The organism is Actinokineospora sp. NPDC051303 (genome assembly GCF_055586285.1).
This window is the reverse complement of the sequence record NZ_JBVJIN010000015.1, coordinates 1-91,299: the sequence shown is the minus strand read 5'-3', so window position 1 is coordinate 91,299 and position 91,299 is coordinate 1. Positions and strand designations below refer to the sequence as shown.

Sequence of the window (91,299 nt, the reverse complement as noted above, 5' to 3'; positions counted from 1 at the left end):
CGGGCAGGCCCGGCCTCGCAGGGCAGGCCCGGCCTCGCAGGGCAGGCCCGGCCTCGCAGGGCAGGCCCGGCCTCGCAGGGCAGGCCCGGCCTCGCAGGGCAGGCCCGGCCTCGCAGGCCGCGCGGGGCGCGGCCTGCTCGGGTTGGCGATCGGGCGGGCGGGCGGCGTTGGGGTGGTGGCGCGGGTGGCGGGTGTGCCGTTTTCGCGCGTTTCGTGACCTTCGGGGACGGCTGGGTCAGGCGCGGGTTGCCACCCGGATGGTCGATTGAACCGAGATGCAGATCACACTAGGGCCGTGACATCGATCTAACTTTGCGTAGTAAGCCCAGGACATCAACTTTCGCCCGGCCGGACCCTTGGCATAACCGGGTGACGACTGTTGCCCGCCACGCCGCCCCCCCGTTACTGTCCCCGGGTCCGTTGTCACAGTCCGATCACGAATAGGACAGGGACGGCATCCAGCGTCACGCCGACCCAGCCGGGTCCCCCGCCCGGTGTCCGACACCCGATGCTCGTCCCCCGCGAGCAGGTGTTCGAGACGGGCTCCCCGAAGGCGGAAGGCTAGGTCTTGTCCCGACATCGCTCCACCGGCGGTGAACGCGAGTTCGCCGCGCTCGACGAAGCCATTGAACGCGGTGCCAACCGCGGCCGTGGCGCTCACCGGATCGCTCCCCCGTCCTCCGCTCTCCGTGGCCGCGTCGTCGTGGCCGCCGTCGCCGTCGGCGCTTTCGCCGCGGCCGCCGCCGGACAGACGCTGCAGTCGACCACGTCGCAGGACCCGGCGAGTTCGTCCGACGAGATCATGCCGCTGGCAGGCGCCCGCACCGCCGCCGCCGCGTCGATGGGCATGGGCGGCGACACCGAGTCGGCCCCCGAGCTGCTCGCCCTGGCCAAGCAGTCCAGCGGCACCGTCGAGGCCCAGAAGATGGCCACGACCGAGCGCGTCAACCAGGCCAAGGCCGCCCGCGCCGCCGAACTCAAGGCTCAGCAGGAGGAAGCGGCCCGTCCCAAGGTCGTCCGCCCGGCGCAGGGCACCTTCACCTCAGGGTTCGGCGCCCGCTGGGGCGTGACCCACTACGGCATCGACATCGCCAACCGCATCGGCACCCCGATCGTCTCGGTCGCCGACGGCGTCGTCGTGGAGGCGGGCACGGCCAGCGGCTTCGGCCTCTGGGTCCGCGTCCAGCACAAGGACGGCACCGTCTCGGTGTACGGCCACGTCAACGACTACGTCGTGCGCGAAGGCCAGAAGGTCAAGGCGGGACAGCTCATCGCCCACATGGGCAACCGCGGCCAGTCCACTGGCCCGCACCTGCACTTCGAGGTCTGGGACGCCGACGGTCGCAAGCTCAATCCCACCTCCTGGCTCTCCGCACGGGGCATCCGGCTCTGACGAGCCCGGAGTACCTCGCCGCGCGAGGTCCCAAACGGCACGAAGCCCCGAACGAACCCAAAAGTGGTACCGAAAGCTGATCCGCCCCCTGGTGCGATCCCTCGTTCATCCCGGCTCCTCTCGCCGTCGTTGTCGATGAGGACAGTGAACCGCAGGGCACCGACAATTTCTCGAACTGCCGTTCGACCTGGGGCGACCCGGTAGGTTGCCGTCATGGACGAGCGGATCGCCACGGGGCAGCCGAGCGGGCGAGGCGGCCCGTGAGCGGACTCTCGAAGCCCCGACTGGACCGCTGGCGCACGACGATGGCCGGTCATGTCGATCGCGGCTCGGTCCCCGGCCTGGTCGCCCTGCTCAGCAGGCGCGGCGAGACGCACGTCGAGGCGATGGGCGGCCAGGCGGTCGGCGGCGCGCCGATGGCCCGCGACACGATCTTCCGGATCTCGTCCATGAGCAAGCCGGTCACGGTCGTCGCGGCCATGATCCTGCTCGAAGAGTGCGTGCTCCGGCTGGACGACCCGGTCGCGGACTTTCTGCCTGAACTGGCCAGTCCACGCGTTCTCCGCGCTCTCGACAGCCCGATCGAGGACACCGTCGCCGCCGAGCGGCCGATCACTGTCCGTCATCTCATGGCGTCGACTTTCGGCCAGGGGCTCATCATGGCCCCGCCCGGCGCCTATCCGATCCAGGACGAGATAGCCCGGGTCGGCCTGGCTCCGGGGCCGCCCATGCCCGCGTCCCCACCCGATCCGGACGAGTGGATGCGGCGCCTCGGCCGACTGCCGCTGCTGACGCACCCGGGCCGAACCTGGTGGTACGACACGTCCTACGACGTGCTCGGAGTTCTCATCGCGCGCGCGTCCGGCCAGCCGCTCGACGCCGTTCTGCACGAGCGGGTCTTCGCGCCGCTGGGCATGGTGGACACCGGGTTCCACGTTCCGGAGACCAAGACGCACCGCTTCGCGACGGCCTACACAAGAACTCCGGAGAGTGACGACCTGGCGGTGTACGACCCGGCCGAGAACGGCCAGTGGAACACGCCTCCGGCGTTCCCGTCCGGTGGTGGCGGCCTCGTCTCGACCGCCGACGACTACCTCGCGTTCGGCCGGATGCTGCTCGACAACGGCCGCCACCCGGGTGGGCGACTCCTGTCGCGGCTTTCCGTGCGGACCATGACGGCCGACCAGCTCACCCCCGGTCAGAAAACGAACCGGGGCGTGGTGGATTTCGACACCTTCGGCTGGGGTTTCGGCCTGGCCGTGGTCACCCGGCGCAACGCCATCGACACCACGCCCGGCGCGTTCGGCTGGGACGGCGGCCTCGGCACCACCGCTCGGATGGACCCGGGCGAGGACCTGATCGGCATCCTGCTCACCCAGCAGGCCTGGACCTCACCCGCCGGACCCAAGGTCCGCGCCGACTTCCTGACCTCGACCTACCAAGCCATCGACGACTAGAGCTTCACCATCGGCACGCTGCCGATCAGCATGAGGCGGATCGTGCCCGACGAGCCGAAGTCGATGGTGGCGGTGGCGCGCGGGCCCTGGCCCGCGGTGGCCACGACCGTGCCCAGGCCGTACTTGTCGTGGTTGACGCGGTCGCCGACGTTCAGCGACAGGGCGGGGGTGTCCTGCCAGCCCTTGAACGACGTGGACCGCATCCCGCGCCCGGCGATGCCCGCCTGCGCCGAGTCGCCGCCCGTGCGGCCGCCCCAGGTGGTGGCCCGGGTGGGCGCGGAGCGCTCCGGGCCGACGCGGCGCCACTCGATCAGGTCGGCCGGGATCTCATCGAAGAACCGCGACGCCGGGTTGGTCATCGGCTGGCCCCAGGCCGACCGCACGATCGCCCGCGACAGGTACAGCCGCTCGCGCGCGCGGGTGATGCCGACATAAGCGAGCCTGCGTTCCTCGGCCAGCTCGACCGGGTCGCCCAGGGCGCGCATGTGCGGGAAGATCCCGTCTTCCCAGCCGGTGGAGAACACGACCGGGTACTCCAGGCCCTTGGCGGTGTGCAGGGTCATCAGGGTGACCACACCGCCGCTGTCCTCGTCGGGGTCGGGGACCGAGTCGGCGTCGGCGACCAGGGACACGCGTTCCAGGAACGCGGCAAGCGAGCCCGCCTGCGGCCCGGTCTGCTCTACCGGCTCGGTGTCGGCGGGCACGTCGTCTTCCGGGGGCGCGGGCAGCTCGGTGAACTCGCGGGCCACGGTGAGCAGCTCGGTCAGGTTCTCCAGCCGGGACGCGTCCTGCGGGTCGTCGCTGGCCTCCAGCTCGGCGCGGTAGCCGGTCTGGTCGAGGACGGCGTCGAGCACCTCGGCGACGTCCTGGCCGTCGTCAACGAACCGGCGCAGGCCGTCGATCAGCTCCACGAACCCGGCGATCGCCCGCTGGGAGCGCGGGTTGAGCATCACGACCTTGCCCTCGGTGGCCGCGCGCAGGGCGGCGGCGAAGGAGACCCGCTCGCGGTCGGCGTGCGCGGACACGCACGCCTCCGCGCGCTCGCCGATGCCGCGCTTGGGCACGTTGAGGATGCGGCGCAGGCTGACGGTGTCGTCCGGGTTGGCCAAGACGCGCAGGTACGCGAGAGCGTCGCGGATCTCCCGGCGCTCGTAGAACCGGACGCCGCCGACGACTCGGTAAGGCAGACCAAGCCGGATGAAAATCTCCTCGAACACCCGGGACTGGTTGTTCGTGCGGTAGAAGACGGCGACATCGCCGTTGTTGGCCGCCCCGGTGTCGACCAGGCGGTCGATCTCGCCCGCGACGAACGCGGCCTCGTCGTGCTCGTTGTCGCCGACGTAGGCGACGATCTTCTCGCCGTCGCCCATGGCGGTCCACAGCCGCTTGTCGCGGCGGTCGGGGTTGCGCGAGATCACCGCGTTGGCCGCGGTGAGGATGTTCTGGGTGGAGCGGTAGTTCTGTTCCAGCAGGATCGTGGTGGCCTGCGGGTAGTCGCGCTCGAACTCCACGATGTTGCGGATCGTCGCGCCGCGGAACGCGTAGATGGACTGGTCGGCGTCGCCGACCACGCACAGCTCCGCGGGCGGCAGGCCCTCGGAGCCCGTGCCGACCAGCTCGCGGACCAGCGTGTACTGGGCGTGGTTGGTGTCCTGGTACTCATCGACCAGCACGTGCCGGAAGCGCCTGCGGTAGTACTCGGCGACGTCCGGGAAGTCCTGCAGCAACCCGACCGTGCGCATGATCAGGTCATCGAAGTCCATGGCGTTGGCCTCGCCCAGCCTGCGCTGGTAGTCGAGGTAGACCTCGGCGACGCGCCGCTCCAGGTCGTTGGTGGCCTTGCCCTTGGCGGTCTCGGCGTCGATCAGCTCGTTCTTGAGGTTGGAGATGTGCACCGACAGGGTGCGCGCGGCGTAGCGCTTGGGGTCGAGGTCGAGATCGCGGGCGACCAGGGTGATCAGCCTGCGCGAGTCGTCGGCGTCGTAGATGGAGAAGCTGCTGGTCAGCCCCAGGGTCTTGGCCTCGCGGCGCAGGACGCGCACGCACATCGAGTGAAACGTCGACACCCACATGGCGTTGGCGCGGCGGCCGACGAGGTCGGCGACCCGCTCGCGCATCTCGGCGGCGGCCTTGTTGGTGAAGGTGATCGCCATGACCTGGCCGGGGTGCACGTGCCTCTCGGCGAGCAGGTAAGCGATGCGGCGGGTGAGGACGCGGGTCTTGCCCGAGCCCGCGCCCGCGACGACGAGCAGCGGTGAGCCCGCGTGCTCGACGGCGCGCCGCTGCTGGTCGTTGAGGTCGTCAAGGAGGGCCGCTGAGCCCGGCGCCGGGCTGGGAGTGCGGGGCTCGGTGGGGAGGTCGAAGAGGGCTTCCATCGTGCGGACAACGGTACCGGTGGGCACCGACGATCGCGACGACCGGCGCGTCTGGACCACGTGGGGAGGTCAGGTCGACCGCCGGGGCGAACCTGTGTAACACTGGTGTCATGCCTGGCTACTTCGACTTTTTTTACGGGACCCGGACTCCGGCTCCCGTTGTGGCGTAGGCACCGCACTCCACCACGAAGCCCCGGAGTCCTCGGACCCGGGGCCTTCGCTTGCTCTCGGGAATCCGAACTCCGCCGAAACGCCGAGGATCACGATGAGCCCCATCACCGAAGACACCAACACCGCCGCGCCGGACGCCGCAGAGCCGAGCCAGGACGGCACGAGCGTGCCCCGGCCGGGGGTCGAGCTGCCCGCGCCGGAGGAAGTCGCCGAGCTACGCAAGGAGATCGATCACCTCGACCGGGAGATCCTGCGGCTGGTGAAGCGCCGGGCGGAGGTGTCCCGCACGATCGGGGCGGCGCGGATGGCCGCGGGCGGTCCCCGCATCGTGGTCAACCGCGAGATGGACGTGGTGGCCCGCTACCGCGAACTCGGTCCGGCGGGCCGGACGCTGGCGATGGCGCTGCTCGACCTCGGCCGGGGCAAACTCGGCCGCTGAGGTCGTCACTGTCGCTGGGGCCTCGCGGAGCCGCGTTAGCCGATGTCAGGGTGGAACCAGGGGCTTCCCCCATTCCGCGGGGGCACGACTGGGGCAGACTGGGACCATGCTTGATCTCATCGCGGTTCTCGTCGCCATCGTCGCCGTGGTGGCCGCCCTCGGCTACGTCGGATACCTCGCGCTGTTGAACTCCGCCGCGCGCAAGCGCGGGGCGAGCGGGGCGCCGGTCGCGCAGTACGTGCGCGGCCGGTGGCCCGTCGCTGGAGTGACCACCGCGGGCGCGGTCCTCGGTTGGCTGCTGACCAGCGGCAGCGGCTTCACCGACGTGCTCGCGATCCTGCTCGCGGGCGGCTCGGGCGCGGTCGCGGGCAGCGCGCTGTCGACCACCATGGCGAAGTACCGCGGCGAGAAATAGGGCTCGGCCGTCAGCCCAATGGTGAGCCGACAGTGCAAACCGCTCCGGTAATTCACTCGAAAGAGTGAAGTCGCCGGCGGATTCCCGCCCTGCCGTCCGAACGCTGCGCTACGGCTTACGCTTTCCCGAGTGGACGGCGACTCTCCGAACAGCGGCTCTCCGGAAATCGGGTCAGGTCGAGGCAGGCACCAGCGCGGCGCTGTCGGCGGGGCCGAGGACACCGACATCCTGCCCGTCATGGGGCACGTCGACTACCTGGCCAGCTACCTCGACACTGACGACACAGACAGCGTCGACACCTCCTACCGAACCACCGGGCACCCAGCCCCCTCTTACCGCGACAACGAATACCGGGAAACCGCTTACCGCGATCCCGAGTGGCGCGAGACCGAGTCGCCGGAAAGCCCCGCGACCGGGCTCGCGAAATTCGATCTTGGCAGCATTCCGGCCTCGGTCACGCCGCCGCGGTCGTGGCGGCACGCGGCCTGGTTCGCGGTGGCCTCGGCGATTCTCGTGCTGGTCGGCCTGACCTACGCCGCGGTGGCCCTGATGACCGGTCCGCGCAAGCCGGACGTGGTCGACGCGCTGCCGGGTCTGCCCGGCCTGCCCAGCCACCAGCGGCCCGAGTCGCCTACCGAGCGGCCGACAGTCTGGGGCGGCCAGCCGAGCCGCGAGATAGCCGACCCGCCCACGACGGTCGCCGTCCGCAGGCCATCGGCGAGCCGCACGGTGACCGCCGAGACCACCGCCGCCAAGGGGACGCCGTCGACCACCGGCAGCGCCCCGGCCTCGGTCACGTCGAGCCCACCGCCGCCGTCCAGCACGACCTCGTCGTCCCCGCCCTCGCGCAGCACGGTGACCAGCCCGCTGCTCGTCGCGCCAGCCAACGACGCCGAGACGATGGGCGACCTGACCGAGGCGTACTACCAAGAGGTCACCGAGGACCCGGACGCCGCGTACGAGCTCACCGCGGGCCACATGCGCCGCGCGGGCCAGGCCGAGATCGCGCGCCGCTACGCCGACGTCGAGCGCGTGGAGGTGCAGCGGATCGTCATCGACCCCAACAACGGCACGACGCGGTCGACGTTGCGAGTCGTCCACAAAGACGGGACAGTGACCACCGAAGAACGCGAGCTGGTCTTCACCTATGGCTCCAATCCCCGCATCAGCGACGAGCGGGCGCCCGCGTGAGCGGACGTTTTCCCCCGTTCGCCCAGGTAGCCGCCGTGCCCCGGGCCACCGAGGGGCTCCGGCCCTCAGGTGGCGGCCCGGTTAGGCCGATCGCACTCGATCTGGCGGATTGCGGCCACAGCACCGCGTGACGATTGCTCTTTTCGGGTGAAAAATCTCGCCGCCCATCGCCTCGATCGGGTGACGAGCCGAGAAAGAGTGGTGTAACCACCGGGGCACACGGTACGAGTTGCCCCGATGGCCGACTCAAGCGGAGGAAAGCGACAGTGGATCGTCCGACGACCGGCAAGCGGCGCGTGCGCTCCGGTTCGGTTCACGTCACCGAGCTGATCAGGAAGCAGCCACCGCCGCTCGACCTGCCCGCCGACCTGCCGGGCAGCCTGTCCGCGGGCTTGGTGGACGACGTGACCGCGCCGAGCACGCTGATGCGCGGGGCCGAGCCGGACGACGCCCCGGTCCCGCACCGTCGGCCGCCCTCGCGCGGCGCGCAGCTCGCCAAGGTGACCGGCCTCGGCCTGGCCGTGATCACCCTGTGCGGCGCGGTCGCCACCGCCACGATGATCGCCCGCGACCGCGGCGCCGCCCGAGCCGCGGACCAGCGGCCGAAGGTGCAGATCACCGGCGAGCGGGCGCTGCTGCCCGACGAGCTCAACCGGGCCGTGGTCGAGTCGAGCCAGGGCAGGCCCGACACCCGCGCCGCCCAGCGGAACGGCGCGTCGGGCAAGGCCAGCCCGGCCCCGTCCGCCCAGCAGAACTCCCCGGACCAGACAGCGGCCACCGGGCAGTCCACCACCGGCCAGTCCAGCTCGGAGCAGTCCACCTCAGGGGCGGCGCACACCGGTGCGGGCGACACCAGCCCGGCCAGGACCGGGCAGTCCCAGCGGCCGGTCAGCTCCAGCCGCGAACTGGTGCTGGAGTACTACCGACTCATCAAGGTCAACCCGAGCGGCGCGTTCGACCTGCTCGCGGGCGACCTCCTGGGCACGACGCTCTCGGAGTTCGTCGGCTCGTGGACCGCCGTGGCCGACATCGAGGTGCTCGACGTGCAGGAGCGCTCCGACGGCGTCCTCGCGGTGATCCGGCTGCGACTGCTCGACGGCACGCACCTGCGTATCCAGCAACTACTGACCGTCACGAACAGCACGCCGCAGAAAATCATCGGGGCCGAATTGGTCTCCGCTCAGTCCAACTGACCGACGTCCAGCCGGACACCCTGGCCCGACGAGGGCCCCATTGTGACAGTATGTAGCCGTCGCCGTTCCCATCCCGGTGGTAATGGGACTGCGTTCGTGCGCGCTGCGTGAACGCCTAGCCTGGAGCGGTCGGCCACCCGGGAACAAGACCGCGTCGTGGAAGCAGATTGCCCGGGTACGCACCGGTGGCGCACACCCCGCGCACCGATGACAAAGCCCGCGACGCCCATCGCGGGCAAGGGAGGTTCCGGTCGGGATGAGCGACGAGGGCCGGCTGGTCGCCGGGCGCTACCGGCTGGAACGACGCATCGGCAGCGGCGCCATGGGCGTGGTGTGGCTCGCCCACGACGAGCGGCTCAACCGCCCGGTCGCGGTGAAGAAGCTGCTCCTGCCGCCCGGCCTGCCCGAGGACGAGGCGGAGGAGGCGGTGGCCCGCTGCATGCGCGAGGGCCGTATCGCCGCCAAGCTGCACCACCCGAACGCGATCGCGGTGTTCGACGCCGTGGACGAGGACGGCGTGCCGATCCTGATCATGGAGTACCTGCCGTCGGTCAGCCTGGCGATCGCGCTGTCCGAGCAGGGCGCGATGGACGTCGCCGAGGTCGCCCGGATCGGCGCGCAGGTCGCCGCGGCGCTGGCCGCGGCGCACGCGGCCGGGATCGTGCACCGCGACATCAAGCCGGGCAACATCCTGCTCGGCGACGACGGCTCGGTGAAGATCACCGACTTCGGCATCTCCCGGGCCACCGACGACGTCACGGTCACCAAGACCGGCCTCATCGCGGGCACCCCGGCCTACCTGGCGCCGGAGGTGGCGATCGGGCGGGAGCCGGGGGCCGCCTCCGACGTGTTCTCCCTCGGCTCGACGCTGTACGCGGCCGTGGAGGGGGAGCCGCCGTTCGGCCTGTCGGAGAACACGCTGGGCCTGCTGCACGCGGTCGCCTCCGGCAAGATCAACCCGCCGCAGAAGTCCGGGCCGCTGACCGACGTGCTGACCGCGCTGCTGGCCACCGACGTGGACGCGCGGCCGACCGCGGCCGAAGCCCGGGACATGCTCGGCGCCGTCGCCCGGGGTGAGGACCCCGACGTCCCGCCCGCCGCGTTGGCCGCCGCGGCCGAGGCCGCCACCCGACTGGTCGCCCATCCCGCCGCGGAGCCGACCTCGGTCACCAGCCAGCCGGTGGTGATGGCCGCGCCGAGCAAGCAGCCGCGCTCGCGGATGCCGATGGTGTTCGGCGGGCTCGGCGTGGCCGTCGTCCTGGCGATCGCCGTGCTGCTGTTGCTCAACCGAGGCAACGAGAAGAACCCCGGCAACGGGGGCACCAACCAGATCGACACCAGGCCCAGCTCGCAGGTCGTCACCACCACGACCGTGCCGCAGGCGACGACGAACCGGCCGCCCGGCGGCACCCGGGTCGTGCCGCCGCCGCCCGCCACCTCCTCGTCGCAGTCGGCCGAGCCGACCACGACCACCACGGTCGTCCCGACGACCACCACCACGACTGCGACCACGACCACCACTACCGCCACCACCACTACCGCCGTCGAGCCCACCACGACCACGACGACGACCACCGTCATCACCGATCCCAACGAGGGATAGGCCAGGAGCGCAATGACCAGCGAGCAGATCTTGGTGGCGGGCCGCTACCAGCTCGGCACGCGTATCGGCAGCGGCGCCATGGGCGTGGTGTGGAAGGCGCACGACGAGCGGCTGCACCGGACCGTCGCGGTGAAGCAACTGCTCTCCCAACCGGGACTTACCGAGGCGCAGGCAGACGAGGCACGGCGCAGGGCCATGCGCGAGGGCCGCATCGCCGCGCGACTGGCGCACCCGAACGCGATCACGGTCTACGACGTCGCCGAGCACGACAACGAGCCATGGCTGATCATGGAGTACTTACCGTCGAAGAGTTTGGCGACGGTGCTCAACGAGCGGGAATACCTCTCCCCGGTGGAAGCGGCGCGCATCGGCACCCAGGTCGCCGCGGCGCTGGTCGCCGCGCACGCGGCCGGGATCGTCCACCGGGACGTGAAGCCCGCGAACGTCCTGCTCGGTGAAGACGGCACCGTCAAGATCACCGACTTCGGCATCTCCCGGGCCACCGGCGACGTCACGGTCACCGCGACCGGGATGCTCGCGGGCACCCCCGCTTACCTGGCCCCCGAAGTGGCCAAGGGCGAGCAGCCGACCTCGGCGGCGGACGTGTTCTCCCTCGGCTCGACGCTCTACACCGCCGTCGAGGGGCACTCGCCGTTCGGGTTGAGCGAGAACACCCTGGCGCTGCTGTACGCGGTGGCTGCGGGCAAGGTCATGCCGCCCCGGCAGGCGGGACCGCTCACCGCGCTGCTCATGCAGCTGCTGCGGGCCGACCCGCGCGAACGGCCCACGATGACCGAGGCCAAGGACGCCCTCGCCGCCGTCGCCGCGGGCAAGCCGCTGCCGTCGATCGCCATCGCCCACCAGCGCACCGACCCGTACCCGAAGCCGCCGCGGCCCGTGGTGGGGCCTCCGCCGGGCACTCCGCCGCACGGCCACCCGGGTACCAGACTTGACTTGAACCCGTTCGCCGAGCCGACGCCGTCCGGGGGGCGCCCGGCTGTCCGGCCTTCTGGTCCGCCGCCGCAGCGTGCCAATGGCTCTGGGCCTCGGACGCCTGCGGCGCGTCCTCAGCGGCCGGTTCCGCAGAAGAAGCGGAACGACTCGCGGTCGATTTTGCTTACCGTGCTGGCGATAGTCGCCGCGGCGTTGATCGGCATTCTGGTGGCTAGCCTGCTGAACGCCACTGACTCGCCGCGGGCTGGTGGCACGACGTCGACTAACACTCCGCCAGCGACTTCTGCGTCTCCTACCGCTAAGAGCACGACGACTACTCGGCCGACGACTACCACTAGCTCGACTACGACCACTACGACGGTTACCACTACGACTACAACCGCGACTACGCGGGCGGCCGCGGAGTATGAGAACGCTGTGCGGCAGTACTATGGGCTGCTTCCGCGTGATACTCGGGCGGCGTGGGAGTTGCTTACCGAGCGGGCTAGAGCGAAGTCTAACGGGTATGCGGCTTATAAGGACTTTTACGATTCTTTGATCTCTGTGCAGTTGACTTCGGCGCGGGCTGAGGGTGATCGGGTTGCTGCTGAGGTGATTTTTGTTAATAAGAAGGGGAAGGTTTCTTCTGAGCCTTACTCTTATGCGTTGGTGGAACAGGATGGCAAGTTGATGATCGACAACTTTGCCAAGACTGATGGGGATGATGGGGATGGGTGAGTCTGCTCGTTGACTTGCTCGTCGGGGGTGCGCGCGTTGTCTGCTCGATGGGGTGGAGTGGTTTCTTCGGGGCCCCGGCTTGTAACGCCGTATCCACCCGCGTACCGTAGTCGGCCCCTTCATCACCTTAGTCCCATGACCCGGGAAGGAGCCGACAGCTACCAACGCGCTAGGCGGGCATGATGCGAGTAGGTTACGAGCGGCTGAGCAAGGACACGAGCGGCCTGCGGGTCAACGTCACCATCCAGCAACGGGAGATCGACGACTACGCCGAGGAGACCGGCGAGCCCATCGGCCGACACTTCGCTGACAACGACGTGTCAGCCTCTGAGTTCGGCACCAAAGAGCGCCAGCAGTACATCGAGATGTTGGCCTTGGTCCGCGCGGGCGAAGTCACCGAGATCATCGTGACGGAGGTGCCCCGCCTTCTCCGTCAGGTCGAGGACGGGCTAACGCTGATCAAGCTGCGCCACACCACCCCTCTGCGCTACGTCAAAACCACCGACGGCGCGATCTACGATCTGCACACCCCGCGCGGCCGTAAGGCCCTCATTGAAGCGGTGGTAGACGCCCAGTTTGAGTCCGAGCAGACCTCGGTCCGCCAGGGTCGGAAGAAGAACAAGCAGGCCGAGGCGGGCATGTACCACGGCGGCCAGCGCGCCTACGGCTACGAGGGCGGCGTCTACGAGGAGTTCTTCACCGAGGAGGGCGAGTCGGTGCGCGGGGCGCTGCTCAACCCGGGGCGGCCGGGCCGGGCCATCATCGAGAGCGAGGCCGAGATCCTGCGCTACTGCGTGCGGGAGATCATCGCCGGTGAGCGTGAGATCGACCTTGTGCGCTTCCTGAACCAGAAGGGCACCACGACGGCCGGGGGCTACAAGTGGCGGGCGGGCAATCTGCGGTCCATGTTGACCAAGAAGCGGCACGTCGCCTTTGACGAGTTCCCCGGGCCGGGCACCCGCGTCCACAAGGGCAAGGCGTACCGGGCGGTCTGGCCCGCCATCATCTCCAAGGAGGACCACGAGCTGATGATGGCGGCGTTGCGCATGGCCGGTCACAAGAAGACGGGCCGACGGCGTGATCTCGTCAGCCGCCAGTACCTGCTCAGCGGCATCGCGCGCTGCGGGATCTGCGGCGGCGTCATGTACGGCAACGGCCGGACCCTGAAAAGTGGCCAGTACCAGCGGCGCTACCGCTGCCGCCTGCAGAACGGTCACGGCGAAACCGTCGGCTGCGGCAAGTTGTTCCGCGGGGCCGATCCTCTGGACGAACTCGTCACGGAGGCGGTGCTGTACCGGTTCGACTCACCCGACGTCCAAGCGGCCCTCGCGCCGGAGCAGGACATGGACCGCGTCATGGAGCTGGTGGACCAACACAGCCGCCAGAAGCGCCATCTCCAGGCGCTGGCGGCCGACTACGGCGCTGGCGAGTACGACAAGGACGAGTACCAGATCATCCGGGCGGCGGCCCTGGAGGCCATGCTCATCACCGAGGCTGAGCTGGGCAAAGTGCAAACAAAAAAGGCCCTCACTGACCTGCCTCCGGGGTTGTCGTTTCGGGAAGCCTGGGTCAACGCGAGCCTGACGTGGCGGCGCCACGCGATTCTGCTGATCGTCGATCATGTAGTTGTGGAACCAGGTCACCCCGGGGGCAAGTCCTGGCGGGGGTGGCACTTCGACACCGACAAGGTCAACATCCGCTGGCGCGTCTGATCAGGCCGTGCAGCGCCTGGATGGCCTTCGGGTCACAGACCTTCTCCGGGAGCTGCTGCGCGGCCGTGGACCGGCGCACATACTCGGCGATGTCGGCTGGCGCCCCACTGTCTTCGCGGTGGGGCGTCGCCTCGGACGGGTCTAACGCGGCGCTCATGGGCGTACCTCAACCAGTTCATCGGGGGTCCTTAGCTACTTGGCGGGGCAAAGCCCGCTAAACGAGGGCCATGAACGGCCCTTGCACCAGGGCCACTGTTGCCCTGGGAGTTAGCCTGCGGAAGCCCTGGCCGACGATCTGGCCTCTCCCGCGCCCGTGATGATCCACTGACTCATCACGCACCCTGTTACGACACCACCAGTATATGAGGTGCCAGGGCCAACGAGGACCCCCAGCTCAGCGCGCGAAAACGAGTGGTAACCGGGTTCCCGAGAGGGCCAGGACGCGGCCCACGAACCGTGCCCGTGTGCCTACCGCCCCAGCTTGGCCCGGATGACGCGCAGATCATGGCCCCGGTCTCGCCGCAACCGGCCGCGCCCATCCGCAGCCAGGTCGCCCGGCTTGATCACCACCAGTCGCAGACCGTGAGCCGGGATCTCGACTTCCCGCCGCTGGTCATACCGTGCCCGCTGGAGCCCACGGTGCACCCCGCTGACGGTCAGCCGGTCCGGCTTGTCGAAGTGGGCCACAGGGTGGTCGTGCTGCCGCTCGCGGTACTCCACCACCAGCCCATGCCCTGGCCAGTAGCCGTCCACGGGCAGCCGACGGCCGCGGGCGCTTCGCCCAGGGTCGCCCCGCAGCCAGTCGAAGCGCGCCTGACGTTGTCCGGCTTCCCCCAGCACCTCGTCACACAGGTTCAGCACGTACGCCTCGTCGCTCGCTTCACGGCCCATGTCCTGCATGGTGTCACCGGGACCACCAAGGTGACACCGCTACGTTCGAGTGCGCGCCGTCAACGTCCATTTCTTCACTCTGACACTAAGCTGACTGTGCCTACGGGGAGAAGGCGCCGAATTCAATCGTTTCAGCCGTGGTAGACACATCACCGGACCTTGGCCGGACTGCCTAGACCGGCGGATATGTGTTCACATTGGCGAATCGGGGCTAATGCGAACTATACATCTGGGCTCTAACATAAAAAACCACACTCTCTAACGAGCATGTGGTGAGGAATTTATTTCCTTACTAATGTCAGACGCATTCAGTCAGGCGAGTTGCATACCGATCATTCGGAGTCGAGAAGCGGCATATGCCCCGCCCTGATAAGGGCGTCAGCCAGTTCTGCCCCATATTTCTTGACGTCGATTACGTCATCGAAGATGTGACGAACTTCAGCATGGGATAGTTCAGGCCCATTTGCGCCGGGCATCAACTTGTCCAGTAGGCCGGAGCCAACTACGGCCTCAGCGAACTCTGAATTGACACGACTAACTTCAGCATTAATCACGGCTTCTCCTTAGGTTTTTCGCGAGAGTGTACCACCCGCTCAAGACGGCTCAAAAGCTTCAGGAACATCTCTTCTTTTGCCTCTTGCGTAGCGAGTTCTATACTGCCGAATGTTTGACTAAAGATGCTAGGCCTCACTTTGGCCTCGTCCGCTTTCCATGTTACCCGCTTGCCATTGAAAGTCAATTCTTCAATCGGCGCGCCCGGCTTACTCTCCTCTCGTCGAGTAATGCGCACATCATCTTCTCTCCTAGCAACCCACGAGAACAAGTCGGCAAATCTACGATAACTGAATCCAGCAAACGGCTCAAATGACACTTTGTTGCACTCCTTCCCCTGGTGTGCAATCAGCGCCACCGAGTCGGATTGCAATTCCCAACCCTTACTCTTCGGGTATGGCTCCAGGTAGACAACGCGATCAATGCCCGCCGCGATGATATTCCGAGTACATTCGTGACAAGGTAGCGTGGTGGTGTAGAGAGTACCTTCCCCTATTCTTACCCCTATGCGAGCTGCGCCCGTTATTGCTACCATCTCAGCGTGAGCAGAGCGGGTAAACTCAATTATATCGAAGACCCGACTACCGCGCACATTGTCGTTATTGAGAATCTTCAATATCTGCTCATCGCTTAGTGGGACATGGGGCTCCAGCTTTTCTCCATCCCCAGGAGGGTAAGACAACATTTTTTCTTCATGCAACCGACGTAGCAGGTCCGACAAGATTTGAGCCCGCATAACCTCACTAGGGTCTTTACCTTCCACCCATTCCCGTGCATCAATAGGACTTTCGGCATGATAAACACCTCCACCCCATTTCGGAACCTCGTTAGTGCCGACCGCAACAATTTGCTCTTCTACCATTACGGCCGCACCAACCTGGCGAGCCAAACACGCCGTCGTCAGAGCCATGTCAAATGCTACCGCCATGCCAAGCTCATCGAGCGTTGGCGTGTGGAAAGGATAACCAAGGATGCATTCAACGAGTCGCCGAATTATCCGTCGGGTCTGCCGCGCATCATTACTGCGCACAAAGACATCAGAATGTTCCATGGTTCGAGCTACTGCGACACAAAATTTTTTGGGCCGCCCTGTGGACCCAAATAGCCCGGCATCACGATTAACCGCACGGATGGCCGCCACTTCGGACTCATTCCCATCCAAACCAGCTCGCTCAAACCGAAGTTTGAGATTGTTGATGCGGTCTATTCTCGGAGCATCACAGCCGATTACAAAAAGTCGTTTGTCGTATAGTTCGCGTAGCCTGCGAACCTCCTGTGGCATCACAAGCTTATCGATTATCAAAGCGAGTGGCTTGCCATCTGTCTGCTGGCGCAACAGCCGTATGTTGGTGCATGCTTTCATAACCAGTATCTCTGGGCGCTCGAACTTCTGCCGCAACTTATCGCCCTCCTCCATGAGCGCTTCATACCGCTCGGCTTCATTCTTCCAGTTCTGAGGAAGTGCGGCGCTCAGTTTGACCTTTTTCGTAACGTATCCAGACGCCGATAGCGCTGATTCCAACTCATCAACGAGTACTGTTACATCTGCACCCACCGTACGCACAAGCGCAAAGGCAAGTTCAGGTCTAGCGGTAGAGCCTTTGACGTCGTCGGTTAATTTTTTGACTCGCTCTGGCAACTCAAAATCCGATTGAGTATCCTCCAGTTCCGACTGGAATATGTCGTCAGCACCGACTAGGCCGGGTGCGGGCGTGACGCCCTCCTGTGAAGTCATGCTACTAAAGTAAGCGAGAGTCCAGGTGGAAATACCCTTCACCGCACGAACTTCACTCGTTAGTGTTGCCGTTCGAGGGCCTGCGAAGCTACGCCAGCCGTAAGCTTCTGATCATTTGAGTGATCAATGTGGGCCATCGTCAAGAGCCTTTTTAAAATGAGGACGCCTAGCCGACGCCAGAGTTCAACAACGAGAGGCTCTTCCAGTCGTCAAGCGCAAGCGCCGTCTGTCGGTCCCGCCCCGTACGCTTGACCTGGCTCAGTCGATCGGCTGACAGGACAGCGGTGAGGTAGCAGCGATGACGGATAGTGATGGTAACCCTCCGGTTGGTGAGGACGCACCGGTTGCGACCCCTAAGGCCAGCAAGCCCAGGAAGCGGCGCTCTCGCTCAACGCACAGTCCTGCCACCTGGCCAACGCCAACCATCGTCAACCCGTACGTGCCATCTCTGGGGGGCATCACCAACCTGCCATCTTGGGGCGGAATACCAGCTCTCCGCCCTCCGGTCGACGTCACTAGGTCGATGCGAGCGGCCGAGGAGGCCGCCCGCTCGGTCTTCGCTGGAACGGTAGCGCGACAGCAGTCTCTTACTGAATCAACGATGGCACAGATCTTTCATTCGCTTGGTACTAACACTACGCTGGCTGCGGCTTTTGATGTTGTTGACCGGGTAACGCCTGTTTCCACCCTGTCGGCACAATTGGTCGTAACTCTCGGGCTTGCCAACGCAGTTGGTGACAACTCTACGGCTACTTGGCGCACCTCACTTCTCGCTATGAACCATATCAAAGTTGCTATCGAGCCCACGGTGGGGTTGCCGATCAAGGCACTTGCTGAACAGCTCGGCCATGTCTCACGGCAGACGAGCACGCTTACGAGTTGGGCAGCGCATCAAAACAACCTGGTAAGTCTCATTAGTCCGCTGGGCTCTGGTGCCATAGATGCTTGGAAGGGGCAAGTGCTCGACCTTCCTGAGAATCCCAGTCGGTATGAATTGCGTAGCTCCATCTTGAGCGGGAAGACTGCGCTTGGTATCACTGGCGCGGATATTCTCACATCTGCCGACCTGGTCGAAGATGTGCTTAGCGAGGCTATTGAGCAGGTTGATAAGGATGTGATCGAGCCTTATGAGCAAGGGCGATTGGATACCACTCGGGAGCTATATGCGGCTTTGTCGAACGTCGACCCGAAGCTTGCAGAACTACTCAATGGCGCTTGGGATGATCTAAATAGGCGAGGGCCTGCAGCAGCTGAGAAGGCAGCCAACTGCGCTGTGGAGGTCATAGATCGGACACTACGCGCGATTGCCCCTGACAATGCCGTAAGGGCTTGGCATCGGGAGGGAAACCGTTCAGTGAAAGAGTGGGAAGGCATAGATCCCACAACCGGGAAACCGCCTCGCGCCCTGCGTATTTACTTTGCGCTTCGTAGCCGAAAGGACCTTACAGGTGTGATGACTGCCGAAGCTGCTTGCCTCGTGACCCTGCGGTCTCGTCTTGGTAGTCGCCTGGAGGCTGCTAAGCACGCCTCCGCGAGCGACATACTGGCAGTTCGCGCTCTTGTACTGGGCGCTGAGAACTTCCTGGCTGGCCTATTGCTAACGGAATATGGCTCTTAACTCCAACTCGGGGCGCATTACGTGAGTCATCTCAGAAGAAAAGGCATGGAATAAGCCCTCACGGCAGAGCCGTGAGGGCTAGAACCGCTTCGGGCCTCGCTCACCCGCAGATCTTCTCGTGCTGCAGAAGCCCTAAAGATCGCAGCCGGAAAGCCATGGTCCCCACGTCCACGCCGAAGCGCTCGGCCAGGATGTCGACATCGTGGTGTCCCGCCCGCCACAGCTGCTCGATCCACTCCTGTGGCAGGGTCAGGCAGGTGGCGAAGTACTCGGCCACGAAGTGCCGTCGCACCCCGGGCGCCATAATATTTTGGTGGGGGTACATCCCGTCACCAAACGGCTGATCAAGCAGAATCTTCAGCTGGTGAGCCGCGGTGGCCTGCCGGCCCGGGTCATCCTGACTGGAGTACAGGATGTGCCAGGTACCGTCGCGCAGGACGAGCGCGCCAACCTCATCGACGGACGGTTCGTACGTCATCACCACGCCGGCCCGTTGGGCTAGCTCCACCACCGGCACCGGCGGCACCACGATCCCGCCCAGCCGCAGCAGCTTCAAGGCTTGGACCTCGGCGATGGTCAGCGCTTCGTTGTGGGACAGTTTGCGGTTCGGCACGATGGCCGTAACCAATGCTAGATCTATGGATTGCTCACCCATGAATCCCCCTTATGTTCTCACCTCACTTATTTGCGTGTCCGGCGTTGTTTCACCAGGGCCAGCGCGTAGCGCCGGATCGACTCCGTGTCCTCGGAACTGAGGCGCACGCCCTCTTGGAGTTCAACTTCGTTGGCCCAGACCTTGTGCCACGACGGAAGCTGGCCCCCATCTTCGAGGAGGGCCAGGCGGTAGTCATCGACATCCTGGTTCAAGGTGGCGGCCAAAGCCAGCAAGACGTCCCGGCGCGGCGACTTTATCTTGCCCGTTTTCAGCTTGACGATGTAGCTCTTATGAACACCACAGCGTTCGGCCAGCATCGTCTGATCAAGCGACTCGAATTGTCTCAAGCCCTGGTCAATCAACCGGCCAACCTGAGTCCCAGGAGCTTCGTTTGTCTTCCCCATCCCCAGTTACTCCCGTAATGTCAGTTTCGATTGTAAATCACAGTTGCCAAAATCGTCAACTATGCACTGTCGCCTGAGAATGAAGAGTGCTGCCCAAGTAGCCTAATTGGCCAACGTATAGGCTCTTCTCGGCTTATGACGAAGTGAATGCCGGAGTTTTCCACAGGCCCATTGTTCCCCAAATAGGCAACTCTTGTTATAACTAGTTGCAAGGACCGAGCACACTACGGTCCGTCTAAACGGTCTGCTGTTGTTGCCAATATGGTCAACAGTGACCAGGGGGTTAGATGAGTCCTGTTTCTCTTCTTCTTACGGCTACGGGTCTGGGCGGTGCCACTGTTGGTTTCGTCTGCTATGCCCGTTACCGCGATCAGCTCGCTCGGGACCAGGGCCGGGTGGTGTACCGCCTGGAGTTGCCCGCGGACGCGGCCCTGGAGTCGGTGTTGGCGTTCGCGCGCACTCTGACGGCTCTGCGCCCGCCCGTTGGTTCGCTCTTGGGCCGGGACAGCGCGGTCTTTGAAGCCGTCCGCCGCCACGGTGTGACCGAGTTTTGGCTGCGAGTGCCGCAGCGGCAGACGGACCGGGTGCTGGCGCAGCTGCGGGGCCTCGTGCCCGGCGTGCGCGCCACGGTGGTGGACGAGCCGCCGCGGCCGGAGCTGATCTGGGTCCGGGAGTTGCAGTTGCCGAATCCGGCCGGGCTGCTCCGGAGTGAGCAGCCGGAAGCGTTCGCCCGCAGCCTGCTTCACGCTCTGGCCACCGCCCGGGACGATGAAGAGTTGGTCTACCAGTTGGTGGCTTCCTCGCTGGGTAGTCCGGCCACGGTGCCGCTGCGGCCCGCGCCCGGCCTGGTCATCGGCCCGCGCTGGGTGCAGTCGGTGACCCGGGCGCTCTCGCGCAGCCACCGGTCCTTGGACGCTCGGACCGCTGGCCAGCGGTGGGGCAAGCTCGGCGAACCGTTGTTCGGCGTCGCTCTCCGGGTCGGTGCCCGGGCCGCCAGCCGCGGCCGGGCCCGGCAACTGGTCAGCCATGTGGTGGGCTCCGTCCACCAGCTGGACCGGCCGGCCGCCGCTTTCGTCACCCGTCGCGGCCTTCAGCGCTCGGCGCGGCGTCGCTTCCGCCGGGCGGCCACGCCGCTGCTCCACGCCCCGGTGCATGTCAACGCCCGAGAGCTGGCGGTGCTGGTGGCCTGGCTGGCTGGCCCCACGGTGCCGGGGTTGCGCGTAAGCCCGGGCCGTCCTTTCCCGCCTGCCCGCGAGCTGCCCGCTGCGGGCTATGTCCTCGGGCGCGCCACCTACCCGGGCTTGGAACGGCCGGTGGCCCTCGCCCCGGCGGACGCCCTCATGCACACGCTCGTCACCGGCCCGACCGGTTCGGGCAAGTCCACGGTGCTGCTCGGTCGCCTGACGCAGGCCGCCGCCGCGGGCGAAGCGGTGGTCTTGATCGACCCCAATGGCGATTTGGCCGCTGATTTCGTGGACCGCTTGTCCCCGGAGCGAGTGGGTGACCTCATCTTCCTCAACCCGGCGGATGACCGGGCCGTGGCCCTTAATCCGCTGGCCGGTCCGCCGGAAGAGGCCGAGCTGGTGGCGGACCAAATGCTGGAGCTGATCCGCGACCGGTCCGACTCCTGGGGTGTGCAGATTGACGAAACGCTCAAGGCCACGCTGGTGCTCTTGGCCGCCAGCCCCGGCATGACCCTGACCGAGGTCCCGGCCGTGCTGCTGCACCCGGGCTTCCGCGCTCACCTGCTGACCCGCTTGGACCCGCCGCTGGCGCCCACCGTCGGGGAGTTCTTCGCCCGCTTCGAGACCCGCAGCTCCGCTCAGAAGGACCAGGACGCCGCCGCTGTGCTGAACAAGGTCACGCCGCTGCTGGATCGCCGCTCTATCCGGGCCATGCTCGGCCAGGCCGACCCGACGTGGTCCATGCGTGAGGTCATCGACGGCGGCAAGCTGCTGGTGTTGAGCCTGCCGGGCGGGGTGGTGGGACCGGTGGCCGCCGACCTGATCGGCGGCATGGTGGCCCAAATGGTCTGGAACGCCGCCCTGGGCCGCGCCGCCCTGCCCCACAGCGCCCGCCGCCCGGTCAGCCTGGTCATTGACGAGCTGCCGCGCTTCGTCCGGGGGAGCTTCGGCCTGACGGACGTGCTGGCCCGGGCCCGCGCCCAGGGCATCGGCCTGACGGCCGCCCTCCAGTACCTGGCCCAAGTCGCCCCGCCGCTGCGCAGCGCCCTGCTGAGCGAAGCCCGCTCCAAGATCGTGCTGCAACCGGCCGCCGAGGACGCGGCGCTGCTGGCCCGCCACCTGCTCGGCGTCCGCCCGGAAGACCTGCTCGGCCTGCCCCCGCGCACGGCCCTGGCCAGTCTGGTGGTGGACGGTCGGGTCATGGCTCCCGTCACGGTGGCCACGGCCCCGCCCCCAGCCCCCACCGGCAGCGGCCGGGCGGCGCGGGCCGCCTCCCGCTCCCGCCACGGCCGGGACCTGGGCACGGTCGAGCGGGCCATCCAGCAACGCCGCCGTTTGGGCGAGGCGCCGGGGCCGCGGCGAACCAGGAGGACGCCATGACGACTTCGCCCCTGTCCGTAACCCTGTCCGCACCGGGCGCGTGTCCCGGCCGGTTTGGCCCGGCCGCATGGCCCCAGATCGGCCCCAGCCCGTACGACTCTTCGTCGCCTCGTGCCACTGGTCTTTGGTTTCTGCGCTTGCGCCTGCCCGTCTTGTTGCCTGATTGGAGGTCTCTCGTGCCCTCTCCCCGCCGTCTGACCGGTTCTCGCCTCGCCCTGCTGGCCGGCACCTTGACCCCGCGCGAGCAGCGGGTCCTCATGGCGCTGGCCGCCGTGCACGCCGCCACCACTGACCAGGTGGCCCGCAGCGTCTTCACCACGGACCGCTCCGCCCAGCGGTTGGCTCGCCGTCACCTCCAACGCCTGATCGGCTTTGGGTTGGTGCGCCGCTTCCCGGATCGCTCCCGTGACCGCCGCGCCGGGGCGCCCGGCCATGTCCACGCCCTGACGGCGGCGGGCCTGCGCCTGGCGGGCGGGCGGCACGCCATCGGCCGGGGTCAGCGCCGCGCCTGGCGCCCGTCACAGCCGTTCCTGGCCCACCGGCTGGCCATCTCCGAACTGTTCGCCCGGCTGCGGGAGCAGCACGCCCGGGGCGGCCCGAAGCTGCGGGAGTTCCGGGCCGAACCGGACTGCTGGCGGCAGTACCGCGGCCCGGCCGGGGAACATCTCATCCTGCGGCCGGACGCCCTGGTCCGCCTGGCCGTCACCGCCCGCGAGGAGAACGCCTGGTTCATTGAAGTGGATCTCGACACCGAGACGCGGCCCGCCACCATCGCGGCCAAGTGCCGGGCCTACCAGCGCTACGAGCGGTCCGGCCAGGAGCAGCGCCGCCACGGCGTCTTCCCGGGCGTGGCCTTCATCGTCCCCAACCAGGCGCGGGCCGCCGCCATCCGCCGCGTCATCGCCCGCCAGCCGCCGGGCGCGCGGTCGCTGTTCACCGTCGCGCGGGAGGACGAGGCGCTGGCCGCCCTGGCCGCGGTGGAGGCCCCGACATGAACCAGCAGCCGCGCGCTCCCAGCGCCGCCCCACCACCGAGCCCTGACCACCGCATGGCCGCCGCCCTGGCCACGTTGACCGCCGTCATCGCCGAACTGGTCCGCTTGTCGGCCGAGAACCGGGCCATCCCAGCGGCCTACCTCGACCTCCTGCGGCTGCGGCGCGCTCAGCTCTCGGCCGCGCTCGACGCCCTGACCCGCTTCCACCATCCCGAGCCGTAGTCCGAACCGGCCTGACACCCCCGCACTGGAGGCCCGCCACCACTAATCCCCAAGGAACCATCCCTATGTCCTCACCCCACTTCCCCATCCCCAACGAAGTTCGCCTGCGCCAGCAGTTGACACGCGCCAAGCTGCGCGGCCGGGTCATTGGCAGCCGCACGGCCCGCGAAGTCGCCGGCTGGCACGCCGAGGCCATTGGCCCGGGGTTTCGCACCTTCCTCACGACCGGCGTGGTGACGGGCCGCCTCTACACCGAACTGGGCCGCCTGTACGACTTCCGCGAACCGGAAGCCGCCCGCTGGCTCGACAACCTGACGCGCTTCGTGCTGGCGCAGCCCGTCCTGGTGGACCGGCGCCGGTCCGGCGGTGAGGAGGTGGCCTCATGAACGGCACCACCGTCACGGGCTACCGCTACCAGGAGGACGTGTTCTGCCCGGCCTGTCTGGACGAACTGTTCCTGTCCTACGAGCTGGCGGCCCGCCCGCAGGAGACCACCGAGCAGGCGCTTAACCGGCTCGCCCGGGCCCGCGGCCTCAACCGCCACGACCTGGATGCCTACAGCTCGTACGACTTCCCCCAGCCGCTGTATGTCGCCGACACGAGCGAAGCCGACGCCTGTGTCCAATGTGGCCGCCCGCTGCTGTAGCCGGGGTCAGCGGCCCCGGCGCGAAACCGGTCCGCCACACCCGCGCTCTCTCGCCCACAAGCGAGATGGCGTGGGCGTGGCCCACCCGGGTCACGAATCGCACCTTTACAGGCAAAGGAGTCTGGTCATGACTCACCAGACCGACGAGCCCCAGCGGCTCGACACGGTGGTGGCCTCGCTCACCACCCCCCGGCTCGTCCTGGCGGACGACACCGAAGCGGTGGTCTTGCCGGCGCTGCACGGCCGCCCCTACCGGGTGTGGCGGCAGGGCCGGATTGAAACCTGGTCCGCCTACCGCCTTGTCTCGCCGGTCACTGACCTGGCCCAGCAAGCCGAGGCGCTTGGCCGGATGACGGCCAGCCTCGACGCGCTGCACTGGGACTGCCAGCAAGCGGCCGCAGCGCAAGCCAACGCCCACGCCCAGACTCTGGACGCCGTGCGCGACTACGCCGTGAACGCCCACTTGGACGGCAGCATCTGTCGGGAGGGGCTCAACCGTTTTCTCCGCACCTTCGATCTGGTCGAGTACGAGCCGCGTGTGCGGCTCAGCTACGCCCTGTCCGGCCACGTCACCCTGCTGGAAGCGAACCCGTATCTGGCCCGGGAAGCCGTGCTCAGCCTGCTCGACGCCGACCTTGATGACGTGGACGACGTGCAGCCGGACTCGGCCGAAGCCATCCGGTCCATCCAACGCACGGAACCCACCACGGTGGACGAAGGCCTCGGCACCCGCGTCTGGTTCACCCTCAACGGCAAGTACATCGTGGAAAACGACGACAAGGGCTACGCCGAGACCGACTGCCGCAATCACCTGGAACCGAACCTGGCGGCGCTCAACGGCCTGGTGCCGAACTCGGTCAGCTTCCGCTTCGAGGACATCTCCACCGAGCTGGTGGACGACTAGCCAGCCTCGCCCGGGTTCCCGCCTCTCACGCGGGAACCCGGGCCTCTCCCTCCCGTCTCCGCCCGCACCCGCGGCGGCGAGCCGAGGGTGAGGACCGCGAAAGGATCACCATGTCCGCCGATCTTGAGTCCATGTTCTCCGTCCGCGAGCTGCCCTGGCACCGTGACGGCCTCGTCCTGCAGGACTACCCCGGCACCTGGCCGGAGGCCCGCCAACTGGCGGGGCTGGACTGGGACCCCATCACCGAAGCGGTCTACGCCCTGGTCGGCATGAACGACGACGGCACGCCGCGCTACGAGGTGATCGAAGGCTGGCAACGCATCGCCCGCTCCGACACCGCCCAGACGTTGTGGATCAACCGCGACAGCTACACCGTCATCGACCACAACCAGATGGGCGAGATCGTCGAAGCCGTGTTGGCCCAAGCCAATGTCCAGTGGGAAACAGCCGGCGTGCTCGATGAGGGCCGCGCCGTCTGGTGCCTCGCCCGGCTCGATGAACCCATCGAGTTGCCGGGCGACGACACCATCACGCTGCCCTACATGGCCATGACCAACCGGCACGGCATCCCGGGCGCCTGCACGCTACGCGCCACCGCCGTGCGCATCGTCTGTGCCAACACCTTCCGCGCCGCTGAACTGGAAGGCGAACGCACCGGCACCACCTTCTCGTTCTCCCACCGCAAGAACTGGCGGGACCGCATCGAGGAAGCCCGCCAGGCCGTCACCGGTGTCCGCCGCGAGATGCGCGCCTATGTCCAACTGGCTCACGAGCTGCTGGACCTGCGCGTCACGCCCCGGCAGCGGGAACTGTTCGTCACCGAGTTTCTGCCCATGCCCCCGGAGGGCCTGGTCACCGACCGCGTGGTGCGCAACGTCGAAGACGCCCGCCGGGCCCTGCGCGGCATTCTCGCTTCCCCCACCACGGCCCAGGTCGCGGACACCGGCTACGGCCTCGTCCAAGCCGCGGGCGAATACCTCGATCACGTCCGGCGCTCCCGCAGCTGGGAAACCAAGCTCGGCCGCACGATCATGCGGCCGGAACCGTTGAAAGCCAAGGCCTTGACCCTCGTCCGCGAAGTGGCCACCGCCTGACCTGTCACCCCCGCCGCCCGGACCAGCCGGGAGGCTGGCCCGGGCTTGTCCCGAAAGGCCCACCATGTTTGACGACGACTCGGTTGTGCGTGTCGAACTGCAAGGCGGCAACGATCTGATCGCCGCCCTGCCCTACCTCATTGGCCACCACCCGTCCGATCTGGTCGCCGTGGCGGCCCTGAGCAGCGACGACAGTCCCCGGCTCATGGGAGTCATCTGCCGCGATCTGGCCACAGGCGCGGACGTCGCCGAGCTGGCGGAGTCCGCCGCCACGGCCATCGCGGCCGGTGGCGCCACGGTCGCCATCGCCGTGGTCATCGCCGACGGCCTGGTCGACCAGTTGCCACACCGCGACCTGGTAGACGCCCTCACGGCCGCCCTGCCCCCGCGCGGCATCGCGCTAGCGCACGCGGTCTGGACCGCCTCCACCCTGCCCGGCACCCCGTGGCGCTGCTACGCCGACAAGGACTGCGGCGGAGTGGTGGCCCCAGGGGACCAGAACGCGCTGGCCCTGGCCACCATCGCCGCCGGCCGCGTCATCTACGGCAGCCTGGACGAGCGCCAAGGCTTGCTGCGCCCCGACCCCGACAGCCAGTCGCCCCAGCGAGCGGCCGAAATCGCCCGCCTGGTCGATGAGGCGGACAACGCCCGCGTCCGCGGCGAAGCCGTCGACGCCTACCTGCTGGGCTTGGTCGGGGACGCCATCGCCGCCGCCGAAGCCGGCACGCTCCACCTGGACGACGTCACCATCGAAGCGCTGGCCACGGCGCTGTACAGCCCCGAAATCCGGGACGCCTTCCTGGCCGTCGGCCTGACAGACCAGGCCGTGGCCGCCGAACAACTCTGGATCGGCTTGGCCAAGGCAACGCCAGCGCCCTACCGCGCCGACCCCACACTCCTACTCGCCACCTCGGCCTATCTACGGCGAGACAACCCCCTCGCACACCAAGCCCTGACCGAGGCTCTGGAAGCCGAGCCGGACAACTTCCTGGCGCTGCTGCTGCACATGGCCATTGACTCGGGCCTGCCGCCCGAACTGGTGGCACCCGAGATCACCACCATGGCGGCTAACGCCCGTCAGCACATCGAGAAGCAGACCACCGCCCTCAGCCAGCCGTCACCCCAGCCAGGAACCCCCGATGAAACGCCCTAGCGAGTACACCCACATCGCCGCCTGGGGCCGACTGCTGGGCTCCAGTGACTGGTACATCCAAACCCAGGCCCAGCTGGCCGCCGCCGAAGACGCGCCCCTCAACGCCACCTTCCGCCGGGAGGACGGCACCTGGGCCACCACCGACGACATCGTGCGCACCAGCACCCGGCAGCAACTCGGCCTGCCGGCGCTGCCACCCCGCGACCCTGACCTGACGTTCCTTGTCCCCGAACTCCGCACCGCGGTCCTGTGGACCGAGTTCTTTCACCATGACTATGGCCTGACCACCGTCGAGCAACTCGACGCCACCACCCTGGTCATGCGGTTCTCCACCGGCTGGAGTATCCAGCTCAAGCTGGAACTGCTGGCCCCTGAACCACCGCACGAGCCCGATCAGACTTCATAGTTCGACCGGCTCGCCAGCTCGAACCACCAGGCTCTTCGGCACCTGCCGAGGAGCCTTTTTCTTACCTCATCAATCAATGGAGTACTTTATATGCCTCCCCTTGACCAAGACCACCACAACCGCGTCGCCGAACTGCAACGGCTCTTACAAGCCAGAAACAAACGCACCTACACGCGCGCCGAGGCGACGCGCATTTTGCATGGACTCGCGCAGCTTATGACCACGCTGGCCACCATCGAGTACAACCACAAAAAGAATAAATGATGGTACATTGGACCTATAAGGGACAGGAGGTGATGTGGAACGAAAGTTACCAGCTGTAATCCAAGCGCGCGTCTCAAGCCGCGAGCAGAAGATGGAAGGTTTCTCCTTATCAGCGCAGGAGAAACTGCTGCAACAGTACTGCGATCAGCAGGGCTTCAAGCTCACCCGAGCCTGGTCTATCGCGGAAACCGCTTCAAAGCCAGTCCAACGTCGGCTGTTCCGCGAAATGATGGACTACGTCCGCGCTCACGACGTCAAAATTATCGTCGTCGAGAAAGTCGACCGACTCGTCCGATCCTTCGTCGACCTCGTATCTATCGACGAATGGCTGGAGGAAGACGGCGAGCGGCGGGTTCACTTCGTCAAAGACTCGATCGTCTTGCACCGCGGGGCACGCTCACAGGAGAAATTGAATTGGGGCCTACGAGTACTCCTGGCCAAAAACTTCATCGACAACATGAAGGAAGAGGTGGCCAAAGGCATCCAGGAAAAGCTCGCCATGGGTGGCCTGCCAGGAAAGCCGCCGCCTGGTTACGCGGCCGTGGGCGATATCGGCCGGAAGGAGTTGGTCCCTGATGAGATGGCACCCTTGGTGGCTCAGATGTTCCACCTCTACCTGGCATCGAAGCATTCGCTGTCTTCCTTGACACGAGAGATGAAACAGCGCGGACTACGCACGAGGACGGGACGGCCGATCGTCGCCAGCTATATCCGGATAATGCTGGCCAATCCGATCTATATCGGCAAGATTCCCTGGGCTGGACAGGTATACGAGGGGCATCACCAGCCATTGGTTGATCCGGCTCTGTTCGACGCCGTTCAGGACAAGCTGGCCAGTCGTCGCCCGGCTGTCAAGTATCAGAAACGTGACGCCCTCTTTCGGGGGCGGCTCGTGTGCTCCGATTGCGGACGCACGGTCAGCTGGGAGCTGCACAAGAAGCGACTGTATGGAAAGTGCAAAGGCACCTGCCAACGGCGGCGGTACCTGCGTCAGGACTGGCTGGAAGAGACCATCACCCAGAAGCTCGATGGGTTCATCGCCCCTTCGCAAGAAATCGTAGAAGTGGCGATTGCACACGCCCGGGCCGACCTTACCGCGGTAAGCCAGGCAGAACAGGACAGAAGAAAAACGCTAGAGCGTCGCCTAGGAGAACTTGATCGCCGAATGTTGATCGCTTACGACGACCGTCTCGACGGCCGCATTACCGCCGAGCGCTACGACGATCTCGTGACGAAGTTCAAACAGGACCAAAAAACGATATCTGACGAGCTTAAACGGCCTCAGCAAGACCCGGCAGCCATCCTCAACCAGAACATCGACTATGTTCAACTGTGCCTCGAAGCTGGTCAAAAATACCGGCTCGGCGGGAAAGAAAACAGACGATCGTTGCTTGACACAATATTTTCGAACTTCACCCTCGAAGGTGAGTTCTTGGCTTGGAACTGGACCGAAACCGCCGCCGCTGTCGCCAAGACCGTGGACGATGACCATAAGCTGCATGATGAATTCGAACCGGACGATTTAGGCTCTACAAAACGACAAGAGGCCCTTACTCGGGCCTCGTTGACTACTTGGCAGGGCTTGTTGTCCGACCTTCGAATCGCAGAAGACCGACACACGCCGCACCCGAACCAAGAATTTCACCCCTTGCCAAGCTCCAAACAGCGCCTCAGGCGAGGTTAATCCTCGACCTGTCAGAAGCACCACAGTGATGACCAGTCGAAGCGGCACTCTACCGCTGCCCGCTACTCCCCAACTATCCGAACAGAGGCGCGAGCCGCATCACGTCGAAAGTTTGACTCCTGCGTGTAGGACCATTCGGGAAATTCGCTATTCCATAGTCGATGACGCTCAGACCATGGCTTGTCTGCGTTGTCAACTTCGGCGAACACCGCCAGCCGTAAGTGTTTCACCGATAGCGTCCTGAGTCGATCTACCCCTAGCTGTTGCTGCGCTCGCTTGTAAGCCTCGGCGACTTCTTGCGGTGTCGCCGCGGGATCAATGTCAAGTTTGATGCGACGAGCCCAGGGGAGGTCGTAGCCATCTCGATTTTTAACCATTATGGTGGACATTCGCACCGGGGCAATAAACGGGACAACGCCACAGACGACAAAGACCGTTGCCTGGACAGGCTGCCAGGCGAACGCATCGGCGAGGGAGTCAGCGAGAAGCCTCAGCCGATCCAGCACGCCGCCAGCCGCAACGCCCTGCCGCCGTACCCACTCGTCACCCGGCAGGGCGTAGTCCAGCACCCGGGCCGACACATTGATAGGTCTCAACCTGCTGATGGGCGGCTCCACTGTGTATCCGCCGCCGTCAACCGGCAGAAGCTCAGCGCCAGTCGGCAACGTCATCGTCAGATCCCTGGTAACAGGCCCCTGCGCTTCCACCTGTGCCCGCAACCATCCCTCAAACCCTGACCACGGTACGAGTCCGTCAGGCAGATGGTCGGCGCGGAACGCAACCACCGCGCGGTCCCGCTCAGCGTGATCGCTGACGAGCTGAGACAGCGCCCACGCGCGCTCCTGGCCTGCTGACGGCCCTGTGTGGCGCTCGATGAACCGGGCCTCACGCCGCGGACGCGCTGAACCAGCCCGCCGGACCTCCCGAGCGTCCTTGACCAAGCTGTCAATGGAGCCCGTCACCTCGGCGTCACCGGTATATCCCCGCTCGACGAGGTGCTCCCAGAGTTCGTCAGTGACATCGAACGCGAGTTTCGCCTGAAGCCGGTCACGAAGGCTGCCTCGTTGCATCACTTAGTGAGCTTACAAGCTGATGCAACACCATTGGTGGCATGACGAGAAGGAAGTCCCCGATCGAGGACGCCACCCGTACTGTCGCCCGGCTGCGGCGCCTCGCCGTTGAGGTCACCGTTCTCCTTGCCTCGTTGGCTGGGCTGGCAACCACGGCGATGGCCGTCATCGAACGATTTGTTTAGGTAGGTACCGGCAGGCCTTGGTGCTTCGCCTCGTCGACGACCACGGCCGCGTAGCAGAACGCAGACAGCCCAACCGAAGGTGGCGAGATCGGGCGGCCGGTTGGACGCGCGGTGGCGCTTGGCGAGTTCCCCGACGCCCGGGACCGCTGGTTGAGCTGATGGGTGTCGTAACAACGCCCCGGCCGTACCCGATGCTTGCCACGACGGAGGGAGCGCTGTGCTTGATGAGGCTGGCGCGTTCGCGGCCCAGCACCGACTCCTCGACCGCCTGGTACTCGGCGACTGGCGCGACGAGTCCATCATCAGCCTGCGGCGGTACTTCGCGGCCACGGGCCCGGCCGAGGAACTGTTCGCCGGTCGGTACTTCGAGCGGTTCGCCGGGGGCGGGGACGAGGCCGCGGTCTGTGACACCGTCACCGCGGCGGACGTCCTGGCCCTGGGTTTCCTCAACATCCGCCCCACGCCCGCGTTCGTCCTGGCCATCATCGAGGAGCGCGCCGCCCAGCTGTCGGAGCTGCTGGCGCGGCTCCCGACCGACCTCGACATGCACCAGGCCCCGTACGAGATCTACGCCCGCGACGGCGCTACTTACCACGCCTGGGACCTCATCCGCACAGCGGGCGGCCGCGATATGTGGGTGACGGCCAACAAGCTGCTCGCCCGTAAGCGCCCGCGGCTACTACCGGTCTACGACTCCAAGGTCAGGGATCTCCTCGGCGCACCGGCCAGCTTCTGGGCCTGCCTCTGGACCTGGTTCGCCGGAGACGCCGCCCGTGCCGCCCACCTGCAGACCCTCCGCGCGGCGACAGGCGGCCTCGACGACATCAGCCTGCTCCGCTGCCTGGACGTCGCCCTGTGGATGAGAGCCACCGGCAAAGGCGGACCCAAAGCAACAGCGTCGCTTCATGCGACAACGACTGGGGCGCTGTGAAAGAAATCGGCCTGTGGGAAGCCTGGGGCCAGTGGGCCGCCGGTGATCCCGCGCTCAGGGACGCCTACCTCTGGGGCCTGAAGGTCCTGTGGTGGGCCAGGCTCGGCAAGTTCATGGCCTTCATCTCCGGCCTCGTGCTTATCGTCGACATCATCGGGCCGGACAGAATCCTCGCTCGCATCAAGGAGCGGGTGGCGAGCGGCTACTTCGACGCCTGGAAGGTAGACCGTCGGGCGGTTAAGCGCAGCATCATCGGGTTCTTGGGCATTTATTTCCTCGTCCTCCTGGGGGCGATTTTCCAGGTTGACTTCGCCTTGCTAAGCGTGTTGACGGTTATATTCCTCGCTTCGGTTCCGGCCCTGATGGCGATAAATGGTCTGCAACGTTACGTGTTGCCGTGGTTGTTCCAACAGGACCGCGTGCTCAAGGCGGTGCGGGCAGCAAGTTTGCTGACCTTCGTTGTCGGATTTCACTTCGATATGCTGGGCTCGTAAGGGACGTAGCGGGCCACGGCCGGTCTCTTCCGTGGTCGTTACGGCAACGCGGTCACTGGGTCACCCGAGACGGCCGCCACGATGCCGAGCGCCGAGCCAGTCAGCAAGATGATGTTGAGCGCGGCCACAACCACCGCGATGACCTTCTCTTTCCTGGTCATGGCCGCGTTCCACGTCCCGTACGTGATGGCGGCCCCGAGGATCGCCGACACGATCAACGCCAGCAAGAACGAGCTTTCCGCGCCGGGGAACGGCACACTCAATATCTGAAGCACTAGCGTCAACACAACTGCCACCCCCGGAAACGTGAGCGATTGCGGCGTGAAGAACACGCCCTTGGGCACCTCTGGTTGCCCTCCGTCGCCGCCAGGGCCGGGTGGTTCCGGGCCGTCAAGCGGTTGGCCATCTCCTCCTGGGGAGGGAGCTGGTCCGCCGAGGTCGACCGACTTAACACGAGTTCGCTGCAGCAGGTTCATCAGATCCTCCAAGCCGAGAGACTTGGCTGTGATGTCGCTCACGTTCGCGTACTTGTTACGTCTGCCCGCAGAGCGCGAAGTGACCGCTGGCGCCCGATCATGCGATGCGAGACCAAGCGCCGAATGGTTAACAGGTAGGAGTGTTACCTGAGTTTACAGCCCCCCAAGATTCTCTTGGCTAGCCGTGATCGGCATCTCGACCGCATCGCAGTAGAGCGAGTAATCGCGCGGTTCTAAGACGGTTGATCTGGGCTATTGCCCAGTCTCCGCAACGTAGGCCGTTGCTGTCAGGACCTGGGCCGACCTGGTGTGATGATCACCCTAGGCCGACCCAGGCAACTCGACGGACAGCGTTGCAACACCCCGAGAATCAGCCTATACCTGTGGGCTTACATGCCGGAGAATTGTATGCGCGCTTTTCGTCGCAATTCCCCGCGTCAGCAGCCGCTCGAGTTCAGTACGACCTCCCAGGTACTACCCCCATTCCAGTCGGCCGCGCCAATCGCACAGTTCGAACCCGGCGAATAGACCATATTTCCCCAATGAGTTCCTGCCGATGATGAGGCGAAATAGCTGACACTCACTCTCCTGTTCCGGTCTTCGACGTAGAGTTGCAATTTCCCATCTGGACGGGTGCTACCACCGGCGTAGGACCCCACGTGCACCCAGTTTGTTTTGCACACAGTGGAATAGCGCAGGATGAAGGTGCCCTTCGATGACGTCTGAGTATCGGCCGTGATAGCGCTATCGTCGCAGCCGGTTGCAGCAGGGTCCTTGTGGTCGCAGGCCGTTCCGCTACAGGTCACCGTGATAGATGCCGGATCAGCCGACGCCACCACAGGAGTTGTGGCGGCACACAGCAGTGCGCTCAATGGCAATAGCACCTTGATGAATTTCCGCATGAACTCAATCCTCCCAGGTTGTAGAGCACGTGGATTGGATCGCAGATTGACTGATCTTAACTGCTTCCTTCTGCGTTTATCCGCCCCGCAAGCATCTTGCTCGCAACTGCGCAGGCTTTCACAGGGTGAAAGTCCTGAACCACCCGATCGGATGAGATACGCCACCGTCCTGGCCGTCGTACTCGGCGCCCTGGCTGGCATCCTCGGTACCCAGGCCGACAGCGAGCCCCCTGGGGCACCAGGCGGCGCTAGCCAGAACCCACCCCCGAGAACCTAGTCAGTCCTGGCATCACCCAAGGTGACTCTGCGTGGCGAAGTTACTGATTAAGGTTGACCTGAACGGCTGAGGCTGTGCTTATCCGATCTAGGTAACGTAAGGTAATGACCAATACCAGGCGGGTAACTGGCCCGCTCTTGGACGTGCTGGAAGTCCTAGTGGACGCCTTCCAACAAGGCCAAGAGCCGCATGGCTGGACCATCATGAAGGCGATCAAGCGCTCCGGGCCGACCGTCTACGGCGTCCTGGAGCGGCTGGAGGAGTGGGGCTGGATCACCGGCACCTGGGAGGAGCTGCCCGCAGGCGAGAGCCGGCCGCGGCGCCGGTACTACCAACTGACGCCGAACGGCCGAGAGGAAGCGCAGACGTTGCTGGCTGAACGCCGGGCCAACCGCGTCAGTGCTCCCATCTTCCGCAAGCTGCTGCCCGGAGGTGCCTGATGGGTGGCTGGATCGCGAACCTGGTGCTGGGGTTGGTCCTCGGCCTGGCGGTCAACGAGGGCAGTGAACTGTCGCCCTGGCTGGCCCGGCGATTAATCAGATGGGCCGCGAACACCCGCTACCCGGACCGGATCGAGGAGCTTGAGGCGCTGATCCATGACCGGCCGGGAAAGCTGTCAAAGCTCATCACCGCCAGCGGCTTCGCCGTCGCGGCCTTGACCTACCGCATCACCCACCGCCGATCGGCCCACCGCATGAGCCTTGGTGGACGCTTGGGGGTCCGCCTCGGCTCGGCCGCGCTGGCCGCCGCGCTGTTCGTCGGCCAACTGGAGTTGGTCAGCCTGGCCGTCGACGACAAACTCGTGCCGTTCAGTGATGTGGTCGTGCCAGGCGCGGCGGTGCTGCTGCTGACGCTCCTCGCCCTGCTTCTCCCAGCGGTCCCATCGAAACTCGTTACCAGAATCAGCCTTCTGCTGACCGCGGGCCTAGCTCTGCCCTACTCGACGTTTCTCTACGAGTCGATCAACACTGGCATTAGCGTCGTCTACGCCAATCTGGCCACGTTTCCGGTACTCTGCCTGACCCTCCGAATGACGCGCAAGCTGCGTTTGCGAACTAAGGTGATCGCGGCCCTAGCCGTTAGCAGCGCCGTCCTCACCGGCGTGGCCTTGGTCGTTGATTCCGAGCTGGATATCGCCCCATGGCGCATGCTGGCTCTCAGCATTCTCGCGCTGGCGGCCGGGGCCTGCATCAGCGTTGGCTGGCTTGTCTTCCGCGCCATGAACGAATGGTGGGCCAAGCTGCTGCCGGTCGTGGAACTGCCGATAGCACCCCTCACTGCGAGTACTGACCTGCGGGCGGCTCCCGTCGAGGACGGAAGCGGCCGCGGGTGAAGGCCACCGGGCCTCCAGGCCGAGTTGCTGCCCGAGATCAAGGAGTCACCCAGAAGCAGTCCCGAGCGAGAGGGGTACCCGTCATGCAACCGAGCAACGCTCAACTTGGCTTGCGCTGGAAGACCGGCAGTTACAGCGGTAACGGCGCCAACTGCCTGGAAGCCGCAGTAGGCGCGGTGGTGGGCGTGCGCGACTCCAAGAGCCCTCACACCGGCCAACTCGTCTTCCAGCACCCAAGCTGGTCGCGCTTCACCCAGAGCCTCAAGCGGTAGCGGCTCCAACCCGCAGAACTCAACGGGCGACCCCAGCAAGCGGGGCCGCCCGTTAGCGTTGTTGTCCTCAAGAGGCTGGAAGACGCGCGTAGATCATCACCGCCAATACCGATGCGGAAGTTCCGCTATCCAATATGCTAGAATTGACCGAGAGTAACATACCCCAAGTGATGCCCACAAAGCGATATACAATCAAGCTTCGGTCCGCCCTGGCTCCTGCCGAGTGGTTTTTCCACGCGCGCAATATTCAGGATGAAGCGCGTCAGGCCGGTTACGAAATGCTTGCCGACGGCGATTCTGGGGAGGAGCAACGGCTGGAGCTTCTACAAGGACCGGCCACGGACACATTCGAGGGGGTTGTCGCCCGCCCTGACGGGGAGATTGATGAGGACGAAATCCACGCGATCATCGAACGCTACGCCCGGGAGCGTGAGACCGGGCTGGTGGTGAGGGAGATGTCATTTGAGCCTGTCGTTGGCGCGGAAGCGAGCGTGTTGTCCATCGCGCGTCCGAGTGTTAGGGGAAATGTTCATTATTATATAGAAGTCCAGCCGGCGCTGAGCCCGGCCAGTTGGTTCTTGCATGTTCGAAGCCTGGCCGAGCACATGGCCCGGGCGGGTTATTATCTGGACGACTTCAACGATGGATTTATTCTTGATAGAAAGAACGCGCTCACATCAGAGGGTCAAGATACCTTTGAAGGTTTCCTGGGGAGTGATCAAGCGATAGACCCTAGCGAGGCGCGCCGGCACATTGAGCGGTACTTGAAGAATCACCAGCTAGAGTTGGTCAATTTTACTACCGCTTAAAGTCTAACTGTTTTCTGTGGATGGGATCGCATCCCTAGTTCTTGTGCCGTCTAGAACGGCTTATTTCTGCGCCGCTAGGATCATATTTGATTTCTGTGATCCATTCTTCCCCATTACTACGCTCGTGACTCCAGTACGTGACACTTCCGTCGCTGTGGCGTTCTGACTGATCCTGTCCACTCGCGTCCCCACTACGCCACCATTGCCCAGTACCATCGCCCGACGGTGTTTTTTTAGGGCCAGCTGTAAGTCCTTGATTTAGACCCTGATCACTCCAGCGATAGGGCTGACCCGGACGTTCTTCGTGATCAGTAAAGTTCTGGGAACCATGAGGATCAAACGGATCACGCCGGTACGTGACCTTGCCGTAGGAATCCATGGCGTAGTGACCATGGCCGGGTCCAGTTGGTTCGCCAAAACCGCCGAAGTAGAGGTTGACCGTGCCGTCGGGTTCGGTTGATATCCAAACGTTGTCACGGTACTGGTACGGCACTCCGGCGCGTTCGGCCAGAGAGCGTTTGTCCTCCCTGCGCTTGCCCCTTTCGGACCGAACGGCGGTGAGGCGGGCCTGGAATGCGCCCTTCGTCCGGTCGAAATCGACCTTGGCCTGCTTAAACTCATCTCGCGCGCGTTCATGCTCTGACTTGGCGCGGTCGTGCTCGCTCCTAGCCCGGTTGAACTGGTCCCTTGCGCGCTCAAAGGCGGGCCGAGTAGCCTCGTGTCGATCTCGCGCGTCGCGAATTTCCTGAACGAGCTGTCGCCGTTCGGTGACGGCTTCATGGGTCTCCGCCTTGTATCTGTGACCTTCATCGGCGTACATGCGGGCTGAGGCTCCGTCGCGTGCTTCGTGAGCGGCAGAGGCGCTGTCGAACGCTCGCTTCATGTTCTCGTACGCAGCCTCCTGCTCCGAGTTCAGCGAGTCGATCCTTGGTCCGTTGCCAGAGCGTATTCGCTGATATTCCTGCCAGGCAGCGTTCTGTTCCTCGTGAGCCCGCTGCTTACCGTGATACGCCCGATCCATTGCCTCACGGGCTGACGAACGTCGGTCCCAGGCTCGATCCTGAGCCTGCCGCGTTTCCTGCATGCGTTGGAAGGCTCGATCCTGCTCTGCCTTCAATCGATCAAGTTCGGCATCCTGACCCATGTCATGCCACCTACTTGTGTAGACGGTCATCGGCGCGACGGACCTACCCGCTGATGCCGGTTCAGCCTGCTCGGACCCATGACGGCTGTTGCATAATCATCGTCCGCCTACCACACCCCAGTGCCGAGTGTGCCTTATCCATGCCAACAATGTTCACAGGTTGTGATAACTGCCTTCAGTTTGTCCGCGCCGACAATCGTCGATCTGGAACCTCTGAGAGGGGAAGTCGACTGTCCCGGATCAACACGATTCTGCCCAGGCGACCTGCATGTCCCAACACTGGCCGCTGCGATCAGGAGGAGGTAAGCCGTGCCCATCCGCACGCTGGTTCTGCTCATCACCAGGTGAATCGCTAGACGTTCAACTGCGTTACTCCGGCGCATACGCCCCTGTGAAACTCGCGCCACTGCCACGATCCCCGCAGTTGGGGAGGCGGAGGATGGCCTGTGCGCCGTGATGGGAACGCGCCCTTAGCCTGTCTCGCTGACACGGCAACGGTGGCACAGCGGCCACAGACAGTCCAAGCCGAAGGTGACGGGATCGGCCAACCGCTGGGACGCGCGTAGCGAAGTCACCAGCCGCGATGCACCTATCACCCCCGCGACGGACGAGCCACTCGCCAGCGACTCCGAAGGCCCTCGCCCGACCGTCTTCACGACCTTGCAGTGGCCCGTAGCCTGTCCCACGCAGGTCCCGGCAGCACGAGGGCGCCACCGGCCGGGTTCTTGGAGTCCCGGATGGCGGACCAGCTCCCGCCCACGGCGACCTCAACGCACTGCCCGCCGTTGTCCTCGCTGCGGCGGCTCTTCCGCCAGGTGACGCGGGAGAGGTCTGGGGTGGTCATGCTGGCTCGTTTCAGAGTTGGCGCTGGTACTCGTCAGCGAGGGCGTGAACGAGGTCCAGGGACTCAACCTGCCCCAACGCAGCCGCCGACAAGCGGTTCCACAGCGCATTGTAAGCCCGGACCGGGTCCGGTTCATCCAAGTAGGCCGCATCCGTGTAGTCCTCCAGGTAGACCACGTCGCTGCTGGCGTCATGGTCAAACCGCAGGACGGTGAACCCGAACGAGGCCGGGCCCGTTCCAGTGGGGCGCCGACGCCCCCACCCGTACGAGGGGGTGGGGGCGTTGACACGTCCGGTTTGAGTCAGCACCAGCTCACGAGGTCATCGAGATGGCTTCTGACCAGCCAAGACGCCGGGCCTGCGATCATCCACGCTTCGTTCCCGCGAGAAACGCCGCGAACGCGGCGGGCGGGAAGATCAGCGCCGGTCCTTCCGGGCTCTTGCTGTCCCGAACGGCAGTGCCCACCTTGACGTGCGCCATCTCGACGCACTGAGCGCCGCCGCCATTCGAGCGGCTGCTCTTGCGCCACCGTGCACCCTCAAGGGTGGTGGCCTTGCTCCACATGGCTCTACTCCTTGCTGTCTGTGCGGTCAGCGATCCTGCCGTCAAGTATCGCCTTTGATTCCACCTCGGACGCTGCCAGACCCCAGGCTTGTTCAAACGCGGTCACGTACGGCGCTGACGCCTTGATGTAGTCGGACCGGGTCAGGGACTCGACGTAGGCCAGGGTCTTCGCCTCGACGTCCAGCAGCGTGAACGGGCAGACCAGCGCGGGCACGACTCCGCTGGTGGTGGACTTGGTCAGCAGGCGGAAGGCGACATTCGGCATCTCCGCCACCTCGCGGAGGTGCACGAGCTGGCGGCGGAGCACGTCCGGCCCGCCGTTCGAGCGGTCGAGCGCGTCCTCACCGAGAACGATCTGCATTTCCGGGCCGTCCGGCCGCACGATCCGCGCCCCGCGGTCGGCCCGTTGCTGGGCGAAGCCGGGCAGGTCGGAAGCGGCGATGACCGGCGAGAGCGATAGCGCCGCGTAGGCGAAGTCGAAGGTCTGGAGCAAGCCGGGGATCTCGTTGTAGACCATCTTCAGCTTCTGAGCGCGTCGCTCCAGTGAAACGTACTGCCGAGTGACGCTGAGGGTCTTCTTCGGCTTCGACCGTCGTCGCGCGATCACCGCGAGCGCGCGCAGCTTCCCGGCCGTCTCGGAGTCAGGCCGGTACCGATCGAGCATCCAGGCTTCATCGGACGCCTTCGGAGCGATCTCACCGATCTCGATCTTCGACAGCCGTCCGGCGTAGCCGCCAAGGGCCTCCTCGGCCTCGGCGTACTTGACCTGGGCAGTCTCACGAAGCTGACGAGCCAGCTCGCCGAACTGGAGTCGAGCGATCACAGGATCGAAGTCCTCATCGGGCTGCCCTCGCATCATGCACGGCAGTGTGCCGCACGCCGCCCACCAGTCGCCCGGTCCACCCGGCCCGGGAAGAGGGAATGTAAGTCTTTCACCCATTTGGACCATCCGTAGATTTACTTTCTGCTTTACTCTCAAGATGCGGAGCTGGGGGCAGCGATCCGAAAGCCCAGCTCAGCAAGCCGACGGGGAGCCCCAGGCCCCTAGCCCGAGGGCTCCTCGTCGGCCCGCGTGGCGAGTGAGGCCCAGTCGTCGTCACGGCCCCGCGAGTCCCCTTAGGCAGCGGAGCGGGATCGGTGCCCGAGAGCCCCGCCAGGGCCGCTACCCGGTCCCGTTCCGTGTTCAACTGTGAGGAAGGTGAGTCGAGATGATGGGTGTCGTGACCACGGCGCTCGGCGCCCTGGTTGTCTTCGCTCTCGTTCTCCTTGGGCGCCTCATCCATGCCTCCCGCGGCTGCGCGACGTGCGCGATTTTCTGCGAGCAGCGCTGGGTGCTCGATCCCCTCCTGCGCGGCGTGCGACTACTCCTGCGCTCGTGGCGCTCCGATGCGCCGCCCGGCCGGAAGGCGGCCCGGCGGTGACCACCTATCCGCCTAGGCCCTGCGTCGGGCGCTTCTCGACTTCGGGATCAGGCTGCCCCGGCTGTCCGGGTTGCGCGCCTGCGTCCGGCGCGGGCACACCGACAGCCAGCGACGAATCTCAAACCGACGTCACACAGCGGATGTGGGGGCGGCCTGACCCCCATCACGGAGGCGCTCCCGACCGCTGTGTGTTTCCCCAGGGTGCGACGAGCGTGCGACGAGACCCCCACGTCGCCGCGCACCCTGACCGGACCCGCACGGCCGACGCGACCCCCATGTCGTGCGGGTCCGGCCCCAACGTGGGAGGTGGAAAGTGACGACCATGGCCGCACAAGTCGCGCGCCTCCGGGGGCATGGCTTCCAGGTGCTACCGCTGACCGGCTCGTCTCATCTCATCACCGGCCTGCATCTACATCGCTTCACGCGCAATCGCCGCTACCTTGACACGGTGGTGATTCGGGCCGACGCCTTCACCATCGCGGCGCGACTGCCCAACATTTACCACCCCACCCGGCCCATGAGCGGCCATCGTGCGGCCTGGTCGTGTCATGGCGAACTGACCAAAGTTGTCGACGCTTTTCTCACGCGGTACTACCAGTCTGATGAAGAGCCAACCCAATCGCGCTTCGTTTGCCATCTCGACTCCACTTTGCAACGGGTATAACCATGACGCGAACTCAGGCCGGGTGGCTTCCCGGCTACTTCACGAGCAACCGGCTCCACTGGTCCCCGACTGGCGTGCCGTCTCGCCTCCGATTCAAGGGCACGCCAATCTTCTGGGCGGCCTGTGGCGCACCCGCCGCTCTGACGGAAGGCAAACCCGGCGGCGCACGATGCCGTCAATGCGAAACCAGGATCGCTCATTACGAAGGGGCGATCACCCAGATGGCCGTAGCCGGGAACGCCTAGGTTGCGGTTGCCTTGAGCAGACGAACCAGAGGGGAGGTGGTTTAAACCCCCAAAACTAGACTCACTACAAAGGCGTGACTCACCTAGCGCCATACGCCACCACCGTTTCACACACTTATCCTAAAGAAGAAAGGATCTACCGTGACAATTGCTACCGCAGCCGTCGTTGCCGAGCCGTTGGTGCTGGCCGTTGAGCACCTGTCCCAGGTGCACGACCGCTATGACGCCGTGCACTCCGACCAGACCGGCACGTCCCTGGGGGACGACGGCGAGGCCGCCGACAAGGGCGACTACTAGAGGCCGTCGTCGTCCATCACCATCCGTTAGACCATAACGTCTAATCACTCCGGCACGGCGCTGCCTTTTATTTCAAGGAAACGGGTATGGACCACGCTCTCGTAGATGGAATACAGAAGGCTTTCGGATGGGCCGGGCCGGAGAAGTTGGGTGTTGAGTTCGTGCGCGGAGCCCTGCCTGACCCGGGGCTCTGCGCACGTCTTCTCTCCCCCAGTCGCTTGCTCGACCTCGTGATGCGCCGGAGCCTGTCATCACCCCAGTTGCGCATCTTTCAAAGCGGCGAAGCGATTCACCCCGGCCGGTTCATTGATGACCGTGTCAACCGGCGCGGCCAGAACGTCCGCGTGGCCAACATGCGCCGCCTCGCGGACCTTCTCCAGACCGGCTGCACCCTGGTGTTGGATCAGGCCGACTTCTTCGACCCGACGCTGGAAGTCGCTTGCCGCGCCTTACAGTGGTGGACGCACGAACTGGTTCAGGTCAATACCTACTTGACCACTCAGGCCGCCGATGGCTTTCCCTTGCACTGGGACGACCACGAAGTCCTCGTCGTGCAGCTCGCGGGAGACAAAGACTGGGAGGTGCGCGGCTCCTCCCGAACGGCGCCGATGTACCGCGACGCGGAGTTCAACCAAACACCGCCCGATGAGGTCATCTGGCAGGGCACCTTGCGGGCGGGCGATGTCATGCACATTCCCCGGGGCTTCTGGCATCGCGCCAGTCGTGTCGACCGCTCAGATGGTTTCAGTTTGCACTCCACCTTCGGCATCTCCAAGCGGACCGGCGTGCACTGGTTGAGCTGGCTGGCTGACAACGCCCGGAGCCAGGAACTGTTTCGACGTGACCTGGGCCGCGGCAGCGACGCCGATTCTCAGATCCGCGAGCTGGTTGAGGCGGCGGCCGGGCTCGCGGTGACCTCTCCACCGCAGGACTTTCTCCGCGCCCGCGAGGCCGAGTACGGGGCAGCCCGCCATGTGCCCGCGCTGGACATCCTCGGCCCGCCGCAGTCCGTGGTCTGCGTGTCCGACTTCCCGCCCCGGATTGAACATCACGACGGCGCGATCGAGGTCTCCGTCTCTGGCCGGAGGCTCCGTTTCGCCGCCGCCGCGAGCCCCGCCCTGACGGCGCTGTTGTCAGGCAACCCGGTCCAGCTGGACGAAATCGAGATCGCCACCGGACTTGGCATCGCCCCCTTGACCGACGTCCTACTTGAGGAGCAGATTTGCGCGCCGCTCACCCCGGAATTGTCCTCGGGCTACACCGGTCTCGTCACCCCCGCGACCTTTTCGCCACCGCTCACCGCCTAGGCGTTCGCGCCCTGGACACCGCCTTCAACTACCTCAGGTTCACCTCACATCAGGCCATTCGCCAGCACGCCGCGGATCTCCTGTCGGACTTCACCATCTCCACCAAGGTGGGCTTCTTCCCTGACGGCAACGGGCGTGCGATCCACGACCTTGCCCCTCGTCGGCTCGGCGAGGCCGTCGAACGATGCGCGCACGACCTCGGCCAAGCCCCCGCGGTCGTGTTGCTGCACAACCCCGAACAATCCCTTACCGGTATCGCCCCCACCCTCGCTCAAGACCGGTTGGCGGCGGCCTGCGCCGCCCTGCAGGACGCCGCCAGTCAGGGGCTCGCCGCGTCCTGGGGTATCTCCACTTGGCAACCAGGCCCGCTCCTCGATGCGTGCGCCGTGATGCGGCCAGCGGAACGACCGCGCCCCGACGTCCTCATGGTCCGCGCCGGACTCATGGTCGGCAGCTCGGTCCTGGACGCGAACGAGACCCTGGCTGATCTCCTCGGCGCAGGTGAACGCTGGGGCATGAGTCCCTTCGGCGGCAGACCGGCCGACCCCGTATGGGACCAGATCGACAGCGGTCTGTTCATCGCCGAAGGCCAGCGGTACTCGCAGCGGCAGGCGGCGTTCCGCGTCGCGGCTGAACTCCCGCCCGTCGACCGGATCGTCGTCGGCACAGATGACCCCCACCACCTCGCGGAACTGGTGGCGGGGGTCACGCTGCGGCCGGACTGGTCAAGCGTCCACGCCTACCGGGAGCAGTTGGCCGTCAAAGCCGCGCGGGCTCAGCCGCCAGTGCCCTGACGAGGCGCTCGGCTTCTCTCGTCGCGGGCTCGACCAACGGGCCGGGCGCCGGCTTGTTCCGGCCCAAGCGAATCGCGTTCGAGCAGAGCAACAACTGGGCGAGCAGGCCAGACCGTGATTGCAGGTCAGCCGCGAACTCGCGCTGCACTCGCTCGGCCACCGCGGGCACCCGAAGCGAGTGCCCCCACAAGCTCGCCGCATCCAGCCCCCGAGGCCCAACGCCCCAACTCTCCCAATCGAGCACCTGACAATCGGGCGCGGTCAGATTGCCCCAATGCAAATCACCATGCGCCGTCGTCCACTCCGTGATCGTGGTATCCGCCACCCGATCACCGAACACCTGGTTAATACGCTTCGACAGATGCTCTTGCGCCATGGCCGTACGGGTTGTCCGCTGCTGCGACAGCGCCGCTACCGAAGTCGTCAGGTGCCCCCACCACTCATCCGTCAGGTCCGGCTCCGAGGCGATGACACCGCTACCCTCTACCGCACGCGATTGGACCCGCTCGCTCTCATCGGCTCGCCAAACAACCCCGCGTTCGTTATCCAGCCAGCGATACGACCGGAGCAACGCGGGCTTTCGCACGCCGTCAAGAACCGAGGCCAACTCGGCCCCCACCCACGCGGCGCCCGCCCTGTCCGGCGCGCGCCAGGCGAGATGGACCCACGTTCCGCGGTCGGTTGGAAAGCCGACCGTCGCGCCCTGCGTGCCATAAGCAATACCCGCCCGATCGAGCACCACGCCAAGCGTGCGCTCAACCTGGTCAAGAACGTCATCGTAGTTCTGAGTCCGAAGGCTATAGCCGTTGAAGTCCATCTGCCAATCGTAGCGAAATCGGATCGCTGGCACACTTACGGGAAGCAGACCCCGGGTAAAAAGCCCACTCTCTATGCCGATAGAATAGTTGAAGCATCCTGTGGGATACCGCCCGTGACAATGCCAGCGGCCGGAATGACACGGTCCCGATAGGCTGTCAACCTCTCGCGTCAACCCAAGGATGAGTGGCGATGCACGACCCTCGTGTTCTGCTTGACCCCGCGACTGACGCCGTCCGCAAGCTGGCCCGGCGCGGCTACTCGCTCGATGTCGAACGGCTCGGCAAGCTGGTCAGTCAACGCAGCGCCGCCATCCAGGAAACGGACACCGCCCGCGCCGAGTCCAAGCGCGTCGCGGGCGAGGTGCAGGCGGCGAGCAAGGCCAAGCAGGACGTCTCCCAGTTGGTGGAGCGGGCTCGCACCCTCAAGGCCCAGATCGCCGAGGGCGAGCAGAACCTGCAGCAGATCGAGGACGAGCTGCGGGAGTTTGTGCTCGGTGTGCCCAATCTGCCGGAGGACCGCTGCCCGGACGGCGACTCGGAAGACTTCGCCGTCGAGGTGCGCACTTGGGGCGCCCCGCCCGCCTTCGACTTCACGCCGCTGGATCACGTCGACCTGGGCGAGCGGTTCGGCATCTTCGACTTCGCCCGCGCCACCAAGCTGTCCGGCCCGCGCTTCGCCGTCGTCAAGGGGGTGGGCGCTCAGCTGGAGCGGGCCATCGCCCAGCTGTTTTTGAACCTGCACACCCAGCGCCACGGCTACACCGAGTTCTCCCTCCCGGCCCTGGTCACGCGCGCCACCATGACCGGCACCGGCCAGCTGCCGAAGTTCGAGGAAGACCTGTTCAAGACCGGCGTCGGCGAGCGGGAGCTGTTCCTGACCCCGACCGCCGAAGTGCCGCTGACGAACCTGCACGCGGGTGAAACGCTGCCCGCCGAAAGCCTGCCGCTGGCCTACACCGCCTGGACGCCGTGCTTCCGCTCCGAGGCCGGCTCGTACGGCCGTGACACCCGCGGCCTGATCCGTCAGCACCAGTTCTCCAAGGTGGAGATGGTCCGCTTCTGCGACCCGGAGCGCTCCAGCGACGAACTGGAAGTCATGCTCAGCCAGGCCGAAGCCTGCTTGCAGGAACTGGGCCTGGCCTACCGGGTCGTGGCGCTGGCGGCCGGAGACATCAGCTTCGCCGCCCAGTTCACCTACGACGTCGAAGTGTGGCTGCCCAGCCAGCAGCGCTACCGCGAGATCTCCAGCGTGTCGGACTGCTCGACCTTCCAAGCCCGCCGGGCGGGTATCCGCACCAAGCGCAAGGACGGCCAGCGCGGCTTCGCCGCCACCCTCAACGGCTCCGGCCTGCCCATCGGGCGCACGCTGGTGGCGCTGCTAGAACAAGGCCAGCAAGCGGACGGCTCGGTGATCCTGCCGCCCGCTCTGGCCCCGCTGCTCGGCTACAGCCGCATCAACCCCGACGGCACCACCAGCGCATGAGGGTTGGCGTCTGCGACTTCCCTTCGGCCTACAGCTTCCGCCCGCGCTCGGATCGGGTCCTGCGCCGCCTGGCGCCTCCGTGAGGAGTTCGCGCGGGCCAACCCCGCCGGTGGCCGCCCACCCAAGCACAGCGCCCGTCTTTACGGCACCGCGACCGCGCAGGGTGTGGAACCAGCTGCATCCCCGGTTGACCGTAGGCTCGCACCAGGGAGATCAGTGGGCCGAAACAGTTGGGCTAAATACGCTAAATCCTTACTGCAAGGGCAGGTAATAAAAAACGCCCAACCACTAACAGGTTAGGCGTACAAGTTTCGATCTGGCTATTGCTACTGGACCCTACGCCACAGGCTTCTACTTAACGCCTCGATATAGCGATCCCTATAGAAACGATTAAACGTGTCTGGCTTAATTCCCTGAATCTCGCTAGCACGTTGTACGCGAGCCGAAAGTGAAGTCTCGCGCGCGGCATCACCGTCAGCCAGGCCATACAGATTCCTTAGAATCGCACCAACCGGACGCCAGTAATCCTTATCTATCACTTCAAGGCTCTCACGGATAACGGCCTCAGCTCGCACGGCTCGCCGTTCCAGCGGCTCCGCGGCGTGGGGCAAAGTTAGAGCTTCTGCCAGCTCTGGCGCTCGCTTCTGGAGCGCATCAGCTGTCGCGCCGTAATGCATGAGCTGTCGTAGTCGGACAAAAAGCCAATCAACCGACAACGGTTCGCTTACTTCCTTTCTTGACAATTAAATCTCATCCTCAGTTAAGTAGCCGCCATCGCGCATCACAAGTCGTCACGCGCGAGCTGGGCCGCTTAAGAAAGCGGGAGGTAGATGTGCAAGAAAGTGGAGGCATTATATAGCAGTCAGCATCGCTGATCAATAGCTCTTAACACAAGGAAAAACCCGCGATACCTGCTGGCTTCGCGGGTGCAGTTCTGCGTCTAGCGGGAGATTTCGAAAATACGACCATGGATAGCTTTGGCCAACGCCTCGATGTAGCGGTCTTGATAGAACCGCTGAAAAGTTGCCGGTTGGCGTTCCAACGCTCTAGCGGCAAGCTTGCGCCTTCGCGCTAGAGGAGCGCCCTTGACACCCTTTGCTTCAGCAAGGCCAAATAACAGAAGTAGAGCCTCACCTACCTCTAAATAGTAGTCGGGTTTCAGACTTACGATAGCTTGACGGATGTCGTTTTCGACCTTGATCGCACGCTCAAACAAGTCTGCACTGCTACCCGGATATATTTCATCTATTAATCGTGGCGCAGTGTGCTTGATTTCTTCTGCGAGCGCACCACTTTGGAGCAATAGTGCAAGCTGGCCAACGATCCAGTCCGCAGTAACCGAACCCGGCCAGGTTGCAGCTAACTCCCTCTGCTTCCTCGCGCCCATCTAACCAACAGCGACAATCGAGCGCGTTGCCCGAAAGTTTTAGTCCGCATATCCGTATCACCACCCTTCCTTACTAGGTCCGCTGTCATGCGGGGATTGGAGTCAAGATCGTTTCCCGGAAACCACCTCCGATCAGGTCACGGAGCCGATGTGCTCCAAGTCACACAACAAGGATACGGCCTACCTCGGCAAGTGGCTAGGGCCCCTGACCAGCGGTTTTGCGGGACTTGTTACATCGTCGCCCACAAACTTCCTTACCGATCAACCCCGATCTACTGATGACGAGAGCACCAGCTCTCAACGGGCCGATGGTCGGCTCGGGACAACGCGGAGGAGTGGCAGTGACCAGCACCGAGAGACGGGCGCAGGACGACGGCGAGCTGTGGCGCGGGCTGGCCCAGTTCGCGCGTGTGAGCGTGCCTGACGGCGTGGAGTACGCCGAGGTCGTGCTCAGCGAGTGGCTGAACGACCACGCGGAGGATGCGGACTACCTCATCTACGTGCAGACGTGGGGGTCGTGGGCGTTGACCAAGGCGGTTAACCATCTGCGCTCGGGTGTGTGGCCCAGCTCTGACGACGACTCGGATGGGGTCGCCTTGGGGCCTGCGCCGGAGCTGGACGACGAGTCGCACCACTTCATCAGGCGCGCCAGCGGGGAGGCGTGGCTCGCTCACGCGCTCGCGGTGGCGAACAAGATCGAAAAGGCATCCGGCGGCGACCCGAACGCGGTCAAGTTCGTGGCGAAGCTCCGGACCTTCTACACGAACGCATACGACGGTCTGGGGCTCGGGAATCTTGGAGGTGCAGCGTGAGGAACGAGATCGTCCCCGCTCGGGGGACAGCGGTTGGGTTCAACTTGGTGTCCGGTCGGCGGCCACCGCGCGCCGTTCAGGCCGCGATGGACGACGAGTTGGCGCAGGGGCTGGTCAGCGCGGCCCGGGTGGAGGCGGCGGCTTGGGTCGCCCAAGAGAGTATGTCTCGGCTGGCCATGCTGGCAGCCCTGGAGCAGCGGCAGGCCGCCGCCGACCCGATTCGGGCGGAGCAGTACGCCGCACTGGTTGACGACTTCATGGTGATCGCGCGTCAGTCGGTGCGGCGGCTGGGTGGTCGGTCATGACGGGGTGGGTGGGTACCGCGGTCATGGTGCTCGCGGTCATCGGCGGCCTGACCGTGCTCGGTGCCAGCTTGATCGGCCTGGAGTACCTGGCCACCTTGCAGGACCGGTGGCGACGGCGCTGGCCGTCGCGGCGAGAGATGCTGCTGGCGGATTGGGTCGCGCTGCGCCAGTGGGGCCGCATGGCCATCCGGCACTGGCGCGACACCTCGGCCTTGCTCGACCGGGCCGAGCGTGACCAGGCTCGGGGTGAGTAGCGGCCATGCGGCCCGAGATGTTGACGTTTCTGGGTCGGGCGCTGACGGTGTTGGGCGGCCTGCTGCTGGTCGGCATCGTGGTGCGCCTGGTCGTGGCGGTGCTGGAACCGGTCTTGCCGGTGTTCCTCATGGCCGGACTCGGCCAGGGGTGGACGACGCTGTACGACATCGTGTCGCCCGCGGCGGGCCCCATCATGGCGCTCGTCATCCTGACAGCGCTGTGCTGGGTCATCGTCGGACGGCGGCGGTAGCCATGGCGGACCGAGAGCGGCGAAGTGCCGTCGACAGTTTGGTCATTTTGACCATGGCGGCCATCGGGATAGTCGTGCTTCAGCCAGTGGCCCAGGCGCTCGTGCCCGTGCTGCTGCTGGGCGTCATTCTGGCGGCGCTCTGGCGCGCGGCTACCCGGCGGCCCTAGGCGGCTCAAGCCGCACGTTCACCTATTCGAAGATCAGGAAATCAAGAAGGAGGCGTCATGTGTCAAGACGAACGAGGAAGCAGATGGTCGGCAAGATCGAGGATTACGAACGAGCCCAGCGCGCGCGGGAACACCAGGCTCTGATTGAGAGTCTGCGGCGCGAGTGGTGGCAGAGTCTGTTGGAAGAGCAGGCGTTGAACCGATGACTCTTCAGCCTTACCGAACGATTCTGGCCGATCCGCCCTGGGGTTTGCCCAGCCAAAGCGGCAGACGTGGGGCCAGCCACCACTACCCCCTCATGCCACTCGCTGACATCCGCGCTCTCCGCGTGGATCGCTTGGCGGCGCCGGATGCGCACCTGTGGCTGTGGGTGACGAATCATGACTGGCGCGAGCAGGTCACCGTCATGGAGGCGTGGGGGTTCACCTACAAAAGCTGCCTCACCTGGATCAAGCCCTACTTCCGACTGGGGCACTACCTACGCAACCAGACCGAACATCTGCTGCTCGGCGTGCGGGGCCACGCCCCGATTCAGTTCCGCAGCCAGGGCAGTTGGTTCTACGCCCCACTCCAAGAGCACAGCCACAAGCCGGAAGAGCAGTACGCCATAATCGAGCGCTGCTCACCAGGCCCGTACCTGGAGCTGTTCGCGCGGCGCACGCGGCCGGGCTGGCACGCCTGGGGCAACGAAGTGCCGTGTGACGTGTCGTTGGATGCCGGCTCGGCGCAGGCGCCCGCGGCGGACGGAGCTGACGGGCCGGGTCACGCAGCCAGTCGGAAGCCTCGTCATGCCTGAGACATGCTGGTTTGAGGCCTTCCCACCCCGCAGGACCGACCTAGGCGACATCACCAGCATGATCCGAGTGCTGGCCAACCGGCCCCGCCAGGGGCTGTGGCGGTTGCAGCCCACCGTCGTTTTTGAACTGTGGCTGTCGGCCGACCGGGTGCGCTGGCTGGTGGGAACCGAACCCATCATCGCCCGGACGCTGCCGACTGAACTGAGCGCGCAGCTGCCGGATCTGGCGCTTGCGCCCGTGGAAGCGCCGCAGCGGCCTGCGCCTACTACAGCGCGCGAGCTTCGGACCACCAGTATGGCTTTCCCGCTGCGGCTGGATGTGGCTTCCGGGGTGACGGCCGGGCTGCTCAGCGTCCGGGAGCACCTGCACCACAGTGAGGCCGTGGTGGTGCAGTGGGTCGTCGGGCCCAGCTACCGGCCGTCCGGTGTGCCGCCCCGTCAAACCCCGCTTGACCTGCTCGGCTTCACCACACCGCGGCCACCGGACAGCGAGGAGCGCGGGGCTTGGAAACGCAAGGTGGGCGAACCCCTGTTCGGCGTCCGCGGTCGAGTCGGGGCTGTCACCGCTGACCCACGCCGGGGCGGTGAACTGCTCCGTCCGGCCGTATCGGCGCTGGCCTTGGTGAGCGGGGCGCGCGCCCGGCTGTACGCCACCCCGCCGTCGAGCCGCACGGCTCACCAACTTCACCACGTCATGAGCGGCACACGAAGTTGGTCCGGCGTCACCAACGCCGCAGAACTGGCCGCTCTCGTCGGCTGGTGCCTGGCCGATCTGGACGCCCCCGGCCTACCGAGTGGGTTCGCGCCGCCTCCGGCCGGACTGCTGGGAGACCACCCGGATGCCCGCCCCCTGGGGCGCAGCGTCCACCCGGCGACGCATGGCGTTGTCATGGGAATGCCACCGCCCAGCTACGCCGCCCACTGCCACCTGATCGGGCCGACCAACACCGGCAAGTCCACGCTGCTGGCTCACTGGATCTTGAGCGAGGCCGCCGCCGGGCGCAGCGTGGTCGTGATCGAGCCCAAGGGCGACTTGGTGAACGACGTGGTGGCGCGGCTGCCGCAACAGCGGCTGGGCGATGTGGCGGTGATCGACCCCGGCGCGATTGGACCGGTCATCGGCATCAACCCCCTGGCGGGCGACCACGATGACGCCGAGCGCCGCGCCGACAGCGTGCTGGGCCTCATGCGCTCGGTCTTCGGTAGCGCCATCGGCCCCCGCAGCGCCGACGTGCTGTTGCACGCCCTGATCATGGCGGCCCGCCTGGACGACGGCGCTCTGACCGATGTGCCGGTGCTGCTGACGAACCCGGTCTTTCGCCGCCAGGCGGCCGCCAAGGTCAGTGATCCGCTGGTCATCGGCCCGTGGCTGGCCTGGTTCGACAACCTGTCAGATGCCGAGCGCGGCCAAGTCGTAGCGCCCATCGGCAACAAGCTGCGTCCCTGGACCTCGCGGCCCGCGCTGCGGCATCTGCTCGGTCAGGCCCGGCCCCGCTTCGACCTGTCCGCGATCTTCACCCGGCCGACCGTGCTGTTGGTCAACCTCAACGCGGGCGTGATCGGCGCGGAAACGGCCGACCTGATGGGCGGCTTACTGCTGGGCCAACTCTGGGAGGCGATCCAACGCCAAACCAGCTTGCCCGCCCGCGAGCGGCCCCTGGTGCCCGTGGTGATCGACGAGTGGCAGCGGTTCACGGCTGGGCTCGACTTCGCCGACGTGCTCGCCCGCAGTCGCGGGGCCAACGTGCCCATCACGGTGGCGCACCAACATCTCGGACAGCTCGACGATGATCTTAAGGCCGCCGTGCTAGCCAATGTCGGTAGTCGTGTCACGCTGCGGGCCGCCTCCGGCGATGGCCGGGCCCTGGCCCGCATGCTCGGTACACCCGTGACAGCTGAGGCCCTGGAACAGCTCCCGGCGTACCACGCCGTCGCGCGGGTGCTGGTCGACGGCACCCCCAGTCGGGCGTTCGAGATCGCCACCGCGCCGCTGCCCGCGCCAACACTGAACCCGGCCGCGGTGCGCCGGGGCAGTGCCGGGCGGTTCGGCCAAGACCCGACCGCCATCGACGCGGCCCTGCTGGCCCGGTGGGCTGGTCAGGCTCCCCCGGATACGCCCGTCGGCGCCCGGCGGAAGCGCCCATGAACCGCTCGCACCCACTCCGAGCAGTCGCCGGTCGCCGGGCCAGTCGGCTCAGACGCACAGCGCCCCGACCTGCACAAACCACGGATAGACGCCCCCGACGCTCTGGCGCTCATGGTGGTACCCAATGAGCGGCCGAGGACGCGCCCGCTGGCTGGCTGGTCGGCTCAGCTCCCGCGATCTGGCCATTCTGGCTTCGCTGCGCACGGCGCGGCTGGCCACCGGCCAGCAGCTCCGGCGGCTGCACTTCTCGGACGGCCCCCTCGCCACCCGCACCCGCAAGACCCGCGGCGTTATGCAGCGACTGACCGCTCAACAGCTCGTCGTGCGGCTGCGCCGCCGCATCGGCGGCGTCCGTGCCGGCAGCCAGGGCTTCGTTTACGGCCTGAGCGGACTCGGCCAGGCCGTTCTCGATCTAGACCAGCCACCGAGGCGGCACCGCCGCGTGGCCGAGACCAAACCGGCCTTCGTCACGCACACCTTGGCCGTCACCGAACTGTGGGTAGAACTGGCCGAACGAGCGGCGGCCGGGCCGGATAGCCTGCGTGAGTTCACCGCCGAGCCGCGCTGTTGGCGCCGGTTCAGCGGCGTCGCCGGTCAGGTTGTCACCCTCAAACCCGACGCCTACGCGCGTCTGGACGTGGGCGACTACGAGATCCGGGCGTTCATCGAGCTGGATCTCGACACCGAGAGCCTGCCAACCATCACCCGCAAGCTGGCCGTCTACCTGGCGTACTGGCGCAGCGGCCAGGAACAGCAGCGCCACGGCATCTTTCCCAGGGTCTGGTGGCTCGTACCAACGCCCGCCCGCCGCGACGGGCTCGCCCGAACCATCGCCCGGCTGCCACAGGAAGGGCGCGACCTGTTCACGGTCTGCCTCATCAACGAGGCCGCCGAACTCCTCAACCAACTACCAACTGAAGGTGACGCCCCTACCGCTTAACCGTATCGTGATCGGCGATGCGTGCCGCGCCCTGTAAGCAGTTACACCACCAAGACGGGGTATTCACCCTCCTGAGCCTGTGGGGCGGTAAAAGCGGTTACGGCCAGTGCGTTTCCGAACCCTCAAGCCGGTCACAGGGCGGGGTGACAGGGCCGAAGCACCAAGTGAACGGCCCAAAAGGCCCGTGCCTGAAGACAACCTCCGGCACGGGCCTCCTCCTGGCTGATGGCGATCTCGTGTTCCGGTCTTGTCGACCTACGGAGAGAGTAGGTACCGGCAGAGCCATGCGAGCAGCCCGGCCGTCACCCGGGCGGTCGGGCTGTCACTCGTCCATGTGAGGACGAGGGCAGCTCCCTCTGTCGCGGTGAGAGCTAGTCGTGCACGGCTCCCGCCATCGTTGTCAGGGTCATCGGTCGAGGCCGCTGGCGCATCGGTGTTGTCCACAGCAATCTTTATCTTTCGTGTCGGGGACTACTTGTGCTCTTGGTGCACGCACGCACAGATCCAGAATCTGCGCGCGGTTATCAAGGGGCGTGTAGTTGCCACCCGAGCAAGGAACAGAGCGAGACTTCGCCTAACCGAACGAACACCAGTAGATGACGCAGCCGCGCCGCCACACCTCTCGGCAAGCCGACCATCTGGTGCAGCGATGCCTCATCCGCGACACACACAGGGGCAGCGGTTCTTGGTGGGAGACCCACTTTGGGGGCTGGCCGCGCGCGGGCTTCGAGCGCCTCAGAGGCTCGGCTGGAGCCGTCTCCGCGCCTCTTGCCGGGGCCTCGGAGCGCGACATACCTGACCCGAGCCAAACCGGGCCTCAGATCGTCAAGCCAGCTCGGCAACCCCGAAGCGAGGTAGACTCACCAGCGCGGGTGGATACCGCCTTCCACGCTCCTACGAAGGAAGATCGCCGTGTGAAAGACGGGTGGGATGCCTACGGCCTCACACGCGCGGAGCCAGCTTAGCGATCTTCCTTCTCCCCCGAAGAAACCACTCCACCCCATCGAGCACCTGGCAGCGTTAGGTGCCGCTTGGCAGGAACGTGAGTTCGCTGTTTGGCGCATGGGGCACTTGGCGGCGTTAAGGTGCGGCTGGCAGGAGCTTGGGTTCGCTGGTCCGTTCTCATCGGGCAGTTGGCGGGGGTGGTGGGCCTGGCGGGCGGGGGTGGCCGGGTGCGGTCGGGCAGGCTGGTTCGGCTGATTCGGCTAGCGCGGCCTAGTGGTTAGACAAGCCTGCGGTCGGAGGCCCAGCGGGAGAGTTCGTAGCGGTTGGAGAGTTGGGTTTTGCGTAGGACGCTGCTGACGTGGGTTTCCACCGTTTTCACCGAGATGAACAGTTCCGCGGCGATCTCTTTGTAGGCGTAACCGCGGGCCAGGAGGCGTAGGACGTCCCGTTCTCGGGGGGTCAGCAGGTCCAACTCCGGGTCGCTGATGGGGGCTGCGCCTGGGCGGTCGGCGAAAGCGTCCAGGACGAAACCGGCTAGGCGGGGGGAGAAGACCGCGTCGCCTTCGGATACTCGGAGGACTGCTGTGGCCAGGTCTTGGCTGGAGATTGTTTTGGTGACGTAGCCTCGGGCACCTGCTCGGATCACGGCGATGACGTCTTCTGCGGCGTCGGAGACCGAGAGGGCCAGGAAGACGACTTCGGGTTGGGACTTGCGGGCCTGGCGTAGGACCTCCGCGCCGCCGCCGTCGGGCATGTGAACGTCCAGGAGGACGACGTCCGGTTTGAGGTGGTTGATGCCCGCAACGGCCTCGCCGACCGTGCCCGCTTCGCCGATGACTTCGATGTCGTCGGTGATGGTGTCCAATTCGGCGCGGACGCCCGCGCGGAACATGCTGTGGTCGTCCACCAAGTAGACCCGGACGGGGGGCTTGGGGGTGGTGGGGTGGGCGTCCGTGTTTTCCGTCATGAGGTCACTTTCGTGCGGGGCATGTGCAGTTGCACTTCGGTGCCGTCGCCGGGGGCCGTGCGCAGGCGGATCTCGCCGCCGTGGCGTTCCATGCGGCCTCGGATGGAGTCGGCCAGGCCGTGGCGGTCCTGGGGCACGGTGTCGGGGTCGAAGCCCTTGCCCCGGTCGCGGACGAACACGGTGACCCTCTCCTCCTCCACCTCACCGTAGACCGAGACCTCGGCTACCCCGGCGTGCTTGGCGGCGTTGACCATAGCTTCCCGCGCGGCCATCACCACGGCCATGAGTCGCTCGTCCACCTCGCAGTCGCCGACGACGACATGCTGGACCTTGATGGCGAAAGTGTCCTCCACCTCGCCAGACGCGCGGGCCAGGGCCTCGGACAAGACCCCGGCCGCCGGGCCATCGGGGAGGGCGCGACCGTAGCCGGACGGGCCGTACAGCCAACTCCGCAACTGGCGCTCCTGGCCCCGGGCCAGCCGCAGGACCTCGCGAGGGGCCTCAGCCTGCTTCTGGATCAGCGCGAGGGTCTGCAAAACCGAGTCGTGCAGGTGGGCGGCGATCTCGGCGCGCTCCTCCGTGCGGATGCGCGCGCGGCGCTCCTCGCCGAGATCGCGGACAAGGCGCAGCCACCAGGGGACGGTCAGCACGGCCACGCCGACCAGAGCGGCCAGGACCGCCAGCAGGGCGAACTGCACCTGGTCGAGGCCGATGCTGCTGATCAGGAAGATCGTGATGCCGGTGGCGACCAGCGCCGCGCCGCTGAGCACGCGGATGACCGCGGCCCGGCCGCCGCCGCCGAGCACCGCGCCGGTGACCCGCCGCCGCTGCGACTGGTCGGCTTCCCGCCACACCAGGGCCGCGCCTACCAGTGCCACGGTAAGAGCGCCCGCGACCCAGCCGCTTACCGCGCCCGACAGTGTTCCCGCGCCCACGGTAAGCCCGGTGCCGAGCGCGACGAGGCCGAAGGCCTGCTGGCGCTCCTTGCGGGAGATGCCCGGAGCCGACTCGTCCACCGGCGCCTGCGGGGCGAAGATCCACAGCAGGCCGTAGGCCACGACCCCGGCTCCGCCGAGCGCGGCGAGCAGGGCGAAGGCGATGCGGACCCACAGCACGTCCAGGCCGAGGTGGTCGGCGAGGCCGCCCGCGACCCCCGCGACGGCGCGGCCGGACCGGCGCCGGTACAGGGTCGGCTGTGCCCGTTCCGCGCTCACCGCTGTGGTCTGTGCCCGCTCGATGTCCGCCTCCGCCGACGGCAGGTGCTCCCCGACTGCTGCTTCCACACCAGAATGCTCACACGGCGACCACCGCGCCACATCGGGGAACGACCCTGAGCGGGAAGTCAGGGTCGTTCCCCGATGCAGACGGCCCCGCCGCGGAGTGATGCTGGGAAACGTGAGTGGCACATCGATGAACAACGCGCTGGGCGTGGAGGACACGCTCAAGGACTTCTGGGCGACCCGCCCTCGACGGCCCCGGCGGGGCCGCAAGATCGCGGGCGTCGCGGCGGCCATCGGCAACCGCTATGGCATGGACCCGCTGGTGGTGCGGGTCGCGTTCGTGGTCGCGACCTTCTACAGCGGGGCCGGGCTGCTGTTCTACCTGCTGGGCTGGCTGTTCCTCGCCGAGGAAGGCGACGAAGCCGCACCGGCGGAGGCGCTGCACGGCAAGGGCAGGAGCTCCACCTCGACACCGTTCACGATCGCGCTGTGCCTCGCGCTGATCCCGGCGTTCGGCGTCTTCTTCGACCGCACGCTCAGCGGCTGGCTCGGGCTCGCGGTGGTGTTCGGCCTGCTTTTCCTGCTGCACCGCAGCCGCGGCCACCTGGGCACACCACCCCAGGCGCCGAACTCGGCCGAAGCCCCGACCGTGGCCATGGCGACCCCGGTCGACGAGCACGGGCAGCGCACGACCCCGCCCGCGTGGGACCCGCTCGGCGCCGCGCCGTTCGCCTGGGACCTGCCAGAGCCCGGCGGGCCCGCGCCCGACCCGGAGCCGCCCGCGCCGCGCAACCGGTCCCGGGTCGGCGTGATCACCCTGGCCGCGGTGTTCCTGACCATCGGCGGGGCGGTGCTGGCCGAGCCCTACCTCGGCTGGATCAGCCCGCGGCACGTCATCGGCCTGGTCCTGGCCATCCTCGGCCTCGGCTTGGTCGCCGGGTCGTTCGTCCGCGGCGGGCGCGGCCTGATCGGGCTCGCGATGCCGCTGGCCGCCCTGGGCATCGCGCTGACACTGGTCTGGCCCGACGGGTTCTCCACCAGGGGCATCGGCGACATCAACGAACGCCCCACCGCCCTCGACCAGGTGCGCTACGAGTACCAGCGCGACATCGGCTCGATCAACCTGGACCTCACCGCGCTTCCCGCGAGCGGCTTCGTCAAAACCAGCGCCCGGCTGGACGTGGGCGACGTGACCGTGATCGTGCCGCGCGAGGCCGACGTCACGGTGCGCTGCGCCGCGGGCATCGGCAGCGTGAGCTGCCTCGGCCAGGAGGTGGACGGCCCCGGCTCCGACGCGACCAGGACCAACGACCTCGGCCCCGATGGGGCGGGCGGTCTCTCACTGGCCCTCGACGTCGAGGTCAACGGGCCCGGAAGCGTGGAGGTGCGCCGTGGCTGAGCACGACGAGACCAAGGTGGAACGCAAGCGGCCCGACTTCCTGACCATGTTCGCCGGGATCGCGACCCTGTTCGTGTCGGCCTACGTGCTGACCGACGGCCGGATCTGGCTGCCGATGCTGGACCCGAGGTGGCTGGTCGCGGGCGGGGCCGTGGTGGTGGGCCTGCTGCTGCTGGCGTCCTCGATGCGGGGGAAGGGAAAGCGCGAGTAGCTCCCTTCGCCGCTCACGTCGAACGGCCCGGTCACCACGCGGTGACCGGGCCGTTCTCGCGCTATTCCCACTCGATGGTGCCCGGGGGCTTGCTGGTCACGTCGAGGACGACGCGGTTCACCTCGGCGACCTCGTTGGTGATCCGGGTCGAGATCCGCTCCAAGACGTCGTAGGGCAGCCGGGTCCAGTCGGCGGTCATGGCGTCCTCGCTGGACACCGGCCGCAGGACTACCGGGTGACCGTACGTCCTGCCGTCGCCCTGGACGCCGACACTGCGGACGTCGGCGAGCAGGACCACCGGGCACTGCCAGATGTCACGGTCGAGACCCGCCGCGGTCAGCTCCTCGCGGGCGATGGCGTCGGCGGCGCGCAGGATTTCCAGCCGGGCGGCGTTGACCTCGCCGATGATCCGGATGCCCAGGCCGGGGCCGGGGAACGGCTGCCGGTGCACGATCGTCTCCGGCAGGCCCAGTTCCAGCCCGACCCGGCGCACCTCGTCCTTGAACAGCGCGCGCAGCGGCTCGACCAGCTCGAACTCCAGATCGTCCGGCAGGCCGCCGACGTTGTGGTGGCTCTTGATGTTCGCCGCGCCGGTCCCGCCGCCGGACTCCACCACGTCGGGGTAGAGCGTGCCCTGGACCAGGAAGCGGTACTTCTCGCCCGCCTCGGCCTGCAGGTCGAGTTCGGCCTGCTCGAACACGCGGATGAACTCGCGGCCGATGATCTTGCGCTTCTCCTCCGGGTCGGTCACGCCTGCCAGCGCGGCCATGAAGCGCTCGCGGGCGTCGACGGTGACCAGGCGGACACCGGTCGCGGACACGTAGTCCCGCTCCACCTGGGCGCGCTCACCGGCGCGCAAGAGGCCGTGGTCTACGAAGACGCAGGTAAGCCTGTCGCCGATCGCACGCTGCACCAACGCCGCCGCGACAGCGGAGTCGACGCCACCGGAGAGACCGCAGATGGCCTTGCCGTCGCCCACCTGCGCGCGAATCCGCTCGACCTGCTCGTCCACGATCGACGCGGTAGTCCATTGTGGACGGATACCGGCGATGTCGTGCAGGAAGCGGCGCAGGACCTCTTGACCGTGCGGAGAGTGCGCCACCTCCGGGTGGTACTGCACGCCAGCGAACCGACGCTCAGTGTCCTCGAACGCCGCGACCGGCGCGCCTTCCGACGACGCGGTGACCGCGAAGCCTTCCGGTGCCTTGGTGACGCAGTCGCCGTGGCTCATCCACACCGGGTGACGGCCCGGCAACCCGTCGTGCAGGACACCCGCGCCAGCGCCGAGGTCGGTGCGGCCGTACTCGCGGGTGCCGGTGTGCTCGACGGTGCCGCCGAGCGCCCGCGCCATCGCCTGGAAGCCGTAGCAGATGCCGAAAACCGGCACCCCGGCCGCGAACAGGGCCGGGTCGACGGCGGGCGCGCCCTCGGCGTAGACGCTTGCCGGGCCGCCGGAAAGCACGATCGCGGCGGGGTCTTTGGCCATGATCTCCGCGACGGTCGCGGTGTGCGGCACGACCTCGGAGTAGACCTGCGCCTCACGCACGCGGCGGGCGATCAACTGGGCGTACTGCGCGCCGTAGTCCACCACGAGGACCGGGCGGTTCTGTTCTGTCATCGGGCCCTTCACCTTCCGTGGGCGCCGGAAGCCGGAGCGCGAGAGGGCTGCCGCACGGGACACCTTCTCGGCACACAGCAGTCCAGCACTGTGCGCCGACCGGTCCCTCCCTGGGTTTCTCTCCCGGAGATGCCTGCCTGCGCACCTGTCGCGCAGGTTTTCCGTGACGCTCGAACCAGACCCGCGCGAACGCGGCGGAACCCTAGTCACCATCGTCGGTCAGCCACCGCCATCGTAACCGGACGCGCCCACGCCGCATTTCGGGCATACGGTTGAGGCATGACCGAAGAAGAAGACGCCGTGGTGGCCAAACCCCGCCCGTTCTGGGTGGCGGGCAGGCCGGAGAGCAGCGCGAACACCTTCGACGTCCGGCATCCCTACGACGGCACCGATGTGGCGACCGTCTCAACGCCGACGCCGGAGCAGGTCGAGCGCGCGGTCGCTTCGGCAGCGGCCGTGGCCAAGGAGTTCCGGTCCTCGCCCGCGCACCTGCGCGCGGCGGCCCTGGACCACGTGTCCGCGACGCTGGCCGCGCGGGCGGAGGAGATCGCCGAGACGATCACCGCGGAGAACGGCAAGCCGCTGAAGTGGGCCGAGATCGAGGTCGCCCGCGCGACGTCGACGTTCCGGTTCGCCGCGGAAGAGGCCCGCCGGTTCGTCGGCGACCTGCAACGCCTGGACACCGACGCGAACGGCGAGGGCAGGCTGGCGGTCATCCGGCGGCGGCCGCGCGGGCCGGTGCTGGCCGTGGCGCCGTTCAACTTCCCGCTCAACCTGGTGGCGCACAAGGTCGCGCCCGCGCTGGCGGTCGGCGCCCCGGTGATCGTCAAACCGGCGTCGGCGACCCCGCTCTCCGCGCTGCTGCTCGGTGAGATCCTGGCCGAGACCGACCTGCCCGCTGGCGCGTTCTCAGTGCTGCCGGTGCGCGGGTCGGCGATGTCGTCGCTGGTCGAGGACCCGCGGCTGCCGGTGATCTCGTTCACCGGGTCGACCGGGGTCGGCTGGGGGCTGATGGACGCCGCGCCGCGCAAGCACGTGGTGATGGAACTGGGCAGCAACAGCGCGGCCATCGTCTGTCCTGATTGGACGGACCTGGACCACGCGGCGCGGCGGATCGCGACGTTCGGCAACTACCAGGCCGGGCAGTCCTGCATCGCGGTGCAGCGCGTCGTCGTGCACCGCGAGGTGGCCGAGGACTTCGTGCCGCGACTGGTCGCCGCGGTCCAGTCCCTGCGCACTGGCGACCCGCACGACCCGGCGGTCGACGTGGGCCCGCTGATCGATGAGGACAACGCCAAGCGGGTCGAGACCTGGATCGCGGAGGCCGCCGCCGCGGGCGCCCGGGTCCTGACCGGCGGCGACCGCTCCGGCACGACTGTCGCCCCCACGGTCCTGGCCGACGTTCCCGCCGAGGCGAAGGTGTCGTGCGAGGAGGTGTTCGGCCCGGTCCTGGTGGTGTCGGTCGTGGATTCGGTCGACGAGGCGTTCGAGGTGGCCAACAGCACCGAGTTCGGCTTGCAGGCGGGGGTGTTCACCCACGATCTGCGGGTGGCGTTCCGCGCGGCGGCGGAACTGGAGGTGGGCGGCGTGGTCATCGGAGACGTGCCATCGTTCCGGGCCGACCAGATGCCCTACGGCGGGGTCAAGGGCTCGGGCACGGGCCGCGAGGGCGTGCGGTCGGCGATGGACGACTTCACCGAGGAGCAGACGATGGTGTTGTCGGGGCTGGACCTGTGATCACATGCGGTGGACGGACTGGGCGAAGGTGAACACCCGGTCCGGGTCATAGCGGCGGGCGGTGGCGCCGAGTCGGCTGACGTTCCCGCCGTAGTAGGCGATGCTCCAGCCGGGCATGGCGGCCTCGATGTAGTTGACGTAGCCGCCGCGTGCCCCGACGCCGACCAACGCGTCCCGCACCTCGGCGACGGCGCGGGCGGCCGCGGCCTGACTGTCCACAGTGGTCTTCTGGTAGATCTGCGCGGTCGCCAGCGCCTGCCGGTGCGGGAACGCGGTCGCGGCCGGGTCGACGCGGGCAACGGCGCCGCCGAGGGGGTCGAGCAGCAGTTCCATGTCGGTGCGGCCGTCGAGCAGCGCGACCAGGGCGGCCGGGTCCTGGACCGGCTCGGGCAACACCCGCGACGAGGCGACGAACGCCTCCCTCGGCAGCTTCTCCGGCGTGCACTGCGCGATCGGCCGCTGCGCGCAGCCGGTGAAGAACCGCATGGCGTCGAGGTAGCCGCGCTGCCGCACATCCCGCCGGGTGGGCCGCACCCCGGCGCGGGCGAACAGCTTGTCCAGCAACGGGTTCAGCGCGGCCTGCGACCCCACGAAGCACCCGCTCATCCCGCACCGCACCGGCGATCCGCCGCTGAGGCCGACGTTCGCCCACAGCTCGTCCGGCATGCCCGCCACCCACTCCTGCCAGGCCCCGACGACGGCAGGCGCGGCCCCGGCGGGGAAGCCGAGTTGGAAAAGGGTGAGGTCGGGCGCGGGCTCGGTCGCGAACGTGAACGACGTGGTGATGCCGAAGTTGCCCCCGCCGCCGCCGCGCAGCGCCCAGTACAGGTCGGGCTCGCTGGTCTCCGACGCCGTGCGCACCACCCCGTCGGCGGTGACGACCTGGGCGGACAGCAGCCGGTCGCAGGTCAGCCCGTACTTGCGGGTGAGCACCCCGATCCCGCCGCCCAGCGTCAGCCCGGCGATCCCCACCGTCGGGCAGGTCCCGGCGGGCAGGCACCGCCCCGCCGCCGCGAGGGCCGCGTAGACGTCGATCAGCCGCGCCCCGGCCCCCACGACGGCCGTGCCGTCCGGCCGCACCTCGACTGCCGACATCCCCCGCAGGTCCACCACGACCCCGCCATCGGGCGCGGAGTACCCGGCGTAGCTGTGCCCGCCCCCACGCGCCGCGACGGGCAGGTGGGTGGCCCGCGCCACCTCGACACACGCCTGCACGTGCTCGACAGTTCCGCAACCGGCCACCGCGACCGGCGACCGCCCGTCGTAGAGCTGGTTGAACGACCGCCGGACCCGGTCCCACTCCGCGTCCCCCGGCTGCCACAGCCCGCCGCCGAGCCGCGCCCGCAACCCGTTCCAGTCCGGCGGAGCAGCCCCCGGCGCGCTCCTTGTCGACGGCACGGCCACACTGCTCCCCGGTGTCTCGCGCGGACCAGGCGACCCGGTGCACGAGGCCGCGACGGCGGCCGCCGCCCCGACCCCGGTCGCCCGCAGAAAGGATCTTCTGCTGATCAAGCCCCGGACCTCCCACCCGCGTGGACTCGATCTCGCCGTCCCGGGAGACCGTTCCACTATCCAAAGCCATTCCCGGCGGCCTCTGGTGACATTGGGGTAACCACCTAGGGCGCCACCCAACCCGAGGCCCGCCGCACCGCGGCGGCGACCTCGTCGGCCAGGGCCGAAGCCAGCCGCTGCCCCCGGTGATCGAGCGGCTGGGCGGGGGAACCGCGCTCGATCTCCTCGCGGGTTAATGCATGCCGCGCCGTCGTCCGGTCGATGGGGAGGCTCGCGATCACGGTGTGGTCGAGGCGGGGCGTGCTGACGGGGAGACTGCCCGCATCGCGGACCAGCTCGCCCGCGGGCAGGTCGCTCGCGCTCACCGGCTCGACCGGTTCGCCGCCCGTGACTTGCTTGCCATCACTGGGAAATGGGCTGGTACCGGCAAACTCATCGTTGAGGGATGCGGCGCCAGCGACCAGCCTCTGCTCGGCCACCTGCTCCTGGCCGGTGGGGCGGTGGTCGCCGGTTGGAGGTTCGCTGCTTGCCCCCGGCACACCCTGCGCAGCCAACCGCCCGTCAACGACCGGCACCTCTCCAGAGGTTGCTTGAGCGAGGCCGCCAGAGGAAGGTCCGCTGTCTCCCTTCGGCATGCCGTGGAAAGGCAGTCGCCGGTCGGCGCCAGTGGTTGTGGGGGCGGCGTTGAGTTGGCGGGGGTCGCTTGTGGACAGTTCGTCGGCTGTCGTTGTTCGTCCATTGGGGACAGAGGTGGTGGCGGGGCTTGGTTGGTTCGGGGCTGGGCGATCTTCGGCGGGTTGGTGGGCGAGCAGGATCGCGGCGAGGAAGCCGTCTGGGCGGACCAGGGCGGCGCCGGTTTGGCCCAGGCGCAGGGTTTCAGCTACTTCGGGGGGTAGGCGGCGGGTGGTTATGTGGTCGGCGTCAGGGAGGGCTGTGAGGGGTGTGTCGGGGGCGGTGAGCAGGGTGAAGTGGGGGCCGAAGCCGGCGCGGAGGCGGGTGCCGTCGGGAAGTCGGGCGTCGGGGCAGAGGACGCCGGGCAGTGGTGGGCGGGGGTGACCTGGGGCGCGAGGAAAGGCGGCCCGGTCCTCCGCGCTGGCGGGGGTGGTGAGGGGCGAGTCCAGGTACCAGAACGGCTCGGAGAGTTTGCCGGAGTCGATCTCGGGGCGAGCGGCGGGATCGGTGAGGCTGCGTTCCAGGACGTCGTGGCGGTGGGCGCGTTCGGCAGGAGTGCTGGGAACCAGGAACCGCATGGTGGTCGCGGTGACCCGAAGGTTCTCGTCCGCGGCGGCGCCGCGTTCGGTGTCGTAGGTGTCCAGGAGGTGGGGGCCCGCCCAGCCCGCCCGAGTGGCGGCGATCTTCCACGCGGCGTTCTCCGCGTCGGCCAGGCCGGAGTTCATGCCTCGGGCGCCGAAGGGGCTCATGAGGTGGGCGGCGTCGCCCGCCAGCAGCACCCGGCCGACGCGCATGGTCGGAACCCGGCGCTGGTGGAACCGGTACAGCGACGCCCAGACCAGTTCGTAGTCGAGGTCGCCGATCACCTTGCGGACGCGGGCGTCGAGGCCGCCGTTGGCGCGCTCGGCCGCCAGGTCGAAGTCTTCGGGGACCTGCCAGTCGATGCGCCACACCGAGTCCGGCTGCGGGTGAAGCAGCACTTGGCGGCCCGGGTTCCAGACCGGGTCGAAGTAGAAGCGCCGCTCGGGAACCGGGTGCTCGATGCGCGCGCGGATGTCGGTGATGAGGAACTTGTCCTCGAAGGAATGGCCCGGGAACGGCAGGTTCAGCAGCTTGCGCACGGTGGAGCGACTGCCGTCCGCGGCGAGGCAATGCGTTCCCCGCACCGAATCGGGTCCGTCCGGTGTCTCCACCGCCACGGTGACTCCGGTGTCGTCCTGGCGCAGGCCGACCACCTGGTTGCCGTAGCGCAGGTCGATCAACGGCTCGGCGCGGACGCGGGCCTCCAACAGGTGCTCGATGACGTTCTGCGGGGTGTTCACGAACGGCGGGAACTGGCCGGGCGGCGGCTCGGGGAAGGTCATCACCGACACCTCGTGCTCCCGGTAGAACATCCGCCCCGAATACCAGGTGACCCCGGCGTCGACCACCTGCCACCCGACACCGACGCGTTCGAGCACGTCGAGAATGTCCCGCTGCACACAGATCGCCCGGCTGCCGACCTGAACCCGCCCGGGCAACGCCTCCACGACGACACTCGGAACCCCATGGCGGGCAAGGACAAGCGCCCCCGTCAACCCAACCGGCCCCGCACCGACGACGACCACAGGCTCACTCACCGGATCTCCCCCATCCTCGCGCCCCGACAACACGACAGCACCTACCCGAAGCGAGTCCGGACAGCCGAAGCCCCGGAACACGCCGTCTCTGCCCGTTCGCCCCGGCTTGGCGGTCACCGCCACGAAAGACGCCCCGAGAGCGCACCGGCCGAAAGCGGACGTGGGTGCGAGACAGGGCGGCACCAGTCGTGGCCCGGCCGCCAGGGATGCCGCCGGTAGGCACGAACGCGGCGGCGGAACCGGGCACGGTGGCGGCGGTGATGGCAGCGGGACCGGAGACAGCGTGGTCAAAGCAGGAGCCAGCGACGACACCGGTGGCGGCGGTGGCGCAGGCAGAGACAACGACATCGGGGCTGGCGGCGGGATCGAAGCCAGAGCCTGAGACAACGCGGCCCCAGCGGCGGCGCGGCCAGCGGCCGTGGCGACAGCGGCGGGACTGAACGAAGTGAAGACACCCGGCGCAGTCGCTGGGCCGAAGGGTGGTGGTGGCCGGGGCAACGGCAAGGCGGGTGCCAGGGACAGCGGAGCTAGGGGCAGCGACGGCAGGGCCGCTGGCGGCAGCTGCGAAATCAGTGCCGGTGGTGGAGAAGTCCGTGTTGGCACCGACGACGGCAGCGGGAGTGCAGGTGGGGGTGGTCATTGGGGGGCCTGGAGGTTTGCCCAGACCTCGCGGTCGCGTTCTGGGGTCCAGATGTGGGGCCAGTCTTGGCCTGCGAGTTCGTCCCAGTAGCGCTGGACGTTGAAGGGGAGGCAGTGGGTGAAGATGGGCCAGTGGCCGTAGCGGGGGGACAGGGCCGCGTGGGCGGCTTGGAAGGCTTGGCGGACTGAGCCGCCGCAGTTGTGGATGTGGGCGACGGTGTCGCGTAGTTGGTTGAGGAAGTGCCTGCTTTGGGTGATGGCCGCCGCCATCTGGGCGCGGCCGTGGGCGATGGGGCCGCGGCCGCCGATGAGGGTTTCGGCTTCGAAGGCGGCCACCGTGTCCAAAGTGGAGGTTGCCCAGTCGTCGTGGAAGGCGTCGCCGGTGTAGAGGGCGGATTGGCATTCGACCAGGTCGCCAGCGAAGAGGATTTTGTGGGTGGGGAGCCAGGCCACGATGTCGCCCGCGGTGTGGCCGCGGCCGCAGTAGGCGAGGACCAGGTCGCCGTGGTCGCCGCCGAGGGGGATGGTCATGCGGTCGGTGAAGGTCAGGGTGGGCCAAGTGAGGCCGGGGATGCTTTCCGGCTCCTCGAAGAGGCGGGGCATGCGGGCGAACTCGCTGGCCCAGTCCGCCGCTCCGCGCTCGGCGATGAGCGTGCGGGTGGCCTCGTGGGTGACGATCTCCCGTGCGTCGAACGCGCTGGCACCCAGCACGCGGACCGCGTGGTAGTGGCTCAGCACGAGGTAGCGGACCGGTTTGTCGGTTCGCTCGCGCAGCCGCGCCAGCCAGCGCCGGGCGGCGACCGGGGTCGCCCTGGCCTCGAAGCAGACCAGGAAGTCCTCGCCCTCGATGGCGCCCACGTTGGGGTCGCCCTCGGCGGTGAGGGCGTAGACGCCCTCCGCCACGGCGGTGAACGTCTCCGGTCTGCGCTCAAGGTCGGCGCTGGAGGCGAACGCGTTTGTCACGTAATCCACAGTGCCACCGGAGAACCCCGCGGTACAGGGGTCTCCGGCAGCCTGTGGACAACTCGCGATCTTGAACGGGTTTCCGCTGGTCAGCTGCGGGTTGAGGCGGGCTTTCCGTTCACCCGGATCTCCACGACGGGCAGGCGGAGGGCGCCGGGGGCGTGCGCGGGGACCGCGGGCGCGGCTGGCTCGACCGGGTTGACCCGCTGGTAGCCAGAGCCCTGGGCGGGGCGCGGGTCGACCTCGCCCTTGTTCGGCCAGAGGGAGAAGGCGCGCTCGGCCTGGGCGGTGATCGTCAGCGACGGGTTGACGCCGAGGTTGGCGGAGACGGCGGCGCCGTCGACCACGGAGACGCCGGGGTAGTTGTAGACGCGGTGGTAGGGGTCGATGACGCCCTCGTCGGCGCTCGCGCCGATCGCGCAGCCGCCCAGGAAGTGCGCGGTGAGCGGGATGTTGACCATCTCGTTCCAGGTGCCGCCCGCGATGCCGTCGATGTGCTTGGCGGTCAGCTGGTTGGCCTCGTACCCGGCGGGGATGAAGGTCGGGTTGGGCTCGCCGTGGCCCTGCTTGGAGGTGTACTTGCGCCGTCCGAACAGGCCGCGCTTGGTGTAGGTCGTGATCGAGTTGTCCAGGCTCTGCATCACCAGCAGGATCACGGTCCGCTCGCTCCACCGGTAGCCCTGGAGCAGGCTGAGCGTGCGGATCGGGTGCTTGGCGAGGAACCGCAGCACCTGCACGAACCGCGGCACGCTTGTGCGGGCGTCGGTGGCCAGGGTCTGCAGCATGCTCATCGCGTTGCTGCCCTTGCCGTAGCGCACCGGCTCGATGTGGGTGTTCTCGTCCGGGTGGATCGAGGACGTGATCGCCACGCCGCGGCTGTAGTCGCGCTCGGGGTCGACCTTGGGCCTGCCGGAGCCGATGATCGCCTCGGAGTTGGTCCTGGTCAGCTCGCCCAGCTTCGGCGACAGCTTCGGCAGGGCGCCGGTGTCGCGCATCTTGTGCAGCAGGTTCTGCGTGCCCCACGTGCCCGCGGCCAGCACCACCTGGCCCGCGGTGATGGTGGTGCGGAACAGCTTGGACGTGGTGCCGGTCTTGCGCAGGTCCAACTCGTAAGAGCCGTCGCCGCGCGGGCGCAGCGCGGTCACCGTGGTCAGCGGGATGACCTTCGCGCCGCCCTGCTCAGCGAGGTGCAGGTAGTTCTTGACCAGCGTGTTCTTGGCGCCGACCCGGCACCCGGTCATGCAGGCGCCGCATTCGGTGCAGCCGGTGCGCTCGGGGCCAGCGCCGCCGAAGTAGGGGTCGGCGACCTTCTTGCCCGGCTCGCCGAAGAACACCCCGACCGGGGTCGGGCGGTAGGTGTCGGCGACGCCCATGTCGGCGGCGACCTTCTGCATGACCTCGTCCGAGGGCGTGGTGGTCGGGTTCGTGACGACCCCGAGCATCCGCGACGCCTGGTCGTAGTGCGGGGCGAGTTCGGACTCCCAGTCGGTGATGTGCGCCCACTGCTTGTCCTGGTAGAACGGCTTGAGCGGCCGGTAGAGCGTGTTCGCGTACACCAGCGAGCCGCCGCCGACCCCCGCGCCCGCGAGGATGAGGACGTCCTTGAGCAGGTGGATGCGCTGGATGCCGAAGCAGCCGAACTGGGGCGCCCACAGGTACTTGCGCATGTCCCATGAGGTCTTCGCGAACTCATCGTCGGCGAACCGACGGCCGGCCTCGACTACCGCCACGCGGTAGCCCTTCTCAGTCAGTCGGAGAGCGGCGACACTGCCGCCGAAGCCCGAGCCGACCACGACCACGTCGTAGTCAGTGTTGTTACCGGTGAGTTGCGCGCCCATGGGCAGAGGTTAAGGGCTGGTGGACAGACCCGGCTAGAGGCCAAGCGGATTTTTCTGTGACTGCCGGTAACACGCCTGGTCAGGGGCGGTCGGAACGCAGCACGCCGAACAGCGCCAGGTCCCGCCGCGCCCCGCCGCGCAGCTGGGCGCCGCGCACCACGCCCTCGGACAGGAAACCCGCCGCGAGCAACGCGCGCCGCGCGACAACGTTGTCGACGTCGGTGGCCGCCTCTACTCGGTCAAGGTCAGTGGTGGCGAAGAGATGGCCGGTAAGCAACCGCAACACGCGCGCGCCCGCACCGCGCCCGCGCGCGGCGGGCAGCAGGGCGATCCCCACGTTCCACGCCGCGCACGCCCGGGTGCGCCGCGGCGACGACCCGCCTCACGAGCGGACCGTGAGACCGACCTTCTGGAACTCCTTCAGGTCCGAGTACCCGGTCTTGGCCAGTGCCCTGCGCAGCGCGCCGAACAGGTTGACCAGGCCGTCCGCGTCCGAGGACGGGCCGAACAGCAGGGTCTTGAGGTCGACCTCGACGTCCTCGGCGACCGGCAGCACGGCACTGCGCGGCAGCGACGGGTGCGCGGCGGCCGAAGTCCAGTACAGGCCCTGGCCAGGGGCCTCGGCGGCCACCGCGAGGGGCGCGCCGAGCATGACCGCGTCCGCGCCGCAGGCGATCGACTTGGCGATGTCGCCGCTGGTCCGCACGTCGCCATCGGCGATCACGTGCACATACCGGCCGCCGGTCTCGTCCAGGTAGTCCCGCCGGGCGGCGGCGGCGTCGACGATCGCGGTGGCCATCGGCACCCCGATGCCCAGCGCGCTGTCGGTGGTGGTGATGCCGGGGCAGTGGCCGTAGCCGACGATCACGCCCGCCGCGCCGGTGCGCATCAGGTGCATCGCGGTGCGGTAGTCGTGCACGCCGCCCGCGATCACCGGGACGTCCAGGTCGGCGATGAACCGCTTGAGGTTCAGCGGCTCGGCGCCAGCGGAGTCCCGGGCGACGTGCTCGGCGGAGACGATGGTGCCCTGCACGATCAGGATCTCCACCCCGGCGGCCAGCAGGTCCGGGGTCAGCTCGGCGGCGTGCTGCGGGCTCACCCGCACCGCCACCGTCACCCCGGACTCGCGGACCTGCTTCACCGCCTCGGCGATCAGGTCGACGCGCAGCGGCGCGGCGTGCAGCTCCTGGAGCAGCCGCACCAGCACCCCGGGCTCGTCCCCGTCCTCGGCGGCGGTGACCAGGCGGGACAGCACCTCCTCGACGTCGGAGTGCCGCGCCCACAGCCCCTCGGCGTTGAGGACCCCCAGCCCGCCGAGCTCGCCGACCGCGACCGCGGTGCCCGGCGAGACGATGGCGTCGGTCGGGTGCGTGATCAGCGGGATGTCGAACCGGTAGGCGTCGATCTGCCAGGTGGTCGAGACGTCCTTGGACGAGCGGGTGCGCCGCGACGGCACGATCTCCACCTCGTCGAGCCCGAAGGCGCGCCGGGCGGTCCGGCCCATGCCGATGTCGACAAGATCCCGCACTGGGGGTGGTCCTTTCGGTGGCGCTGGGGCAGCGCGGAGGTCAGCGGGTGGTGTAGTTCGGCGCTTCGACAGTCATGGTGATGTCGTGCGGGTGGCTTTCCTTGAGCCCGGCGGCGGTGATCCGGATGAGCTGCGCCTGCTGCAGCTCGGCGATCGTGCGGGAGCCGGTGAAGCCCATGCCCGCGCGCAGCCCGCCGACGAGCTGGTAGACCACCTGGGACAGCGGGCCGCGGAACGGCACCCGGCCCTCGATGCCCTCGGGCACCAGCTTGTCGTCGGAGAGCACGTCGTCTTGCGCGTACCGGTCCTTGGAGTAGGACTTGGCCTCACCGCGCGAACGCATGGCGCCCAGCGAGCCCATACCGCGGTAGCTCTTGAACTGCTTGCCGTTGACCAGGATCAACTCGCCCGGGGCCTCAGCGGTCCCGGCGAGCAGGCTGCCCAGCATGACCGCGCTCGCGCCAGCCGCGATGGCCTTGGCGATGTCGCCGGAGTACTGGATGCCGCCGTCGCCGATGATCGGGATCTTCGCCGGGGCGCACGCCAGCGACGCCTCGTAGATCGCCGTGATCTGCGGCACCCCGACGCCCGCGACCACGCGGGTGGTGCAGATCGAGCCGGGGCCGACGCCGACCTTCACCCCGTCCGCGCCCGCGTCGACCATGGCCTGCGCGCCCGCGCGGGTGGCCACGTTGCCGCCGACGACGTCCACCGCGTCTCCCAGCTCCTTCTTGAGCCGGGTGACGATGTCCAGGACCGCGCGCGCGTGACCGTGGGCCGTGTCGACCATCAGGACGTCCACGCCCGCGTCGAACAGCGTCATCGCGCGCTTGTAGCCGTCCTCGCCGACGCCGACCGCCGCGCCGCAGATGAGCCTGCCGTCCGGGTCCTTGGTGGCGTTGGGGTACTGCTCGGTCTTGACGAAGTCCTTCACCGTGATCAGGCCGCGCAGCTTGCCCTCGCCGTCGACGATCGGCAGCTTCTCGACCTTGTGCCTGCGCAGCAGCCCCAGCGCGGCCTCGGCCGACACCCCGACCTGCGCGGTGACCAGCGGGCCCTTGGTCATGACCTCGCTGACCAGGCGGGTGTGGTCGACCTCGAAGCGCATGTCCCGGTTGGTGATGATGCCGACAAGCGTGCCCTCGGCGTCGGTGACCGGCAGACCGGAGATCCGGTAGCGCGCGCACATCGCGTCGACCTCGGCGAGGGTGTCGCCGGGCGAGCACGTGACCGGGTCGGTGACCATGCCCGCCTCGGAGCGCTTCACCGTCTCGGCCTGGCGCGCCTGCTCCTCGATGGACAGGTTGCGCTGCAGGATGCCGATGCCGCCCTGGCGGGCCATGGCGATGGCCATCCGCGCCTCGGTGACCGTGTCCATGGCCGCCGACGCCAGCGGGATGCGCAGCGTGACATTCCGGGAGACGCGGGTCGCGGTGTCGACAGTGCTCGGGATCACATCCGACTGTGCGGGCTGCAACAGGACGTCGTCGAAGGTGAGGCCCAAGGTGGCGAACTTGTGCGGGACCCCGTCAGCGTTGAGCTCGCTGGTCATGGTGGGTGGCGGACCTTCCTGCATGGCTGGCGGACCCGGTGGCCGGGCCGGGGGTTCGAGGGTGGCCTGCTACCGCGCCGTGGGCCCGCGAGTTCCGGCAGGCGGCACGGTTCCCCCATGGTATCCGGGCGCGCCTGGGCCTCCGCCCGGTACCGTGCGTGGTCGTGCCGCATGACGCAGTTCCCCCCACCCCGTTCTCCGGCGGCCCCTGGGACGACCGGCCCGCGGGCGCGTTGCCGCCGGACCCGTTCGCGGGCGACCCGGACGACCCGGCGCGCGCGCTGGACGAGCCAGCTGAGGACCCCGAGCCGCCGATGAGCCTCGAAGAGCGCGAGGAACTGCTGGGCGACCTTTCCGACCTCGCGGTTTACCAGGCGCTGTTGGAGCCGCGTGGGGTGCGCGGCATCGTGGTCGACTGCGGCGAGTGCCAGGAGCCGCACTACCACGACTGGGCCCTGCTGGCGGCAAGCCTGGAGCAGCTGCTCAACGACGGCCGGATGCGCCCGCACGAGCCCGCGTTCGACCCGGACCCGTCGAGCTACGTGAGCTGGGAGTACTGCCGCGGCTACGCCGACGGCGTCACCGCCAGCGAAAACGCCCTCTAGTCGCTTCCGCACGCCCGACTCGGGGAGCGGGTGTGCCGAAGGTAATGAACGCCACAGGTGGCCGCGCTCACCCCCGAACAGCCGAAAGCACCTTCGCCAGGCGGGCGGCGAAGGTGCTTTCGACGGTGTGGCTGTGTTCTAAGGAGCCGACGCCGGGGGTTCCGGAGTCTGGGCCGCCTCGGTGAGCTGGATGCTCTGCGTGCCCTGGCCGGTTTCCTCGGGAGTGGTGCCCGGGTCGACCTTCGCGGGGTCGGTCGGCGTCTCGGAGGTCGTCGGCGGCGGAGAAGACGTGGTCGACTCGCTCGTGCTGGTGGTCGTCGTCGGCGAACTCGGGGACACGGTCACCGGAACCGAATGCGTGGTGGTCGACGTCGTCGTGGTCGGCACGGGAACCGCGCTGCTCGGATTGGCCGACGGGGGCGGCTGCACGCCGTTCGCCGGGGCGCTGATCTGGGAGAGCAGGTCGCGGTGCTCGGCGGCGAGGTCGGCCGCGCCGTCCTCGCTGGCCACCGAGGGCAGGCCGAGCTGCGCCTCCTCCAGCTTCGACTTGGCCTCGGCGACCTTGCCCTGGGCCAGGGCGGTCTGCGCGATGTCCAGGTCCTGCCGGACGGAGGCGGCGGCTTCGACGGAGCGGGCGTGGTCGGCGTAGAGGACCTTGGTCAGGCCCCACAGAGGGTCGCCGGGGCGGGCGTCCTGGGCGGCGAGACCGGCGCCGGTGAACGCGATGGCCAGCACGGCCGCCGCGGCGGCGAACGGGACCAGCATCCGGGGTCTGCGGCGCTTGCGGGCCTTGGCCGCGTACACGGTGGCCACGGCGAGCTTGGTGTCGACCAGCTCGCCGATCGGCGCGGCGTCGACCTCGTCGCGCCACGAGCAGAGCAGGGCGGCGAGTTCGTCGCCGCGGAAGTCGTCGGGCACCTCACGCGACGCCGGGAGCCGCTCGCCGCGCACGGCGCCGCCGAGGGCGTCGAGGAACGCGTCGTCGGCGTGCACAAGAGAGATGTCGACCGCGTCGGCATCGAAGTCGCCGGAGTCGGCCAAGTCGTCCACATCGTTGTCGCTGTCGTCGCCTAGGTCGAACGCGTCGTCCAACCGGAGACCGGAACCGAACGCGACCGGGGTCACGTTCGAGTGCTCGGCGCGCGGGCTCTGCGATGCCGCCTCGTCCACGCCACGCTCGTCGCTTTCATCGGGCACTCAGACCACCTCCTCCGCGGACAACGCCTTACGCAACCGGGCAAGCGCCCGGTGCTGGGCCACTCGAACCGCTCCTGGCGTCGAGCCGACCGCTTCGGCGGTCTCTTCCGCCGACAAGCCGACCACCACGCGCAGCACTACGATCTCACGCTGTTTGTCCGGGAGTACCTGGAGCAGCTCGCTCATCCGCCTCGACAACTCGCCCTGCATCGCCCGCTGCTCGGGCCCAGCCTCGATCTCCGGACCGTCCGGCACGTCCGCGACCGGCTCGGACCGGTTGCGGGCCGAAGCCCGGTGCGCGTCGGCGACCTTGTGCGCGGCGATGCCGTAGACGAAGGCCAAAAACGGGCGGCCTTGGTCGCGGTAGCCGGGCAGAGCCGTCAACACCGCGAGACACACCTCCTGCGCCACGTCGTCCGCCGAGGCGAACGACCGCTCCTGCCTACCGACCCGGGCTCGGCAGTACCGAACCACCAGGGGACGCACGGACGCGAGCACGCGCTCGATAGCCCGAGGGTCACCCTCGACGGCAGCGCTTACTGACCCGTCCAGTCCGTCCCCCAATGTGGTCATCGCAGAATGCAGCCTTGGCGTTACGAGTGTGGTCATGTGCACCGAAGCCGGGTCGAGCGCCTTCCTCGACCCGCCCATGGCCCACCGTACCGCCCTGGTTGTCGAGTTCCTGGCGCAGTGTTGACCGCCGTGCGGCCGCGCGGGGGTCGGCGTGACAGGCGACACAATAGCCGGTGCCGCGGCGGTGATCGGCGCGGGGGCGATCACGGCGATCACAAGGAAGACACGACAAGCCGTGCGTGCCCGTCTTTGCCACGGGCACGCACGGCTCGCCGCCGACGCTGTTCTCTTAAGTCCCTGCGAACCTTGCGGCGCCGTGCGTCTCACGCGGCACGACGCCCGAGGGCACAGCGCTCAGGACACCAGGCCGCGCCGGAACCCGTGAGCCACTGCCTGCGCACGGTCCCGAACACCCAGCTTGCGGAACAGCCGCCGCGCGTGGGTCTTCACCGTGTCCTCGGAGAGATACAGCTCACGGCCGATCTGGCCGTTGCTCTTGCCCTGGCTCATACCGCGCAGAACCTGGAGTTCGCGATCGGTGAGCTGCACCCCTGGGTCGGAGGGCTGCCTGGGCGCGGGCACCGAAGTGCTCGCCAGAGTGTGCGCGAGCGCGGCGACCAGCTCGGGACGCGAGGCGTCCCAGCGCAGGTAGCCACGAGCGCCGCCCGCGATCGCCGCGGCGATACTGCCCGCGTCGTCGGGCGCGCCGAAGACGATGACGTTCGCCTGGGGATTGGCGGAGACGAGTCGCCGAGTCGCTTCGACCCCGGTCGGCACCGCGCGCTGCGTGCCGACGAGGACGACATCGACGGGCTGCCGGGAGAAGCGGGCGAGCAACTCGTCACCGTGCGCTACGCAGTCGATGCGACTGACCCCTGGTACAGCGGACATGACACGGGTCAAGCCTTCCCGGACGCTGCGGCGGTCGTCGCAGATCAAGACCGTCGTCACGGGGACTCCTTCCTGCAGCCGAGTGACGTTCCAATTCCCTATCGGACGCCGCGGGCCCAACCTTGACACGATCCGGTGGTAAATCTGTCAACTAATCCGCCGGATGACCGTCTGGGTGTGTTCACCTGTTCGGAGCAAGGGCAAACATCCAGGTAGGAACCCATGGCGAGGATTCCGCCGACTGGCGGGCGCTCGGGTCGGCGTGTCGTAACACACAGTGCAGGGCAGCCGCGGCGACCCTGCGGTGCCCGACCGCGCCATCGGGGTCGAGGTCGGCCAGCACGAGCGCGCTGGGCCAGACCAGCGGCCGCAGCCCGTGCCGCTGGGCCGCCGCCAGCGCGGCCGTGATCGACTCCCGGGCCTCGTCCACCTCGCCCGCCGCCGCGAGCGCCGCGCCGAGCACCAGCGCGGACTTGGCCTGGTGGCGGACCGAGGCCGATCGCGCCGCGGCCAGCTCGGCGGCCCGCGCGGGCGCGACGGCCGCGGCGGCGCGCCCGGCGGACAGCTCGATCTCAGCGGCCACCCAGCCGCGCCGGATCACCGCGCGCCAGCCCGCGTCGGCCGAGGTCGCTTCGATTCCGAACAGGCGGCGCGCCTCGTCCGGGCGGCCCAGCCCGACGGCGTCGGCGGCGAGCCCGAGCAGGACATCGGACCGGGCGGCGCGGACGTCGGCGCCCTCGGGCGCGGCCGGGTCGCCCACGCGATCCGAATGGTCCTCATCGATGCCGCCGGGGTTCAGCAGGCAGGCGCGGGCGAGGGCGCGCAGCCCGGTCCCGTCGAGACCGCGCGCGCCCGCGTGGTCGCCGAGCTGTCTGCGGTGCGAGGCGAGGGTCGCCGCGGCCAGCGCGGCGAGCACGGGGTCGGGCCCGCAGATCAGCGGCCACAGCCGCGTGGCCGCCGCGGCGTAGTGGCCCCGGCCACCCAGAGCGACCGCTGCCAGCCAGGACTCCCGGGGCGGTGATTCCCGTGGCGCCACGGCTGGGGGACATGAGCCGGGCTCAGGACCGAAAGCCGCGTCCCACGGCTGCGCCCAATCGGGGTCACTCACGTGGTGGAGTCCCGGTCACCGAGAACGAACGACTCGATGCGCTCGACCGCGCCCGCGAGGTCGTCGAGGCGCTCGGCGCGGCCGGGCAGGTCGACGTCGAACCAGCCGGGGCCGCAGGCGAACAGGTGCACACGCTGGCGGGTCCTGGGCACGTCGAGCAGGGTCCGGGCGTCGGCGTGGCCGGGCACCTGCGCCCAGACCGCGACCGCCGCGGGCGCGGTCCTACGCACCGCGGCGGCGAGCGCCTGGCCCGGGACGGCGGCGCCGAGCATGAGCGTGCCGACATCACGTCGGGCAAGAGCGGCGCGCAGCACATAGAGCGGAAGGCTATGCGTCTCGCCGGGCACACAGCAGAGCAGCACCGGCCGCGGATTGCGGGGTCTTGGCACAAGAGGGGTCGCGCGGATCATCGCGGCCAGGACGCACTCGTTGACCATGTGCTCGATCTCGACGCAGTCGCCCGCGTACGCCCACCGGCTCTCGACCGCGGCCAGGACCGGCCGGACGACGCCGTCCCACACGGCGACGACCCCCTCGGCCGCGATCGCGTCGGCGATCATCCGCTGGACCGACTCGTCGTCCATGGCCATCGCCGCCCGTCCCAGGCCGCGGGCAGCGGGTGAGCCGCCGGGAAGCGGCAGGCGCCTGCCGCCATGGTGATTGGTCGGGTGGTTGCTCGACCGGTCGGCCGGGACGCGCTCGGCGATCCGGTCGAGTTCGGCCTCCTCCGACTCGCCGGTGGCGCGCAGCGCGTACTCGGCGGCCTCCGCGGGCGCGGCGCCCTTGAGCAGCGCGCGCTGCATGACCTCCAGCCGGGCGATGTCGGCCGGGGCGTAGCGGCGGTGGCTGCCGGTGGTGTGCCCGGTGGGGCCGACGCCGTAGCGGCGGTCCCAGGTGCGCAGCGTCGACGGGGCGATGCCCAGCCGCCGCGCGACGGCGGCCACCGGCAGCGGCGGCCCGGTGGCGGCGGTCACGTCCTCGGCGCCCACGGAGTCTGAGGAGTTCTCAGAGTCCACAGAGGTCTCGATAACGGTGTCACCACCGGAAACGTCCGCGAGGGAGGCATCCCCCTTGGTCGACCCGCCCGTTCTCACCGGCTCGGATGCGGTCACCATACCCCCATCGTCGGGTGACATCCGGTGTCCGGCAACTGGATACATGACCACGCTGCGTCTACCGGGTGATGCCGATCGGCTGAATCGACCAACCAATGAGTCGATCACCCTTGAACAAGCATTGGCGCGGTTCTAGCGTGGTAACCGCTGCACCGAATGGAGTATTGACTCTCCCAGCCCACTGACATGGAGGCGGCCGCCATGGCGGACACACGCAGGCTCCCCGGTCCGAACGCCGACGTGTGGGACTGGCAGTTGGACGGCTCGTGCAGAGGCATGGACAGCGCGTTCTTCTTCCACCCCGACGGAGAGCGCGGCCCGGCCCGCGCGCGCCGGGAGGCCAAGGCCAAGGCCATCTGCCACGCCTGCCCGGTGCTCTCGCTGTGCCGCAGCCACGCGCTGGCCGTGCACGAGCCCTACGGCATCTGGGGCGGGCTCTCGGAGTCCGAACGCGAGGCGATCATCAAGACCGGCAAGCGCACCCTGGCCGTGGCCAAGTGACTCCCGGCGCCGCCTGACCACAACACCCCCGGCCTGACCACAACACCCCCCGATGGCGAAGGGCCCGGTCGCGAGACCGGGCCCTTCGTTTTGCTGGCTGGGTCAGTGACCGTGGCCGTGCCCGTGCCCGTGGCCCGCGCCACCGGCGGGCTCGTCTTCCTTCTTCTCCACGACGGAGACCTCGGTGGTGAGGACCATCCGCGCGATGGAGGCGGCGTTGGCCACCGCGGAGCGGGTGACCTTCACCGGGTCCACGACACCGGCGGCGAGCAGGTCGCCGTAGGTGAGCGTGGCCGCGTTGAAGCCCTGGCCCCAGGGCAGCTCGCGGACCTTGTTCACCACGACCGCGCCCTCCTGGCCGCCGTTGGCGGCGATCCAGAACAGCGGCGCGGACAGCGCCTCGCGGACGATGGCGACACCGGTCGCCTCGTCGCCGGTGAGGTCGAGGTTGCCCTCAAGCTCCTTGGCGACCTGGACCAGCGCGGAGCCGCCGCCGGGGACGATGCCCTCCTCGACGGCCGCCTTCGTGGCCGCGACGGCGTCCTCGATGCGGTGCTTGCGCTCGGCCAGCTCGGTCTCGGTTGCCGCGCCGACCTTCACCACGGCGATGCCGCCGGAGAGCTTGGCCAGCCGCTCCTGGAGCTTCTCGCGGTCCCAGTCGGAGTCGGTCGCCTCGATCTCCTTGCGGAGCTGCTCGGCGCGCCCGGCGATGTCGGCCTTGTCGCCGCCGCCGTCGATGATGGTCGTGTCGTCCTTGGTGACCACGACGCGGCGGGCGGTGCCCAGCGAGTCGAGGGTCGCCTCGGACAGCTTGAGGCCGACCTCGGCGGCGATGACCTGGCCGCCGGTGACGACGGCGAGGTCGTCGAGGAACGCCTTGCGGCGGTCGCCGAAGAACGGCGCCTTGACCGCGACGGCCTTGATCGTCTTGCGCAGGGCGTTGACGACCAGGGTCGAGAGCGCCTCGCCCTCGACGTCCTCGGCGATGATCAGCACCGACTTGCCGCTCTCGGCGACCTTCTCCAGGACCGGCAGCAGGTCGGCCAGCGCCGAGATCTTCTCGCGGTGCAGGAGGATGTAGGCGTCCTCCAGCACGGCTTCCTGGGCCTCGGCGTCGGTGGCGAAGTGGGCGGAGACGAAGCCCTTGTCGAACTGCACGCCCTCGGTGATGACGAGTTCGGTGGCCAGCGTGGAGGACTCCTCCACGGTGATCACGCCGTCCTCGCCGACCTTCTCGATGGCCTCGCCGAGCAGCGCGCCGATCGAGGCGTCCCGGGACGCGACGGTGCCGACCTGGGCCACGTTGTCGCGGCCCTTGACCGGAGTGGCCTTCGCCTTGAGGGCGGCGACCACCGCGTCGGACGCGGCCTGGATGCCCCGGCCGATCGCGGTCGGGTTGGCCCCGGCGGCGACGTTGCGCAGGCCGACGCGCACCAGCGCCTGGGCCAGCACGGTCGCGGTGGTGGTGCCGTCACCGGCGACGTCGTTGGTCTTCGTGGCGACGTTCTTGGCGAGCTGGGCGCCCAGGTTCTCGAAGGCGTCCTCAAGCTCGATCTCACGGGCGATCGTGACACCGTCGTTGGTGACGGTGGGACCGCCGAACTTCTTGGCGAGCACGACGTGGCGCCCGCGCGGGCCGAGAGTGACCTTGACCGTGTCGGCGAGCTTGTTCACCCCGCGCTCAAGGGCCCGACGAGCGTCCTCGTCGAAATTGATCTGCTTGGGCATTGATTACCTCTCGTATGCGAGAACGCCCCGGGTGCCCCGAACGGGGCCGCCGGGGCGCTCTGCTGGTCAGCCGGACGTCTAGTTGATGACGGCCAGCACGTCGCGAGCGGAGAGGATGAGGTACTCCTCGCCGTTGTACTTGACCTCAGTGCCGCCGTACTTGGAGTAGATGACGACGTCACCGACCGCCACGTCCACGGGGACGCGGTTGCCCTTGTCGTCGATCCGGCCGGGGCCGACAGCCAGGACCTTGCCCTCCTGGGGCTTCTCCTTGGCGGTGTCGGGGATGACCAGACCGGAGGCGGTCGTGGCCTCGGCCTCGCTCGCCTGGACGACGATCTTGTCCTCGAGCGGCTTGATGTTCACGCTCACCGCTGTGACCTCCACGGGTCGTCGAAAGCGTTGGCAGGTACCTGATACAGCTCGCGTGGCGCCACTGTCGACGCCGCGCGTTTACGGCTCCTGCCACCCCGCCGTCGCGGGTGCCGGGGCGGTACTGGCGCCGTGCGTCTAGCACTCTACCCAGGCGACTGCTAACGCCGCAACGCGCCCCCCGGATGACAGGAGTCCCGGCCAGCGGGCCTCGGGCGGCCGAACACCGTGCTCGTCATCGCCGACGACCTCGGCTGGGCCGACGTGCGCACCGGCCGGGCGAACCAGGGCTCCGCGAACCGTGCAACGAGACCCCGGCCATCGACCGGCTCGCGAACGAGGGCATGGCCTTCGACAACTGTCTTCTACTACTCCGACAACGGCGGCGTGCTGCCGAGAACCAAGCGGTTCTGCTACGACGGCGGTCTGCGCACGCCGTTGGTGGTGCGCTTCGGCAGGCGCTGGTCGCACCTGTCGCCGTACCGGCCCGGGGCCCGGGTCACGCGCCCGGTCAGCGGCGTCGACCTGCCGGTGACGGTGCTCGGCCTGGTGGGCGCGCGGGCGCCGCCGCTCGCGCAGGGCAAACGGTTCCTCGGGCCCGACCCCCAGCCACGCCGCTACGCGTTCTCGGTGCGCGACCGCATAGGCGAGACCTACGACATGCGGCGCACCGTGCGGGACGCGCGCTACCGCTACATCCGCAACTACCTGCCGCATCGGATCTACGGCCAGCACGTGGCCTACCAGTTCAGGCAGGCGGGCTATGGCGAATGGCGGGACCGCTACGTCGCCGGGGAACTCAACGAGGCGCAGAGCCGATTCTGGCGGCGCAAGCCCGCGGAGGAGTTGTACGACCTGCACCGCGACCAGGACGAGGTCCACAACCTCGCCGCCGACCCCGGCCACGCCCGGGTCCTGAGCAGACTGCGCGCCGCGCTCGCCGAGGACCCGTCGACGCACGTGCGGCTCCAAGCCGCCGAAACGCTCGCGCTCCTGGACGAGCCGGGCGCGGTCGAGTGGCTGGGCTCGACGCTGACCGACCACGACCACCCCAGCGTGCGCCTGCGGGCCGCGAACGCGCTCGCCGCTCTCGGCGCCCGCGGCCGGGTCGTGGCCGACCGGCTCCGCCAGGCGAGGACCGACCCCGACCCGAACGTCGCGGCCAAGGCCGAGCACGCCGTGGACGTCCTGGAAGGCCGAGCGCCCGAACTCGGCTGACCCGCGGGCCAGGAGCGCTAGGCGCGGCCGTTGTGGCTTGGGTTGACCGGGCTCGTGCTGGGCAGGGGGAGGTAGTAGTCGCGCGGGCGGCCCTGGGAGTCGAAAGCGCCCATGATCCGCTGCGCGGGGACTTCGATGATGCGGTAGCTCAGGTACGCGATCGGGACCGAGACGGCGACCAGCACGACCGCGGTGACGTAGAACGCCGTCGGGTCGCCGGGCCGAGGCAGGAGCCGGGTGCCGTCGATGACGCGCAGGATCGGCTCGTGCCAGAGGTAGAGGCTGTAGCTGACCGTGCTCAGGGACACCATGGGCGCCCAGCGCAGCCAGCGGGGGCCGTCGGCGAGGCTGAGCGCGGTGGCGCCGATGACCAGCATGATGCCGGTGCCGAAGAACGTGTGCGAGAACGTCTCCGGCATGTGGTTGTACCGCAGCCACAGCCCCAGGGTGATCACGCCAGCGCCGGTCAGGCCGACCAGGGTGCGGACCGCGGCGTTGGGCCACCGCAGGCCCGCGGCGCACGCGATGGCCAGCAGCAGGCCGATGGCGAAGATGTCCAGCTTGGCGATCGGGTTGAACCAGATCGACCAGCCGTCCACCGGGAACCGCATCGCGTAGACGGCCCAGAACTTGTAGGCGAGGCTGATCCCGATGAGGACCGCCGCGCCGGCCAGCAGCGCGCCGACCTTGGCGCCCTTCGACCGCATACCCGGGAGACGCCGCTGCGCCCAGGCGCCGAGAACGGCCAAGAGGACGTAGAAGTACGCCTCGACGCCGAGAGTCCACGCGGGACCGTTGGTGTAGAAGATCTTCTCGTTGCTCCAGACGTGGGTGAACGTCAGGTGCAGCAGCAGGTCCCGCCAATCGCCGGGCAGCACCGGATTGCTGATTGCCCAGACAACCAAGACCACGATCAGGTAGAGCGGGATGAGCCGGACGGCCCGGCGCAGCAGGAAAGCCCTGGCCGGTTTCGGCTTGCCCACGCCGAGGGCGGCCTTGGCGTAGGGGTAGCCGAGCAGGAAGCCGGACAGGATGAAGAACATGTCGACCAACATGTCCGTGTTCATCAGAACGTGGTGCCAGACCGTGCCTTCCAGCGGCCAGAACCAGTGCTGCCCGTAGCGGTTGTGCTGGTAGGCGTGGAACACGACCACCACGATGGCCGCCACCGCGCGGTACCCCTCCAGGTTGAACTTTCCCTGCTGGGGTTTGGCCGGTCCGGACGTGGGCTGCCCGGGGTTCGGCAGTGGAGGGTTCGACTCGGTCATGACGGGCCCCGTTTCGACGCCGACTGCCGCGGGGTCACGATCCACTGGCGCTCGCCGAGGAGTTCCTTGATGTGGGCGACGCGGCTGATGAGGTTTTTCATCTCGGTGTAGAAGAAGGTCGAGATGAATAGATAAGCCACGAACCACCGCTTGTTCTTACGGATTTCCGGTGCCGCGAGCCGCCACGAGAATAGCACCATCACGGGACCCGCCGAGAGCGTGTAGAGCGACGTTAGCACGAATGTGGGAATCGCCCAATCGAGGTTCTCCGGACCACCGGCACGCCAGGCCAGGAACGCCACCACCGGAATCATTTGCACTGACAACCATGGGTACAACTCGCGCCACCCGAGAAGGAACGCGGTGCCCACCTTGTTGCGCTTGCTCAATTGGGTCGAGCGCAGCGCCGCGGCGAGGTGCCGACGCGACACCTGGCTCCAGCCCTGCGCCCACCGCATGCGCTGGTTCCACAGGGCGCGCATGGTGACCGGGGCGAGCTCCCGGCTGAGCAGCAGCGGGTCGTAGACCAGTTTGTGGCCGCTGAGCAGGGCGCGGAACGAGGAGTCGATGTCTTCGGTGAGCATGTGGCCGTGCATCCGCACGTCCCGCAGCACCGCGGTGGTCCAGAACCCGTTCGACCCGCCGAACAGGCCGAACTGGTGCAACTGCGCCCGCCCGGAGTGGCTGACGCCGTAAATGGACTCGAACTCCACCGCCACGGTGCGCGAGACCCAGGACTCGGCGCCATTGCGAATGACGCAATGCCCCTGCACGACGTCCGCGCCCGCGTTGAGCCAGTGCCACGCGCGGCGGTAAGCGTCCGGGCTGGGCTGGTGGTCGGCGTCGAACACGCCGGTGAACACGCCGGTGACCACCTGCAACGCGGCATTGATGTTCTGCGACTTCGAGGTGGACCCCTCGACGCGCAGCAGCACCAGCCTGCGGTCGCGGGCGGCCAAGGCCCGCAGTTCGTCCTCTACCGGCAGGTCGTACGGAGTGTTGTAAGCCAGCACCACCTGCAACCGGCCCGGATAGTCCTGGGCCAGGAAAGCGCGCAGCGTGTCGACGATCGTCGCGGCCTCGTTGGGCAGGTAAGCGGCGATGACGGCGGACGCCTGCGGGTAGTGGTCGGGGGCCTTGGGCAGCTTCGGCGGGTCCAGCGCGTGCAGACCCTCGGCCCAGATCAGCGCGGAGGTCACCACCAGGGCCAGGGTGACCAGCAGATACGCAGGCGTCGCCAGGTCGATGCCGAGTTCGTACATGCCCAGCAACACCAGGAACGGCGCGACGATGCCCAGCACCACGGTCAGCAGCGCCTGCAGGATGTTGCGCACCGACTTGGGCAGGAAGGTCTTGGGGATCGCGGGCTGGTCCGGCCGCCAGCGGCGCGGGATCAGGTCGAGGTGGGTGCCCGCGACGTCGCCCGCCTCGATGGCGCGGCGCAGCAGGTCGCCGGGGGTCTTGCCGATGACCGCGCTGGTCCAGCCGCAGATCGGGGTGACCTCGATGGTCTGGTCGCCGAGCCGGATGATGGTCCGGGCGATGCGCGAGATCATGCCGCCGAGCCTGCGGCTGACCTGCCGGTCCGCGGTGCCGCGCAGCAGCACGACGATGCCCTCGTGCTCGTCGAGGCCGATGAGTTCGTGCTGGGCGAGTTCGGCGCTGAGCGTGGCCGCGACCCGGTCGTAGACCTGGGCCAGGCCAGCGCGGCCGAACCTGGCTGTGATGCGGTCGCGCTCGGCGATGCGGATGACGGCGACCACCGGGGCCCGGCGGGAGCGCTCACCGGCGGCGAAGACGTCGGCGACCTCGCGCTGCCAGGTCCCCACGTCGGCCCACTGGTGCCGCTGCGGGTACCACTCCCCGGCGCGGGCATAGCGGGGCGGGCGCAGAGTTCGCACGTCGGGTGCGGTCAACTCGCCCGACGCGGCGCCCGACGATTCGAGGTCGATCGGGCCGCCGGTCAGCATCGCATTCCTCGAATACGGAAGTTTTTCGGGTCCGAGACCGCGCATCCAGCCCCTCTGGGACCGAACGCGCGGGGCAGCAAGCTGACGCCGACATTCAGACCAAATGTGATGCGCATCATCAGCTAAATCACCCGATCGAGTAGTAACGATGACCTACGCGGGAAGTTCCTCATACAGACTGCTATCGCACTCACCCACTAGTGTCAACGCTAGTCTTTTCGATCAGGTGAATTGTTGCTCAAAGCTGCGATCATGAGAGGAGACTTGTGCCGATGGTGACAAGTCGGCCGTCCGGTCTAGCGTCAGCAGCGGCCAAGTGGCCTACCACAGGTCCCCGCACTCCGCCGAACGGGCCGACAACGGAGACAGGGGTCGGATGATCAGGCAGGTGCGCCCGGCGGACTTCGAGCGGCTCCGCGAGATCGAGCATGCCGCCGGACTCCTCTTCCGGGATGTCGGGATGGCTTTTATCGCGGATTTCCCACTGCCACCCGACGACTACCTCCGCGATTTCCTCGGCCGGTCTTGGGTAGCCGAGACCGACCGCGTCGGTGGGTATCTGTTGGCCGAAGAGATCGGCGGTTGCGCCCACATCGCGCAGGTAAGCGTAGATCCGATATACCGGGGACAAGGGCTTGGTAAAAAGTTGATCGATCACCTATCCGACTGGGCCAAGACCCAAGGACTGGGTGCTCTCACATTGACGACTTACCGAGATGTCCCGTGGAACTTTCCATACTACCGACGCATCGGTTTCCGGCTAATCGAACCAACTTCTGAACTCCAACGGCTGATAGACCACGAAGCCACGCTCGGGCTCGACCCGGCCGCCCGGGTCTGCCTGCGGCGCGAGCTCAGCTGAGCGCGGCCACCGCGGCCGCCCGGCCCAGTTCGACGGCCCGCCGCAACAGGTCGGTGTCGCGGGAAAGGCGCGGCACCTCCGGCGCGGACGCGGGCGGGCGCACCTGCAGGATCGACGGGTGATCGGCCAGGTGCTCGTCGTCGGCGCGCTGCCGGTGGTGCCGGTCGACCCAGCCCGCGAGCGCACCCGGAGCCACCCGGCGCAGATAGCCCGCGACCACCGCGGTCTCCAGCCGCGACGACGACGCCGCGGTCCACCCCGCGCGGCGGGTCCGCAGCACCAGCACGTCGGTGGCGCCGTCGGCTACCGCCGTCCGGTAAGGGATGGCCTCCGCCAATCCCGCGTCTATCCAGTACCGGCCGCCTAGCTCTACCGGGCGGCCGGAAAGCAGCGGCAGGCCGGTGCTGGCGCGCAACGCGAGTTGCAGGGTCCGCTGGTCGTGGATGTACGGACGCAGGTCCACCGCGGCGCCGGTCCGCGCGTCGGTGGCCAGCGGGTGGAAGGTGATCGGGTTGGCCAGGATCGCCGCGAAGTTCATCGGCACCGCCTCGTACACCACGTGCACCAGGTGCTCGGTGTCCACGACCCGCCCCCGGCGCAGCGCCCGCCAGGGGTTGGTGACCCGGCGCATCACGGCCGGGTCGGACCAGCCGAGAACGCCCACCTGGGCCTGTCCGCCGAGGAACCACGCGCCATTGAGGGTCCCGGCCGAGGCGCCGTAGACCGCGTCGAAGCAGTCGGTGAGGCCGAGGTCGTCCAGCCCGGCGACCATGCCGCCCGCGAACGCGCCCCGGCTGCCGCCGCCCTCGATGGCCAGGGCCAGCCTGCGGCCGTCGCCGCGCCGACCCGGGCGGCTGCCCTGAGCCTTGCGGTCGCGCAGCAGCGACAACACGGGATGCACCTGCCTGACGGTAGCGCTTCACCGACCTCTCACCCCGGCGTGGGGCGAGCGACACGGCCCGGTGCAAACGTGCGGGCGGTAAACCGAACTGAGAGGTCACCTCTTATGCCCACCACCCGTCGCTCTGTGCTCGTCGGTAGTGCTGCCGCGCTCGGTTTGACCGCGCTTTCCGCGCCCGCCCTGGCCACTCCGAGCCGCAAGCTCTCCGACCCGTTCACCCTCGGCATCGCCTCCGGCGACCCGTCGTCCGACGGCGTCGTCCTGTGGACCCGGCTCGCCCAAGACCCGCTGGCCCTCGACGGGTTAGGCGCGATGCCCGACCGCGCGCTGCCCGTACAGTGGCAGGTTGCCACGGACGAGCGGTTTCACCACGTCGTTCGCGCGGGCGTGGAGTTCGCCCGGCCGGAATCGGCACACAGTGTCCACATTGAACTCGCGGGTCTGCGCCCCGGGACCGAGTACTTCTACCGCTTCCGGGTCCAGGAGCACCTTTCCGAGACCGGCCGCACCCGCACCGCCCCCGCGCCGGGGACAGTCGGCTCCGGCCTGACCATGTGCTTCGCGTCGTGCGCGCACTACGGCGAGGGCTACTTCACCGCGTACCGCAGGCTCGCCGAGGACAACCCGGACCTGGTCTTGCACCTGGGGATTACCAGTACGAGTACGCGGGTAAAGCTGCCGACGTGCGCGCGGTCGTCGGCCCGGAGACCCGCGCGCTGGCCGACTACCGGCTCCGGCACGCGCAGTACAAGAGCGACGCCGACCTGCGCGAGGCGCACCGCGTCGCCCCGTGGCTGGTCGTCTTCGATGATCACGAGATCGAGAACAACTGGGCCGACGACGTGCCCGAGCAGCCGGACCCGGCGTTCCCGCAGCGGCGCGCCGCGGCGTTTCAGGCGTACTACGAGAACATGCCGCTGCGGGCGGCGACCCGGCCCCGGGGCACGGACATGCGGCTCTACCGCAGCGTGCGGTGGGGCTCGCTGGCCACGTTCCACATGCTCGACACCCGCCAGTACCGCGACGACCAGGCGTGCGGCGACGGCACGAAGATCGACTGCGCGGAGCGGCTGAACCCGGCCCGCAGCATCACCGGGGCCGAGCAGGAGCGCTGGCTGCTCGACGGCCTGCGCGACTCGCGGGCCCGCTGGGACGTGCTGGGCCAGCAGGTGTTCTTCGCCCAGCGCGACCTGACCGCCGGTGAGCGGCAGGGATTCAGCATGGACGCCTGGGACGGGTACAAAGCCAGCCGCGACCGGGTGGCCGCCGGGCTCGGCGGGGTGCGCAACGGCGTCGTCCTCACCGGCGACGTGCACCGGCACTGGGCGGCCGAGGTCAAGGAGAGCTACGACCGGCCCGATTCCCGGGGCGTGGCGACCGAATTCGTTACCACGTCAATCACTTCCGGCGGCGACGGCAACGAGGACGCGAACGCCACCGTGCTCGCGGAGAACCCGCACCTGAAGTTCTACAAGAACCGGCGCGGCTACATCCGGACCCGGTTCACCGCCGACGAGTTGCGCGCGGACTACCGCGTGCTGCCGTACGTCCGTACCGCTGGCGCGCGGGCGGAGACGGCGGCGAGCTTCGTCGTCGCAGACCGCGATCCCAGCCTGCACCGCGTGTGACGGATACACCGACTGTGTGCATATCGGGCAACTGATTGACGCGGGCGGCCACCCGGCAGGAGAGTGATCCCCACGATCACTCCACGTCCGGGAGGCCGCCCGTGTCGCGCACCCTGGCCCTTGCCGTCGCAACCATCACGCTGACCGCCTTGGCTTCGCCGGTCGCCGCCGCCCCCGCCGACCGGCAGAGCCAGTTCCGCGCCGCCGCCGCCGAGTTCGGGGTGCCGGAGCCGGTGCTGCTCGCGGTGTCCTATCTGGAGTCGAGGTGGGACGCCAACGGCGGCCAGCCGAGCACCGCGGCCGGATACGGCCCGATGCACCTCACCGACGTGGTCACCGCCAACGCGGGCGGCAGCCATCACGACGAAGGCTCGGAAGACCCGCGCGGCGACGATTCCCGGGACCCGCTCACCCCGGAACCGGGCGAGGGCGACTTCGACTCCCCCGCGCTGCGGACCCTCGACCTCGCCGCCGGGCTCACCGGCCTGGACGCCGTCGCGCTGCGGTCCGACCCAGCGGCCAACATCCGCGGCGGCGCGGCGCTGCTCGCGCACTACCAGCGCCCGCTGGGCTCCTCGACCGACCCGGGCGCCTGGTACGGGGCGGTCGCGCGCTACAGCGGAGCCACCGCGTCCGCGCCCGCCTCCGCGTTCGCGGACGAGGTGTTTTCCGTGCTGCGCCAAGGCGTTGAGCGAGTGACCGACGACGGCCACCGCGTCCGCCTCGCCCCCGCGCCCGCGGTGCGCCCGGACACCTCCGCGCTGTCCCGACTCGGCTTGCGTGGGCAGGCGACCGGCCCGACCGACTGCCCCACAACCGTGGCCTGCGAGTGGATTCCCGCGCCGTACCAACAGTTGCCGGACAACGACTACGGCAACCACGACAAGGCGAACCGGCCGACCAGCGCGAAAATCGACTACATCGTCATCCACGACACCGAGGCCACCTGGGACACAACCCTGCGGTTGGTGCAGGACCCGACATATGTGAGCTGGCACTACTCACTGCGCAGCGCGGACGGCCTGATCGCCCAGCACGTGCCGGTCAAGGACGTGGGCTGGCACGCGGGAAACTGGTACGTCAACGGCAAATCGATCGGCTTGGAGCACGAGGGCTTCGCGGCGCAGGGGTCCTGGTACACCGAGGCGATGTACCGGACATCGGCGAAACTGGTGCGGCATCTGGCGGCGAAGTATCGGATTCCGTTGGACCGGGCGCACATCATCGGGCACGACAATGTGCCCGGGACCGTTCCAGCCACCGTGCGCGGAATGCATTGGGACCCAGGTCCTTATTGGGACTGGGGCCACTACTTCGATTTGCTGGGCGCGCCGCTGCGGGCTGAGGTCGGCCCTTGGTCGCCGCTGGTGATGGTCAATCCGGACTACGCTGCCAACCGGCCCGCCTTCTTCGGTTGCGACGCCGCCAATCCGGGTGCGCTGTGCCCGGCGCGGGGATCGACGTCGGTGATCCTGCGGACTTCCCCCCGTGACGACGCTCCGCTCTTGGCGGATATCGGGCTGCGGCCGGACGGCTCCCCGGCGACCATGCACATCTCCGACCACGGGAGCCGGGTGGACGCTGGGCAGCGGTTTGCTGTCGCCGAGCGGCGGGGTGCGTGGACCGCGGTGTGGTACCTGGGGCAGAAGGGGTGGCTGCGGAGTCGGGACGTGGTCCCGGTGCGGGGAACGCTGCTGACGCCCGCGCGGGGGAAGGCGACGATTCCGGTGTATGGACGGGCGTATCCGGAGGCCGCGGCTTATCCGGCGCATATTCCGGTGCAGAACGTGGTGCCGTTGCAGTACACACTGTCGGCGGGGCAGTGGTATTCGGTCGGGTTGTCCACTCCGTCGGAGTATTACTGGGCTGTTTCTTTTGATTCCTCGAACCATACTGTGGTTCGGGGGGAGAAGTATTACGAGATCCAGTTCGGGCACCGGGTCGCGTTTGTGAAAGCTGCTGACGTGCGGCTGGTGCGGTTGGGGTGATTGGGGCTCTTGCTTGGGTGGAGTGGCTTCCGGGCTGGCTGGGCTGTGGGGGTTGCTCGATGGGCGGGGGGAGTTTCCCTCCCTGCTTGGCGCTTGGTGTTGGGGGGCGCTGCGCCGCCGAATAGTGGACTCGTCACGACCCGCACGACAAGTGCCCTGGTAGGCCGCATCGAACAGTGGCCTACCAGGGCACCGTGCCGTCCCCCTCACCCCGGAGACGTGAGCGTTCAAAGAACAGGCGGTCAGTCAGCGATCGCAGGCAGTGGCTGCCGAGGACCGCCCTGTGCATGACCACGCTCGGTCATTATCGAACCTCCAGTTCAATAGAGGGCGCACAGGAGAAATGGTCAACCGCCATCGCGTGTCACGAGCGAACTCACCGTTCCGAGCAATCATCGATTCGCCGCCAATCCGCAGTTGGGATCAATTTGTCGCGAACCACTCATTGCCCATTTAATGATCGAGCTCAACCTCTTCCGCGCTAGCCTTAACCCTATCGAGCCATACCAAGTGGACCTGACTGACTTCTGATGAACTACGGCGCTTAAACAGGGCTGGGACCGTGTCGACGCCTGGGACTTCAGACGAAAGCCGCCCTCCACAGAGGTGACCTCGGCCCCGATCTTCGTAGGCGAGGCCGTAGCCAGCGACGCTGGCGTCTTGGGCGTCGCCGTATTCCGCCACGATGGCGAACAGCCGGGGAGCCTCGCAAATCGCCAACTCACGCATAAGGCTGACAAACTCATCCCTGCTCCACAGCGGTACTGCCACAGTTGGTGTGACCTGCTCAGCAGCCAACTCATTCACAAGTTCTTCCTTTCTACACCGCAGATCGGATCAGCCAACCCATCGCCGCACTACACGATCATGTGCTACTCCTTGTTCGTCGGCACTGCTCCGCGCGACCTTCACTGAGGCTGTTGGCCAGGTACGCGGCTTCATACGGATCAAGTCGGATTTGCTCACCAGGCGGTGGGATGACAACGACCTCGCCGCCATCGAGCAAGACGAGCACAGAGCGCTCACGTCCGGCGAAATCACGGCCGCTCGGCAACACAACTGGCCAAGACCAGTGAAGCGAATCAGCCTGTCGTGTTAACGGTGGGTAGTCTTGGTGAGCCTAGGTATCTGCTTGTGCTGACTAGAGGGAGCGGAGAGTGAGCGCGGCGATCGACGAGTCCAGCGGCGTGCCGGTCTACCGGCAGCTCGCGGACGTTCTGCGCCACCGCATCCGGGACGGAAGGTATCCGCCTGGCGCGCAGCTGCCATCCGAACGTGAGCTCGTGGCCGAGTTTGAGGTTTCCCGGCCGACTGTGCGGCAGGCGATCGGACTGCTTCAGCAGTCTGGCGAGGTGCTGGTCGAGCATGGGCGCGGCGCGTTCGTGCGGCCAGCCGTGACCGTGCGGCGGCTTGCGCGTACTCGGTTGGCGCGGGAAGCGCGTGATCAGGACCGTGGTGCGTTTCTTGGTGACGCGGCGGCAGGCGGGTGGGAAGCGTCGGTGAGCACGCGGGTGCGGTTTGAGCACGCCGACGACGACACCGCTCGGCTTCTCGCTGTGCGGGCGGGGGCAGAGTTGTGTGTCCGCGATCGGGTAATGAGTGCCGATGGTGAGCCCGTGCAGTTGGCGGTGTCCATGTTCGCCCGGGAACTCACGCGCGGGACCGCGATCGAAGAGGTCGACACCGGACCGGGTGGGGTGTATGCGCGACTGGAAGAAGCCGGGCATGTCCTCGTTCGGTTTGAAGAGCTTGGCCTCAACCGGTCGGTGCGACACTGTGGGATGATCATGGGGACTGATCGGAGTGTCGCCTGGTGGCGTTGAACGTGCCGTTGTCCTCGGACGAGCGAGAGACGATCTCCCGGGAGCTGGCCGTTGGCCGCTCTCACCGGAAGATCGGGTTGTTGTTGGGCAGGCATCACTCGGTGATCTCCCGGGAGGTCGCCCGCAACGGCGGCAACCGGAAATACCGGGCGACCGCGGCGGGGAAGCGGGCCAGGGCGATGCGGGCTCGGCCGAAGGACCGGAAACTGGAGCGGCCGGGCCGGGTCCGCGACTACGTGGTTGCGGGGTTGCGGGCCAGGTGGTCCCCGGGGCAGATCGCGACCCGACTACGCGCCGATCACCCTGATGATGGGGAGATGCGTATCTCGCACGAGAC

Annotated in this window: 89 protein-coding genes and 2 pseudogenes; 54 read left to right on the top strand and 37 right to left on the bottom strand. The window is 67.7% G+C overall.

The window, feature by feature from the left end; all coding sequences use genetic code 11:
• The 3 genes from ACZ6SD_RS14325 to ACZ6SD_RS14315 form a co-directional block, all read left to right on the top strand.
• The coding region (locus tag ACZ6SD_RS14325) for a hypothetical protein (RefSeq protein WP_465317383.1) at positions 1–217 on the top strand (217 nt) is incomplete at its 5' end.
• Positions 218–568: 351 nt separating this feature from the next.
• Positions 569–1,393 (top strand): M23 family metallopeptidase, encoded by an 825-nt coding sequence (locus ACZ6SD_RS14320; RefSeq protein ID WP_465317382.1) that lies wholly within the window; start codon positions 569–571, stop codon positions 1,391–1,393.
• Positions 1,394–1,653: 260 nt separating this feature from the next.
• Positions 1,654–2,850: a serine hydrolase domain-containing protein gene (locus tag ACZ6SD_RS14315; RefSeq protein ID WP_465317381.1), complete on the top strand. Its 1,197-nt coding sequence runs from the start codon at positions 1,654–1,656 to the stop codon at positions 2,848–2,850.
• Here the strand turns inward: ACZ6SD_RS14315 and pcrA are convergent.
• A complete protein-coding gene (gene pcrA, locus ACZ6SD_RS14310; RefSeq protein WP_465317380.1) occupies positions 2,847–5,225 on the bottom strand; it encodes a DNA helicase PcrA in 2,379 nt (792 codons plus the stop codon). The two genes, ACZ6SD_RS14315 and pcrA, sit on opposite strands and share 4 nt — an antisense overlap.
• Positions 5,226–5,490: 265 nt before the next feature.
• Here pcrA and ACZ6SD_RS14305 point away from each other — a divergent pair, with 265 nt between their 5' ends.
• The 7 genes from ACZ6SD_RS14305 (at position 5,491) to ACZ6SD_RS14275 (ending at position 13,620) form a co-directional block, all read left to right on the top strand.
• A complete protein-coding gene (locus ACZ6SD_RS14305) occupies positions 5,491–5,835 on the top strand; it encodes a chorismate mutase (RefSeq protein ID WP_465317379.1) in 345 nt (114 codons plus the stop codon).
• 106 nt (positions 5,836–5,941) lie between these two features.
• Positions 5,942–6,250: a hypothetical protein gene (locus tag ACZ6SD_RS14300; RefSeq protein WP_465317378.1), complete on the top strand. Its 309-nt coding sequence runs from the start codon at positions 5,942–5,944 to the stop codon at positions 6,248–6,250.
• 129 nt (positions 6,251–6,379) lie between these two features.
• Positions 6,380–7,441 (top strand): hypothetical protein, encoded by a 1,062-nt coding sequence (locus ACZ6SD_RS14295; protein WP_465317377.1) that lies wholly within the window; start codon positions 6,380–6,382, stop codon positions 7,439–7,441.
• 266 nt (positions 7,442–7,707) lie between these two features.
• Positions 7,708–8,634 (top strand): hypothetical protein, encoded by a 927-nt coding sequence (locus tag ACZ6SD_RS14290; RefSeq protein WP_465317376.1) that lies wholly within the window; start codon positions 7,708–7,710, stop codon positions 8,632–8,634.
• 256 nt (positions 8,635–8,890) lie between these two features.
• Positions 8,891–10,237 carry a serine/threonine-protein kinase gene (locus ACZ6SD_RS14285; protein WP_465317375.1) on the top strand — a complete coding sequence of 449 codons (1,347 nt, stop codon included), beginning with the start codon at positions 8,891–8,893 and terminating at the stop codon, positions 10,235–10,237.
• Between the two features lie 12 nt (positions 10,238–10,249).
• Positions 10,250–11,908, top strand: a complete 1,659-nt coding sequence (locus ACZ6SD_RS14280; protein WP_465317374.1) for a serine/threonine-protein kinase — start codon at positions 10,250–10,252, stop codon at positions 11,906–11,908.
• 179 nt (positions 11,909–12,087) lie between these two features.
• A complete protein-coding gene (locus ACZ6SD_RS14275) occupies positions 12,088–13,620 on the top strand; it encodes a recombinase family protein (RefSeq protein WP_465317373.1) in 1,533 nt (510 codons plus the stop codon).
• Here ACZ6SD_RS14275 and ACZ6SD_RS14270 read toward each other — a convergent pair.
• The 4 genes from ACZ6SD_RS14270 to ACZ6SD_RS14255 form a co-directional block, all read right to left on the bottom strand.
• Positions 13,598–13,777, bottom strand: coding sequence for a hypothetical protein (locus ACZ6SD_RS14270; protein WP_465317372.1), 180 nt, complete (start codon positions 13,775–13,777; stop codon positions 13,598–13,600). The two genes, ACZ6SD_RS14275 and ACZ6SD_RS14270, sit on opposite strands and share 23 nt — an antisense overlap.
• Before the next feature lie 311 nt (positions 13,778–14,088).
• Complete coding sequence (locus ACZ6SD_RS14265) at positions 14,089–14,511, bottom strand: hypothetical protein (RefSeq protein WP_465317371.1); 423 nt, start codon at positions 14,509–14,511, stop codon at positions 14,089–14,091.
• Between the two features lie 332 nt (positions 14,512–14,843).
• Complete coding sequence (locus tag ACZ6SD_RS14260) at positions 14,844–15,065, bottom strand: hypothetical protein (protein ID WP_465317370.1); 222 nt, start codon at positions 15,063–15,065, stop codon at positions 14,844–14,846.
• The gene (locus ACZ6SD_RS14255; protein ID WP_465317369.1) at positions 15,062–16,798 is read right to left on the bottom strand and encodes a deaminase; all 1,737 of its coding nucleotides are present in this window, start codon (positions 16,796–16,798) and stop codon (positions 15,062–15,064) included. Before ACZ6SD_RS14255 ends, ACZ6SD_RS14260 begins: the two co-directional genes overlap by 4 nt.
• A 601-nt stretch (positions 16,799–17,399) precedes the next feature.
• Here ACZ6SD_RS14255 and ACZ6SD_RS14250 point away from each other — a divergent pair.
• Complete coding sequence (locus ACZ6SD_RS14250; protein ID WP_465317368.1) at positions 17,400–18,416, top strand: pPIWI-associating nuclease domain-containing protein; 1,017 nt, start codon at positions 17,400–17,402, stop codon at positions 18,414–18,416.
• Positions 18,417–18,516: 100 nt separating this feature from the next.
• On the opposite strand, the gene ACZ6SD_RS14245 is transcribed toward ACZ6SD_RS14250, so the two are convergent.
• Positions 18,517–19,071 carry an ImmA/IrrE family metallo-endopeptidase gene (locus tag ACZ6SD_RS14245; RefSeq protein WP_465317367.1) on the bottom strand — a complete coding sequence of 185 codons (555 nt, stop codon included), beginning with the start codon at positions 19,069–19,071 and terminating at the stop codon, positions 18,517–18,519.
• A 26-nt stretch (positions 19,072–19,097) separates the two neighbouring features.
• The gene (locus ACZ6SD_RS14240; protein WP_465317366.1) at positions 19,098–19,388 is read right to left on the bottom strand and encodes a helix-turn-helix domain-containing protein; all 291 of its coding nucleotides are present in this window, start codon (positions 19,386–19,388) and stop codon (positions 19,098–19,100) included.
• A gap of 482 nt (positions 19,389–19,870) precedes the next feature.
• On the opposite strand from ACZ6SD_RS14240, the gene ACZ6SD_RS14235 reads away from it, so the two are divergent.
• The 11 genes from ACZ6SD_RS14235 (at position 19,871) to ACZ6SD_RS14185 (ending at position 29,406) form a co-directional block, all read left to right on the top strand.
• Positions 19,871–22,039, top strand: a complete 2,169-nt coding sequence (locus ACZ6SD_RS14235; RefSeq protein WP_465317365.1) for a type IV secretory system conjugative DNA transfer family protein — start codon at positions 19,871–19,873, stop codon at positions 22,037–22,039.
• Positions 22,040–22,215: 176 nt separating this feature from the next.
• Positions 22,216–23,034, top strand: a complete 819-nt coding sequence (locus ACZ6SD_RS14230; RefSeq protein WP_465317364.1) for a replication-relaxation family protein — start codon at positions 22,216–22,218, stop codon at positions 23,032–23,034.
• Positions 23,031–23,255, top strand: a complete 225-nt coding sequence (locus tag ACZ6SD_RS14225) for a hypothetical protein (RefSeq protein ID WP_465317363.1) — start codon at positions 23,031–23,033, stop codon at positions 23,253–23,255. The genes ACZ6SD_RS14230 and ACZ6SD_RS14225 overlap by 4 nt, the downstream gene beginning before the upstream one ends.
• A gap of 65 nt (positions 23,256–23,320) precedes the next feature.
• Positions 23,321–23,641 carry a hypothetical protein gene (locus tag ACZ6SD_RS14220; RefSeq protein ID WP_465317362.1) on the top strand — a complete coding sequence of 107 codons (321 nt, stop codon included), beginning with the start codon at positions 23,321–23,323 and terminating at the stop codon, positions 23,639–23,641.
• On the top strand, positions 23,638–23,901 hold the full coding sequence (locus tag ACZ6SD_RS14215; protein WP_465317361.1) for a hypothetical protein: 264 nt from the start codon (positions 23,638–23,640) through the stop codon (positions 23,899–23,901). The genes ACZ6SD_RS14220 and ACZ6SD_RS14215 overlap by 4 nt, the downstream gene beginning before the upstream one ends.
• 127 nt (positions 23,902–24,028) lie before the next feature.
• Positions 24,029–24,805, top strand: a complete 777-nt coding sequence (locus ACZ6SD_RS14210; protein WP_465317360.1) for a hypothetical protein — start codon at positions 24,029–24,031, stop codon at positions 24,803–24,805.
• 110 nt (positions 24,806–24,915) lie between these two features.
• A complete protein-coding gene (locus tag ACZ6SD_RS14205) occupies positions 24,916–25,899 on the top strand; it encodes a DUF932 domain-containing protein (RefSeq protein WP_465317359.1) in 984 nt (327 codons plus the stop codon).
• Positions 25,900–25,963: 64 nt separating this feature from the next.
• Positions 25,964–27,052 carry a DUF4192 domain-containing protein gene (locus tag ACZ6SD_RS14200; RefSeq protein WP_465317358.1) on the top strand — a complete coding sequence of 363 codons (1,089 nt, stop codon included), beginning with the start codon at positions 25,964–25,966 and terminating at the stop codon, positions 27,050–27,052.
• On the top strand, positions 27,039–27,458 hold the full coding sequence (locus tag ACZ6SD_RS14195; protein WP_465317357.1) for a hypothetical protein: 420 nt from the start codon (positions 27,039–27,041) through the stop codon (positions 27,456–27,458). Before ACZ6SD_RS14200 ends, ACZ6SD_RS14195 begins: the two co-directional genes overlap by 14 nt.
• A 90-nt stretch (positions 27,459–27,548) precedes the next feature.
• On the top strand, positions 27,549–27,722 hold the full coding sequence (locus ACZ6SD_RS14190) for a hypothetical protein (RefSeq protein WP_465317356.1): 174 nt from the start codon (positions 27,549–27,551) through the stop codon (positions 27,720–27,722).
• Between the two features lie 34 nt (positions 27,723–27,756).
• Positions 27,757–29,406 (top strand): recombinase family protein, encoded by a 1,650-nt coding sequence (locus ACZ6SD_RS14185; RefSeq protein WP_465317355.1) that lies wholly within the window; start codon positions 27,757–27,759, stop codon positions 29,404–29,406.
• A gap of 62 nt (positions 29,407–29,468) precedes the next feature.
• Here the strand turns inward: ACZ6SD_RS14185 and ACZ6SD_RS14180 are convergent, their stop codons facing one another.
• Positions 29,469–30,479, bottom strand: coding sequence for a hypothetical protein (locus tag ACZ6SD_RS14180; RefSeq protein WP_465317354.1), 1,011 nt, complete (start codon positions 30,477–30,479; stop codon positions 29,469–29,471).
• Between the two features lie 38 nt (positions 30,480–30,517).
• Here ACZ6SD_RS14180 and ACZ6SD_RS14175 point away from each other — a divergent pair, with 38 nt between their 5' ends.
• The 3 genes from ACZ6SD_RS14175 (at position 30,518) to ACZ6SD_RS14165 (ending at position 32,086) form a co-directional block, all read left to right on the top strand.
• Positions 30,518–30,661 carry a hypothetical protein gene (locus ACZ6SD_RS14175; protein WP_465317353.1) on the top strand — a complete coding sequence of 48 codons (144 nt, stop codon included), beginning with the start codon at positions 30,518–30,520 and terminating at the stop codon, positions 30,659–30,661.
• Positions 30,662–30,878: 217 nt separating this feature from the next.
• Positions 30,879–31,592, top strand: a complete 714-nt coding sequence (locus tag ACZ6SD_RS14170; RefSeq protein WP_465317352.1) for a DUF6308 family protein — start codon at positions 30,879–30,881, stop codon at positions 31,590–31,592.
• Positions 31,589–32,086: a hypothetical protein gene (locus ACZ6SD_RS14165; RefSeq protein WP_465317351.1), complete on the top strand. Its 498-nt coding sequence runs from the start codon at positions 31,589–31,591 to the stop codon at positions 32,084–32,086. The genes ACZ6SD_RS14170 and ACZ6SD_RS14165 overlap by 4 nt, the downstream gene beginning before the upstream one ends.
• A gap of 38 nt (positions 32,087–32,124) precedes the next feature.
• On the opposite strand, the gene ACZ6SD_RS14160 is transcribed toward ACZ6SD_RS14165, so the two are convergent.
• Together ACZ6SD_RS14160 and ACZ6SD_RS14155 are read right to left on the bottom strand one after the other, a co-directional pair.
• Complete coding sequence (locus ACZ6SD_RS14160) at positions 32,125–32,604, bottom strand: hypothetical protein (protein ID WP_465317350.1); 480 nt, start codon at positions 32,602–32,604, stop codon at positions 32,125–32,127.
• A gap of 395 nt (positions 32,605–32,999) precedes the next feature.
• The gene (locus ACZ6SD_RS14155; protein ID WP_465317349.1) at positions 33,000–33,464 is read right to left on the bottom strand and encodes a DUF2690 domain-containing protein; all 465 of its coding nucleotides are present in this window, start codon (positions 33,462–33,464) and stop codon (positions 33,000–33,002) included.
• Between the two features lie 381 nt (positions 33,465–33,845).
• Here ACZ6SD_RS14155 and ACZ6SD_RS14150 point away from each other — a divergent pair, with 381 nt between their 5' ends.
• From ACZ6SD_RS14150 to ACZ6SD_RS14135, 4 genes are all read left to right on the top strand, one after another.
• Positions 33,846–34,181 (top strand): PadR family transcriptional regulator, encoded by a 336-nt coding sequence (locus tag ACZ6SD_RS14150; RefSeq protein ID WP_465317348.1) that lies wholly within the window; start codon positions 33,846–33,848, stop codon positions 34,179–34,181.
• Positions 34,181–35,074 carry a hypothetical protein gene (locus tag ACZ6SD_RS14145; protein WP_465317347.1) on the top strand — a complete coding sequence of 298 codons (894 nt, stop codon included), beginning with the start codon at positions 34,181–34,183 and terminating at the stop codon, positions 35,072–35,074. Before ACZ6SD_RS14150 ends, ACZ6SD_RS14145 begins: the two co-directional genes overlap by 1 nt.
• Positions 35,075–35,157: 83 nt before the next feature.
• Complete coding sequence (locus tag ACZ6SD_RS14140) at positions 35,158–35,346, top strand: DUF397 domain-containing protein (protein WP_465317346.1); 189 nt, start codon at positions 35,158–35,160, stop codon at positions 35,344–35,346.
• A gap of 167 nt (positions 35,347–35,513) precedes the next feature.
• A complete protein-coding gene (locus tag ACZ6SD_RS14135; RefSeq protein ID WP_465317345.1) occupies positions 35,514–36,155 on the top strand; it encodes a hypothetical protein in 642 nt (213 codons plus the stop codon).
• Between the two features lie 34 nt (positions 36,156–36,189).
• On the opposite strand, the gene ACZ6SD_RS14130 is transcribed toward ACZ6SD_RS14135, so the two are convergent.
• The 5 genes from ACZ6SD_RS14130 to ACZ6SD_RS14110 form a co-directional block, all read right to left on the bottom strand.
• Positions 36,190–37,299 carry a hypothetical protein gene (locus ACZ6SD_RS14130; RefSeq protein WP_465317344.1) on the bottom strand — a complete coding sequence of 370 codons (1,110 nt, stop codon included), beginning with the start codon at positions 37,297–37,299 and terminating at the stop codon, positions 36,190–36,192.
• Between the two features lie 652 nt (positions 37,300–37,951).
• Complete coding sequence (locus tag ACZ6SD_RS14125) at positions 37,952–38,143, bottom strand: DUF397 domain-containing protein (protein WP_465317343.1); 192 nt, start codon at positions 38,141–38,143, stop codon at positions 37,952–37,954.
• Between the two features lie 11 nt (positions 38,144–38,154).
• On the bottom strand, positions 38,155–38,451 hold the full coding sequence (locus ACZ6SD_RS14120; RefSeq protein WP_465317342.1) for a Scr1 family TA system antitoxin-like transcriptional regulator: 297 nt from the start codon (positions 38,449–38,451) through the stop codon (positions 38,155–38,157).
• Positions 38,452–38,506: 55 nt separating this feature from the next.
• Entirely contained in the window at positions 38,507–38,707 is a 201-nt protein-coding gene (locus ACZ6SD_RS14115; RefSeq protein ID WP_465317341.1) for a DUF397 domain-containing protein, read from the bottom strand.
• A 4-nt stretch (positions 38,708–38,711) separates the two neighbouring features.
• The gene (locus ACZ6SD_RS14110) at positions 38,712–39,566 is read right to left on the bottom strand and encodes a DUF5753 domain-containing protein (RefSeq protein ID WP_465317340.1); all 855 of its coding nucleotides are present in this window, start codon (positions 39,564–39,566) and stop codon (positions 38,712–38,714) included.
• A 349-nt stretch (positions 39,567–39,915) separates the two neighbouring features.
• Between ACZ6SD_RS14110 and ACZ6SD_RS14105 the strand changes: the two genes are divergently transcribed.
• The 5 genes from ACZ6SD_RS14105 (at position 39,916) to ACZ6SD_RS14085 (ending at position 43,435) form a co-directional block, all read left to right on the top strand.
• Positions 39,916–40,128: a hypothetical protein gene (locus tag ACZ6SD_RS14105; RefSeq protein WP_465317339.1), complete on the top strand. Its 213-nt coding sequence runs from the start codon at positions 39,916–39,918 to the stop codon at positions 40,126–40,128.
• Between the two features lie 313 nt (positions 40,129–40,441).
• On the top strand, positions 40,442–40,792 hold the full coding sequence (locus ACZ6SD_RS14100) for a hypothetical protein (RefSeq protein WP_465317338.1): 351 nt from the start codon (positions 40,442–40,444) through the stop codon (positions 40,790–40,792).
• A gap of 386 nt (positions 40,793–41,178) precedes the next feature.
• Positions 41,179–41,334 (top strand): hypothetical protein, encoded by a 156-nt coding sequence (locus ACZ6SD_RS14095; RefSeq protein ID WP_465317337.1) that lies wholly within the window; start codon positions 41,179–41,181, stop codon positions 41,332–41,334.
• A 218-nt stretch (positions 41,335–41,552) separates the two neighbouring features.
• Complete coding sequence (locus tag ACZ6SD_RS14090; protein WP_465317336.1) at positions 41,553–42,641, top strand: JmjC domain-containing protein; 1,089 nt, start codon at positions 41,553–41,555, stop codon at positions 42,639–42,641.
• A complete protein-coding gene (locus ACZ6SD_RS14085) occupies positions 42,557–43,435 on the top strand; it encodes an aldo/keto reductase (RefSeq protein ID WP_465317335.1) in 879 nt (292 codons plus the stop codon). Before ACZ6SD_RS14090 ends, ACZ6SD_RS14085 begins: the two co-directional genes overlap by 85 nt.
• Here the strand turns inward: ACZ6SD_RS14085 and ACZ6SD_RS14080 are convergent.
• A complete protein-coding gene (locus ACZ6SD_RS14080; RefSeq protein ID WP_465317334.1) occupies positions 43,401–44,252 on the bottom strand; it encodes a phosphotransferase in 852 nt (283 codons plus the stop codon). The two genes, ACZ6SD_RS14085 and ACZ6SD_RS14080, sit on opposite strands and share 35 nt — an antisense overlap.
• A gap of 191 nt (positions 44,253–44,443) precedes the next feature.
• Between ACZ6SD_RS14080 and serS the strand changes: the two genes are divergently transcribed.
• Positions 44,444–45,736: a serine--tRNA ligase gene (gene serS / locus ACZ6SD_RS14075; protein WP_465317333.1), complete on the top strand. Its 1,293-nt coding sequence runs from the start codon at positions 44,444–44,446 to the stop codon at positions 45,734–45,736.
• Between the two features lie 940 nt (positions 45,737–46,676).
• On the opposite strand, the gene ACZ6SD_RS14070 is transcribed toward serS, so the two are convergent.
• The gene (locus tag ACZ6SD_RS14070; RefSeq protein WP_465317332.1) at positions 46,677–47,123 is read right to left on the bottom strand and encodes a hypothetical protein; all 447 of its coding nucleotides are present in this window, start codon (positions 47,121–47,123) and stop codon (positions 46,677–46,679) included.
• 341 nt (positions 47,124–47,464) lie between these two features.
• Here ACZ6SD_RS14070 and ACZ6SD_RS14065 point away from each other — a divergent pair, with 341 nt between their 5' ends.
• From ACZ6SD_RS14065 to ACZ6SD_RS14030, 8 genes are all read left to right on the top strand, one after another.
• Positions 47,465–47,935: a hypothetical protein gene (locus ACZ6SD_RS14065; protein WP_465317331.1), complete on the top strand. Its 471-nt coding sequence runs from the start codon at positions 47,465–47,467 to the stop codon at positions 47,933–47,935.
• The gene (locus tag ACZ6SD_RS14060; protein WP_465317330.1) at positions 47,932–48,240 is read left to right on the top strand and encodes a hypothetical protein; all 309 of its coding nucleotides are present in this window, start codon (positions 47,932–47,934) and stop codon (positions 48,238–48,240) included. Before ACZ6SD_RS14065 ends, ACZ6SD_RS14060 begins: the two co-directional genes overlap by 4 nt.
• Complete coding sequence (locus tag ACZ6SD_RS14055) at positions 48,237–48,494, top strand: hypothetical protein (protein WP_465317329.1); 258 nt, start codon at positions 48,237–48,239, stop codon at positions 48,492–48,494. The genes ACZ6SD_RS14060 and ACZ6SD_RS14055 overlap by 4 nt, the downstream gene beginning before the upstream one ends.
• A gap of 17 nt (positions 48,495–48,511) precedes the next feature.
• Positions 48,512–48,745, top strand: a complete 234-nt coding sequence (locus ACZ6SD_RS14050; RefSeq protein WP_465317328.1) for a hypothetical protein — start codon at positions 48,512–48,514, stop codon at positions 48,743–48,745.
• 250 nt (positions 48,746–48,995) lie between these two features.
• Positions 48,996–49,118, top strand: a complete 123-nt coding sequence (locus tag ACZ6SD_RS14045; protein WP_465317327.1) for a hypothetical protein — start codon at positions 48,996–48,998, stop codon at positions 49,116–49,118.
• A complete protein-coding gene (locus ACZ6SD_RS14040) occupies positions 49,115–49,708 on the top strand; it encodes an MT-A70 family methyltransferase (RefSeq protein ID WP_465317326.1) in 594 nt (197 codons plus the stop codon). Before ACZ6SD_RS14045 ends, ACZ6SD_RS14040 begins: the two co-directional genes overlap by 4 nt.
• Positions 49,701–51,854 carry a type IV secretory system conjugative DNA transfer family protein gene (locus ACZ6SD_RS14035; RefSeq protein ID WP_465317325.1) on the top strand — a complete coding sequence of 718 codons (2,154 nt, stop codon included), beginning with the start codon at positions 49,701–49,703 and terminating at the stop codon, positions 51,852–51,854. Before ACZ6SD_RS14040 ends, ACZ6SD_RS14035 begins: the two co-directional genes overlap by 8 nt.
• Before the next feature lie 124 nt (positions 51,855–51,978).
• Positions 51,979–52,794, top strand: coding sequence for a replication-relaxation family protein (locus ACZ6SD_RS14030; RefSeq protein ID WP_465317324.1), 816 nt, complete (start codon positions 51,979–51,981; stop codon positions 52,792–52,794).
• Between the two features lie 1,222 nt (positions 52,795–54,016).
• On the opposite strand, the gene ACZ6SD_RS14025 is transcribed toward ACZ6SD_RS14030, so the two are convergent.
• Positions 54,017–54,706: a response regulator gene (locus tag ACZ6SD_RS14025; protein ID WP_465317323.1), complete on the bottom strand. Its 690-nt coding sequence runs from the start codon at positions 54,704–54,706 to the stop codon at positions 54,017–54,019.
• Positions 54,703–55,989: a PspC domain-containing protein gene (locus ACZ6SD_RS14020; RefSeq protein ID WP_465317322.1), complete on the bottom strand. Its 1,287-nt coding sequence runs from the start codon at positions 55,987–55,989 to the stop codon at positions 54,703–54,705. Before ACZ6SD_RS14020 ends, ACZ6SD_RS14025 begins: the two co-directional genes overlap by 4 nt.
• Positions 55,990–56,101: 112 nt before the next feature.
• Between ACZ6SD_RS14020 and ACZ6SD_RS14015 the strand changes: the two genes are divergently transcribed.
• Positions 56,102–57,325, top strand: a complete 1,224-nt coding sequence (locus ACZ6SD_RS14015; RefSeq protein WP_465317321.1) for a PspC domain-containing protein — start codon at positions 56,102–56,104, stop codon at positions 57,323–57,325.
• The gene (locus tag ACZ6SD_RS14010; protein WP_465317431.1) at positions 57,318–57,536 is read left to right on the top strand and encodes a hypothetical protein; all 219 of its coding nucleotides are present in this window, start codon (positions 57,318–57,320) and stop codon (positions 57,534–57,536) included. Before ACZ6SD_RS14015 ends, ACZ6SD_RS14010 begins: the two co-directional genes overlap by 8 nt.
• Before the next feature lie 61 nt (positions 57,537–57,597).
• Here ACZ6SD_RS14010 and guaA read toward each other — a convergent pair whose 3' ends face one another.
• On the bottom strand, positions 57,598–59,154 hold the full coding sequence (guaA, locus tag ACZ6SD_RS14005; RefSeq protein WP_465317320.1) for a glutamine-hydrolyzing GMP synthase: 1,557 nt from the start codon (positions 59,152–59,154) through the stop codon (positions 57,598–57,600).
• A gap of 279 nt (positions 59,155–59,433) precedes the next feature.
• Between guaA and ACZ6SD_RS14000 the strand changes: the two genes are divergently transcribed.
• Positions 59,434–60,891, top strand: a complete 1,458-nt coding sequence (locus tag ACZ6SD_RS14000) for an aldehyde dehydrogenase family protein (RefSeq protein ID WP_465317319.1) — start codon at positions 59,434–59,436, stop codon at positions 60,889–60,891.
• On the opposite strand, the gene ACZ6SD_RS13995 is transcribed toward ACZ6SD_RS14000, so the two are convergent.
• The 7 genes and pseudogenes from ACZ6SD_RS13995 to guaB all read right to left on the bottom strand — a co-directional run bounded on the left by ACZ6SD_RS13995 (position 60,892) and on the right by guaB (position 71,214).
• Positions 60,892–62,400, bottom strand: a complete 1,509-nt coding sequence (locus ACZ6SD_RS13995; protein WP_465317430.1) for an FAD-binding oxidoreductase — start codon at positions 62,398–62,400, stop codon at positions 60,892–60,894. It lies immediately after the preceding gene.
• Positions 62,401–62,507: 107 nt separating this feature from the next.
• On the bottom strand, positions 62,508–65,042 hold the full coding sequence (locus ACZ6SD_RS13990; protein ID WP_465317318.1) for an FAD-dependent monooxygenase: 2,535 nt from the start codon (positions 65,040–65,042) through the stop codon (positions 62,508–62,510).
• A 288-nt stretch (positions 65,043–65,330) separates the two neighbouring features.
• Positions 65,331–66,296 (bottom strand): MBL fold metallo-hydrolase, encoded by a 966-nt coding sequence (locus tag ACZ6SD_RS13985; RefSeq protein WP_465317317.1) that lies wholly within the window; start codon positions 66,294–66,296, stop codon positions 65,331–65,333.
• A gap of 89 nt (positions 66,297–66,385) precedes the next feature.
• Positions 66,386–68,134: an FAD-dependent oxidoreductase gene (locus ACZ6SD_RS13980; protein ID WP_465317316.1), complete on the bottom strand. Its 1,749-nt coding sequence runs from the start codon at positions 68,132–68,134 to the stop codon at positions 66,386–66,388.
• A 79-nt stretch (positions 68,135–68,213) separates the two neighbouring features.
• Positions 68,214–68,477 (bottom strand): annotated as a pseudogene (locus ACZ6SD_RS13975) (GNAT family N-acetyltransferase); the annotation flags it as partial.
• A 39-nt stretch (positions 68,478–68,516) separates the two neighbouring features.
• A complete protein-coding gene (locus ACZ6SD_RS13970; RefSeq protein WP_465317315.1) occupies positions 68,517–69,662 on the bottom strand; it encodes a GuaB3 family IMP dehydrogenase-related protein in 1,146 nt (381 codons plus the stop codon).
• Positions 69,663–69,702: 40 nt separating this feature from the next.
• Positions 69,703–71,214 (bottom strand): IMP dehydrogenase, encoded by a 1,512-nt coding sequence (gene guaB, locus ACZ6SD_RS13965; protein ID WP_465317314.1) that lies wholly within the window; start codon positions 71,212–71,214, stop codon positions 69,703–69,705.
• A gap of 233 nt (positions 71,215–71,447) precedes the next feature.
• Here guaB and ACZ6SD_RS13960 point away from each other — a divergent pair, with 233 nt between their 5' ends.
• Positions 71,448–71,819, top strand: a complete 372-nt coding sequence (locus ACZ6SD_RS13960) for a DUF5319 domain-containing protein (RefSeq protein WP_465317429.1) — start codon at positions 71,448–71,450, stop codon at positions 71,817–71,819.
• A gap of 138 nt (positions 71,820–71,957) precedes the next feature.
• Here ACZ6SD_RS13960 and ACZ6SD_RS13955 read toward each other — a convergent pair whose 3' ends face one another.
• From ACZ6SD_RS13955 to ACZ6SD_RS13935, 5 genes are all read right to left on the bottom strand, one after another.
• Positions 71,958–73,016 carry an anti-sigma-D factor RsdA gene (locus ACZ6SD_RS13955; protein ID WP_465317313.1) on the bottom strand — a complete coding sequence of 353 codons (1,059 nt, stop codon included), beginning with the start codon at positions 73,014–73,016 and terminating at the stop codon, positions 71,958–71,960.
• A complete protein-coding gene (locus ACZ6SD_RS13950; RefSeq protein WP_465317312.1) occupies positions 73,017–73,589 on the bottom strand; it encodes a sigma-70 family RNA polymerase sigma factor in 573 nt (190 codons plus the stop codon).
• 354 nt (positions 73,590–73,943) lie between these two features.
• Positions 73,944–74,540 carry a response regulator transcription factor gene (locus tag ACZ6SD_RS13945; protein ID WP_018682728.1) on the bottom strand — a complete coding sequence of 199 codons (597 nt, stop codon included), beginning with the start codon at positions 74,538–74,540 and terminating at the stop codon, positions 73,944–73,946.
• A 121-nt stretch (positions 74,541–74,661) separates the two neighbouring features.
• Positions 74,662–75,588: a hypothetical protein gene (locus tag ACZ6SD_RS13940; protein ID WP_465317311.1), complete on the bottom strand. Its 927-nt coding sequence runs from the start codon at positions 75,586–75,588 to the stop codon at positions 74,662–74,664.
• Positions 75,585–76,604, bottom strand: a complete 1,020-nt coding sequence (locus ACZ6SD_RS13935) for a MerR family transcriptional regulator (protein ID WP_465317310.1) — start codon at positions 76,602–76,604, stop codon at positions 75,585–75,587. Before ACZ6SD_RS13935 ends, ACZ6SD_RS13940 begins: the two co-directional genes overlap by 4 nt.
• 300 nt (positions 76,605–76,904) lie before the next feature.
• Between ACZ6SD_RS13935 and ACZ6SD_RS13930 the strand changes: the two genes are divergently transcribed.
• Positions 76,905–77,204: a WhiB family transcriptional regulator gene (locus tag ACZ6SD_RS13930; RefSeq protein ID WP_091457813.1), complete on the top strand. Its 300-nt coding sequence runs from the start codon at positions 76,905–76,907 to the stop codon at positions 77,202–77,204.
• A 102-nt stretch (positions 77,205–77,306) separates the two neighbouring features.
• On the opposite strand, the gene groL is transcribed toward ACZ6SD_RS13930, so the two are convergent.
• The gene (groL, locus tag ACZ6SD_RS13925) at positions 77,307–78,932 is read right to left on the bottom strand and encodes a chaperonin GroEL (protein WP_465317309.1); all 1,626 of its coding nucleotides are present in this window, start codon (positions 78,930–78,932) and stop codon (positions 77,307–77,309) included.
• A 78-nt stretch (positions 78,933–79,010) separates the two neighbouring features.
• The gene (gene groES / locus ACZ6SD_RS13920; protein WP_026316263.1) at positions 79,011–79,304 is read right to left on the bottom strand and encodes a co-chaperone GroES; all 294 of its coding nucleotides are present in this window, start codon (positions 79,302–79,304) and stop codon (positions 79,011–79,013) included.
• Positions 79,305–79,532: 228 nt separating this feature from the next.
• On the opposite strand from groES, the gene ACZ6SD_RS13915 reads away from it, so the two are divergent.
• Positions 79,533–80,522, top strand: coding sequence for a HEAT repeat domain-containing protein (locus ACZ6SD_RS13915; protein ID WP_465317308.1), 990 nt, complete (start codon positions 79,533–79,535; stop codon positions 80,520–80,522).
• 17 nt (positions 80,523–80,539) lie between these two features.
• Here ACZ6SD_RS13915 and ACZ6SD_RS13910 read toward each other — a convergent pair whose 3' ends face one another.
• Positions 80,540–81,790 (bottom strand): acyltransferase family protein, encoded by a 1,251-nt coding sequence (locus ACZ6SD_RS13910; protein ID WP_465317307.1) that lies wholly within the window; start codon positions 81,788–81,790, stop codon positions 80,540–80,542.
• A complete protein-coding gene (locus ACZ6SD_RS13905; protein ID WP_465317306.1) occupies positions 81,787–83,760 on the bottom strand; it encodes a glycosyltransferase in 1,974 nt (657 codons plus the stop codon). Before ACZ6SD_RS13905 ends, ACZ6SD_RS13910 begins: the two co-directional genes overlap by 4 nt.
• 376 nt (positions 83,761–84,136) lie before the next feature.
• Between ACZ6SD_RS13905 and ACZ6SD_RS13900 the strand changes: the two genes are divergently transcribed.
• Entirely contained in the window at positions 84,137–84,622 is a 486-nt protein-coding gene (locus ACZ6SD_RS13900) for a GNAT family N-acetyltransferase (protein ID WP_465317305.1), read from the top strand.
• Here the strand turns inward: ACZ6SD_RS13900 and ACZ6SD_RS13895 are convergent.
• Positions 84,615–85,523 (bottom strand): patatin-like phospholipase family protein, encoded by a 909-nt coding sequence (locus tag ACZ6SD_RS13895; protein WP_465317304.1) that lies wholly within the window; start codon positions 85,521–85,523, stop codon positions 84,615–84,617. The two genes, ACZ6SD_RS13900 and ACZ6SD_RS13895, sit on opposite strands and share 8 nt — an antisense overlap.
• A gap of 105 nt (positions 85,524–85,628) precedes the next feature.
• Here ACZ6SD_RS13895 and ACZ6SD_RS13890 point away from each other — a divergent pair.
• From ACZ6SD_RS13890 to ACZ6SD_RS13875, 4 genes and pseudogenes are all read left to right on the top strand, one after another.
• A pseudogene (locus ACZ6SD_RS13890) lies at positions 85,629–87,151 on the top strand (alkaline phosphatase D family protein).
• A gap of 101 nt (positions 87,152–87,252) precedes the next feature.
• On the top strand, positions 87,253–89,139 hold the full coding sequence (locus tag ACZ6SD_RS13885) for an N-acetylmuramoyl-L-alanine amidase (protein WP_465317303.1): 1,887 nt from the start codon (positions 87,253–87,255) through the stop codon (positions 89,137–89,139).
• 1,157 nt (positions 89,140–90,296) lie between these two features.
• Positions 90,297–90,962, top strand: coding sequence for a GntR family transcriptional regulator (locus tag ACZ6SD_RS13880; protein WP_465317302.1), 666 nt, complete (start codon positions 90,297–90,299; stop codon positions 90,960–90,962).
• Positions 90,953–91,299 (top strand): transposase (locus tag ACZ6SD_RS13875; RefSeq protein WP_465317301.1); only part of this gene is annotated, 347 nt, incomplete at its 3' end. The genes ACZ6SD_RS13880 and ACZ6SD_RS13875, both read left to right, overlap by 10 nt.

Excerpts from the sequence above, each read along its gene's own strand:
- pcrA (WP_465317380.1), bottom strand. The coding sequence starts at position 5,225 with ATGGAAGCCCTCTTCGACCTCCCCACCGAGCCCCGCACTCCCAGCCCG.
- ACZ6SD_RS14305 (WP_465317379.1), top strand. The coding sequence starts at position 5,491 with ATGAGCCCCATCACCGAAGACACCAACACCGCCGCGCCGGACGCCGCA.
- ACZ6SD_RS14300 (WP_465317378.1), top strand. The coding sequence starts at position 5,942 with ATGCTTGATCTCATCGCGGTTCTCGTCGCCATCGTCGCCGTGGTGGCC.
- ACZ6SD_RS14285 (WP_465317375.1), top strand. The coding sequence starts at position 8,891 with ATGAGCGACGAGGGCCGGCTGGTCGCCGGGCGCTACCGGCTGGAACGA.
- ACZ6SD_RS14280 (WP_465317374.1), top strand. The coding sequence starts at position 10,250 with ATGACCAGCGAGCAGATCTTGGTGGCGGGCCGCTACCAGCTCGGCACG.
- ACZ6SD_RS14275 (WP_465317373.1), top strand. The coding sequence starts at position 12,088 with ATGATGCGAGTAGGTTACGAGCGGCTGAGCAAGGACACGAGCGGCCTG.
- ACZ6SD_RS14270 (WP_465317372.1), bottom strand. The coding sequence starts at position 13,777 with ATGAGCGCCGCGTTAGACCCGTCCGAGGCGACGCCCCACCGCGAAGAC.
- ACZ6SD_RS14265 (WP_465317371.1), bottom strand. The coding sequence starts at position 14,511 with ATGGGCCGTGAAGCGAGCGACGAGGCGTACGTGCTGAACCTGTGTGAC.
- ACZ6SD_RS14255 (WP_465317369.1), bottom strand. The coding sequence starts at position 16,798 with ATGACTTCACAGGAGGGCGTCACGCCCGCACCCGGCCTAGTCGGTGCT.
- ACZ6SD_RS14250 (WP_465317368.1), top strand. The coding sequence starts at position 17,400 with ATGGCACAGATCTTTCATTCGCTTGGTACTAACACTACGCTGGCTGCG.
- ACZ6SD_RS14245 (WP_465317367.1), bottom strand. The coding sequence starts at position 19,071 with ATGGGTGAGCAATCCATAGATCTAGCATTGGTTACGGCCATCGTGCCG.
- ACZ6SD_RS14240 (WP_465317366.1), bottom strand. The coding sequence starts at position 19,388 with ATGCTGGCCGAACGCTGTGGTGTTCATAAGAGCTACATCGTCAAGCTG.
- ACZ6SD_RS14225 (WP_465317363.1), top strand. The coding sequence starts at position 23,031 with ATGAACCAGCAGCCGCGCGCTCCCAGCGCCGCCCCACCACCGAGCCCT.
- ACZ6SD_RS14220 (WP_465317362.1), top strand. The coding sequence starts at position 23,321 with ATGTCCTCACCCCACTTCCCCATCCCCAACGAAGTTCGCCTGCGCCAG.
- ACZ6SD_RS14215 (WP_465317361.1), top strand. The coding sequence starts at position 23,638 with ATGAACGGCACCACCGTCACGGGCTACCGCTACCAGGAGGACGTGTTC.
- ACZ6SD_RS14210 (WP_465317360.1), top strand. The coding sequence starts at position 24,029 with ATGACTCACCAGACCGACGAGCCCCAGCGGCTCGACACGGTGGTGGCC.
- ACZ6SD_RS14205 (WP_465317359.1), top strand. The coding sequence starts at position 24,916 with ATGTCCGCCGATCTTGAGTCCATGTTCTCCGTCCGCGAGCTGCCCTGG.
- ACZ6SD_RS14200 (WP_465317358.1), top strand. The coding sequence starts at position 25,964 with ATGTTTGACGACGACTCGGTTGTGCGTGTCGAACTGCAAGGCGGCAAC.
- ACZ6SD_RS14195 (WP_465317357.1), top strand. The coding sequence starts at position 27,039 with ATGAAACGCCCTAGCGAGTACACCCACATCGCCGCCTGGGGCCGACTG.
- ACZ6SD_RS14190 (WP_465317356.1), top strand. The coding sequence starts at position 27,549 with ATGCCTCCCCTTGACCAAGACCACCACAACCGCGTCGCCGAACTGCAA.
- ACZ6SD_RS14175 (WP_465317353.1), top strand. The coding sequence starts at position 30,518 with ATGACGAGAAGGAAGTCCCCGATCGAGGACGCCACCCGTACTGTCGCC.
- ACZ6SD_RS14155 (WP_465317349.1), bottom strand. The coding sequence starts at position 33,464 with ATGCGGAAATTCATCAAGGTGCTATTGCCATTGAGCGCACTGCTGTGT.
- ACZ6SD_RS14150 (WP_465317348.1), top strand. The coding sequence starts at position 33,846 with ATGACCAATACCAGGCGGGTAACTGGCCCGCTCTTGGACGTGCTGGAA.
- ACZ6SD_RS14145 (WP_465317347.1), top strand. The coding sequence starts at position 34,181 with ATGGGTGGCTGGATCGCGAACCTGGTGCTGGGGTTGGTCCTCGGCCTG.
- ACZ6SD_RS14140 (WP_465317346.1), top strand. The coding sequence starts at position 35,158 with ATGCAACCGAGCAACGCTCAACTTGGCTTGCGCTGGAAGACCGGCAGT.
- ACZ6SD_RS14130 (WP_465317344.1), bottom strand. The coding sequence starts at position 37,299 with ATGGGTCAGGATGCCGAACTTGATCGATTGAAGGCAGAGCAGGATCGA.
- ACZ6SD_RS14125 (WP_465317343.1), bottom strand. The coding sequence starts at position 38,143 with ATGACCACCCCAGACCTCTCCCGCGTCACCTGGCGGAAGAGCCGCCGC.
- ACZ6SD_RS14115 (WP_465317341.1), bottom strand. The coding sequence starts at position 38,707 with ATGTGGAGCAAGGCCACCACCCTTGAGGGTGCACGGTGGCGCAAGAGC.
- ACZ6SD_RS14110 (WP_465317340.1), bottom strand. The coding sequence starts at position 39,566 with ATGATGCGAGGGCAGCCCGATGAGGACTTCGATCCTGTGATCGCTCGA.
- ACZ6SD_RS14105 (WP_465317339.1), top strand. The coding sequence starts at position 39,916 with ATGATGGGTGTCGTGACCACGGCGCTCGGCGCCCTGGTTGTCTTCGCT.
- ACZ6SD_RS14080 (WP_465317334.1), bottom strand. The coding sequence starts at position 44,252 with ATGGACTTCAACGGCTATAGCCTTCGGACTCAGAACTACGATGACGTT.
- serS (WP_465317333.1), top strand. The coding sequence starts at position 44,444 with ATGCACGACCCTCGTGTTCTGCTTGACCCCGCGACTGACGCCGTCCGC.
- ACZ6SD_RS14070 (WP_465317332.1), bottom strand. The coding sequence starts at position 47,123 with ATGGGCGCGAGGAAGCAGAGGGAGTTAGCTGCAACCTGGCCGGGTTCG.
- ACZ6SD_RS14055 (WP_465317329.1), top strand. The coding sequence starts at position 48,237 with ATGACGGGGTGGGTGGGTACCGCGGTCATGGTGCTCGCGGTCATCGGC.
- ACZ6SD_RS14050 (WP_465317328.1), top strand. The coding sequence starts at position 48,512 with ATGTTGACGTTTCTGGGTCGGGCGCTGACGGTGTTGGGCGGCCTGCTG.
- ACZ6SD_RS14045 (WP_465317327.1), top strand. The coding sequence starts at position 48,996 with ATGGTCGGCAAGATCGAGGATTACGAACGAGCCCAGCGCGCGCGGGAA.
- ACZ6SD_RS14040 (WP_465317326.1), top strand. The coding sequence starts at position 49,115 with ATGACTCTTCAGCCTTACCGAACGATTCTGGCCGATCCGCCCTGGGGT.
- ACZ6SD_RS14035 (WP_465317325.1), top strand. The coding sequence starts at position 49,701 with ATGCCTGAGACATGCTGGTTTGAGGCCTTCCCACCCCGCAGGACCGAC.
- ACZ6SD_RS14030 (WP_465317324.1), top strand. The coding sequence starts at position 51,979 with ATGAGCGGCCGAGGACGCGCCCGCTGGCTGGCTGGTCGGCTCAGCTCC.
- ACZ6SD_RS14025 (WP_465317323.1), bottom strand. The coding sequence starts at position 54,706 with ATGACGGAAAACACGGACGCCCACCCCACCACCCCCAAGCCCCCCGTC.
- guaA (WP_465317320.1), bottom strand. The coding sequence starts at position 59,154 with ATGACAGAACAGAACCGCCCGGTCCTCGTGGTGGACTACGGCGCGCAG.
- ACZ6SD_RS14000 (WP_465317319.1), top strand. The coding sequence starts at position 59,434 with ATGACCGAAGAAGAAGACGCCGTGGTGGCCAAACCCCGCCCGTTCTGG.
- ACZ6SD_RS13990 (WP_465317318.1), bottom strand. The coding sequence starts at position 65,042 with ATGTCGTTGTCTCTGCCTGCGCCACCGCCGCCACCGGTGTCGTCGCTG.
- ACZ6SD_RS13980 (WP_465317316.1), bottom strand. The coding sequence starts at position 68,134 with ATGGGCGCGCAACTCACCGGTAACAACACTGACTACGACGTGGTCGTG.
- guaB (WP_465317314.1), bottom strand. The coding sequence starts at position 71,214 with ATGACCAGCGAGCTCAACGCTGACGGGGTCCCGCACAAGTTCGCCACC.
- ACZ6SD_RS13950 (WP_465317312.1), bottom strand. The coding sequence starts at position 73,589 with ATGACCACATTGGGGGACGGACTGGACGGGTCAGTAAGCGCTGCCGTC.
- ACZ6SD_RS13930 (WP_091457813.1), top strand. The coding sequence starts at position 76,905 with ATGGCGGACACACGCAGGCTCCCCGGTCCGAACGCCGACGTGTGGGAC.
- groL (WP_465317309.1), bottom strand. The coding sequence starts at position 78,932 with ATGCCCAAGCAGATCAATTTCGACGAGGACGCTCGTCGGGCCCTTGAG.
- ACZ6SD_RS13910 (WP_465317307.1), bottom strand. The coding sequence starts at position 81,790 with ATGACCGAGTCGAACCCTCCACTGCCGAACCCCGGGCAGCCCACGTCC.
- ACZ6SD_RS13905 (WP_465317306.1), bottom strand. The coding sequence starts at position 83,760 with ATGCTGACCGGCGGCCCGATCGACCTCGAATCGTCGGGCGCCGCGTCG.
- ACZ6SD_RS13900 (WP_465317305.1), top strand. The coding sequence starts at position 84,137 with ATGATCAGGCAGGTGCGCCCGGCGGACTTCGAGCGGCTCCGCGAGATC.